The following is a 113,365-nucleotide window of genomic DNA, read 5'->3' on the forward strand; positions in this document are numbered from 1 at the left end:
TTTCGGTACATGTGCGGCTGTGATCAGTAGCAGCAATCCACGATTGCCGCATTCCTGGCCAGTCTACCGGCTATCAACCGCTGAGACCAGTTGCGGCACAATCGATCTGGCTTTTTCAGGAGTCCCTATGTAGACCAAGGAAGGTGCTGGTGAGATTCAGCTGATGGCTGCTGTCGCTGATACGGCTGGATCACGCTCAGTGTGCACGGCGACGATTAGGTAGGCGGCGCGTTGACTCGCCAGATTCGTTACTGCCGAATTACTGTTGACTCAGCAGGAATGTTCCCTTGGCTCCGTTGCCCCGGCCGGCCGATCGCAGGCTGTAGCGGCAGCGACGCCGGCAGCTGCTTGAGGCGGCCCGCAGCCGTTACCAGGCACTTGGCTCCGGGAGAAGGGCGCCCTGGTGGATGAGCTGGTGGAGCTGAGCGGCTATCACCGCAAATCAGTCCTGCGGTTGTTGCGCCAGCAGCCGGTGGACCCCCTTGGTCCGCCGGCTGCTGGCGCTGATCACGATTCAGCTGTAGCTGTTGGCCATAGCCGGCTCTATGGCCCCGAGGTGGTGCAGTTGCTGGAGACGCTCTGGGAGGCGAGTGATCATCTCTGCGGCAAGCGTCTGGCGGCGGTGTTGCCCACGCTGGTGCCGGCGCTGGAGCGCCATTGTCGGAGTAGTGAGGTTTACCCTCCGCGACCGAGAATCTAACTGCACCTGCCACACCAGGTGCATTCAGGACAGCATCGATGTCGCGGCTGTGAGTGCCATCACCTGCTTCAAGTGCCGCTCAAAGAGCTCCGCAACCTCCGAGGCGGGCAGATAGCGCCAAGCGGCGTGTGCACCGGCACTTCGCTCATAAGCGGTCTCGCAGGAAAACTTCTCAGCCACGCCAAGAGGCGCCGGCCGAGAATCATAACGGGCTAAGTGCCGGGCAAAGAAAATGTCCTCCGGCTCCTCGGGTGGTGATCCGGCTGCCTCAGCCTCGCAGATCCGGCGCATCAATAATCGGTCCCGGATGGAGAGGCCGCCGTTTCCATTACTGAGGCCTTCGGGCACGGTGTCGCAGAAGCGGCGTGTTTCCCAACGGGGTGACAGTCGCTCGAACTGGGGTCCGTAGCAAGGAAACACTTCCGAACGGAAGCGCCCCTTGGCCCAGGGAGCTCCCACATAGCCGTAGGCAAATGCGGCCTGATCAGGAGGCTCGATTAGAAGGGTATCCGTCTGCACGATCAGCAGACGGGGAACGTCGAGCAGATCCCAGAAGGATGGGCTCTTGAGCAAGGTGTTGTAAGTGTGCCAGTCGAAACGCTCGCACCCCTGCACCCGCAGCCCCACCACTTGCACCCAGTCTTCTAGGCCGGCAAACAGCGCCCGGCTGGACTCGAGCACCGCCGGGGCCGTCACCAGGGTCAGGCGCCAGTGCAACCGGCCCATAAGCAAGGTGTTGAGCACGGTCATGCGCAGCAGAGGCGTTGGACGGTCATCCACGATCAGGGCTTGCATTCCCCGATCCAGCCGGACCCGCAGCTCCGGTCGGGCGGCCAGCTCGGGCAGTGCTTGCGACCACGGCTCCAGGTAAGTCCCCAACACCAACGCCGCATGGGCCTGGAACATGGCGATGCGGTAGGCCTCCAGCTGGAGGGTGGCGGTGTATGAATGCTGCCCCGTTCTGCTCATCGGGCCGGACGGTAGGCCATCATCACCTGGTCACGCGGATGATTCCAGCCGCCGATGTACTCGGGCCGATAAGCATGCTGATGGCCAAAGGCCTCCATCTGGGCGCGTGTGTAAGCAAAAAAGCCGTGGTCGTGGGGGCTGCTGGGATTGGCCCGCTCCTGTTGCGCCTCAAAGAAGGTGGCGTAGAGAACCCCATCAGGTCGCAGACAGGGGCGCAGCCGTTCCAGGCAGCGCTCGATCAGAGCCGGTGGCAGATGGGTGAACAAAGACTGGGCGATGGCCACGTCCACGGACTGTCTCAAGCGGCCGAAGCGGAACTGACTATCACAAAGTATCCGGGGTGCCTTGCTCCGCCGCAGTTGTTCGCCCAACTCCTGCTCCAGGCCAGCGCGAATCAGGCTGCGCTCCTTCTCAATCCCCAGGTAGTGGCCCGGTTCCAGGTAAGGAATGGCTTTCACCCCCAGCCGCAACGCACCGCAGGCGATATCCAGCAGATAGTGGTCTGGCCGAAGCCCGCGTGCCCGCAGGAAATCGAACTGCAGCTGTCCGATCGGCTCCCACAGACCACCCACGTACTCCCTGTGACCGCGAACCTCCAGGCCCCGCTCACCCTCCGGGTCAAGGGAGTCGCTCATGGGGACAGAGCGACTCAGCGAGCCCCGCAACATGGTCAGGATCCTGCGCATCCGTACTTCCCCTTCAGGGCGAGTTTAGGCAGTGAGCCAGCCGAAGCAGTCAAGGCCAGCGCAGGCCATAACGCTGTTCCATGGCGTCATAGGTTGAAGCGAGGCTGTGCCGCAAACACTCCCGAAGGGCTGGATCTATGTTCCTTGCTTCTCCATGGCCACTATTCTCCCGGGGTAAGTGTAATGGTGGCGGCACCTGAGGAAGCTCAAGGAAGGTCAGCAACCGGGGCCAGAGACGTTCCGGGGCCGTAAAGAGATCCTCGCTGCGGGCCACCAGGAGCTGGTGGGGTGGGAACAGGCCTTCGTAGCGCTCCAGCTGATGCTCGTAGCGACTTCGGCTTAGATAGCTGTGAACCTGGTGGGAGTGGTGCTCCGCCTTCCCGGCAAGCAACAGCGCCTCTGCCACCGCAAGACGCTGCTCCTCAGCGGCCAGAGCCTGCTCCAACGGCAGCGGTTCAAGACCCAGTCGAAGGGAGTGAAACAGACCGGAGAGGGTCCGCTCCACCGGGTCTCGCAGGAGCACGATCAGACGGATCTCGGGGAGGAGATCCTTGATCCGGCCAGGGGCAGCTGGATGAAACAAGTAGTAGGGAGTGATGTCTCCACAACGCTGGCCTGGCCCTGCCGCTGAGAACTGCTTGGCATACCAGTCCGGCCCACGGCTGTAGAACAGCGTGAAGTAATGCAGCTCCTTGCCAACCGGTAGATGGACCCGAGGATGGGACGACAACCAAACATGAAGCGTGGTAGTGCCGGCCTTCTGAGCCCCAAGGCCAAGAAAGTGTGGAAGCAACGCCCATGGGCTCAACAGAGTGAATCACCGTACCGACCCTGCCTGCCTGGTCTGCGCCAGTTCCGGCACGCGCACATCACAAGAATCCATGATCATTGCTGACTCCTTTCTGTGGCTGCATCTTCCCAAGAGCGGCGGCACATCCATGACTCGGCTGTTCCGTGACTGGAATCTGCCCGGGATTCAGATCGACCCCGACGACACCCCGACCAAGCACGATTCGGTGCCCTTGCGAGAAAGCCGCGGAAAGTGGCGGGCCGGTTCGCGGCAGCGCTTCATCACCGCTCGCAGGCTCACCGCCTGGCTGGTGAGCGACTGGGAGCACAAACGGCGACACATGCACCTGCCCGATCTTCCATTCGAACCGGTACGCAGCGGCCTGACCTATTCACTTCGACTGGGCGGGACCTGGGTGGCAGCCGACTGGTGGCTGCAGTATTTCGCCGCCGACACCGACACAACCGCCCTGCGGCTCGAGCACCTGGCCGACGACCTGAACCGTGAGCTGCTGCCCCTGCTGCCAGCCGGCACCCAAGCCGTCAGGGCCCCCAAGCTGCCCCGCGAGAACGCCAAACCCGCCAACAACCTCTCGCAGCCGATGTTCAGCTCCGCGGATCTCGCACGGATCAGGGCGGTAAACCCCCGCTGGAGCGCCTGGGAGGAGCAGGTCTACGTCCCCCAAGCCCGCCCGTAGGCTGAATCTCGCTCTGGCCCATCGTCGTGACCCTGATCCTGCTGATGGGCATGCACCGCAGCGGGACCTCCCTGCTCGGCTCGCTGCTGGCCGGGCTGGGGGTTCCACTGCCCGGCAGGTTGATCGCTGGAGATCAACACAATCCCGGTGGCTATTACGAGCGGGAAGACACCACGGCGATCCAGGAGCAGCTGCTGCGCGAACTCGGACGCTGGTGGCCCACCGAAGCCGGGCTGCTGCCACTCCCGGACGGCTGGCTGGAACTGCCCAGCACCGTGCGGGCTCGAAACAAGCTGAAGCTCTTGCTGCAGGGGGAACAGGACCGGCAAAAAGGCCCCTGGGCGATCAAGGATCCACGCATCTCCCTGCTGCTGCCCCTCTGGAGGCAGTTGTCTGGGCAACTCTCTCTGCCGCTTCGCCTGGTGATCAGCGTGCGGGATCCAGCTGAGGTGATTGTCTCACTCATGGAGCGCGACAGCCAGACGGCAGGCATGACCCCATGGCGAGCCCAGCGGCTCTGGTGGCACCACAACCGCCAGGCGCTCCTGGAGGCAGGCGGCCTGCCCCTGCTGGCCCTGGACTACGGAGCCTGGTTCGAGCCCCTCTCAGCCGAACGTCAGTTGCGTGCACTGGCGGCGTTCTGCGGAAGCAAGGATCCGATCCCCACGACCCTGGAACAGTTGCGGCTCCGGATCCGGCCCGGCTATCGCCGCAGCCACCGCGATGCGGCGGCCCTGCCGCTACCTGTTCATCCCCGCCTGCGTCAGTTTCAACGGAACCTGGGCGAGCTGGCCGGCCATGACGGCGATGCCCTGGAGCTGCAGGCGCTGCGACGCTGGCTGGAGCAGCAGGACTGCCAGCCCCTCCCCGAGCTTCCGCCCCACGGAGGCAGCCTGCGCTCCCGCCTGATCGCCGCACGGGCCCGTCGGGCACCCCAGTGCCCGACGGGTGGCTGGTTTGACGAGCCCCACTACCGCGCCCAGGTGCCTGCCCTACCAGCCGACCATCCCCCCCTGCTGCACTACTGGTGGCGCGGCTGGCGGGAGCATCGCTCGCCCCACCCTCTGTTTGATCCCGGCTTCTACGAGGCCGTCTGCCGCGACGAGGGCCTCACCCCCATGGGAGCTCCACTCCATCACTTTGTGACGTTGGGCCTGGCTCGAGGTCTCTCCCCCTGCCCCCTGGCCGATCCGGCGTGGGCACGGGCAGCACCCCAGCGTTGGGCGCTGTGGCGGGCGGCCCAGCTGGAGGGGATGCACCCCTGGGGCGCCGCCGCACTGGCCCTAAGCGGCGGCCAGCTGGGCCCTGCGATCAAGCGGCTTCAGGGCTGGCTACAACATGGCTTGGACCCGGACACCCTGACAGCCATCCGCCTGGCAGAGCCCGCCGATTTCGCGCTGGTAGAAGAACTCCTGCCGGATTTTTCCCCGCTCCCCTCCCGCTGCCGCCTGGTGGGGATCGGCACCTCCCCCAGCGATTGGCGCCTGCATGCCTGGCTGCAACGCTGCCCCCTGCCAGAGGGGTTCAGCCTGCTCGAGGAGAGCGAAGAGAACCCTGGCGCTGGCCGACTGGCACTCGTCCTGGAGCCCGTGCCGGCCGGCACGGCCAGCCTGGAGCTCCTTGGCCTGGCTCACCTGGCGCAGGTATGGGCCCCGGACGCGGACACGGTGGAGCTTCTGCGGCGGCTTGGGGTGAACGCCCGGCAACTCGATGCCGACGTTCCAGCCAATGGCTGGCTGCAACAAGCCGGTGATGGAGCCGCCGCCAGCCTTCGGCTGGGGCTGCCGGACCCTGCCGCCCTGGGCTTATCCAGCACCTGTCCAGCGGGCAACCCTTCGGGCGTGCTTTGTCTGGGTAGTGCGGGCGAATCCTGGGAACGTCAATTACGGCCGCCCATATGGGCCTGGCCAGCGTTTGATCAGGTCGTGATTTCGGCACCCGAAGACGCGCGACTGCTGGCCAGCTGGCTCAATACCTGCAGCGCCAAGGGACTTCAGCTGGTGCGTCTGCAACCCAGCGAAGCGGAGCGCCACAGCCGCGCCTGGCGCGCTCTCGCCAGTCCTCGCGATCCCTCCCCCGGCTGGCTGCCCGCCCAGGCCTTCATGGCGCCACTCAGCCCTGCCGAGCTAATGGCGGAGCTGAACTGGCGAGCCTGCGGGCGCCAGCCTCCGGTTCTTGCCCCCACGCCACGGCCCGTGGTGCGGCAGCTGTGGAGCAGGAACTCCACTCAGCCGGTCACAGCGGCCGTCTGCATCAGCCTGTTCAACTACGGCGATCGGATCACGACGGCACTGGAGAGCGTGTATAGCCAGACCCATCCAGACCTGGAGCTGGTCGTGGTCGATGACGCCTCTGGCGACGGGGGAGCGCAGACGGTGATCCGCTGGCTGGAAGAGCGGGGATCCCGCTTCCCGCGAGCTCTTGTGCTGCAGCACGAGCGGAATGGAGGGTTGGCCGCCAGCCGCAACACCGCCTTCGCCGCTGCAGCCGCTCCCTGGTGCTTCGTTCTCGATGCAGACAACCAACTCGAACCGGAGGCGGTGGCCCTCACCCTGAGCATCGCCACAGTGGCTCCTGCCGCTATCGCGGTGGTGCATCCCCTGCTGGAAGTGGTGGCCAGCTCCGAACGGCCCGATGAGCAGCGCACTCTGATGACGGGCCGGAGCTGGCAGCGGACCCACTTCGAGCAGGGCAACTACGTAGACGCCATGACCCTGGTGCGGCGCTCTGCCTGGGAGCAGGTCGGTGGCTACCGCCATATCCCCGGCGGTTGGGAGGACTACGACTTCTGGTGCAGCCTGATCGAGGCGGGATTCGAGGGCGTGCTTTGTCCCCAGCGGCTCGCCACCTACTTCAGCCATGGCTCCTCGATGTTGGCCACCGAAACCAACCTGCAAAGGCGAGCCGTGGCCCGTCAGCTACAACAACTGCATCCCTGGCTCACCCTGCCCCTCGCGCAGGCGTCGGAGGAAGCCACCCTCTGAGGCCGGCCTCAGACCAATCTTTCCCGCTCCCCATCACCGTGGACGCAGTCACCCCAAGCATCCCCACAATCTCCTGCCTGGTGATTTCGCGCCAGCCGCAGCTCCTGAACCGGATGCTGGCGAGCCTGGAGCAGGCGCGGAGGTTCTGGCAGCCAGGCGACGAAGTCCTCTGTTCCTGGAATGGCTCCGGCACCGATGAAGAAAGGATCGAAGCCCCAGGACCACCACCCTTCCGGATCGCCAGCCGAACCGCGTATCACTTCGCCGCCAACATGAATCGGTTGGCCGACCAGGCGAACGGAGAACTGCTGGTTCTTGTCAACGACGACGTGATCCTCGATCCCGGCTGCCTCGATCGGGCCGTCCAGATCCTTGAGACGCTCCCCGAGATCGGGTTGGTGGGTGGAAGGCTACGTAGCTCCGCAGGCCTGCTCTCCCACGCCGGCCTGCTGTTTGCCAACGATGGCTGCCCATACAACCGCTTCCGGCCCGATCAGCTCGGTCCCCTGATTGACCCAGATGGCCTTGAGGTGCAGGAGTCGGGGCCCATGCCGGCCGTCACCGGAGCGCTGATGGTGATCCGCCGCAGCGACTTTCTCAGTCTCCGCTTCCGGGAGACCTTCCGGGTCTGCGGCGAGGACGTGGCCCTCTGCCTCGACTGCTGGAGCCGCTTGGGCAAGTCACCTTACTACGCCAGCGATGTGACGGCCATCCATGACGAAAAGAGCACTCGCGGTGACAGCCTCGATCACTACGACATCCAGGCGGTGGGTCGACTCGTGCGGGACCTCGCCGATGAGCATCCTGAGCTGCGTGCCCGGTTCAGCCACTGGGCCGTTCAGGAGGCGGCGTTGATGTGGCGTCTCTGCCAACAACTTCGAGGCGAACGGGACGGGGCCCGGCAGCAACGTGACGACCACGTGAAGCAGTTACAGGAGTTGCTGCAAGCGGAGCAGAAGCAGTGGAGTGATGATCGAACCCAACTGATCCAGGAACGCGATCAGGCACGCGCCGACGCGATCAGGGCCCAGCAGAAGATCAAGGACCTTCTGCAGAGCACGTCCTGGAAGCTCACCGCGCCGCTGCGCTCGATCAGCGAGCGGCTCGGCGCCCGGCCCACCGCTTAGCTTGCGCCAGATCACGCCCCATGAACACCCGCTTGAACCCATCCCCTACCCAGAACCCCCGTGCCGATGCCGTGATTGATCTGCTCTTCGACGCGTTGATCCTCGGCCAGGCTTATCGGGCAGACGTGTCCCGGGGGGGGATCTACCGCTATGCCAGCCAGCTGTTGATCAGCCTCGAAAGCCTTCAGAGGAATCGCCTGCTCCCTTACTGCCCCGATCCTCTGCTGGCGGAATCCGTGGCTGCTGAACTGACCCAACTACGGCACAGGGGAACGACCCCAGCAGCCCAGACCCAGCGACGACGAAGTTGGCTCCTGCGGCCGCCAGCCCCGGTCAAGTCTCTCCTGAAGCCTTTCTACAGGAAGTTCCTTGCTTCCAAGCCCCTTCGCCAGAGTGCCGAGAGGAACCTCAGCAAAGCGCTTGAGCGCTGCAATCGAGCTTCCACAGTGTTCCACACACCGTTTCAGTGCGTACCCGCTGAAGTGCGCAGCGCCGGGCTGCCTTCGGTGATCACCGTGCACGACATGTTGCCGCGCATCCACCCCGAGTTCTTCACAGAAGAAACCATCCGCCATTTCACCGAACTCTTCGACACGCTCGAGCCCAGAGACCATGTCATTTGCGTTTCGGAATCGACCCGCAGGGACTTCCTCCGCTTCAACCAGCGCATCCCAGAATCTCAGATCCACGTGACACCTCTGGCCGCTTCCCCTGAACTCGGTCCGATACAAGATGCCGCCGTGCTGGCGGAAGCCCGGCAACAGTACGGGTTGGGAGAAACGGACTCAGTCATTCTCAGCCTATGCACCCTTGAGCCTCGCAAGAACCTGCGCCTCCTGATTGAGGTATTCGAATCTCTCCACACCAAAGGTAATCATGATTCCCTCAAGCTGGTGTTGGCAGGCTCACTCGGCTGGAAGACGACGGCCCTGATGCAGCAGATCCAGGACAGTCCGGCATCCGAATCTATCGTCATCACCGGGCATGTCCCCGACCAGCAACTGGCGGCGCTTTTCTCCACAGCAATTGTATTTGTTTACCCCTCGTTGTACGAAGGCTTTGGCCTGCCTCCATTGGAGGCGATGCAGTGTGGAGCACCCGTGATCGTGGGTGCCACCTCCTCCCTGCCGGAAGTCACGGGTGAGGCCGCCCTGCAGGTGGATCCCCGCAGTGCCGCAGAACTCCGTGACGCCATCGAGCAAGTGCTCACCTCACCATCACTGCGTCGCACCCTTTCGGCCCGATCGCTCGTGCAGGCCAGCCACTTCAGCTGGCAACGGACCGCAGAACGCACAGCAGACATCTATGAAATAGCCCTCGGACGCTGAGGTGCCAACTCTCCCGTCCCCTAGTGTTGCGCTCGTTTACCGACCAGAAGGCTTCCGGCAGATCGGCGGAATTCGGCGGCTCGCCCTCGAGGTGGTCGGAGTCCTGAACAGTCGCGCTGAAGCCGGGGGGCAAGCACGCCTGGCGACGCTAGTGGTGGTGGCAGCGCACGGTGATGGGTACAGCCATGGGTCTCTGCAGGGTGGCGTTCTGCCGGGAACGGTGTCGATCCAAAAGATCCAGCCGCGCGATCACCTGCTGATCTTCGGCTGTGACAGTGTCTGGGCTTATCTTCTGGTCCTTTGGCTGAGGTTGGCACGTCGATCAATCAGCGTGTGGTGGCTGCCGAGTTTCCACGATCCCGCCCATGTCCGCCATCGCTGGCGAGCATGCTTAGCCCAGCGGATGCTGCAAGTTGTGCAGTGGCTCGGGGTCGTGGTCTACGTCCAGACCAGCCACGAGCAGCGCCTGCTGGCGGGTCCCCGTTGCCGGCTGTCCAGTCATGCACTGGCACCGCAGATCCGGACGAGACTGCAGCTGCAGCCCCCGACTTCGCCCCGAAGCATCGATCTCCTGTTCCTCGGAAGGCCGACAGACCAGAAAGGTTGGTCCCGGTTCCTGGAACTGGTAAAAGCCACAGGCCTTTGCGCTGTGGCGATCGTGCCGGTCCGTCCCTGTCCCGAGCCCTCCATACCTGGACTGCGGCTGGAGGTGGCCCCCAGCGACGCGGAGATTTCCCGGCTGCTGGAAGATGCGAAACTTGTGACAATCCCGGCAGACTACGAATCTTTCGGGCTTGCGCAGCTGGAAGCAGTCGCATCCGGTTGCGTCGTACCGATTCTGGGCTGTTGGCCACTTTGGGAAGGATTCCCATGGCTGAATTGGCAGCGCTGCAGCGTCACCCAGCTGAAGCGACATTGTTATCGGCTGTCCAGCTCGGAGTCACTGAGGAGGCGGCTGGCTCAACGCCAACGTCACTATCTCCAGGGCCATTCGCTTATGCAGACTCCCTGGCTCCCCGGCCTCTGATCTGATGCCTCTGAGAGTCTCGATCGTTGTCCCATTCCGAAACCAGGGAGTGCTTCTCTGCCAGGCTTGCCGGTCGCTACAAGCGCAGACAATGGCGGAGTGGGAGTGTCTGCTGATCGACGATGGCTCAGAGGAGGAGAGCGTGCGCATCGCAACCACTCTGGTGGCAAGCGACCCGCGCTTCTGCCTTTTGCATGTCGCTGATCCCGACCACTTCCCGGGCCCTTGGCTGGCACGCAACCTTGGCATCTCAGCCGCCAGAGCAGAGTTAGTGGCATTTCTGGATGCTGACGATCTCTGGCACCCGAAGAAACTAGAAACGCAGCTGGACGTTCACACCCGGCTGAACGTGCATCTCTCTGTCACGGGGTACTACAGGTTCGAGGAGCGAGACCTCAAAGTTCGGGAATACAGAATCCCTCCAAGAAGCATTCGTTATGGACAACTCTTTTTAGGGAATGTCATTCCACTTTCCTCCGTACTGGCGCATAAATCATTGCTGCGCCATGGGTTTCAGCCCGAGCGACACGAAGACTATGGTCTTTGGCTGAGACTTTTTGCCAACAATTCACCACTGGCCTACGGGTGCGTCTCAGATGCCTTGATGGCCTATCGGCTGCACGGCGCCTCTCTTTCATCTAAACGTGAATGGAGTATTTTAGCAGTTGAGAAGCTGTTTCGCAAGCAAATCAGCAATCGCTTGCTCAGCCGCTTCGCAGCAACGACTTGGCTACTGATACGCTGCTGCAGCCTTCTGATTTCACTGACTACTGCACGGCTAAGAGCGCCTCAGAAACTACCTAGAGCCTTTGCCCAGTTCATTGTAGGCAGCTATCAGCATAACGGCAGCCTGAAAGACGTCACAACAAGCTCCGATGATGCTTCACGTATCATTCAGGAAATGTCACCAGCCGGCTGGATTCAACTACTCAGAGAGTGGCCTCCTGGCTATGGGGGCATCGAAAGAGTGGCCCATGAGATGTCGGACTCCTGGCAGAAAAGAGGAATGTCATCTATCACCCTAAGCCTCAAGTCGGCGACACAGATGGAAGCAGATCCCCTACCGGCCTCCTATGCACGCTCCTCGCTGCCTCACCTGAGCTTTGGCCAGCTGCTCGTTCCCCTCCCACATCGACGAATCCTGGCTGTCCTGTTGAGCCCCGCACCTCTGTATGTCCACCTCCCCTGTCCGTCCCTCCTGGTAATCAGCATTCTTGCCAGGCTGCTGCAACCACAACGCCGCATCAGCCTGCACTGGCATGTATTTCTTGAGCGGGTACCTGGACCACGTGGATGGCTGATCACCGTCTATCAGTGGCTGGCTCTGCGATGGGCCGCTTGGGGGGTTCAACAGGTGATAACGACTTCACCGGTATTGGCGGCAGCCTTGCGTGCCGAAGGGGTACCGTGCAAGCGGCTCGCTGTACTGCCCTGCTGCCTGAGCGAATCAACTGAAATGGCGGCAGCGGCCATCTGGAAGCGGCGGCTGTCTGTGGAAAAACACCATTCCACCGAAGGCTTCAGGGTCCTCTTCATCGGCCGGCTGAACAGGTACAAACGGGTGGATTGGCTGATCAAAGCCTTTACGATCAGCCAGGCCACTTCGCTTGAGATCGTGGGAGATGGGGTCATGCGGGCGGATCTCGAAATTCTTGCCCGTTGCAGTCCCAAGGCAGATTCAATCCGCTTTCATGGCCGGGTTACGGAACAGTTCAAAGCCAGCCTGTTGGAGTTCAGCGATCTTTTGGTTCTACCAGCCGACCAGAGCAACGAAGCATTCGGGATCGTACAACTTGAATCGATGGCATGTGGTGTGCCGGCTCTGGCCCTTGAGCGAGCGCGCTCCGGCATGACATGGGTGAGCGCCCTCGGAGAGTCACTGGGCAATCCACAACCATGGCCATTACAGGGTCCAGAGGATCTGGCCACAGCAATGACTCTCCTGGCCATGCGGCCAGACTGGTATCGAAAAGCAATGATGGCAGCACGACTGCGATATGAAAAATTGTTCGCAAGACGAATCTGGCAACAACAGCTGGAAACAATTATAGAATGACACTAGTCAGCAACCTTCTATTATACCAGCCAGGCCATTCGGGTTTTTCCAGCTATGTCCACAGGGTAATGCCAGGGCTGCCTGGATTCAGGCTTCAATTACAGAGTAACGTCGGTGCAGATTGTATAGCAGGGGACAGTTTACCTACCAAGCTGCCTAGCACAAAGCTGCTTCGATGGCTGCATCGACTCTCACTGACTCAGCACGGTGTCAATGTGCAAAGTGCGCTCTCTTCGGCCGGGATCGCGATCGACGACATCGAAGCGGTTTATAGTCCTTTCTGCGATTATCTGTTTTCCCTGCCGCGAACTAATCAGGTCATCACCTGCCACGATCTCACCCCTCTTTCCTTCCCGAATAGCCGTAAGGCCTGGACAAGGTACAAGCTCTGGACTCCGGTGCATCTGCAGCGTGCCAAGAAGATTGTGGCAATAAGCGGTTTCGTCGCCGATCAACTTGTTGCCCTTGGCGTGCCCGCCAGCAAGGTAGAGGTGGTTTTCAATGGCATTGCCCTGGAGCGACCACGCCTCATCAGTTCTTTAAGCCACGACCTGATCATGCTGGCTCGTCACGATGCGAACAAGAACGTTCCTTTTGTTGTGCGCGCCTTCGGGCAGTTCCTGGAACAACAGCCTGACTGGCCTGGACGTCTGGTGGTCGTAGGACGTTCAGGGCGGCAGACACCAATCCTGCGGGCGCTTCAGCGTTCCCTGTCGCAACCGGAGAGGGTCGAATTCGTGGAAGCCCTGAGTAGGAGCACTCTGGTGGAGCGGCTGCGAAAGGCTTTCGCCCTGGTATCAGCGAGCGTCATGGAAGGCTTCGACTACCCTGTTCTGGAGGCCAAAGCTGAAGGCCTTCCCACCCTGATCAGTCGTATCCCTGTCCATCGCGAGCTTCACAGCGATTCCTCGCTGTTCTTTGGCCTTGATGACGAGGGCGCCCAGTTCAGGGATGCACTGATTCTTCTCGCCCAGAACAACGACTTATGGTCAGAGCTGTCAAACCGGGGGTACCGACTGGCAAGCCGATTGGACCTCAGCCTTCAACAGCAGGGCATTCAGGCGGTACTGGGAGCAGTGAGCCAGTAATCTCTGCCCGTGACGTATGGCTACGCATACCAATTTACTCCAGTGAGACTCGTAGTCTTAAATCCGTACTTCTCCGCTCAGTGACCGGTGGCAACCTGCGCAGGGTTGGCTCGGGTGCAGAGATAGAAGCTGTACGTGGAGTCACCTGCACAATAAATCATGGCGAGCGCGTGGCCTTGATCGGTCACAATGGCGCAGGGAAATCCACTTTTCTGAAACTGCTGAGTGGCATCTATCAGCCGACTCAAGGCCACCTGAGCACCAGTGTAGCAGTCCATCCGATGATTCAGAAGAGCTTTATCACTAGTAATGAGCTCAGTGGATTGCAGGCAGCCAAAGCTCACTATCTTCTCGTCAATGGTACCCTTCATGGTTTTCAGCAATTTCTTGATGATGTCATCAACTTCTCCGGACTTGGAGACTTCATTCACCTTCCTGTTAGAAGCTATAGCGAAGGAATGGGAGCTAGATTGCTTTTTTCACTGCTCACAGGCAGCAAGCACGAATGCTTGGCCTTAGATGAAGGATTTGGAGCTGGCGATAGCAGCTTCTATGAGAAAGCAGAACAGCGCATGAGGGTTTTCGTTGAGTCAGCAGGAACGCTCATTCTTGCCTCTCACTCCGATGATTTGCTGCGAAAGTTCTGCAAACGCGGCCTTGTCTTTGACCAGGGACGCCTTGTTTGTGATTCGAAGCTGGACGAAGCACTTTCTTATTATCATGGCACCCATTACTGACACCCTCTGCTATGCCTGGCAGTCACGCAGAGCTTGGTGGTTCACTGCAACTGCAAGAACACGTGCGCGTTTTGCTAGAACACTCTTTGGCAGCTTCTGGCTTGGGCTGTCCAACCTTTTGTCAATTGCAGCCCTTGCTGTTGTTTACGGCATAGTTTTCAAAGTTGAAAGCTTTTCGACATATGTAGTCTTTCTAGGCCTGGGCCTGACTGTTTGGAATGGGATATCACTATCTCTCAGCTCTTCTCCGACTCTCTTTGAACATAACTCTAATCACCTCCACAATACTAATATAAATCCAATCTTCTATGCCCTTGAAGAATGGTCCTTTCTTGTCCAGACATTCCTTCAGTCGTTTATACTTATTATATTGGCACTCAGTCTTATCCAGCATTCTTTAATTCGCAATTTTCTCTTGCTGTCATGGCTCCCGCTGATCAATCTTTTTGCTTTCTTTTTTTGGGCCCCGTTGATCGTATGCTTGTTAGGAGCACGGTATCGCGATCTCTATCAGCTAGTTCCAATTGTACTACAATTGGTCTTCCTGCTTTCTCCAATACTCTATGAGAAAGAACGACTTGGTCCCTTGATGTGGACAGCAACCTTTAATCCACTCTACCAAATTCTTAGCTCTCTACGTGATGGCCTGATCTCCGGGCAAATCCAATGGGTTCCAGTGCTTGTCGGGCTTCTAATTAATATAGTTGGATTTATACTATCACTTTGGCTACTTGAAAAAGAACGCAGGCATCTTCCCTTTCTAGTATAGCGTGTTCTTTGAGCCATCCCTGCCAAGCCTTGGCCAATCCCTCTACTCGGCCATGATCGATGAATCCTGAACTGGCACCTCAAATGCGCATAGCGATTAACTCTGCTGAAGCATTTCTGCACAATGGAAGCGGAATTAAATATTTCAGCCGATCATTGATCGACTCCCTAAGACAGAAGGACTTGGCTGTTGATATTCTACTAGAAGGCAATTTATCGAATAACAACGGGAGCGAACTCTCCAGCTCAAGTCTGTTCAAGCTTTACGACAAGATCAGCCCAGTCGAAAAGCTTAAACTACGACTAAAAACCGACCTATATAGTCTGCCTCTCTTTCGATTATGTCGTAGTCGTCTGCACAGAGTTTCGCCGAACGACCCACTACTATCCTTAGCTCAGGCGCGAATTCCTGGAAAAGAAATTCTAAACCCAGTTCAATTTCTTATTGCTAAACAAGTTTTCCGCTTGGCCAAGGACCGCTTCAGCAGGAAAGCCAGCTGCACCAGAATTGCAATTCCTTCTGCAGGAGATAAATCTATTGCGATCACCACCTCGGGCAGTTCCATCTTCCATAATCCCTTTCCCTTCCCACTGATTGCAAGTAATTGCTCAAATGTTACAACAATCCATGACCTAATACCACTCACCCATCCAGAACTATGCCTCGACCACCCAGATGTATTTTACCGCTTACTTAATCAACTGATCTCAGCTTCATCTGCAGTCCACGCGATCAGCAGATATACTGCAGATCAGCTCCTTAATATCTATGGCAGTGCTGTCTCGGAGAAACTTAGAGTTATCCCCCAGCCTGTCCCAATCGCGGCCTCTACATCCACGAACGATGATGAATACATCCTTGAACGCGAGCATCTCTACAATCGCCTTCGGGGAGGAGAAGATGTTTTCGTCATTCAAGTGGGCAGCATTGAGCCCAAAAAGAATCATTCTGTATCAATCGCAGCATTCAATGAAGTTCGTTCTAAGTATCCCAATCTAAAGCTTGTTGTTATCGGCAAAAATGGCTGGCTGTCCAACAGTCTTTGCGACTACATGCTTGCCTCTAAGCCTGATGGCATCGAATGGATTGGTTCTGCCTCAAGAGGAGTCCTTGAGTCGTATATGAAACGATCATTGGCGCTCCTTTTTCCCTCCTTAGTGGAGGGTTGGGGCCTCCCGCCCCTTGAAGCGATGGCCATGGGGTGTCCAGTGATCACCAGTTCGATTCCACCTTGTCGAGAATCCTGCGGAAACGCTGCGCTCTTTATCGAAGACCCCACCAGTGTGAACGAGTTAAGAGATCATCTCTTGGATCTCCTTGGTAGTGTCGAACTCGGCTTGGACCTATGCCGCCGAGGTCGATCCAGAGCAAGAGAGTTCAGCGTGAGCCGCTTCAGTGAAAGCATGCTCAACCTTTACCAGAGCATCGATCGGTCTTGACTTGCGAGGCTTCAGCCACGACTGTCAACCGGGCAGCTTCGACATCAAACTCCCCATCTCAAGCGCCTGCAGCGCATAGCTCCAGCCCAGGTTGCTCTTGATGCCCGCCCGCTCTAGGGCCTGCTGCATGGTGTCGGTGGTAAGCACACCGAAGATCACCGGCACGCCTGTGCTGCGCGACACCGCCGCCACCCCCTTGCTGACCTCGGCGCAGACGTAGTCGAAATGGGGGGTGTCCCCCTTGATCACGGCGCCCAGGGTGATGAGTACCTGGTAGCGGCCCGTGGCGGCCAGGCGTTGGGCGACCAGCGGAATCTCGAAACTGCCTGGCACCCAGGCCAGATCCAACTGTTCGCTGCTGGGGCTGGTATCGATGCCGTGGCGGGAGAGGGCATCCAGACAGGCGCTGAGCAGCTTGCCTGTGACCAGATCGTTGAAACGACCGACAACGATGGCGATGCGCAAGCCGCTGAGGTCGGTGAAGCGTCCTTCGAAAACGGCCAAGGGCCTGGTGCGGCGGGCCTGCTCAGACTACGAAATAGCTCATGCCCCAGTTGAGCAGCACCAGGGCCACCCAGGCGGCACCGCCCAGCAGGATCAGCCGGTTGGAGCGACCGCTGTCGTCGGTGCTGGCGTAGAGCACGGGAACCGCGACCACGAGGGCAAACGACATCACCACCAGGGCCAGAACGGTGAGGGTGTTGAGGATCTGCATGGGTCCGGCGGGGGCCTGTGCGTGCTGGAAAACGATTGTTTCACGCCGTTACGGCCGATCAGGAAGGCGGCTCGCGATCCTTCACAACTTGTCGGGCGGAGCCGTCACCGCAAGGCCCTGCGCGACTTGCTCAAGGGTCCATGCCGAGCCACCTACGATCGCGCTCTGGTGCGGGCGAAGCGTGGCGGAGGAGGCCCAGACACAGTTGTCCCTGATCGCCTCTGCGGCGGTGCAGGGGAGCCTGTTCGGCCCCAGCGAGCCTTCAGCGGCTCCCGGCTCTGAAGCATCCACGCTCAACTCAGTGAGCGCTGGCTCGGCCGGAACCGAGCTGGACGACGAGGCCCTGATCGCCGAGGCCACCGCCCGCCCGCGGCGGCGCCAGGCCAGGGAAGCCGATCCCAAAGCCGAAAGCACAGAGCCGGTCGCCGAGTCCGAGGAGTCGGCTGAGGCCGGGGAGTCGGCTGAGGCCGGGGAGTCGGCTGAGGCCGGGGATTCTGGGGACCCCGCCGACGCGCTGCCCCCCTGGCACCACCACAGCCTGGTGGATCCCGAGGCGCTGCCGCCGGTGCTGCGCCACTACGTGGAGCTGAAGGCCGCCCATCCCGAGCGAGTGCTGCTATATCGCCTCGGCGACTTCTTCGAGTGCTTCTTCGAGGACGCCATCCGGGTGTCGCGGCTGCTGGAGCTCACTCTCACCGGCAAGGAGGGGGGCAAACGGATCGGACGGGTACCGATGGCCGGCATCCCTCATCACGCCGCCGAGCGCTACTGCGGCGAACTGGTGCGCCGCGGCCTCTCCGTGGCCCTCTGCGACCAGCTGGAGAGCACGCCGGCACCGGGCGCCCTGCTCAGGCGGGGGATCACCCGCGTTCTCACCCCCGGCACCGTGCTGGAGGAGGGGATGCTGGCGGCACGCCGCAACAACTGGCTGGCGGCCGTGGTGCTGGAGCAGGGCCAGTGGGGGCTGGCTGTGGCCGATGTGAGCACCGGTGAATTCCAGCTGATGCAGCGCCAGGGCAGTGATCAGCTGCACCAACACCTGCTGCAACTGCAGCCGGCCGAGCTGCTCTGGCCCACCGCCGAGCCCAGCGACGAGCCCATCGCGCCGGCCTGGGCCCCGGAGTCGATCCACCGCACACCGCTGCCGCTCACCCCCTTCACCCTGCCGGAGGCACGCCGCACCCTCCTGGAGCGCTTCGAGCTGGCCAGCCTCGAGGGCCTCGACCTGGGCGAAGCCCCCCTGGCCCTGAGGGCCGCCGGCGGCCTGGTGCGCTACCTCGATGACACCCAGCCAGCCACCGACGAGCCAGCTGCAGCCACCGCCATTGCCAGCCGCAACACCCTGGGGCAAATCCCCCTGGATCGGCCCACCCTTCTGCAGCGCAGCGATCAGCTGGTGCTCGACGCCCAGACCCGCCGCAACCTGGAGATCACCCAGACCCAGCGGGACGGACAGTTTCAGGGGTCCCTGCTCTGGGCCCTGGATCGCACCATGACCGCCATGGGCGCCCGGGCCCTGCGCCGCTGGCTGGAGGCCCCCCTGATGGACCTCAAGGCAATCGAGGCTCGTCAGGAGGGCATCGGTGTGCTGGTACAGCAAAGGCCCCTGCGGCTGGCCCTGCGCCGGTTGCTGCGGCCCATGGGCGATCTGGAGCGTCTGGCGGGCCGGGCCGGGGCCGGCAGCGCCTCGGCCCGGGATCTGGTGGCCCTTGCCGATGGACTGGAGCGCCTGCCCCGTCTCGCCGCTCTGCTGGAGTCGGTGGACGCGACCGTGTTCGGCCTCCTGCAACAGAGCGATCCGCAGTTGGCGCAGCTGGCGGCCCTGGTGCGCCACACGTTGGTGGTGGCACCACCGCTCAGCCTCAGCGAGGGGGGGCTGATCCACGACGGAGTCGACAGCCGCCTTGATGGGCTGCGCAACCGGCTCGACGATCAGGACCAGTGGCTGGCGGCCCAGGAGCAGGGGGAGCGCCAGCGCAGCGGCATCCCTGCCCTGCGGCTGCAGTTTCACCGCAGCTTCGGCTACTTCCTTTCAGTGAGCCGGGCCCGGGCCGAGCGGGTGCCGGAGCACTGGATCCGGCGCCAGACCCTGGCCAACGAGGAGCGTTTCGTCACCCCTGAGCTCAAGGCCCGTGAAGGGCGCATCCTGCAGCTGCGGGCCCGGGCCGCCCAGCGGGAATATGAGCTGTTCAGCCAGCTGCGCCAGCAGGTGGGGGAGCTGGCCGGACCGATCCGCCAGGCCGCCAGGCGAGTGGCCGGCCTCGATGCCCTGGCCTCGCTGGCGGAGGTGGCAGCCACCCACGCTTACTGCCGACCGCAGCTCGAGCACAGCCGCTGCCTGCAGGTGGAGGCGGGACGGCACCCGGTGGTGGAGCAACTGCTGGTGGAAGAGGCGTTCAGCGCCAACGATCTGCATCTGGGGGAGGAGGGGCACCCCGACCTGGTGGTGCTCACCGGACCCAATGCCAGCGGCAAGAGCTGTTATCTGCGCCAGAACGGGCTGCTGCAGCTGATGGCTCAGATCGGCAGCTGGATCCCGGCCCGATCGGCCCGCATGGGCCTGGCCGATCGCATCTTCACCCGGGTGGGGGCCGTCGATGACCTGGCCACGGGCCAATCCACCTTCATGGTGGAGATGGCCGAGACCGCCAACATCCTTCACCACGCCACCGACCGCTCCCTGGTGCTGCTCGATGAGATCGGCCGCGGCACCGCCACCTTCGATGGTCTCTCGATCGCCTGGGCGGTGGCGGAGCACCTGGCGGCGGGGCTGCGGGCCCGGGCGGTGTTCGCCACCCACTACCACGAGCTCAACGAACTGGCCTCACTGCTGCCGGGCGTCGCCAACTACCAGGTGCTGGTGGAGGAAACGGGCGATCACCTCCTGTTTCTGCATCAGGTGCGTCCGGGCGGCGCCAGCCGCAGCTACGGCATCGAGGCGGCCCGGCTGGCGGGTGTGCCGCCCCAGGTGGTGCAGCGGGCCCGCCAGGTGCTCGGGCGGATCGAGGCCAACAGCCATGTGGCGGTGGGACTTCAGGCCGCGGCCTAGGGAGTAGATCATCAGAAGCGATCCAGCCAGGCCCGGCGTAACGTCCGTCACCAGACCCCTCAGTCCCCCCCGTAAGACTTCTCCTCCACCAGGGCAGAACCGCTGCTTTGGTTGATGCGGCGCTTTAGGGCGGCCCGCACATCGTTGAGGCGATAGACCGATCGCGCCAGGGCGACAAATTCGGCGTCGAAGCGGCCGAACCGCTCCTGGGCACGGAGCGCCTCCTCAACATCCCAGAGCTCCCGGTTCACCCCCTCGAGCTGTCGGCCCAGCTCCGCCACGACGCCCTCGATGTCCCCCAGCCCCAGCTGCTGGGCCACGGCCTGGAGCTGATCAAACTCGGCGAGCACATGACGGGCGCGCTCGGGCTCGACGATTCGTTCGCGCTTGATCGCCAGGATGGTGAGCTTATCGATCAGCTCCCCCACTGCCACAGGCACCAGAGGCCGCGGGGCCCCACGGGGCCGATCCAGCCAGGCCCGGCGGAGCAGGGCGTTGCAGGTGGCTCCCACCAGGCCGGCGCCGCCCTTGCTGCCCTCGAGCCGGATCTGGGGCAGATCACTGGCGGCCAGGCGCCGCTTGCTCTCCGCCACCCCCACGAAGCCCACCGGCATGCCGATCACCAGGGCCGGCTGACTGGCGCCGCCGGGCTGATCGAGCAGGCGCTCCAGGGCGGTGGGGGCACTGCCAATCAGCACCACCGCCCCGGGACAGGCCGCCAGGGCCGCCGCCATGCCCTCGGCCGTGCGCGTGCCGCCCGGCGGCGCAACGGCCGGCGCCCACTCGAGGATGCTGCGCACCGGGTTGGCAAAGGTTCGCCGGCTCATCGATGTGACGGCCGCAGCGGCCATGGCCGTGTCGGTGAGGATCACCGATCCGGCGGCCAGGGACTGCAGTCCCCGGGCACAGGCCTCGGCGCTGAAGCGCAGGTCGGACGCGATGGCCAGATCACCGCTGCTGTGCACTAGGCGCTCAAGCACCTCCTGCTGCACCGGATCCAGATCGGTGGGGCCCAGCCACTGGCGGATACGCCTCACACTTTCACTGAAGATCGGATGATCCAGATCCAAGCCAGGCCGCCCCATGCCCATCCATCTCTACTGGGGTGACGACGAGGCCGCCAGGACCCGGGCGATCGAAGACCTGATCAACAGGGAAGTGGATCCGGCCTGGCACAGCATCAACCTCACTCGCCTCGACGGCTCCGACGCCGCCCAGGCGTCGCAGGCCCTGAGTGAAGCCCGCACGCCGCCCTTCGGCGGCGGTGCCCGGCTGGTGCTGCTGCAGCGCAGTCCCTTCACCAGCGCTTGCTCGGCCGAGCTGGCCAGCAAGCTCGACGCCTGCCTGGACCTGATTCCCGAAACCTGCCACCTGGTGCTGATGAGCAGCGGCAAACCCGATGCCCGCCTGCGCACCACCAAGGCCCTGAGACAGCGGGCCCTGGAAAAGAGTTTTCAGCTGCCATCGGCCTGGGATGGGGCCGGCCTTGTGGAGCTGGTGGCACGCACGGCGCAGGAGCTGGGGGTGACCCTGGCGGCGGGTGCCGCCGAAGCCCTGGCGGAGGCGATCGGCAGCGACAGTGCCCGGCTGAGCAGCGAGCTGGAGAAGCTGGCGCTCTACAGCGGCGAGGCACCGGTTCAGGTGGCGGCGGTGACTGCCCTGGTAGGCGGCCACAGCACCACCGCCCTGGCGGTGGGGGATTCCCTGCTGGAGGGGAATGCCGGTGAGGCCATCGCCCTGGTCGACGACCTGCTGCAGGCGGGGGAGCCGGCTCTGCGGCTGGTGGCCTCGCTCACCAGCCAGGTCAGGGGCTGGCTGTGGGTCTGCCTGCTGGAGAGTCGGGGCGAGCAGGACGTGGCCGTGATCGCCAAGGCGGCCGGCATCGGTAACCCCAAGCGGATTTACGTGATGCGCCGGCAGATCCGCGGGCGGACCCCGGCCCGACTGCTCACCCTGCTGGCCCAGGTGCTGGAGGTGGAGGCCGCTCTCAAACGGGGCGCCGAGGCCGGTGAAGCCTTCCGCGATGGGCTGCTGCTGGCCACCGCCCGATAATCGCCGCATCACATCACGTCTGCCGAGCGGAATGGCCCTGCTGGTTCAGAAATTCGGGGGAACCTCCGTCGGCAGCGTGGAGCGGATCCAGGCGGTGGCGCGGAGGATCGCCGCCAGCCGGGAGCAGGGCCACGACCTGGTGATCGTGGTCTCGGCGATGGGCCACACCACCGATGAGCTCACCTCGCTGGCGAGGGCGCTCTGCCCTGAGCCTCCCCAGCGGGAGATGGACATGCTGCTGGCCACGGGCGAGCAGGTCTCGATCGCCCTGCTGGCCATGGCCCTGCACAGCCTCGGCGTGCCGGCCGTTTCGATGACGGGGGCCCAGGTGGGCATCGTGACCGAGTCAGCCCACGGCCGCGCCCGCATCCTCGAAGTGCGCACCGAGCGGCTGCGCAAACGGCTCGAGGATGGCCAGGTGGTGGTGGTGGCCGGCTTCCAGGGCACCAGCAGCGGCAGTGCCGGCACGCCCGAGATCACCACCCTGGGCCGAGGCGGCTCCGACACCTCCGCCGTGGCCCTCGCCGCCGCCCTGGGTGCCGACGCCTGCGAGATCTTCACCGATGTGCCCGGGGTGCTCACCACCGACCCGCGCCAGGTGAGCGATGCCCAGCTGATGGAGGAGGTGAGCTGCAACGAGATGCTGGAGCTGGCCAGCCTCGGTGCGGCGGTACTGCATCCCCGGGCCGTCGAGATCGCCCGAAACTACGGCGTGCCCCTGGTGGTGCGCTCCAGTTGGAGCGATGCGCCCGGCACCCGGCTCACCAGCGGCATGCCCCGGCCGATCGGCAACGAGGGACTGGAACTGGGCCGCCCGGTGGACGGGGCGGATCTGGAGAGCCAGCAGGCGGTGCTTGCCCTCACCCGGGTGCCCGATCACCCCGGGGTGGCCGCTCTGCTGTTCGAGGCCCTCTCCGCAGCCCAGCTGAATGTGGATCTGATTGTGCAGGCCACCCACGTCGGCGCCAGCAACGACATCGCCTTCACCCTCTCGGAGAGCCAGCTGGACGCCGCCCAGGAGGTCTGCCGGGGCCTGCTGCAGGCGCTGGGGGTGGAGGACAGCGCCCTGAGCACCCAGGCGGGGCTGGCCAAACTCAGCATTTCCGGGGCCGGGATCATGGGGCGGCCCGGAATCGCCGCGCGCCTGTTCGACACCCTGGCCCGCTACGGCATCAACCTGCGCATGATCGCCACCAGCGAAGTCAAGGTGAGCTGCCTGGTGGAGGGAAGCCAGGGAGCTCGGGCCCTGCGCGCCGCCGCCGAGGTGTTCGAATTGCAGGAGCACCAACTGCACCAGAACCCGCTCCCCTGCAACGTGAATGATCCGGCGGTGCGCGGGGTGGCCCTCGACCGCGACCAGGCCCAGGTTGTGGTCCGCCAGGTGCCCGATCGTCCCGGCACCGCCGCCGCCGTCTGCCGTGCCCTGGCCGATGCCGGCATCAGCCTCGACACCATCGTCCAGTCAGAGCGCACCCATGGCTCAGCCCCCCAGCTCAGACGTGACATGAGCTTCACCCTGCGCCGCGACGACCTCAACCGAGCCCGCCAGGCCCTGCAACCGGTGCTTGCCCCCTGGCCGGAGTCACGCTTCGAGGAAGGCCTGGCCATCGCCCGGGTCAGCGCCGTGGGCGCCGGCATGCCCTGCACTCCCGGCACCGCCGCCCGCATGTTCCGGGCCTTGTCGGAGGCCGGGGTGAACATCGAGATGATCGCCACCAGCGAAATCCGCACCAGCTGTGTGGTGGCGGAAGCCGATGGGGTAAGGGCCCTGCAGGCGGTTCATGCCTGCTTCCAGCTGGGCGGCAGCACCGCCGCTGCAGTGGAGGCCATCGCCTAGTGCACTGGCTGCGTCACCGCCGCTGGTTGGCCCTGGCCGCGGGACTCGATGCCCTCGGCGTCGCCCTGCTGGCGGCCTGGATCGACCGGGAACGGGATGGCTTCCTCGAGAATCAATTGCCCCTGCTGGTGATGCTGGTGGCGATCTATCTCAGCCTCGGCTGGCTGCTCGGATCGTTCACCCTGGTCAAGCTGCGGCGTCTGCGCTGGAGCCAGCTGGTGGTGCGCCTGACGATCACCAGTGCGGCCTCCACGGCCAGCGGTGCCGTGCTGGGCTGGCTGTTGCGAACGGCCCCCGAGGTGACCCTGCTGCACCGCGGCAGCCTGCTGCCCCTGTTCGGCCTGGCGGCGCTCTGGAGTGGTGGGGTGCGGTTGCTGTTGCGCCAGCTGGCCCACGCCACCCGCCAGGACCAGTGGGAGATCGTCAGCCTCCCCGAGGAGGAGGCGGCGATCCGCAACGAATGGGAGCGGATCGGTGCGATCAAGGCTCCCCCTATCCATGCGTTCAGCCAGGACATGACCCAGGTGGTGGCTGGGCCTCCTGGCAACGAGAGCAGTGGCCTGGCTCTCAGCCAGGGGGTGCTCAACCAGCCTGACGGGCTCGACACCTGCGTCTGGGCCCTGGGGGAGGACCGACCCGTCACCTCCCTGGCCCTGGCGGCCGAGCAGGAGCTGCAGCGGATCCCGCCCCGCTGGGTGGTGGATCGATGGCTGCTGTTCTCCGATCGCGGCGATCAGGGCAGTGGCGGCTTCGAGCGCCAGCTCAAGCGCTATGCCGATGTAGTGGTGAGCCTGCTGCTGCTGCTGTTCTGCGCCCCGTTGCTGGCCTGTGCGGCGGTACTGATTCGCCTGAACGACGGGGGACCGGTGCTCTACCGCCAGCGGCGCACGGGCCTGCAGGGAAAGCGCTTTGAGGTGATCAAACTGCGCACGATGGTCCCCAATGCGGAGGACAAGGGCGAGGCGATCTGGTCGGAGCCGAACGACGGGCGCATCACCCCGGTGGGCCAGTGGCTGCGGCGCACCCGCCTCGATGAACTGCCCCAATTGATCAATGTGCTGCGGGGAGAGATGAGCCTGATCGGCCCGCGGCCCGAGCGCCCCGAGCTGGAGAGGAACCTGGAGCGGCGCATTCCCAACTACCGGCTGCGGCACTGGATCCGGCCGGGCCTGAGCGGTTGGGCCCAGGTGAATATGCCTTACAGCTCCAGCGTGGAGGACGCTGAACTGAAGCTGAGTTACGACCTCTACTACCTGCGCAACAGCAGTGTCTGGCTGGATCTGCTGATCCTGTTCAAGACGATCAAAACAGTGCTCAAGGCAGCCGGGCGCTGAGCTTTAAGAATGCCCAAAGAGCTGGCAGCCGGACACCCTCATTTCATGCCCTCCCCACCAGCTTCTGACGCAGCTTCTTGATGCGATCGCGCAGGTTGGCGGCCTCTTCGAACTCCAGGTTCTTGGCGGCTGCTTTCATCTTGTCCTCCAGCTCCAGGATCAGCTCCGGCAGGGCATCAAGGGGCACCATCGCGAACGAGGCCTGCTCAGCCTCAGGTTGCGGCCCATCATCCTGAGCTCGTCTGGACACTTCCAGGAAGCTGAGGATGGCATTGCCGGCCCGCTTGCCGGCTGGACTGGGGGTGATGCCGTGGGTCTCGTTGTAGGTCTGCTGGATCGCCCGTCGCCGTTCGGTTTCGGAGATGGCACGGGCCATCGAGTCGGTGAGGTTGTCGGCATAGAGCAGGGCCATCCCGTCCACATGACGGGCCGCCCGGCCGATGGTCTGGATCAAGGAGCGCTCCGCCCGCAGGAATCCCTCCTTGTCGGCATCAAGAATCGCCACCAGGGACACCTCCGGCAGATCCAGACCTTCCCTCAGCAGATTCACCCCCACCAGCGCATCAAAATCGCCGTTGCGCAGATCCTGGATGATTTCGATCCGCTCGATCGAATGGATCTCCGAGTGCAGATAGCGCACCCGGACGCCATTTTCAGCCAGGTAATCGGTTAGGTCTTCGGCCATCCGTTTGGTGAGGGTGGTGATCAGCGTGCGCTCATCCCGCTCCGCCCGCAGCCGGATTTCACCGAGCAGGTCATCCACCTGGCCCTCGGTGGGGCGCACCTCCACCACCGGGTCGAGCACACCTGTGGGGCGGATCACCTGCTGGGCCACATGGCCGTGGCTTTGCTCCATTTCCCACGTCCCGGGCGTGGCTGAGACGAAGATGGTCTGGCGTGCCTTCGACCAGAACTCCTCGGCCTTGAGCGGACGATTGTCTGCGGCGCTGGGCAGCCTGAAGCCATGTTCCACCAGCACCTGCTTGCGGGCCTGGTCGCCGTTGTACATGGCATGGAGCTGGGAGCAGGTGACGTGGCTCTCATCCACCACCAGCAACCAGTCGTCAGGGAAATAGTCGATCAGGCACTCGGGCGGCGTACCGGCCTGGCGGCCCGCCAGGTGGCGGGCGTAGTTCTCGACGCCATTGCAGTAGCCCACCTGCTGCAACATTTCGAGGTCGTAGGTGGTGCGCTGCTCCAGCCGCTGGGCCTCCAGCAGACGGCCCTGGCCCTGGAGGTGCTCCAGGCGCTGGTTCAGTTCCTCGCGGATGGCCGCAATCGCTGAATCGAGCCTGTCCTTGGGGGTGACGAAGTGTTTGGCAGGATAGATATTTATATTTTCTAAACTCTGCAGGATTTCACCGGTGGTGGGATCGACATAGCGAATCGCCTCCACTTCATCACCGAAGAGTTCAATACGCACCAGCCGGTCTTCGTAGGCGGGGCCGATCTCGAGCACATCTCCCTTCACCCGGAAGCGACCCCGCCCGACTTCGATATCGTTGCGCGAATACTGGTTATTCACCAGCTCGCGCAGGGAACCGCGCAGGTTGAGAGGCTCACCCACCTGAAAGCGCACCGCAGCCTTGAGGTATTCCGAGGGAATACCGAGGCCATAGATGCAACTGATCGAAGCCACCACGATCACATCCTGGCGCTCGAACAACGAACGGGTGGCGGAGTGCCGCAGCATGTCGATCTCTTCGTTGATCGAAGCCGTCTTGGCGATGTATGTATCGGAGACCGGAACATAGGCCTCCGGCTGGTAGTAGTCGTAGTAGGAGATGAAATATTCGACAGCATTGTTAGGGAAGAACTCCCGCAACTCATTGCAGAGCTGGGCCGCGAGAGTCTTGTTATGGGCAAGCACCAGAGCCGGACGACCGGTGCGGGCAATCACGTTGGCAATGGTGAAAGTCTTGCCGGTGCCCGTGGCCCCCAGCAGGGTCTGGTATCGCTCACCCCCATCAACACCGTCCACCAGGGCTTCGATGGCCGTTGGTTGGTCGCCCTTGGGCTCGTAGGGAGCCTGGAGCTCGAAGCGCGCCATGGCCGCTGGTTCCAGGTGGCCCCTGGATAAAGACAGAATTGATTCTAGGAATCAGCCCCTACTTGTGCCCGCCTGCAACACGGTCGGCAAACCGCATCACCTGCGGCAAATAGCCAGCTTCGGCAGGCCCTCAGATCATTCAGCCCACGCCGACTGCCGCGGAGAGAGCGGCCGACGCCCGGGTGAAGCTCACATCAAGGCCAAGCCAGCCCAGGATCAAGGTGCTGAGCACGCTGTAAACGATTGCACCGAGGGCCGCGCTGATCAGACCGTTCTTGAGCCGGAAGCCCTGGATCAACCAGGCCGCCAGGGCAAACAGCACGATCGTGATAACCCAGTTGTAGACAGCGGTGATCGGTGTCACCATGCCGCCCAGGCTGGTGAGGGCCCAAGGCAATGCCAGCACCAGCCTCAACGGCCAGATCAGCAGCGTTCCCAGCAGGCCGATCACCGCTGCTGAGAGCAGGGCGGTGCCGAAACTGTTGAATTCGACTCCGAGGGGCAAGACCCCCACGAACAACAGCACAAGAGCCCGGATAGGCCATTGCAGAATCCAGAGGAACGGGCCCATATCAAAATTCCGGAGTCGGGATCAGGCTAATCAAAGCCCCCTGACTTGGCCAAGTCAGGGGTGCTGAACCGTCACAAGCAGGAGGGTCCTCGGGGCCTCAGCCGACCGACACCCGCGCCGGGGTCAGGGACTCACGCAGGCCGCGCACCACCGCCACCATGGCGAGTTCATCATCAAGCCTGTTCACGGCCGAGCCCACACCCACCCCATGGGCACCGGCAGCGATGGCCAGGGGCAGGGTGACGGCGGACAGTCCGGAAGCGCAGAGCACCGGCAACTCAACCGCCCGGCTGATGGCGTGGGCCGCCGCCAGGGTGGGCGCTGCTTTCTCAATCAGGCCAAGGGCACCGGGACTGAAGGGACGGGCGCTGGTGCCGCCTTCGGTCTGGATCAGGTCGGCGCCGGCAGCAGCCAGATCAATGGCCAGCTGCTGCTGTTGATCAAGGGGGAGCCCATGGGGCACCGTGACCGAGAGCACCACCTCCGGCAGCAGCTCCCTGGTGCGCCGGGTCAGAGCGAGCACCTCCTCGGCGCCGAAGATCCGACCTTCGGGGTAGAACGAATCGAAATTGCCGATCTCCACCATCGCGGCGCCAGCGGCCACGGCGGCGGGGAACAGCTGCGGATCGACGGCCGAGACGCAGACCGGCAGGCCGGAGGCCACGGCAGCCAGGCGCACGAGATCGGGATCGCAAGCCACATCGAGCAGGTCGGCGCCACCGGCTCCGGCTGCCCGGCTGATCCGCTCCACGCTGGCCGCCTCGAAGTTGCGCAAGCCAGCGATCACCTTCAACAGCCGCCGGGAGTGCAGCGCCGCTTGCAGGGGAGCGGGCAGGCTGGTGAGGCGCGACATCGGCGAGCGAGGCAGATGGCAGCGATTCTCCCATGGGGTCCCCTGCAGCACCGGCTGCACCGGCGACTACTGGCGGACCCCCAGCTTCTGCCCCGGGGGAGCCGCCTGCTGCTGGCCATCTCCGGTGGCCAGGACTCGATGGCCCTGACGGCCCTGCTGCTGGAGCTGCGACGCCTGCACGACTGGGAGATGCACCTCTGGCACGGCAACCACGGCTGGCGAGAGGAAGCCGCCGAGCTGGCCGCCGAGCTGGCGGCCTGGGCCGGCGGCCTGGGCCTGCCGATGCTGGTGGAGAACGCCCCCGCTGGGCCAGCCGCCCCCGCCGCCGGCCAGGAGGAGGCTGGGCGCCGCTGGCGCTACGAGCGGTTGAACCAGCAGGCCCTGAGCCTGAACTGCCCACGCGTCGTGACTGGCCATACCGGCAGTGACCGGGCGGAGACCCTGTTGTTCAACCTGGCAAGGGGTTGTGGGCTGCGGGGGCTGAGCAGCCTGCGCGCACGCCGTCCCCTCAGCGGCAGCATCGATTTGGTACGTCCCCTGCTCGGCTTCTCCCGAGCCGAGACCGCAGCCTTCTGTCAGCAGCAGCACCTGCCCCTGTGGCTGGATCCCAGCAACACCGATCTCCGCTTCAGCCGCAACCGGCTGCGCCTGGAGGTGCTGCCGGTGCTCGAGCAGCTCCATCCCGGGGCCTGGCGTCGTCTGAGCGCCACGGCCGAACGCCTGGAAGCCAGCGAGGGCCTCACTGAGGAGCTGGCCCTGCTGGCCCTCACGGCCCTGCAGGCGCCGGCTGCCCCCCCGGCTGCAGGGCAGCCAGAGCTGGGACCAGGACTGCACCGCCAACGGCTGAGCGAGCTCTCCGCCAGCTGTCAGGAGCGACTGCTCGATTTCTGGCTGGAGCGCAGCGCCGGGGTGCGGCTGGGGGCCCGGAACCTTGAATCCCTGCGGCGCCGGTTGCAGCTGAGCCAGGGGCCTGGCAGCCTGGAATTGCCCGGAGGCAGGAGCCTCCTCTGGGACCGGCAGAGCCTGCGGCTAAAACCGGTTCAGAGCGAGCACGCGGATCCATCCGGCCCTGCCGAACCCGGTGCGGCCTCAGCCCCCTCCAACCGATGACCTCCAGCGGCTTCGATCAGGCTTACAAGAGTGTGGAGCTGGCCTACAGCCAGGGGCGCTTCGCAGAGGCCCTGCAGGAGGGGCAGGACCTGCTGGAGAACACACCACTTGAGGCCAGTGATCCCCACAGCCTGCGGCTGAAGCTGCTGCTGGGACACATTCACTTCTACGGGCTGCGCCAGATGGAAGGCGCCGGCGAGCTGTACCTGGCGGTACAGCTCGCCGGCGCCAAGGGGAGCACATACAACGATCTGGCCGCCGAGGGACTGGCGCTCTGCGAGCAGAGCCGACCCGTGCCCAGCGAGGCGGCAGCCATGCCCTGGGCCACGGATCTGGCATCGATGGGGTCAGCCCCCCTGAGCCTGGCCCCGGCTCCTCCGGACAGCGGCCTCGAAGACGAGAGCAGCGTCGACGGGACTCCCCAGGCCGTGGAAGCTGTGCGGGTGGAAGTGCTGGCCGAACCGGCCAGCTCCAGCCGCGATGTCCCAGGCCAAAGACACTTCAGCCCAGAGGAGGAGGCTGAGCTGGCCAAGGGTCTGCTGCGGGTGGTGCTGGGCTGAGCGGCAGCGGGGCCGCCCAGCCCGCTGCCGCTCAGCTGGCGGCGGTGGAGCGACGACGACGCACCCGGTTGGCGGGCATCTCCGGTTCCTCTCGCGTGGCCTCTGCGGCCTGCACGGCGGGTGCGCTTACGGGGGTCATGACGGCGACAGGCGTGGTGGCCGTGGCCGCGACAGCACCGGAAGCCTGTACCCGCTGGGGAGCAGGCGCCTGGTTGCGGATCACAGGTTCGCGTCCTGAGCTGTCGCGGCGACCGCCGCGGGGGGCTGGACGGCTGTCGGGCTCGGCATCAGCACGGCCTTTGTAGGCCGGGGTGCCTGCCGGAGCTGGCTGCACCAGACAGATGATCAAAGGCTCCACCTGCAGTTCGCGCCGCAAGCGGCGCTGAAGGCCCACCTCGATCTCCCTCTGAACGCCCACCCAATCGACCTCGGGAGCCGTACCGCCGGTGTTGCGGGCCAGCTGATTCCAGCGGTTTTCCAGAACCCAGCCGATCTCCCGCTCGGCCCAGACCGAGAGCCGGCGGGCATCAGCGGTGGTGACAACGCCGCGCAGGTTGACCCGTGGCGGGGCACCCATCACACCATCGGTGCTGATCACGGTCAGCAGGGTGATCACGCCGTCTTCGGCCAACTGCTGACGTTCCTTGAGAACGCGGTTGTCGACGATGCCGTTGCGGGAGGCATCCAGCAGTTCGATGCCGGCCTTGACCGGATCCCCCTTATGAATGCTCGTGGGGGTGAGCTCCACCACATCGCCGTTGTCGATGATCAGCATGTTGTCGGCGGGAATCCCCATCGACTGGGCCGTGCGCGAGTGGCACACCAGCATGCGGTGCTCCCCGTGGACAGGCACGAAGAACTTGGGCCGGGTGAGCGCCAGCATCAACTTGTGGTCTTCCTGGCAGCCATGGCCAGACACGTGAATGCCTTCACCTTTGCCATAGACCACCTTGGCCCCCATCATCATCAACCGGTCGATGGTGTTCACCACCGAAATGGTGTTGCCTGGGATCGGGCTGGCGGAGAAGATGATCGTGTCGGTGGATTTCACCTGCACCTGAGGGTGCTCTCCGCGGGAAATGCGGCTGAGGGCGGCGAGAGGTTCACCCTGGCTGCCGGTCATCAGCAGAAGCGTTTCGCGATCGGGAAGATCGCGAATCTGCTTGATAGGCACAAACAGTTCGTCAGGGCAGCGGATGTAACCAAGCTCACGCGCCTTGGCGATCACGTTGAGCATGGAGCGGCCCAGCAGACCCACCTTGCGGCCATGCTTCATCGCCAGCTCCAGGATCATCGAAACCCGGTGGACGGAACTGGCAAACGTGGTGACGATCACCCGGCCTTCGGAATTGGCGAAGTGACGATCGAGATTTGGGAACACCGACCGCTCGGGCGGGGTGAATCCGGGCACCTCTGCATTGGTGGAATCACTGAACAGGCAGAGCACGCCCTGCTCGCCGTAATGAGCCATCCGCTGGATGTCGAAGTATTCACCATCGACAGGGGTGTGATCAAACTTGAAATCGCCGGTGAAGATCACCACGCCCACGGGTGTGGTGATCGCCAGGCTGAAGCTGTCGGCGATCGAGTGGGTGTTACGTATGAACTCCACCTGGAAGTGCTGGCCCACCTTGACCACATCCCGGGGGCTCACCGTCTGGATCACGGTGCGATCGGTGACGGCAGCCTCTTCCATCTTCCCCTGAAGCATCGACATGGCCAGCCGCGGGCCGTAGATCACGGGGATGCTGAAGTTCTTGAGGTGGTGGGGAATGCCGCCGATGTGATCTTCGTGACCATGAGTCACGATCATGCCGCGGATGCGCTTCTGGTTTTCACGCAGATAGCTGGTATCGGGCAGCACCACATTGACGCCGTGCATGCCATCGCTGGGGAAGGCCAGGCCGGCATCCACCAGCATCAGCTCATCGCCGTATTCAAAAACACAGGTGTTCTTGCCGATCTCATGAAGCCCGCCGAGGGGAATCACCCTCAGGGCCGGCTGTTTGTTGGCGGGGGAGGTCTTGTTGTTGCTTGAGCTCATGGGGTGGGAAACGAAGGGGTGCAGAACAGATGAACGCGATCAGGGTGTTGCTGTTGCGAGAACTCCAGGCCGCACTGCGCTGGAGCTAAGCCATGGCGTCAGGTAGGACGCAGGGCAGCCAGGGCGGAAGTCAATCGGGCACGGACGTCGCTGTCGGCGGAGACCAGCGGAAGACGGGGGGACCCCACGGGCCAGCCCTCCAGTTCAAGGGCGGCTTTGACGGGAATGGGATTGGTGGTGGCGAACAGGGCCCGGCAGAGGGGCAGCAGGCGTTCGTGCAGGGCCAGAGCCGCAGCCAGCTCGCCAGCGAAGAAGAACTCAATCATGCGCTGGATCTCACGCCCCACCAGATGGCTGGCCACGCTCACCACGCCGACAGCACCAACCGCCAGCATCGGCAGGGTCAGGGCATCGTCGCCGCTGTAGATCGCCAGTCGGTCGCCGCAGAGCAGCCGCAGCTGGCTGACTTCATCAGTGCTGCCACTGGCGGCCTTATAGCTCACCACGTTGGGCAGGTCGAGCAGCCGGGCCGTGGTGCGGGGCTCAAGGCTGCAGCCAGTGCGGCCAGGGATGTTGTAGAGCATCACCGGCAGTCCTGGGGCCGCCTGGGCAATCGCACGAAAATGGGCTTCCAGCCCATCCTGGGGCGGCTTGTTGTAGTAGGGGACCACCACCAGGGCTCCGTCGGCGCCTTCCTCGGCCGCCCGTCCGATCGCTTCGATCGCCTCAGCCGTGCAGTTGCTGCCGGTGCCGGCGAGCACCAGTGCCCGTCCCTCCACGGCCCGCTTCACCGCCTCGAACAGCTCGTGCTGTTCCTTCCAGCTCAGGGTGGGAGATTCACCGGTGGTGCCGCAGAGCACAAGTCCTTCGGAGCCGTGGTCCACCAGATGTGCAGCCAGGCGAGCGGCCAGATCGAGGTCAACCGACCCATCAGGGCTGAACGGAGTGACCATCGCGGTGAGCAACCTGCCGAAGGGCGGTTGCGGTGGACTCGCGACACTCAGTTGAGCCGTGGTACTCAAACGGCACCTCCGACACTGGATGCGGATGGGGCACCCGCCGGCTGGGTGGCGGCCTCGCGCCAGGCCGGATCCAGCAGCAACTCGGCGATCTGCACGGCGTTGAGGGCTGCCCCCTTGCGGATCTGATCACCACAGAGCCAGAGCTCGAGGGCGTTGGGGTCGCTGAGGTCCTGGCGAATGCGTCCCACCGCCACCGGATCACGGCCGGTGACATCGGTGGGCATCGGAAAGCGATTGGCGGCGAAATCCTCCAGCAGCTCCACCCCTGGTGCCTCCGCCAGCAGGGCCCTGGCCTCCTCGACGGGGAAGGGTTGCTCAAACTCGATGTTCACCGCCTCGGAGTGGGCCCGCAGCACCGGCACCCGCACACAGGTGGCCGAGAGGCGCAGCTCCGGCAGAGCCATGATCTTGCGGGTTTCGTACAGCATCTTGAGCTCCTCCTCGCAGTAGCCGCTGGGCTGAAGAGGAGAGTTGTGCAGGAAGAGATTGAAGGCCAGGGAGTGGGGCAGCACCTCGCTCACCGGCTCGCCCCCATCCAGCACGGTGCGGCTGAGCTTCCGTAATTCCTCCATCGCCCGGGCCCCGGCACCGCTGGCCGACTGATAAGTGCTCACCACCACGCGGCGGATCGGACGGCGAGCCTGGAGGGGAGCCAGGGCCAGGGTGAGCAGGATCGTGGTGCAGTTGGGGTTGGCGATGATCCCCCGGTGGCACAGGACCGCCTCCGGGTTCACCTCCGGCACCACCAATGGCACCTCGGGATCGAGGCGGAAGGCGCTGGAATTGTCGATTACAACTGCGCCAGCTGCCACCGCCACCGGCGCCCAGAGCCGTGAGATCGCGCCGCCGGCAGAGGCCAGAACCACATCCACGCCCTCGAAGGCGGCGGCGTCGACAGTCTCGATGGGGAGCTCACGCCCTTGCCATGCCAGCCGGCGTCCAGCTGAGCGGGGTGAGGCCAGCAGCCGCAGTTCACCGACCGGAAAGCGGCGCTCCGCCAGCAGTGCGAGCAGCTCCTGTCCAACGGCGCCAGTGGCACCGAGCACAGCCACCGTCAGGGGACGGCTGGGGAGTGGGTGAAAGGAGGAGGTGCTTGACAACGGCAGTAAGGGGTGAATGCACTGGTCGTGAAGGCTGGACCCGGAGCTCGCAAAGGGGTACTACCCGGGCTCGGCTTGCGGCGGACGCTACGGCCTGAAAAAAGGTGAACCTGATGGGCAGAGCTGAGCCTTCAGGCAAGAACTGGAGGGGAGTCGAAAGGGTTGCAGAGGAACAGAAAAACTTCGAGAGCCTTAGCCAGCGTCTCGCTCCGTGGGGCGGAGGGAGCTGAGCACGGAGGACCTGAGGCTCGGAATGGAACCAGTTGGTCCTGGTGGATATCAACGACCACATGTCGTTGAGCACACAATACGCGGCCCGGGCCTCAGGCGGGTCCGCTGGAGGGGCTGGAGCACGAGTTCATAGGATCAGGGGCTGCATCGCCGCGGCCCGGCCGTTTCGCCATGAGCTCCGCCCTGAAGGTCAAGACCAGCCCCCGCCCCGGCAGCCGGCTGGCGCTGGAGGTGGACGTCCCAGGCGGCCGCTCCCAGGCCAGCTACGAGGCCGCCGTGGTGAAGCTGAGCCGCAGTGTGCGCCTGCCTGGATTCCGCCAGGGCAAGGTGCCCCGGCCGGTGCTGCTCCAGCAGATCGGCCCGCTGCGAATTCGCGCCACCGCCCTCGAAGACCTGGTGGACAGCGTCTGGCGTGATGCCCTGGAGCAGGAGAAGATCGAGGCTCTCAGCAGCCCCGAGCTGAGCGGTGGCTTCGAGGCCCTGCTGGAGCGCTTCAGCCCCGGTGAAGACCTCACCCTCACCCTTGAGCTGGATGTGCAACCCACCCCCAGTCTCAAGGCCACCAAAGGACTCACGGCCGAAGCTGAGCTGATCAGCTATGACCCCTCACGGGTCGATGAGATGCTCGAGCAATCGCGCCGCCAGCTGGCCACCCTGGTGCCGGTGGAGGATCGACCCGCCGCCACTGGCGACGTGGCGGTGGTGGCCTTCAGCGGCAGCTTTGTCGACACCGGAGCGGCGATCGAGGGCGGCAGCTCCGATGCCATGGAGGTGGAGCTCGAAGAGAAGCGAATGATTCCCGGCTTCGTGGCGGGCATCCTCGGCATGGTCGTGGGCGAGGAGCGCGAGGTGAACTGCCGCTTCCCCGACGACTACCCCCAGGAGGAGGCTCAGGGCCGCGAGGCCAGCTTCAGCATCACCCTCAAGGAACTCAAGGCGCGCGAACTCCCCGCCCTCGATGACGCCTTCGCCAAGGAGGCCAGTGACAAGGACACCCTCGAGGAGCTCAGAACCGATCTTGAAACCCGCCTGCGTGAGGACGCTGAACGGCGGGCCCGCAGCAGCCGCCACGACGCCCTGCTCTCGGCACTGGTGGAGCAGCTGGAGGTCGATCTGCCCGAGACCCTGATCCAGCAGGAGATCCGCTCACTGATTGAGCAAACCGCCTCCCAGATCGCCCAGCAGGGGATGGATGTGAAGAAGCTGTTCAGCCCCGATCTGGTGCGCAGCCTGATGGACAGCTCCCGCCCGGAGGCCGAGCAACGTCTGCGGCGCAGCTTCGCCCTCAAGGCCCTGGCGGAAGCCGAAGGCATCCGCCCGGAGGCCGCGGCGATCGAAGCCAAGGTCAAGGAGGTCAGTCAGGGTCTGAGCGACACCAGTTCGATCGATCCGCAGCGCCTGCGCGAAGCCGTGGCCGAGGATCTGCTGCGCGAGAGCTTGCTGGAGTGGCTCGAGGCCAACAGCACCCTCACCGAAAAAGCCCCTGAGGTCGAGACGGCTGACGGCGCCGACGACCAGGCCTGAGGCCGCCATAGATTGATGTTCTGTCCCGTTTCCCCTGCCCCAGCCGCGTGATCGAAGCCATTCGCTCCCATCCGATCCACAACAGCTGGCAGGCCTCGCCAGGCGTGCTGCCCACGGTGGTGGAGCAGTCGGGGCGCGGCGAGCGGGCGTTCGATATCTATTCGCGCCTGTTGCGGGATCGGATCATCTTCCTGGGCACCGGTATCGACGATCAGGTGGCCGACTCCCTGGTGGCCCAGCTCCTGTTCCTGGAAGCGGAAGATCCCGAGAAGGACATCCAGATCTACGTCAACTCGCCGGGCGGCTCGGTCACGGCTGGGCTGGCCATCTACGACACCATGCAGCAGGTGGCTCCTGACGTGGTGACCATCTGTTATGGCCTGGCGGCCAGCATGGGGGCGTTCCTGCTCTCGGGTGGCGCCAAGGGAAAGCGCATGGCACTGCCCAGCGCGCGGATCATGATCCACCAGCCCCTCGGAGGCGCCCAGGGGCAGGCTGTCGACATAGAGATTCAGGCGAAGGAGATCCTCTTCCTCAAGGACACCCTCAACGGTCTGATGGCGGAGCACACCGGTCAGCCCCTCGAGAAGATTGCGGAAGACACCGACCGGGACTACTTTTTGTCTCCGCCCGAAGCCGTGAGTTACGGATTGATCGATCGTGTCGTGGATGACACGACTCCGGTTTGATCCTTAAGGTCTGCTGACGAACCCCGGGTTCCGGCCGATCCTGGAAGGCCGGCCCATGCCCTACCCCCTGACCAGGACGCCCCAGCCCGATGGCCAAGTTCGACGCCCACCTCAAGTGCTCGTTCTGCGGCAAGTCTCAGGAGCAGGTGCGCAAACTGATCGCCGGACCCGGGGTCTACATCTGCGACGAATGCATCGATCTCTGCAATGAGATCCTTGATGAGGAGTTGGTGGAAAGCCATGGCAGCGCCAGGCCCCACGGCGACCACGGCCGCAAGCCAGCCGTCAAAAAGAGCAGCAAGCCCGCCCCCACCCTGGCGACCATCCCCAGACCTAAGGAGATCAAGGCCTTCCTCGATGAACAGGTGGTGGGCCAGGACGAGGCCAAGAAGGTGCTCTCGGTTGCGGTCTACAACCACTACAAGCGCCTGGCCTGGCAAGGAGACGGCAAGGGTGAGACCGACCGCAGCGCCACCCGCCTGCACAAATCGAACATCCTGCTGATCGGCCCCACCGGCAGTGGCAAGACCTTGCTTGCCCAGACACTGGCCGAACTTCTTGATGTGCCGTTCGCGGTGGCCGACGCCACCACCCTCACCGAGGCGGGCTATGTGGGTGAGGACGTGGAGAACATCCTGCTGCGCCTGCTGCAGAAGGCTGACCTCGATGTGGAGCAGGCCCAGCGCGGCATCATCTACATCGACGAGATCGACAAGATCGCCCGCAAGAGCGAGAACCCCTCGATCACACGCGATGTGTCCGGCGAAGGGGTGCAGCAGGCGCTGCTCAAGATGCTGGAAGGCACCGTCGCCAACGTGCCGCCCCAGGGGGGACGCAAGCATCCCTACCAGGACTGCATCCAGATCGACACCAGCCAGATCCTGTTCATCTGCGGCGGCGCCTTCGTGGGACTCGAAGACGTGGTGCAGCGACGCCTGGGTCGCAATTCGATCGGTTTCCTGCCCGCTGATGGCCGCGGCCGCGGCCACCGCGAACTCAAGGCCAGCCACGTGCTGCGTCACCTCGAACCCGACGATCTGGTGCGCTACGGGCTGATCCCCGAATTCACCGGCCGGCTGCCCGTGAGCGCCGTGCTGGAGCCCCTCGATGTGCGTTCCCTGGAGTCGATCCTCACCGAACCCCGCGACGCCCTGATCAAGCAGTTCCAGACGCTGATGAGCATGGACAGCGTGCGCCTGGAGTTCGAGCCCGGCGCCATCGAGGCGATCGCCCATGAGGCCCACCGCCGACGCACCGGTGCCCGTGCCCTTCGCGGCATCGTCGAAGAGTTGATGCTGGATCTGATGTACGACCTCCCCTCCAACACCGAGGTCAGCACCTACACGATCACCCGCGAGCTGGTGGAGCAACGCAGCAAGGCCAAGGTGCTCCCCTATCCCAGCGTGGTCAGCCAGCAGGAATCGGCCTGAACGGCAATCCACCCCTGACCGTCCTTGATCCACCCGCCAACCCGGCGGCAGGGTGAAGCGATTCTGCCCCGCGATCAAGGCCCATGGCAGCCGCCGACCATCTCCAGGTACCCCGGCAGCACGGGCTGTTCAACCACCACGGCATCGACCTGGGGGATGGCAGCGTGGCCCATTACCTGGAGGGCAGGGCGATCCTGCGCTCACCCCTCGAGGACTTCAGCCGTGGTGAAGCAGTGGCGGTGGTCGGCTACGACCCCACCGAGATCTCTCCGGCGGGCACGACCCTGCGCCGGGCCATGGGCCGGCTGGGGGAGCAGCGCTACAACCTGATCTTCAACAACTGCGAGCACTTCGCGATCTGGTGCAAGACCGGTCGTCACCGCAGTGCCCAGGTGGACAGCTGGCTGCACACCAGCAGCCTCGGAGCCCTGATGCTGGGCCAGCTGGTGCCGGCGGCCCTGATCACCGGCGTGCGCCTGCTGCTCCGGCAGGGGCTCAATCTGGATGGGGAGCAGCTGGAGAAGGGCCGGACACTGGCACTTCAGAGCCTGGAGCAGCTCGATGGACTGCGCCTGAAGCTGCAGCAGAAGCTGGAGGCGGAGCTGGCCCGGGCAGAGGCCCGCTGGGGGGAAGGCCGAGACGGCGCAACGGATTCCTTCGCCAAACTGCGCCTGGCGGCCCAGAATCTGGCCGATCAGCTTGAGGAGGTGGAGGAGATGGAGGACAGTCTGGAGCGCCTGCTGGCCCCGAAACCCGCTGAGTAGCCTCATGGCCCAGGCCGTCCGGGGAGCAGCCTCCATGACCCAGGCCCGTGCCTATCTGCCCCTGCCTCAGAAGTACAGGCCCCAACGCTTCGACCAGTTGGTGGGACAGGAGGCGATCGCCTCCACCCTCACCAGTGCCCTGCTCCAGAACCGGATCGCTCCGGCCTATCTGTTCAGCGGGCCCCGGGGCACAGGCAAGACCTCCAGCGCCCGGATCCTGGCGCGATCGCTCAACTGCCTGACAGCAGCCGGACCCACCCCCGAACCATGCGGCACCTGTGAGCTCTGCCGCTCGATCACCGCCGGCAATGCCCTCGATGTGATCGAAATCGATGCCGCCTCCAACACGGGCGTCGACAACATCCGGGAACTGATCGAGCGCTCCCGCTTCGCTCCGGTGCAGGCCCGCTGGAAGGTCTACGTGATCGATGAGTGCCACATGCTCTCGACCGCCGCCTTCAACGCGCTGCTCAAGACCCTGGAGGAACCACCGCCGCGGGTGGTGTTCGTGCTCGCCACCACTGATCCCCAGCGGGTGCTGCCGACGATCCTCTCCCGCTGCCAGCGCTTCGACTTCCGCCGCATTCCATTGCAGGCCCTGGAGGATCACCTGCGCTTCATCGCCAGCGAGGAGGAGATCGGCATCACCCCCGAGGCCCTGCACGTGGTGGCACTTCGCGCCCAGGGGGGCCTGCGCGATGCCGAAAGCTTGCTTGACCAGCTCAGCCTGCTGAGGGCGCCGATCGAGGCGACGGCGGTGTGGGACCTGCTCGGTGCAGTGCCTGAGCAGGAGCTGCTGGAGCTGGTGACCGCCATGGGAGAGGCCGATCCCCTGGGCATTCTCGAGACCTGCCGGCGCCTGCTCGAGCGGGGGCGGGAGCCCGGAGCCCTGCTGCAGGGTCTGGCCAGCCTGCTGCGGGATCTGGTGCTGGCCGGGGTGGCCCCGGACCGGCTGGAGCTCACAGCGGTCAGCGCCCAGCTGCAGCCGCTGTTGCCCGAGCAGGCCCACCGCATCGGCAAGGCGCGGCTGCTCAGCTGGCAGGCCCAGCTCAAGGGCAGCGAACAGCAGCTGCGCCAGAGCGCCCAACCCAGGCTCTGGCTGGAGGTGCTGCTGCTGGGGCTGCTGGCGGAGCCGGCGTCGACAGGGGGCGGTGGCCAGGGGCAGCCTGTTTCCGCGTCAGCGGCAACCAGCGCGGCAACATCGACGGCGTTGCCTCAGGCGCCGAAGGCAACACCAACACCAACGTCAACGCCAAAGCCAACAACTGCCGAACCACCGCCAGCAGAGCCCCGGTCGGCCCGAGCGCCAGGCCCGGAACACCAGGATCTAGCGGAGCTCTGGCAGCAGATCCTCTCCAGCCTGGAGCTGCCCTCCACCCGCATGCTGCTCTCCCAGCAGGCCTCCCTGCTGCGCCTCGATCAGCAGCGGGCCGTGGTGCGGGTCAGCGGCAAGTGGATCGCCATGGTGCAGAGTCGCCTGCCCCTGCTGGAGTCGGCGCTGCACCAGGCCCTGGGCGCCCCACGCCAGGTGCTGCTGGAAGCCTCCGACCAGCCCGCCAGCCCGACTGCCGTCCCACCAGTGGTGGCCAGGCCCGCTGTGGAAGCTCCGGTAGCACCAGCTTTACTGCCAGGTCCTTCAGTGTCCGCGCCAGCGGCGACTTCCCAGGCGATTGCCACAGCCCAGACACCATCGCCTGGGCCCATCAAGGCAGGGCCAGGCCTATCGGCTGATCGACCTGAACCCCAACCGCTCGATGACCAGGCGCGCCGCCTGGCCGATTTCTTCAACGGCGAGGTGGTGAATCTGGAGGACTGAGGCGGGACTCCTCAGGAGACCTGAGTGGAGGGATCAGGCAGCTGATCAGCCAGGGGGTCAATGGCGAGCGAGAGATCGTCGGCGCTGCTTTCGGTGCCAGCTTCGCTGCCGAGGTGCTGGGTCTTGGCCCAGACCAGGCGCTTGGGCAGCAGGGCCATGCGCAGGGTGACCCAGGGGATGACCACGAACCAGTGCATGAGATAGGCAATCCCGAGCGCGGCCGCCAGGGGATTCATCGCCGGCAGGGCAGGGCCTTCGCTGGGGCGGCGGCAGCCAGCCACGATGGCCGCTCCAGACAGGCCCAGGGCCACGATCGACAAGGGCCAGACCGTGGGGGCGGTGCGGGTGACCAAGGCGGTGAGCAGGTCGACGACCGAGACCATCGGCAGTACGTACTGCAGCAGGAAGAAGTTGGTGAGGTCGAACTTCTGGGCAGGGTTGAGGCGCTCCGAGAGCAGCCCTGGCCAGTAGTCAAAGAAGCGCTGCAGCCCGCCTTCCGCCCAGCGCTGACGTTGGCGCCAGAGGGCTTGAACGGTGAGTACCGCCTCTTCCTCCACAGGGGGATCCCAGAGCACGCCCACGGGCTCACCGGCCAGCAACAGCCGAAAACTGAGGTCGAGGTCATCAGTGACGGTGTCCTCGTTGAACCCGCCGGCCCGGGTGATCGCCTCCCGGCGCAGCAACTGGCCGTTGCCCCGCAATTCCGCCACCCCGCCGCCGGCCAGCCGGCCCTCCTGCACCACCGCATCGAGGGCCATTTCCATCGCCTGGGCGCGGGTGAGCAGGTTGCAGCCAGCATTCACCACAGCTTTGCGGAGCTGCATCGCCGACCAACCGCCCTGCTCCGCCAAGGGGATCAGCCGCTCGAGCAGGTCCTCCTGCAGGCCGGCGTCGGCGTCGAGCACCAACATCCAGCTTCCTTCGAGCTGCTCAAGCACCGCATTGAGGGCCCCCGACTTGCCGCCACCGGCATGGCGTGGCCGCCGCAGCACCCGCAGCATCGGCGTGCTGGCCTCAAGCGCCTTCAGCAGCTCGGGAGTGCGGTCCTCACTGCCGTCGTCGACCACCCAGAGGCGCAGAACCCCATGGCGGTATCTAAGACGGCTGACCCGCTCCACCAGACGGCCGACCACAGCCTGCTCATCGCGGGCCGCCACCACCACATCCACCGCTGGCCAGGGCCCCGGCCAGGAACCGTCGCCGCTGGCGGCCTCGAGGCCGGGCCCGTCGGCTGAGCTCTGCGCCCGGTTGCGGTGCCAGAGCTGTCCGAGCACGTTGCGCACCAAATACGCGCCCAGCAGAAGGGTGAGACTGGCGGCAGGCAGAAGGTTGCGGGGCGGCTCCAGCCAGTGGGGCGCCACCCCGGCCCAACCGCAGAGCACGACAAACAGGGCGGCTTTGCCGCGACGGCCCCTGGGGCTGGAACCGGTGGGTGTCATGGCAACTCCGTCATGGCAACCGCGCCGGCGTGGCTGGTCCGCGTCGAATCGAACTCTAAAGGCCACCACTTAGGGCTTCGAGGGTCACCAGCTCGGTGCCCGGATAGTAGTGCGCCAGGATCCTGTTCTGGCTCCAGCCTCGACCGCCCAGATCGATGGCCCCCTGCTGGGATAGGCCGGCGCCATGGCCGAAGCCACCACCCGTGAAGCTCCAGCGGCCGGGCCCGTCGGACTTGACCACAAACAGGGTGCTCGGCAGTTGACGGAAAGTTCGGCGGATCGCGTCACGGCGCAGCACCCGCTGGCCGCTGCTGCCCACCAGCGAGAGGGCCAGCACCCGGCCGCTGGGACCTCGCTCGAGCACCTTGATCTCCCGGGGCTCTCCGACGCCGCCGGGGCCCTTCTCCAACGACTGGCGGATGCGGGTGTTGTCCAGCTGCCGGGTCCAGCGAAACAGCGGATGGTCGGCTCCATAAGCGGCGCCCCCCTGACGCAGCAGCTGCGGCAAGGAGGCGTCGGGCAGCGGCACCCCGAAGCGCTGGGCAAAGGCGGGCGGCCCATCGGGGCGGGCCTGGAGGTAAGGCAGGGGCGGGCCGCTCCAGACCTCCTCGAATCCGGCCGAGATACCGCCGTTGCTGGCGTGGTACACGGCGTGGATGGGCTGCCCCTGCCAGCTCAGCACCTGCCCGCGGGTGGCCTCCACGGCACGGCGCACGGCGGCACCGGCCTGGCGTGGATCGGCATACACCTGGCACTGGGTGTCGGAGCAGAGGTGATACCCGTCAACGTCGTAGCGATGGCTGTTGCGCAGGGCCCAGGTGCGGGCGAGGACGGCCTGGACCGCAAGGGCCGCCGCTGGGGAGCCGGCACCGATCTCGTGGGGAACCACCCCCAGCAGGTAGCGCTCCAGGGGCACCTGCTCGATCAGGCTCCAGCCGCCATAGGCGTTGGCCTGCAATCGGAACGGTCCCTGGAACACACCCTTGCCCCAGCTCAGGCCCTGGGGAGCCTTCAGGCGCAGGGGGCCCTCCAGCGCCATCACACTGCCGTCGGCCGTCGTGGCCTCCAGCTCCAGACGGGTTGTCTCCTCCCGCGTCCAGGCCCTGGCCTGGAATCCCTCGGGGGCAGCCGTGCGGGCAGGCGCCCAAACCTCCCACTCCGCCGGATGGGCGATCACTGGCTCCACTCCAAGCTGGCGCCAGGCCACGGCCGCCTGATCCGCCGTTTCGAAACTGGGGAAGGGGCCCAGCACGGTGCGCTCCAGCAGCAGGGGCTCCTGCAGGGGCCGCTGCCGCCAACGCAGACTCAGGCTGGAGCCCTGGAGTTTGCGACCACTGGCGTCCTCCAGCTCGAGGCTGCCGGCGGCGGCCTTCAGCAGCAGCGGAGGCGCCTTGGCGGCAGCCACCCCGGGAGCCGGCCCCAGCCGGGCACCCACGGCAACCCAGAGCACCGGCGCGGTGCGCTCAATGGCAGGGCGAGGGGAGGTGGGCCAGTGCAGGGCAGCCGCAGGCATGGCACGGCAGCCCGGGGCCAGCAGCAGGGAGCCTCCGATGCCCATGGCGAAGGGCACCAGACGAGGCAGGGTGCAAGCTGAGAGCGGGGCGGGGAATCGCATCGAAAAACCGTACGACCGAGTGGATGATCCTGGAGGAGTTGGCGGAAGGGACACCTACGTCGTACTTTGGTTGTTTGTGAATGGGCGCCAGACATGCCGAAGCTCAAGACCCGCCGAGCAGCTGCCAAGCGGTTCAAGGTGACCGGCAGTGGCAAGTTCATGCGTCGGCGCGCCTTCCACAACCACCTGCTCGATCACAAGAGCCCCAAGCGCAAGCGCTATCTCGGCACCATGGCGGTCGTCGATGAGCGCGATGCCGACAACGTGAGCCGCATGCTCCCCTACGCAGGCTGAGGCCGGCCGAAAGCCGGCACCATCTGAATTCAACTGTTCAACTGAGAGATTTTCATGGCCCGCGTCAAGAGGGGCAATGTCGCCCGTAAACGCCGCAACAAGGTTCTCCGTTTAGCCCGCGGTTTCCAGGGCAGCAACGGCAGCCTCTTCCGCACCGCGAATCAACGGGTGATGAAGGCCCTGTGCAATGCCTACCGCGACCGTCGTCGCCGCAAGCGCGATTTCCGTCGTCTCTGGATTGCCCGGATCAACGCCGCCGCCCGCCTCAACGGCCTGAGCTACAGCCGCCTGATCGGAGGTCTCAAGCGCTCCGATGTGCAGCTGAACCGCAAGATGCTTGCCCAGCTCGCCCTGGCTGATCCAGCCAGCTTCAGTGACGTGGTGGGCGCCGCCCGCGCCTGATCCCAGCCCCCGCACCAACTCCGCCCATAGCCCACACCCGCAGGCCCGATGGACCTTCTCCTTCCACAGGCCTATCTGATCGGCCTGATCGTTCTGCTTGGTGGGGCCGCCGTGGTGATCGGTCTGCAGGTCTGGCGTGTGCGGGCTGATGAAGTTCGTCTGGCCAAGCTGGAGATCCAGGTCAAGGAAGACTCAAAGGATTCCGCCACGCTTTACGAGCTGGCCTCGGTGCAGCTGCGCAAACGGCTCTACGACCAGGCGGTAGACACGCTCAAACTGGCTTTGAAGCGCTCGGATGGCGAACCGGGCGAAGCGAAAGCTCTCATCCAGAACGCTCTTGGCTTTGCCCTTGCCGCCCAGGGCAACCATGCCGCGGCCATTCGTCACTACAAATCGGCCCTGCAGGCCAAAGCCGATTACCCCGTGGCCCTGAACAACCTGGGCTATGCCCTTGAGCGTCAGTCATTACCCGTCGAGGCCCGCCAGGCCTACAGCCAGGCCCTCGCCCTCGATCCCAGTAACAAGACCACCAGCAAGCGCCTGAAGCTGCTCGACCGTCGTTTCCCTGCCGATCCGGCTGAACATGTTGGCCCTGCCAAGGGGATGGGTCCAAAGGCCGGGTCCACGAACTCTGGAAACAAACCCGGCTGAGGCTCTTAAGGCTCTCCTTAGAACGCTTCTGAGGCGATCAGCCTCTGGTCACCACAATCCTCGAACAGGAGCTCCCCCGGAAGGATTGGGTGCAGATGGGGCTGCCGTCTGAGCCACCGGGCGCAGATCAAAGCGACCGCCTGGATTGGTCAGCCGCGGCGCGACCCAGCCCGCCAGCTCAAGCCCCTGCACACCGCTGATCTCCCCACCCGATTCCATGCCGCCGACCTCGCAGTCGCAGAGCATGAGCAGATCGAGCTGATCCGATTTGGCGTTGAGGTTGCCCTGCACCGCCACGGTGGTCTCTCCCAACTGCATTTCACCGCGCAGGTCGACCATCTGGCCCATGGGAGTGGCCTCCGCCAGGCGCAGCTGCACCGGCAGGGGCTCGCCGCCAGCGAAGGAGCGGTAGACGCCCGACCACACCCTGGGCAGGTCGCGGGCCAGATCGATGGCCCTTCCCTTGGGATCGAAGGTTTCCACGGGCCCGAGCTCGGCCTCGAACACCTGCACCGCTGCAGAGGGCGGGGCGCCGAACGGCACGACACTTCCCACAGGCAGGGGATTCATGGCCAGCTGGGGGTCGGCGGCAGCCAGCAACAGCGGCAGAAGCAGCGACATCGAAATGGTTCAGGGCACGTGAGCGCAGGCTAAGGGCGGAGACGCCATCAGGCGGTGCAAAACAGCCGCCGGGGCCACCGTTCGCGGTAGTTTCGCGGCATGGCCTGGGCTTCGAGGACATCCCGATGGACAGCGACAGCCTGGTGATAGCGGGACGGCCTTTCCGCAGCCGCCTGATGACCGGTACCGGCAAGTATCCGAGCCTGGCGGCGATGAAAGCCAGCCTTGCGGCCAGCTCCTGTGAGATCGTCACCGTGGCGGTGCGCCGGGTGCAGTCGCTGGCCGCTGGGCATGAGGGCCTGATCGAGGCGATCGACTGGAGCCGCCACTGGATGCTCCCCAACACCGCCGGATGCGCCACCGCCGAGGAAGCGGTGCGGGTGGCGCGGCTCGGACGGGAGCTGGCGCGCCTGGCCGGCCAGGAGGACAACAACTTTGTGAAGCTGGAGGTGATTCCAGACAGCCGGCACCTGCTGCCGGATCCGATCGGCACCCTCCAGGCCGCTGAAGCCTTGGTGCGGGAGGGCTTCGTGGTGCTCCCCTATATCAACGCCGATCCGATGCTGGCGCGGCGGTTGGAGGAGGCCGGTTGCGCCACGGTGATGCCGCTGGGCTCCCCGATCGGCTCTGGCCAGGGGATCCGCAACGCCGCCAACATCGCCCTGATCATCGAGAGCGCCAGGGTTCCTGTGGTGGTGGACGCCGGCATCGGTGTTCCCAGCGAGGCGGCCCAGGCGATGGAGATGGGGGCGGACGCCCTGCTGATCAACAGCGCCATCGCGATGGCAGGCGATCCGGCGGCCATGGCCCGAGCCATGGCAATGGCCACTGAGGCGGGACGCAGCGCTTTCCTGGCCGGACGGCTGCCGATGCGCTCCGAGGCCAGCGCCAGCTCACCGCAGCAGGGAATGGTCGGCTCCCTGGTCGGCACATCCGCTCAGGCCCAGGTCCCGTAACAGTCCTTCTCAGGGCTGGGCCAAGCCGAACTGCGCTGGGTAACTTGCGGCTTCCCCTGCACCCCAGCCATGTCGGTCACCGAGGAAGACGGCGGCAAACTCAATGCCTTCGCCAGGGAGCCCCGCATGGAGGTGATCGAGGCAGGGACAGGGCGCAGCCGCTCGACCATCCTGCTGCTGCTGGGGGGCGTGATGCTGGTGCTGCTGATGCTGGCGGTGGCGGCGGCGATCAGCTGAGCGCCTGGATCCTGGCTGTCTGCCGGGGGGGTCGGAACGCCTGTAGTAGCTTGCCCCCAGGAGCATCGGCTCGTTCAGCAGGAGTTCAGACGTGAAGGTTCTCGTTCTCGGCGGCGACGGCTTCTGCGGCTGGCCTTGCTGCGTGAACATGGCCCAGGCCGGCCACGACGTAGTCATGGTCGACAACCTCAGCCGGCGCAAGATCGACGTGGATCTGGGGGTGGAATCGCTTACCCCGATCGCCACGGTGCACGACCGCCTGCGGGCATGGGAAGACATGGGCGGCCGTGCCATCCGCTTCGTGCACCTCGACATCGCCCAGGATTACCACCTGCTGCTGGAGCTGCTGCGCAGCGAGCGCCCGGAGGCCGTGGTGCATTTCGCCGAGCAGAGGGCAGCGCCCTACTCGATGAAGTCGAGCACCACCAAGCGCTACACGGTCGACAACAACGTCAACGGCACCCATAACCTGCTCTGCGCCATCGTTGAAAGTGGCCTCGACATCCACATCGTGCACCTGGGCACCATGGGTGTGTATGGCTATGGCTCCCATCGGGGCGCCACGATTCCCGAGGGCTACCTCACGGTGGAAGTGCCACAGGCCGACGGCAGCCGCTTCCGAGAGAAGATCCTGCACCCTACGGATCCTGGCAGCGTCTACCACATGACCAAGACGCTGGATCAGCTGCTCTTTTACTACTACAACAAGAACGACGGCATCCGTGTCACCGACCTGCACCAGGGCATTGTCTGGGGCACCAACACCGATCTCACCGACCGGGACCCCCGCCTGGTGAACCGCTTCGACTACGACGGCGATTACGGCACGGTGCTCAACCGCTTCCTGATGCAGGCCGCGATCGGCTATCCCCTCACCGTGCACGGCACGGGCGGCCAGACCCGCGCCTTCATCCACATCCGTGATTCGGTCAAGTGCGTGGAGCTGGCGATCGACCACCCCCCCATCTCCGGGGAAAAGGTGCGCATCTACAACCAGATGACCGAAAGCCACAAGGTCAAGGATCTGGCCGAGAAGGTGGCGGCCGTCACCGGTGCCCAGGTGAGCCACCTGCCCAACCCGCGCAAGGAGGCGATCGAGAATGATCTGATCGTCGACAACCGCTGCCTGATTGAGCTTGGCCTCAAGCCAACCACCCTCGAAGACGGCCTGCTCAGCGAAGTGGTCGACGTGGCCAGGCGCTGGGCCGACCGCTGCGACCGCTCCCGCATCCCCTGCGTGTCCTCCTGGACCACCACCCAGGCGGCGGCCCTCAAGGCCGTCGTCTGAGCTGATGGCCAGGACCATGCCCCTACGGCAGCGCCCGTGAAGATCGCACTGTTCACCGAAACCTTCCTCCCCAAGGTCGACGGCATCGTCACGCGTCTCACCAAGACCGTGGAACACCTGGTGCGCGCCGGGGATGAGGTGCTGCTGTTCTGCCCGGAGGGTGCCCCCTCTCTGTTTATGGGAGCCCGGGTGATCGGCGTACCGGCCCTGCCCCTGCCGCTCTACCCGGAGCTGAAACTCGCCCTGCCCCGTCCGGCCGTGGCCGAGGCCCTGGAGGCCTTCCAGCCGGATGTGGTGCACGTGGTCAACCCGGCGGTGCTGGGCCTGGGAGGCATCTGGATGGCGCGAACCCGCCAGATCCCCCTGGTCGCCAGCTATCACACCCACCTGCCCAAGTACCTCGAGCACTACGGCATGGGCGTGTTCGAGCCCTTGCTCTGGGAGCTGCTCAAGGCCGCCCACAACCAGGCGGTGCTCAATCTCTGTACCTCCTCGGTGATGGTGGAGGAGCTGAGCCAGCGGGGCATCCAGCACACCGCCCTCTGGCAGCGGGGCGTCGACACCGAGATGTTCCGGCCTGAGCTGCGCTCGGTCGCCATGCGGCGGCGCCTGATGGGCCGCCACCCCGAGAGCGACAGCCTGCTGCTCTACGTGGGTCGGCTTTCGGCCGAGAAGCAGATCGAGCGGATCCGGCCCGTGCTCGACGCCCTGCCCCAGGCCAGGCTGGCTCTGGTGGGAGACGGCCCGCACCGCGCCCAGCTGGAGAAGGTGTTCGAGGGGACCGCCACCACTTTCGTGGGCTATCTGGGCGGCGAGGAGCTGGCCGGCGCCTATGCCAGTGCCGATGCGTTCCTGTTCCCCTCCAGCACCGAAACCCTGGGGCTGGTGCTGCTGGAGGCGATGGCGGCGGGCTGCCCCGTGGTGGGCGCCAATCGGGGCGGCATCCCCGACATTGTCACCGATGGGGTCAACGGCTGCCTGTACGACCCCGACGACGACGCCTCGCTCACTGCCGCCACCATGCGGCTGCTGGCCAGTCCCGAGCGGCGTGAGCAGCTGCGGCAGGCGGCCCGCCATGAAGCCGAGCGTTGGGGCTGGGCCGGAGCCACCGCCCAGCTGCGCAGCTTCTATCGCGATGTGGCCGGTGCCAACCTTCAGCTGGCGGCCTGAGCAGGCTTGAACCAGGTGGCCAGCAGGGCCTTCACCATCGGCACGGCGATGGTGCCGCCGTAGCCGCCACTGTTCTCGCCGAAGGCAATGATCACCAGATCGGGCTTGCCAGCCGGGGCATAGCCGCCGAACCAGGCGTGATCCGGCCGCGGCGGGTCTTCGGCGGTGCCGGTCTTGCCGGCCACCGCTGGCAGCCTGGGATCGTTGAGCATGGTGGCCGTGCCGTTGGTGACCACCTCGCGCAGACCCTGGCGCAGCACCTGGAGGGTGGTGGGCTTGAGGCCGATCCAGGTCCGGGGGGTGTCCCGCTCCACCAGGTGGGGAGTGACCAGCCAGCCGCCATTGGCCACGGCCGCGTAAAGGCGGGCCATCTGCAGCGGCGTCACCGAAACCGCCCCCTGACCGATCGACGAGGTGATCGTGTCGACCGAGGTCCAGGGCTCCCCCAGCACCTCCTTCTTCCAGGCCTTGTCCCCCAGCAGCCCAGGACTCTCCTCAGCCCGCAGCTCAATACCGGTGTAGCTGCCGTAGCCAAGGCGGCGCGCCGCCTTGAACAGCTCCTCCGATCCCACCTTCAGGCCCAACCTGTAGAAGAAGCTGTTGCTGCTCACCGCCAGGGCGAAGGGAAAACCGATGCTGCCGAAGCTGCCGTGGTCGGCATAGCACTGGCCGTCGTAGCAGAAGGACCCGGAGGTGGGAATGGTGGAGGTGGGGCCATAACGGCCTGATTCGAGACCCGCGATCGCGCTGATCAGCTTGAAGGTGCTGGCGGGGGGAAAGGCCCGCATCGCCCGGTTGAGCATGGGCGCCTGCGGGCGGTTCAGTTCATTCCACTGGGCAGTGGTGGGGCCTGTGGAGAAGATGTTGGGATCGAAGTTGGGGCGGCTCGCCATGGCGCGGATGGCGCCGGTGCGGGGATCCATGGCCACGATCGCCCCTTTGGCCACACCATCGAGGGCCTTCTCGGCGGTGCGCTGCAACTCCAGATCCAGGGTCAGACGCAGGTCCTTGCCAGCGCGGGCCTGCTTGTCGCCCAGCACCCGCTGAACCTGCCCTGCGGCATTCACCTCCAGTTGCTGGCCGCCCCACTCGCCCCGCAGGTGGGATTCATAGACCTGCTCAAGCCCGGTGCGCCCGATGCGGTCCTGAACCCGATACCCCTTGTCGGCCAGGCGGGCGAATTCCTCCTCGGTGATGCCACTGGTGTAGCCGAGCACGTGGGCGGCCAGGGGGCCACCGGGGTACGAGCGCAGGTAGTCGACATCCACCTCGGCGCCATCGAGATTGGCCGCCTGCTCCCGAAAGCGCAACACCTGAACGCTGCTCAGGGAACTGGCCAGCTCGATCCGATAGCCATCACCCTGGAGCCCCTCCTTGTAGTTCTGCTCAAGCTGATTCACCGGCAGCGCCAGCAGCGTCGCCAGCTTCTCGCGCAGGGCCGGCCAGCGTTCCTTCGGCACCAGCCGAGGCTGCAGATAGAGGTTGTAGGTGAGGCGGCTGGTGGCCAGCACCTCCCCATGGCGATCGAGCAGGCGGCCGCGTACGGGGTGACGGGGCACGAGGCGGATGCGGTTCTGGTCAGCCCGCAGGCGGTTTTCAGCACCCTGGGCCAACTGCAGCCAGGCCAGGCGGGCCCCCATCGCCGAGGCCGCCAGCAGCACAACCGCCAGCAACCAGGCCGGCTGATGGCTCATCCCCGACTGCCGATGTGAACCGGGCTGGAATCCAGTGGCCATCGCCTCAGGCCCCGAGGCGACGCTCGAGTTCCTCCAGGCAACCGGAGATGCGCGCCAGGGTCTCCTGCAAAGCCCGCCGCTCCTCAGGCCCGCCTGGTGATGGGGGTGGCGGGACGCTCAGATCAGTGGGGGAGTCGGCCGGCACGTCGCGCACCTCCACCTTCACCACGGGGTTGCCCAGCCCTGGTTGCACCTGGTCGAGACTCGCGCGCACGGCCTTGGCGGCCGCATCCCCCTCCTGACGCAGCTGTGCCAGAGGATCATCCGTGGCGGTGAAAGCCTCAACCACCTGGCGAGGTCCACCCCGGCGAGCCCGGTCGACCACAGCGATGCCCACCGGAAGCAGGTCTTCCATCAGGGTGAGCCGCAGGGCATCAAAGGGATCGGCAGCCATGACCAGGACTCCTGAAGCAAACGCCGCTGGCAAGCACCATCGGACCGTTGTCACAGTCTGACTCCCAGGAGAGCGTCAGCGGGTTCAGGGGGTGCGCTGGATCCCGGGCTCGAGAATCACCGCCCGGCAGAACTCGCGCGATCCCAACCACCATCCAACGACAACGGCCAGAGCGACGGCGGCGGTGAACGGCAGCAGGGCCTGGCGCGTCATATCAAGACTGAACCACTCGCCCCAGCCGCGCAGGGCACGCTCACGATCAAACCGACGCCGTTCCCTCTGCTCCAGCTTCTTGCGACGCTGCAGCGATTTCTCAACCCAGCGCTCAAAGGCCCGCTTCTTGGTGACCGCCATCTTGCGCTCCACCTCCAGCAGATGTCCGGCGCTGAGATCGGGGTGGAAGGTGCTGATCAGCTCCAGGCTCTTGATGAACATCTCCACGGCGCCATCCTTGATCTGGCATTCACCGTCACTGAGTTCCTCCCAGTGCAATTCCGGATAGAAACGGCCACGGTTGGCCAGAATCTGCTCCTCCGGCAGCTGACCGGGTTCCCGCAGCCAACGGTCGGTGTTGGCATCGAAGCGACGCCAGTAGAGAAAGGGATTGAGGTAGATGGTTTTTCCACCCAGCAGGATGCTGTCCTGCTGCAGGCGGCGCTGCACCTGGGGATCCTGCTGGGTGACGGCGATCAAGGGAAACAGGCTGGGAGCCGATGGTATCGAACGCCGACCGCAGAGGCCAGCGCCCGGCCAACACTCAAACTGCTGCCCAAGGTCAGGCCTATTCCCACTCGATCGTGCCGGGGGGCTTACTGGTGATGTCGAGCACGACGCGGTTCACCCCCTTCACTTCATTGACGATCCGGTTGGAGATCCGCTCCAGCAGGTCGTAGGGCAGGCGGGACCAGTCGGCGGTCATGCCGTCTTCGCTGGAGACGCACCGCAGCACGATCGGATAGGCATAGGTGCGCTTGTCGCCCATCACGCCGACGCTGCGCACCGGCAGCAGCACCGCAAAGGCCTGCCAGATCTCGTGATAGAGCCCAGCCGCCTGCACTTCCTCCCGCACCACCAGATCGGCATCGCGCAGGATGTTGAGCTTCTCGGCACTGACCTCCCCGAGAATGCGGATCGCCAGGCCTGGCCCGGGGAAAGGATGGCGGCGCACAATCTCTTCGGGCAGGCCGAGGCTGCGGCCCACCTTGCGCACCTCGTCCTTGAACAGGCGCCGCAGGGGCTCCACCAGCTTGAACTGCAGATCCTTGGGCAGCCCGCCCACGTTGTGGTGGCTCTTGATCTTCACGGCCACCCGCTCGCCGGTCCTGGGGTCGACATTGGTGCCGGCTGATTCGATCACATCGGGGTAGAGAGTGCCCTGGGCGAGATAATCGAAGGGTCCAAGTCGCTTGCTTTCCTCCTCGAACACACGAATGAATTCAGCGCCGATAATCTTGCGCTTCTGCTCCGGATCGGTGATGCCGTCGAGTTTGGCAAGGAAGCGATCACGGGCGTTTATGTATTCAACGCGAATGTGAAACTGGGTGTCGAAGAACTCTGTGAGGAACTCCGGCTCCCCCTTGCGCATGAATCCCTGGTCGATGAACATGCAGGTGAGCTGATCTCCAATGGCCCGGTGCAAAAGGAAGGCCAGCGTGGAGGAATCGACCCCGCCGGAAAGCGCCAGCAGCACCCGCCTGTCCCCCACCCGCTCCCGCACATCTGCAAGTGCTTCATCGATAAAGGCTGCCGTGGTCCAATCAGGCTCACAGCCGCAGATGTGATAAACGAAATTGCGAATCATGGCCATTCCGCCGCGGGAATGCACCACTTCAGGGTGGAACTGCACCCCGTACAGACGCCGCTGGTGATCAGCCACCGCAGCTTCCGGCGTGTTGTCGGTATGAGCCAGGCGACTGAAGCCAGGCGGCAGGGCCTGCACCGAATCCCCGTGGCTCATCCACATCGTCGAGCCCTGCTCCACGTTGGTGAGCAGATCGATCGGGTCATCCACGTAGAGGGGCGCCTTGCCGTACTCGCCCCGGCCGGCAGCCTCCACCTGGCCGCCGAGCTGCTGCACCATCAGCTGCATGCCATAGCAAACCCCCAGCACAGGGATCCCCAGGCTCCAGATGGCGGGATCGCACAGGGGCGCCCCCTCGTCGTACACCGAGCTGGGTCCGCCGCTGAGGATGATTCCCTTCGGGTCAAGGCGCCTGATCTCTTCCACGCTGGTTGCATAACCCAGCACCAGGGAATACACCTCGGTTTCCCGCACCCGACGGGCAATCAACTCGGAATACTGGGAGCCGAAATCGAGTATGACGATCGCCGGCAGGCGTGAGCTCTCAGGCTGCTCGGTCGAGGGGGACGGGTGGGACATAACGACCGAATAACGGCCTGCCAGGCCTTTTGGGCTCACCCTAGGTCGTGCCGGAAAGCCTCCAGCAGCTCCGCTCCGCAGGGGCCCGCCACCCGCAGCTGCCGTTGCCGATCGAAGAGCGCCGCTCCGATCCTGGTGGGGAAACGGCCGTAGCGGGCAAGGTAGGCCTGGCTGCGGGTCTCGATCGCCAGGGCCAGCCGCGCCTCGATCCGGGCCGCCAGCGGCCCATCGAGCTCCTGCAATCGCGCCAGAGCGGCCTCCACCGTGGGCGCCGCGAACAGCCGCTCCAGCTCAGGGCCGCCCATCCCCTCAAGGGCCGCCAGGGCCGTGAGCACTTCGGCACGACCATCGGCCAGGTGGTGGTGGGTGTGGAAGATCCCGCCCGCCAGCTTGATCAGCTTGCCGTGATAGCCGAAGAGCAGCAGCCGCTCGACACCGGCTTCAGCCGCCGCCACGATCAATGGCCCCAGCCAGTTGCCGGCCTTGAGCAACAGGCCAGCAGGCAGGCCGAGTCGCGGCGCCAGATCAAGCCCATTTTCGCCGATCACCAGCACGAGATCGCCGGGGTGGGGCGAGTGCGGCCACTGGCGCAAGGTCTCCAGGCACTCATCGAGCCGATCAGGGGCGGCGCTTCGCTGAACCACGGCCTGGGTGCCGATCAGGGCAAGACCGTCCACCACCCCGAAGGCTTCGTTGCTGGTGCGACCTGCCAGCTCCCGGCCCCGGGGGAAGACCAGCTGGAGCCGCAGGCCGCGGCAGGCTGGCACCAGGGGCAGAAGGTTGACCTCCAGCAGCCGACGGGCATAGGCGGAGAGGCACAGGTCCCGGCTGCCGGCCCGCACCCCCAGCCCCTCCCCCGCATCCAGGAGCAATCGCTGGGATGGCTCTGCATCCTGCGCCGGATCCCACCAGCTCGCCTGCACCCACACCAACAAGCCCCGGGTGAGATCCAGGCCATCGCCCGGATCGCAACGGGCCATGCCCAGGGCCTGGCCATGGCCGAGGGCAGCGGCAGCCTCCACCTGCACCAGCTCGACGCCGGGCGGCTCCAGCAACTCCAGCGGCTGGGCCTCTACGGAGCCCTTGAGCGCAGCATCAGGGAGGGCAAGGCCCTCAGCCTCGAGCAGCGTCTCCAGAGCCGCGCGGGCGGCGGCCGCCACCCAGACCGGCAGGGTGAAGGGCGTCACGTTGGTAATCGGCAGGGGCATGGCTGCGGTGTTGGTCGGGGAGCTGAGCCGGGGTGGGGGGACCTTGGTTTTTTAAGGTGATGGATTGGGCCGCCGCGCCCGTCCCCCCAGCGCCCCCCATGCAGGACAAGCTCACCCTGATGATCCCCGGTCCCACGCCGGTGCCGGAGACCGTCCTGCTGGCCATGAGCCGCCACCCGATCGGCCATCGCAGCGGCGAATTCCAGGCGATCGTTAAGCACACCACGGCGCAGCTCAAGTGGCTGCACCAGACGAGCGGTGATGTGCTGGCCCTCACCGGCAGTGGCACCGCCGCGATGGAGGCCGGCATCATCAACGTGTTGAGCCGGGGCGACAAGGTTCTCTGCGGGGACAACGGCAAGTTCGGCGAGCGCTGGGTGAAGGTGGCCAGGGCCTACGGCCTGGAGGTGGAGGTGATCAGCGCCGACTGGGGCCAGCCCCTTGATCCGGAGGCCTTCCGCCTGGCCCTCGAAGCCGACAGCGATAAGAAGATTCGCGCGGTGATCCTCACCCATTCGGAAACTTCCACCGGGGTGATCAACGACCTTGAGACGATCGCCCGTCATGTCCATGCCCATGGCCAGGCTCTGGTGGTGGCTGACTGCGTCACCAGCCTGGGGGCCTGCCCGGTGCCCGTGGAAGCCTGGGGCCTGGATGTGGTGGGCTCCGGCTCCCAGAAGGGATACATGATGCCGCCGGGCCTGGCCTTCGTGGCGATGAGCGAGCGCGCCTGGGAAGCGCACAAGCGTTCCGATCTGCCCAAGTTCTACCTGGATCTGGGCAAGTACCGGAAATCAGCCGCTGCCGACAGCAATCCATTCACGCCTCCGGTGACGCTGTATTACGCACTGGAAGCAGCCCTGGGAATGATGGAGCAGGAAGGACTTGATGCCATTTTCGCTCGCCATGCCCGGCTGCAGCGGGCCACCCAGGCGGCCATGCGCGCCATCGGCCTGCCTCTCTACGCCGCCGAAGGCCACGGCAGCCCGTCGATCACGGCTGTGGCCCCTGAGGGTCTGGACGCCGAGGTTTTGCGAAAGAAGATCAAGGAGCGCTACGACATTCTGCTGGCCGGCGGCCAGGATCACCTGAAGGGCAAGGTGTTCCGCATCGGCCACCTGGGTTTCGTCTGCGATCGCGACGTCCTCACCGTGGTGGCCGCCATCGAGGCGACCCTGCAGGAGCTGGGCGCCACCCGGCAGCCGGTGGGGGCGGGTCTGGCCGCGGCGGCCCGGGAACTGACGATCTGAGGGACAGACGGACTGCTGGGCAAAACCCCATCAGTCCGTTTGCTAAGATCAAAAAATGCGGGTGTAATTCAGTGGTAGAATGTCAGCTTCCCAAGCTGAACGTCGCCGGTTCGAGCCCGGTCACCCGCTTTAGCAAAGAAAAACGTCGTCAGCTCCACTCTCTCAGGATCTGGGCTTGATCACCTGGAGAATCTGAGGTCCGATGCTGCCGGCACGTCGCTCGCAATCAAGAGACTTAAGTACAGCCTGGGCCGCTTCGACAAGATCACCACGCAGGGCAGCAGCTTCAGCATGGGATTCATGCTTTGCAGCTTCCTGGAGGAACTGGCTTCGTTGCTCTGATCCCTGTGACATGGCGATCGAAGATCGCGTTTGAACCGCAAGCACAACAACAAATCAATCTTCAGCGACTTTAACGGTTGATCGAGAAGTTGACTTGAAAGAGAGAGGAATGCAGACAGGTTGAGACGATCTCAGGTGTCAGGTGCCTGGCTCTTCACCCAGATCACCGAGGACATCGATCTGGGACCGCAGCTGGTCGGCCCGACTGGTGTCACCACGGCTGATGGCGATGGCCAGGGCAAATTCCAGCTTCTCGAGCTGGTGGCCACCTTCGATGTAGCCAGGGCGGTGGATGAAAGGCTGGGGTGGCATCGACCCCCCGTTACGGGGCAGGGGGCAGGCCGGATAGGTGCTGACCACGGTTGTTTTTCTTTTCATTCTGCCACTCAGGAGCAGGCCACTGCCAGCTTGAGTGATAGGGACACGCCAGGAATTTGGCTCAGGCGGCCATATCCAGCTCCTGCGGTGGGGCAGGCTCGAGCGCCGCTGGAGCGGACATAGGGGCTGACGTCTCGAGCAGTTGGCGGCAGTCCCGCAGCAGCACCTCCACATTGGAGAGCGCCTGAAGTTGGTCGGACTGCGGCTGCTGGTCGTCCTCCAGCGCCATCTCCAGCAGGCCAAGCCGTTGCTCCAGATGCACCAGCCGGTGCGACAAGGCCGCCACCGTCTGAGCGAGATCTTCGGCCGTGCGGGTGATGCGGAACGACACCGATTCAGGGGCCATGGCCATCGAGCCAAGAAGGCCGATCACAACACAGAACCGCCCAACGCTCAAGCCATCTCCCAGACTGAGGCGTCCTTGCGTCTCGTGCGGGCATGTCCAGTCTGGCCACTCTGGCGATCTACATCCTGGCCGGTCTGGGTGGTGGCTTGCTCGCCCTGCGGACGGGAATTCCGGCGGCGCCCCTGGCGGGCGCCCTGCTCGGCGCGAGCCTGGTGAGCATGAGCGGGCGCTGGGATGCGGCCCACTGGCCCCCTGGGACCAGCACGGGCCTGGAGATCGCGATCGGCACCGTGATCGGCACCGGCCTCACCAGCGCAGCGCTGACGGAACTGCGGCACCTGTGGCGGCCGGCGATCCTGATCACCGTCACCCTGGTGGCCACAGGCCTGGTGGTCGGCCTCTGGAGCAGCCGGCTGCTGGGTGTCGATCCGATCATCACCTTGCTGGGGGCCGCCCCTGGCGGCATCAGCGGCATGAGCCTGGTAGGCGCTGAATTCGGTGTCGGTGCCGCCGTAGCGGCCCTGCACGCGGTCCGGCTGATCACGGTGCTGCTGGTGCTGCCGATGGTGATCAGGTTGGTGCTGTCATTCACAGCTGGTCATTCCTCCAGTTGACGAGCCCAAGGGCCGCCCCCTCGACAGTTCGGAGTCGACCGATACGTTGGTGCCCGATGCCTGGCTCCGCGCACCGATTCAATGCTCTCCCGTCTCCTCTGCCCCTGCCCGACTGCAACGGAGCCCAAGAGGGGCCGCAGGCTGAAGTGGGCCCTGCGGCGGATCCTGGCGCCCTCCCTGGTGCTTCTGGCCAGCCCGCTGCCTTTGCTGAGCCAGCCTGCGCTGCTGGCCCAGGTCAGCCAGCCGGACCCCAGCAATCCAGCCAACAAGGGCGCCGAGGTGTATTGCTTCATGCGCAAGGCCGGCAATGACCACGAGGTGAGCTGGAGCGCCGCCTACGCCCTGATCAAACGCCAGAGCGCCAGTCTGTTCAAGACCTCTCCTGAACATGCCGCCGTCATGATCACCGAGGCAGTGGTCAAGTCCCCCGATGCCTTCCCCGACTGCGGCCGCTTCCTCGGAGCCCTCTTCGGCAGTGAAAAGCCCGCGCCGCTCAGAACCGACATCCCCGCGAGCGGCAGCACCGGCCCTGTTGCCATCCCCAGCGGCGGCGGAACCACACGCCCTGACCGCTATTCCTACTGATTTCCTTCGCGAGGAACCCCATCGGGCCCTCTGGTGCACCGCCCTGGCGCTGACCCTGGCCCTGGGCGGTTGTGCGGCGGCGGCACCCCCGACCTCGGACTCTCCACGGCTGCGCCAGGACGAGTGCCTCGATGAGGTCAAGGTGGATCAGCTCGATGAGGCCCTGGAGCGCTGCGACAAGGTGGTGAACACCTTCCCGCTCGAGGCCCGTCCCCTCAGCGACCGCTTCGTGATCCACACCCTCAGGGGCGAGCAGACCAGGGCCTGCCAGGACATCGAGAGGGCGGCAGAGCTGCTGAAGGCCGCCAGCAACGGTAAACCGGCGAAGGATGCCGAAGATCCCCAACTGGTCATAGACATTGGTGTGCGCCAGGAAAGCTGCCGTGACATACCGGCCGCCGCGGCCCCCTGACTCACCAGGCCTCCAGCAACTGGCGCACCATCGCCGGCAGGGCCTGGCGGCGCAGGATCGCCTGACGTCCCCCAAGGGCCAGGGCAATCCGCTCGGCCTTGCTGGCAATCAGCCCATCCACCAGCTGATCGGCCACGCCCAGCTGCAGCCAGTGAGTGGTGAGGGGCCCGGTCATGCCGATGCGATGGGCACGGTCCTCCGCCTGCTCGGTGTCGCCCGGGGTCCAGGGCCTCTCCAGCAGGACCACGTGGCTGGCACGGTGCAGGGTGAAGCCGAGGCCCGCCACAGCAAAGGTGGCCACCAGCAGCGGCACCCGGCCCGCCTGGAAGGACTCCACCTGGCGCTGCCGCTGCGGCGGCCTGAGCCGGCCTGTGAGCACGGCACCTCCCAGGTTCGCGGCCAGCCGCTCGGCAGGGGCCACGAAAGCCGTGAACACCACCACCGCCGCGCCGCCTGCGAGCAGCTCCGTCACCAGAGCCTGGGCTGCCGGCAGCTTGTATGCAGCTCCGATCTGCCTGAGGGCCGTGAGCATCGCCAGGGATTCCGCATCGCGGCGCACCTCGCCGCGGGCGGCCCGCAGGCGGTAGTGCTCCACACGCTGCTGCAGTTCATGCTCGAACCCCTGGGCCTGGCTGGGATCGAGCGTCACGGGGCAGATCAGGCGGCGCTTTGGGGGGAGATCGAGGCAATCCTGCTTGCGCCGGTGCAGCACCAGAGGCTGAATCAGCCGGTGCAGGTCCTCCAGGCGTTCAGCGCCGTTGGCCTGCCAGTGGCGGCGCCCGCCGCTTTCGCGCCAATGGCCCTGGCAGTAAGTCTGCTCAAAGCTGAGCTGATCCCGGCCGAGGGGGTGATCGATCGCCGCCAGCAGGGGGAACAGCTGCGATGGGCGGCCGTTCTTCATCGGGGTCCCGCTTAGAAGCCAGATCGCCCGCAGGCGCGGGTGACGGGCAAGGCGCAGCAGCGCCCGGGTGCGCAGCGCCCCCAGGTTCTGCGCGAAGTGGGCCTCATCCACGATCAGGACGGTGCCGGCAGGGGGCAGCTCCACTGGCAGCCGCGCCCAGCTGAACAGCTCCACGGCCAGTTCCAGGGCCAGGGACTCCTGCCGCCAGAGATCGTGAAGGCCCACCGGGGCCACCACGGCAATGCGGCAGTCGGCGCAGCGTGAGAGGGCCCGTGCCGCCACCAGAGCGGAGAGGGTCTTGCCCAGACCCATCGCATGGGCCAGCACCGCCCCACGGCGAGCAAGCAGCCAGCGGGCCGCCGTGCGTTGGTGGGCGAACAGCTGCCGCCCATCCGGCAAGGGATCCTCCAGCTGGGCCGCGGCCACCAGCTGACGGTGCGGCGGCAAGGGGGGCAGGGGCTGGCGCAGCCAGGCCATCCACTGGGCCAGGTCGGGCTCGATCGCGAAGCGACCCGCCAGCAGAGCCTCCAGCTGACCTGCAGCCTCCAGCGGAAACTCCCAGCCAGGGCGCTGGGGCCGCCAGCGGCCCGCCGGCCTGATCCTGCGCAGCTGAGCCTGGGTGACCGGATCGAACGGCGAAATCACCTCAATCAGGCCGCAGGATCCAAGCCGCAGCTGGCAGCGTGACGACGTCCCTCGCGTGGCTCCCAGGGACACCGCCGCGCTTCATGGATATGAAGTCTAGTCAGCCTGGCGCTTTGAACCAGCCCTGGCGATCAGCTTGGGGAATTGAAGTCGTCGACACATTGACAGAACAGAAGCCATGGGCAAACTGTCCGCAACCGAGGCATGGGAATGCAGGTCAGGGATGCCGTCTTCCTTGAGGATCTCTGCCCCAAGTTGCGCGTAAGGCGCTGGAGACAATCCCTGCACAAACAGACCCAACATCGCTGTATTTACTGCGGCAGTCGTTCCGAATCGATTGATCATCTGCTGCCACGCTGCCGCGGCGGTCTGAGCGTGACCGAAAACTGCGTTCCGGCCTGCCTGGCCTGCAACGGCCACAAAAGCGACGCCGATGCCTTCGACTGGTACCGGCGTCAACGCTTCTACGACCCACGCCGGGCAATGGCGATCCGGGCCTGGATGGAGGGTGACCTGCGCCTGGCCGTGCGCCTGCTGCAGTGGGCCACTCCCGAACCAGCGGCAGCAACCCAGGGCTCGGTCCTGCCCCAGAGCCCGACCATGACCCTGCAGGCGGCCTGAAGCCAAAACGCCTTCCATAAACCCATCACCAGACTCTGCAGGCCGCTGGTCCGTTGTGGCGCTCGCAGATGGCCCCGAGTTGATCGGGCTGCTCAGGCGCCACCAAGGCGGCCGTGAGCACCAGGCCCACCAACAACAGCGGAAGAGCAGCCACGGCATGGGGGGAGCTCCAGGGGCGTCCCCGGCCGGGACGAACCAGGCTCGTGGGGAGGAGACGGGGTGTAGAGAAGCAGGAGGCGGCCATCCAGGGAATCAAGCAGTGATACAGGTGTACTCATGGTGAGTGCTGTTGTCAACCGCAGCCCATGGAGCGGGGCCTCCGGCCGGATGCTGGTGCTGGGGGGCGGCTACAGCGGCAAGAACTTCGCCGTGGCCGTGGCCGCCACCGGCATGCCGGTGCTGATCAGCCACCGTCCCGGTGGCGCTCCCGTGGTCGGGGAAGGAATCAACCCGGTGGCCTTCACCAGCGAGCTCAGGCCGGGACTCGAGCCCACCGCCCTGGAGGACGTGACCCATGTGCTGGTCACCATTCCCCCCGGCCGTGACGGCAGGGATCCTGTGCTGGAGAGCCTGGGCGCCATCCTGGCCGACCTGCCGCTGCGATGGCTGGGCTACCTCTCCACCTCCGGGGTCTATGGCGATCGCGCCGGCGCCTGGGTCCAGGAAAGCGACACCCCCGCACCGGGATTGCTCCGCAGCCGGGCACGGCTGGCCTGCGAACAGGCGTGGCAAGCCACTGGCCTGCCCCTGCAGGTGTTCCGCCTGCCGGCGATCTATGGACCCGGCCGCTGCCCGTTCAACGGCCTGCGCAGCGGCAGCAGCCGCCTGATCCACAAACCCGCCCAGGTGTTCAGCCGCATCCACGTCGATGACATCACTGGAGCCCTGCTGCACAACCTCGCCCTGCCGTGTGCCCAGCGACCGGCAGTGCTCAATCTGGCGGACGACAGACCCTGCCCGTCCAGTGAAACCCTGGGCTACGCCGCCCACCTGCTGAACTGCAAATTGCCCGAGGTGGAGCCCTATGGGCGGATCCAGGAGAGCCTCAGTCCGATGGCCCGCAGCTTCTGGAGCGAGAACCGGCGCACCAGCAACCGGCGCCTCTGCGTCGAGCTCGGCTACCAGTTGCGCTACCCCAGCTACCGGGAAGGGTTCCGCGCCTGCCTGCTGGAGGAAGAACGCTGGGCTGGTGGCTGACACAAAGGGCCAGGGCAGCTGCCGCCAGCAGGCTCAGCGGGGGGCTGGCTCCCCCTGCTCCGGGCACACCGGAGTCGCCAGCGGTTGAAGATTGGTGAGGCTGGGAATGTTCAGATCAGCGTTCAAGCGGCACCAGTCGATCACCACCCATTTCTTCTGCAACCCGTGAGCCAGGCCCAGCACCAGTCCCCCCAGAAGCAACCAGCGGATCATGACTCTCCAAGCCACTGGCAAGAACGCTAAGCAAGGCGTGATCGCCGTGGCCCTGGGGGATCCCGCCGGCATCGGCGCTGAGGTGACCCTCAAGTCTCTGGCGGCCCTGCAGGCGAAGGGCGCAGCTGTGGATGTGGTGCTGGTGGGCTGCCGCCGCTGGCTGGAGCAGACCTACATGGACCTGCGCGACCGCAGCGGGACGCCGCTGGCTGATCCAGCTGGCTTTCCCATCCTTGATCGGCCCCTGCAGGAGACGATCGACCCGGGCCAGGGGACCGCGGCCAGTGGTGCCGCCAGCTTCGCCTGGTTGAGTGCGGCTGCGGATCTTGTGCTCAGCGGCCAGGCCCTGGCTCTGACCACGGCGCCTATCGCCAAACATGCCTGGCACGCCGCCGGTCATCTCTACCCGGGTCAGACCGAGCGGCTGGCGGAACTCTGCGGGCGGGAGCAGGCCTCGATGCTGTTCACCGCCCGCTCACCAGGCGGCAGCTGGCGGCTGAACACGTTGCTGGCCACAACCCACATCCCCCTGGCCCGGGTTCCCCTGGCCCTCAACCCCGCCCTTGTGGAGCATCAACTGGATGTGCTGCTGGCGTTCTGCAAGCGCTTTATCGCCCATCCCAGCCTGACGGTGGCCGGTCTGAATCCCCATGCCGGCGAAGGCGGCCAGCTGGGGGAGGAGGAGCAGGACTGGCTGATTCCCCTGCTGGAGAGCTGGCGGCAGCGACACCCCACAGTGACTTTGAGGGGGCCGCTGCCGCCTGACAGCTGCTGGCTGGGTGCAGCGGCTGCCTGGCGAGGCGAAGGGCAGGGAGCCGACGGTTACCTGGCGCTGTATCACGATCAGGGCCTGATCCCGGTCAAGCTGCTGGCCTTCGATGCCGCCGTGAACACCACCCTGGGGCTGCCCTTCCTGCGCACTTCTCCTGATCACGGCACCGGCTTCGACATTGCCGGTTCAGGCCTGGCCCGAGCCGACAGCATGGTGGCGGCCTTGGAAACGGCCTTGGAGCTGGGCTGAGCCGAGACACTGTTGAGAACAACTCGGGGTCGTTGGACTTCAGGCGGGCTTGACCCGCAGCAGCACCTGGCCGAACTCCACCGGTGTGCCGTTCTCCACCAGAATCTCCACTAGCTCACCGCTGACTTCTGCCTCCAGCTCGTTCATCAGCTTCATGGCCTCGAGGATGCAGACAGGCTGTCCAACACTGATGCGGCTGCCGATTTCCACGAAGGGGGGATCGGCAGGTGAGGGGGAGCGGTAGAAGGTGCCCACCATCGGGGCGGTGATGTCGAGCAGATCGGCACGGAGCGCCGATGGGGCCGGCGGCGGGCTGGATGGGGCCATGACACCGGCTGAACCCGGCGCCGGAGCAGCTGGCACCACCATGGAGGGTGGCGGCGGCAGCTGAGCTGGGGCCAACGCCACTGGGGCAGGCAGGTTTCGGCGCACTTCCAGGCGGAAGTCGTCACCCTCGAGCTTCAGCTCCTGGATGTCGCTCTGCTCCAGGAAGATGAGGAGTTGATGCAGTTGGTCGTTGTCGAGCTGCATGGCAATCAGGACTCTCGCCCGAGATAAGTGTCGTTACGCGTGTCGATCTTGATCTTCTCGCCGATGGTGATGAACAGGGGCACCATCACCTGGGCACCGGTCTCGACGATGGCGGGCTTGGTCCCCCCGGTGGCGGTGTCACCCTTGACGCCAGGATCGGTCTGGGTGACCTCGAGCACCACCGAGTTGGGCAGCTCCACTTCAAGGGGGGAGCCGTTCCAGGACACCACATTCACCTCCATGCCCTCCTTCAGGTATTTGCGCCCATCACCGATCTGCTTAGCGGTGAGGCGGGTCTCCTCGTAAGAGGCCATATCCATGAAGACGTACTCCTCCGCCTCCATGTAGGTGTGTTGCAAGGTTGATTTCTCGAGCTGGGCCTGGGCAAGTGTTTCGCCAGCGCGGAAGGTCTTCTCGACCACGCTGCCGCTCTGCACGGCCTTGAGTTTGGTGCGCACGAAAGCAGAACCCTTGCCGGGCTTGACGTGCAGGAACTCGACGACCCTCCAGACCTGTCCATCGAGCTCGATGGTGGTGCCAGTTCGGAAGTCGTTGCTCGAGATCATTCCGGCGAAACGGGTGAGCGGGATTGTACGGCTGGCCGTTGAACCCCCCTTTGGGACTGGATCTGGGGCCCATCGAGCTGTGCCAAAGTCCGAGGTACGGCAGAGCGTCCGGAGACCGGCAGGGACAGCCATGAACAGGAGTTCGCAACAATCGCAGCCCCCCCGGCCGGAGCAGCAACCGGCCGAGCAGCGTCGGAGCCCTTGGCGGGTCATCACGCTTCTGCTGATGGCGCTGGTGCTCGCCTGCGGCACCAGCTTTGGCCGAATCAGCCCGGCGGCGGCGGCCCTGCCTCCGGGGAACGCTGTCACCGATCCAGCCGCCCTGCTGCGCAACGCATTGCCGATCGAGCAGCCGGATCTGCAGAAGCTGCAACATCGCCTTGAAGACAGCAGCGACGACCTGCGTGCCAAGCGGTGGAACGCCCTCACCGGCAATGCCCGCAAAACCCAGGCGCAGCTCAGCAGCCGTCGCTCCGCCCTGCTGGCAGCCTTCCAGCCAGAGCAGCGCGAGCAGGCCACGGCCCTGCTGGCCAGCCTTGAGTCTGAATTGCAAGCCGTGGCCGAGGCCGCCGAGCGACAGGACCGCGAGGCCTTCCTGACCGCTCGCCGCAGGGCCCTGAGCACCATCGGTACAGCGGAAGCCCTGCTGGTGGGGCCGTTCCCCTTCGAGATTCCGGAACAGTTCGCCGACCTGCCAAGGCTGCTGGGTCGCGCCACTGTGAAACTCACCACCACCAAAGGTGACCTGACCGCCGTGGTGGATGGCTACAACGCCCCACTGACGGCCGGAGCCTTCGTCGACCTTGTGCAGCGGGGCTTCTACGACGACCTGCCCTTCATCCGCGCCGAAGACTTCTATGTCCTGCAGACCGGCGATCCGAAAGGATCAGCCAGCGGCTATGTGGACGCCTCCGGCCAGGAGAGGAAGGTGCCCCTGGAGATCATGGTGCCGGGTCAGAGCCAGCCCTTCTACAACCAGACCTTTGAGGACCTGGGCCTGTTCAAGGCCACACCTGTGCTGCCGTTCGCCACCAAGGGAACATTGGGCTGGGCCCACTCAGATACAGCCCTCGACGATGGCTCTTCCCAGTTCTTCCTCTTCCTGTTCGAAGCGGAACTCACCCCGGCGGGCCTCAATCTGATCGACGGCCGCTACGCCGCCTTTGGCTACGTGGTCGAGGGCTTCGATGTACTCCAGGAGCTCACGGCCGACGACGGCATCGTCAAGGCGACCGTGGTGGATGGGGCTGGCAACCTGCGGCCCCATGGCTGAGGGCGTCAGCAACGCGCCCACACTCGCTGATCTGGGGGAATGGGAGCTGATCAGGCGGTTGGGAGCCTTCGCTCCTCCCGGTCAGTTCGCCGATGACGCCGCCCTGCTGGATGGCAGCTCGGAGCGGGCACTGGTGGTGAACACCGACGTCCTGGTCGAGGGAATCCATTTCAGTGACACCACCATGGCCGCCGAGGATGTGGGCTGGCGGGCAGCGGCGGCCAACCTCTCGGACCTCGCTGCCATGGGCTGCCGGGAAGTGCTGGGGCTGACGGTGGCCCTGGTGGCGCCGGCTGCCACCCCCTGGGCGTGGGTGGAGGGGGCTTACCAGGGGCTGAGCACTGCCTTGAGGTGTTATGGCGGCACGCTGCTGGGGGGGGATTGCAGTGGCGGCGGCCAGCGCCTGCTCGCCGTCACGGCCCTGGGAAGGCTCGGAGCGGACGGACCGATCCGCCGCCTCGATGGACGCCCCGGTGATGCCCTGGTGAGTACGGGACCCCATGGGCTCAGCCGCCTGGGCCTCGCGGTGCTGCTGCAGGAAGTCCCGTCTCCGGCCGCTCCCGACTGGCACCAAGCCGCTCCGGCCCTGCTGGAGCGGAGCGTTCAGGCCCACCGCAGGCCGCGGCCCCGGCTGGATGCGGTGGCGGCACTGGCCTCATGCCGGCCAGGTGGCTGCCCCTGGCGAGTGGCAGGCACCGACAGCAGCGATGGACTGGTGGCAGCGCTGAAGGTTCTGACCCAGGGGAGCGACTGCGACGCTCTGCTGGAGCGGCGGGACCTTCCGTTCGACCCCGAGATGGTGGCCCTGGCCAGGGCCGAATCCTGGTGCCTGAACGGGGGTGAAGACTTCGAACTGGTGTTGGCACTCAATCCCGCCTGGGCCCGTCAGCTGATCAAGGCCCTGCCCGGGACCCGCCGGATCGGATCACTGGCCCCGGGCTCTGGGATTCTGCGCTGGGCCGACGACGGTTCGCCCCTGGCTGATGCCAGTGGAGGCTTCACACATTTTCACTGAGTTCGTTGCCTGAGCCATGAAAAAGCCGCCCCAAAAGAGGGGCGGCCGGATATGAGGAGCTCAGGGAGCGGATCTCACTTCCAGTTCTGGGCCACCACTTCGGCCAGATCAACCACCCGCTGGCTATAGCCCCACTCGTTGTCGTACCAGGAGATCACCTTGACCATGTTGTCTCCCATCACCAGAGTCAGGTCGGAATCAACGATTGTGGATTCGTCAGTGCCAGCGTGGTCAGAGGAAACCAGAGGCAGATCAGAGTACTTGATGATCCCCTTCATGGCACCTTCGGAAGCTGCCTTCAGCACAGCATTCACTTCGTCCCGGTTGGTGGAGCGGCCCACTTCCAGCACCATGTCCACCACCGAAACGTTAGGGGTTGGCACCCGCATGGCGATGCCGTTGAGCTTGCCCTTCATCGGCGGATACACCAAGGCTACGGCCTGGGCGGCACCCGTGCTGGTAGGCACGATGTTCACCGCCGCGGCACGGGCCCGGCGCAGGTCGCGGTGCGAAGCATCCAGAATACGCTGGTCACCGGTATAGCTGTGAGTGGTGGTCATCGTGCCTTTGACGATGCCGAAGGTCTGGTCGAGAACCTTCACCAGAGGCGCCATGCAGTTCGTGGTGCAGCTGGCATTGCTGAGGATGTCGAAGTCCTCGTGCCGGTATTGATCAGCGTTCACACCCACCACGAAGGTGCCCACACCGGCACCCTTACCGGGGGCGGTGAGGATGACCTTGCTGGCACCTGCCTGAAGGTGCTTGCTGGCGCCCACGTCGTCGTTGAAGACACCGGTGGACTCGATCACAAGATCGACACCCCAATCCTTCCAGGGAAGGTTGAGGGGATTGCGGTCAGAGAAGCACTTGACGTGCCTGCCATTGACTACAATAGTGTTATCGGTGTGGCTCACCTCGGCATTGCGGATGCGGCCGAGCATCGAGTCGTACTCAAGTAGATGAGCATTAGTACGCGGATCGGAAGTGTCATTCAGACCAACCACCTCAATCCCAGTATTTTCGCCACGGCTGAGCCAACAACGCATAAAGTTGCGACCGATCCGGCCGAATCCATTGATCGCAACGCGCAGTGTCATGGCTGGAACGGGAAACCCGTTGACAAGGGGAGTTTGGGAGCAGATCATACAGAAATGGTCTCCCCCTCCTGGAGCCGCTCCGGCAGCGGATCCATTCGCGGAGCCAAACAAGCGTTAAAAAGGGAGAGACAAGCGCAGCGTCAACACCTACCTTCGGGTGCGCATGGAGACGCATTTGGCACCGCTGCTCGACCACCGGGCTCCCCTTCACTTCATCGGGGTCGGCGGCATTGGGATGTCGGCATTGGCCGGAATCCTGGCCGACCGAGGTTTTCAGGTGAGCGGATCCGATCCGCGGGACAGTCCCGTGCTCGAGTCCCTGCGCCGCCGTGGGGTGCGGGTGTTCGCCCACCAGGGTGCAGACACCATTGCGACTTTGAACAGTGATGTCGGCACTTCACCGCTGGTTGTGATCAGCACAGCGGTGCCGGCTGGGAATCCCGAGCTGATGGCAGCCCGCGAGGCCGGCCTGACCATCTGCCACCGCTCCGACGTGCTCGCGGCGCTGATCAACGCGCAGCCCTCGATCGCCGTGGCCGGCAGCCACGGCAAGACCACCACCAGCACCCTGATCGCCACCCTGCTGGCGGCCACCGACCAGGACCCCACCGCCGTTATCGGTGGCATCGTGCCTGCGTTTCAGAGCAATGCACGCAGCGGCCGCGGTCGGGTGCTGGTGGCCGAAGCCGATGAATCCGATGGTTCCCTGGTGAAATTCAGATCCAGCCTCGGGCTGATCACCAACCTGGAGCTCGACCACACAGATCACTACCCCGACCTTGAGGCTCTGATCGAGACGCTCCAGCGCTTCGCGGCCGGCTGCGGCTCCCTGCTCGCCAATGCCGACTGCCCGGTACTGCGCCAGCATTTCCAGCCCGGCGCCTGGTGGTCGATCGAGAGCAGCGAAGGGGTGGAGTTCGCCGCCCTGGCAGTGGAGGAGCACGGAGAAGGCACCGTTGCCGACTTTTACGAAAACGGAGAACTGGTGGGGCGCTTCAGCCTGCCCCTGCCGGGCCGCCACAATCTCAGCAACGCCACGGCCGCCCTGGCGGCCTGCCGGCTGGAGGGAGTGCCTTTCGGCGCCCTGGCCACGGAAATCGGAACCCTGCGTTCCCCAGGGCGCCGCTTCGACTTCCGGGGCCGCTGGGCCGGCCGCCAGGTGGTCGACGACTATGCCCACCACCCCAGCGAGGTGGAAGCAACGCTGCACATGGCTCGCCTGATGGTGACCAGCGGCCGCAGCCCCCTGCCGGAGGTGCCCCAGCGGCTGGTGGCCGTCTTCCAGCCCCACCGGTACAGCCGTACCGCCGAATTTCTGGATGCTTTCGCGTCTGCCCTCTCTCTCGCCGACATGGTGCTGCTTGCCCCGCTCTACTCAGCTGGAGAAGTGCCCATCCCCGGTGTCGACAGCCAGGCCCTGGCTGAGCGTATGCAGCAACTGCGACCTGACCTGCCACTGATGGTGAGCGCCACGCTCGATGAGCTGGCCGAACAGGTGGTGAGGCGCAGTCAGCCCGGCGATCTGGTGTTGGTGATGGGAGCGGGCGATGTGAACGGCGTCTGGGCTCGACTCCAGACCCTCGCAGAGCTGAAGTCGTCCGATGCGCCGGATACCCCCACCGCTCGCCTGGCCGCCTGAGCCGTGCCCCTCACCCCGGCTCGCGATCCAGTCCAGAACCAGGTGTCACTGGCCGACTACACCACCTGGAAGGTGGGCGGACCAGCTGAATGGTTCGCCGAACCGGCCAGTCGCGATGAACTGATGGCGCTGGCCCGCTGGGCTCGGGCGGAGAACCTGCCCCTTCGCCTGATCGGAGCAGGCTCGAACTTGCTGGTAAGCGACGGCGGCCTTGATGGGCTCACCCTCTGCAACCGCAGGCTGCAGGGCAGCGTGATCGAGCCGAGCACGGGACTGGTGGAGGCCCAGGCCGGCGAACCGATCCCCACCCTGGCGCGCAAGGCAGCCAGGGCTGGCCTGAGCGGGCTGGAGTGGGCGGTGGGCATCCCCGGCACCGTGGGTGGTGCCGCAGTGATGAACGCCGGCGCCCAGGGTGGCTGTACGGCGGAATGCCTCCAGGATGTGACGGTGCTCAATCCAGCAGGTGGGGATGAGCCTTTCGTGCTTCAGAGCAGCGAGCTGGAGTTCGCCTACCGCCACAGCAGACTGCAGCAGGAGCCCCTGCTGGTGCTGTCGGCCCGTTTCCGTCTCAGCTTCGGCCATGATCCAGCCGAGATCAGCCGGCGCACCAGCGCCAACCTCTCCAGCCGCACCAGCAGCCAGCCCTACCAGCAGCCCAGCTGTGGCAGCGTCTTCCGCAATCCCGAACCCCGCAAAGCCGGCCAGTTGATCGAGCAGCTCGGGCTCAAGGGCCTGGCCATGGGCGGGGCGATGGTCTCACCGATCCATGCCAACTTCATCGTCAACACCGGCGGCGCCAGCGCCCACGACATCGACCAGCTGATCCGGCTGGTCCAGCAGCGGGTCTTCAGCGCCCACGGCATCGAGCTCCACACCGAGGTGAAGCGTCTCGGGTACTTCCCTGCCCCTGGCGGCATGGCAAGGAACCTGAGCGTCGAAGGGGAGGCCGTAGCCTGAACTGGCGCTCTTGGTTCCCGCATGGCCGGCTTCGGACTTCCCAACTTCGGACAGCTGACCGAAGCCTTTCGCAAGGCCCAGCAGATCCAGCAGGATGCCCAGAAGCTCCAGGACGAGCTCGACGCCATGGAACTGGAGGGCAGCAGCGCCGATGGCAGGGCCAGCGTCTGGCTGACCGGCAACCAGCAACCGCTGAAGGTGCGGCTCTCCCCCGAACTGCTGGCCGATGGCGCTGAGGCTACGGAGACCGCCACGCTCGAGGCCCTGAAGGCCGCCTATGACGTTTCCACCGGAACGATGAAGGAGCGGATGGAAGAACTCACCGGCGGCCTGAATCTTCCCGGCCTGGGGGGCTGATGCGGCCCTGGGTTCAGCCCAGATCAGGGGCCTGCTGGCGCTGACGGCGACGGGAGGGGCCGCTGGGTTGCCGCTGGAAGCGGGTCTCCACGGGCGCAGGGCTTGCCTGCAGCAACTCCTCCAGGCCCTCGGCGTAATAGGCATAGCGGTCCCAGGCCGTTCCCACCTGGCAACCGGGATCCCCACGGTGCTGGCAATTGCTGAAGCGGCAGGGACCACCCTGCCGCAGGGCATCCACGATTTCTGGGAAGAGCGCCGACAGAACAGCGGGATCGCGCGGCAGCTCGGGCCTGTTGAACCCAGGGGTGTCAGCAATCAGGGCACCGGAGGCGAGGGGGAATAGCTCCACGTGCCGGGTGGTGTGGCGTCCGCGCCTGAGCCGACCGGACACGGTGCCGACACGCAGGGCCAGAGCCGGCACCAGGGCATTGAGCAGGCTGCTCTTGCCCACCCCGGAAGGACCGCAGAGTACGGAGATTCCGGGCTGGGCGAGCCGCTGTTTCAGTGAGGCCATGCCTTCACCGCTGGCTGCGCTGACCGCGATGGGGTCATAGCCCCAGCTCCTCAGTCGTTGACACCAGCTCTCGAGCTGAACGAATGGAACCAGATCCACCTTGGAGAACACCACCTGCACCGGCTGACCGCTGTGCTCGGCGGTGATCAGAAAACGGCTGAGCTGCTCAGGATCCGGAACAGGATCGGCCATCGCAATGACCACCACGATCCGATCACAATTGGCCACCGGTGGCCGCCCCAGCAGGCTGGTGCGCGGCAGCAGATCGCCAACGGCGGCACGACCCGCCGGCCAGTCGATACCCTCCAACCCCACCCGATCACCCACGTGGATGCGCGCACCCGCCTGACCCAGCCGGCTGCGCCGGGTGCAGAGCAACTGGTCGAGTCCGCCGGGGCCAGGGATCTCCAGGCTCACCTGGCAGAAGTTGGCCTGAATCGCGGTGACTAGACCCTTGACCATGGCCTTGCCCCCGTCAGCCCTGGCCTCGGCCTCAGCCCCCATGGCGGCAAATCCAGAACCGGACCCCCTCCTGGACGTCAGCGTCCTGAGCGCCTGAGGCCTCTCTCGACAGGCGCTCAACCCGGTGGCCCTCCTGGCGCAGGCCCTCAGCCACCATCAACTCTGGTTCGCCGGTATCGAGGTCGAGCTGCAGCCACTCACCCGCAGCAATCGACTCGAGCGCCAGTCGGCTGCGGATGAAGTTGAGGGGGCAGGGGGTGCCACGCAGATCGAGCCGCAGGGTTGGTTCCGCGGGCGGGGACCCCGACGCAGGTCTGAAGGTCACAGGCAGACCATCGCGCTAACCGAACAGCCCGCCGAACAGGCCGCTCTTGTGAGGATGGTCCTTGGCGGAATGGTGACCGGCCAGCTGCTCGAGCAGCTCCCGTTCGTGGCTGCTGAGCTTGGTGGGCACCTGCACCTTCACGGTGAAGAGATGGTTGCCCCGGGCCACCGGGTTGCCCAGCTTGGGAACTCCCTTGCCAGTGAGGGTGAGGGTGGTGCCGGGTTGGGTGCCTGCCGGAATCTCAAGGGTGGCCGCACCATCCACCGTGTCCACCTCGATCTTGTCGCCGAGGATCGCCTGGAGGTAGTTCACCGCCACCTCGGAGTGAATATGGATCCCGTCGCGGCGCAGCTTGTCGTGGGCCTGAACGAACAGGTACACGTACAGGTCCCCGGCGGGACCGCCGCGCTGGCCGGCATTGCCCTCGCCAGCCACGCGTAGGCGCGTGCCAGAGTCGACACCGGCGGGAATGGTGATCCGAAGCTTCTTGCGCACCTGCTGGACCCCCTGGCCGCCACAGGCGCTGCAGGGATCGGCGATCACCTGACCGGTTCCCTCACAGGTGGGGCAGGGGGCCACCTGGGTGAAGCTGCCGAAGGGGGTTCGGGTGGCCCGGCGCACCTGACCCTGACCGCCGCAGGTGCCGCAGGTGGTGGGTCCGCTGCCGCTCTTGGCGCCGCTGCCCTGACAGGTTGCGCAGGTTTCCAGGTGACGGATCTGCACCTCCTTCTCCTGGCCGAAGACCGCCTCGTTGAAGCTGATGCTCAGATCGAGGCGGAGGTCATCCCCCTGGCGGGGGCCACGGCGGCGGGGACCGGCTCCAGCTCCGCCGCCAGCAGCGGCACCGCCGAAACCACTGAAGAACGTCTCGAAAAGGTCGGCGAACCCTCCCATGTCGCCCATGTCGGGCGCGCCGGCACCGGAAACACCCGCTTCACCGAACTGGTCGTAGCGGGCCCGGGTCTGCGGATCACTGAGCACCTCGTAGGCCCGGCCGATCTCCTTGAAGCGGTCCTCCGCGCCGGACTCCTTGTTGATGTCGGGGTGGTATTGGCGGGCGAGGCGTCGATAGGCCCGCTTCAGGGTGTCGGCATCCGCGTCGCGGGACACCCCCAGCAGGTCGTAGTACTCGGCCATCAGCTGGATTCCTCACCACCCACTGTCCCGTCCTGGGCCGGGGACGCGGCCCCCTCCGAGGCCCCGGGACCCGGTCCCATCGAGACTTTCACCAGAGCATGGCGCAGCACGCGCCCATTCAGCTGATAGCCGCGCTGGAGTTCCTCAATCACCAGGTCCTCGTTCACCAGGTCACTGGGCTCGCGCAGCACCGCTTCGTGCAGGTTGGGATCAAACGGTTCACCCTCCACCCGCATCGGGGCCACTCCCAGCTGCTTGAAGGCATCCACCAGCTGCTTGTAGAGACCCTGATAGCTGCGATGGAGGCCCAGGGCCTCCTCACTCTGGGGATCGAGCTGCTGGCGGGCACGGTCGAAGTTGTCGACGACGGGCAGAATCTCGCTGAGGGTGGAGCAGGCGATCTGCAGGCGCAGATCCTCCTGATCGCGGCTCTGGCGTTTGCGGAAGTTGTCGAAGTCGGCGGCGATGCGCATGTACTGACCGCGCAGGGTCTCATGCTCACGCCGCAGGGTCTCGAGTTCCGCGGCCAGTCGCTGGGCCACGGACTTCGCGTCCGTCTCGGCACCGGCAGCTGCCGCAGCCTGCGGATCGCTGGTCACAGGCGCCGGGGCGCCGGTGTCGGCCGGAGATTCCACCCCCGACTGGTCAAGGTTTTGAATCTGGGAGTCCGCCTCGGCGGAGAGATCCTGTGGGAAGGGAGTGGCTTCGCCGCTCATGCTGACTGCAACGCCAATCGGTCCTAAACATGTTGATGGTCGACGGGCTCTTCCCACAAGCGGCGGAAGCCCGCACCTGATCCCTTCGGCCCCGTCCTGGCCATGACCCTCTCGGCGACACGCCCGGTCCCTGCGGCCGAAACGCTACAGCACAGGCGGCTGGAGGCCGAGCTGCTCAGCGGTGAAAAGCTTCTGCTGCCAGTCGAGCTGCAGCTGGCCGACCCACGGGCCGCCGAAGCCTGCCCCACGATCGAAGCCCAGCAATGGCGCGAATGGGTTGCCCTGCCCCTGGTGCGCCAGGGGGAGCGGCTCCAGGTCGCGATCCCCAGCCATTGGCGGGCGCAGCAACGCCAGCAGCTGGAGGAGGCCGTGCTGGCCAACGGCATCACCCCCGACTTGCGCCTGGGGCTGGAAGAGGAGATCAGCGAGGCGCTGAAGCAGACAATGGCCGACCGTCGTCATCGCCCCAGCGAAGACACCACCCTGGCCTCCCAGCCAAACGGCCTGTCCCTGCTGGAGGGCCTCAGCCTGGAGAGCCGCCTGGACGAGGCTCCCGCCGATCAGGAGCAGGAGCTGGATCTGGAGGAGAGCCTCAGGGCCTCCAACGCCTCACCGGTGGTGAGCCTGGTGAACCGCATCCTGATCCAGGCGATGGAGTCAGAGTCGAGCGACATCCACGTGGAACCGGAGGAGGACGGGCTGCGGATCCGCTTTCGCCAGGACGGGGTGCTGCATCCCGTCGAACACCTGCCCAGGAGCCTGGCACCAGCGGTCACCTCCCGCTTCAAGATCATGGCCGAGCTGGACATCGCCGAGCGACGGATGCCCCAGGACGGCCGCATCCGCCGGATGTTCCGCGGCCGCACAATCGAATTGCGGGTGAGCACCCTGCCGGGCCGCTGGGGAGAGAAGGTGGTGCTGCGGCTGCTCGACAGCGGCAGCACCCGCATGGGCCTCGACCGGCTGATCACCGAGCCGGCCACCCTGTCGACCGTTCGATCCATGGGCTCAAGGCCCTTCGGGATGGTGCTGGTGACCGGACCCACCGGGTCGGGCAAGTCGACCACGCTCTATTCCCTGCTGGCGGAACGGAACGAACCCAGCATCAACATCTCCACCGTCGAAGATCCGATCGAGTACATGCTCAAGGGCATCACCCAGACCCAGGTGAACCGCGACAAGGGCTACGACTTCAGCACCGCCCTGCGGGCCTTCATGCGCCAGGACCCGGACGTGCTGCTGGTGGGGGAAACCCGCGATGGGGAAACGGCCAAGACCGCCATTGAGGCGGCCCTGACCGGCCACCTGGTGCTCACGACCCTGCACTGCAACGACGCCCCCAGTGCCATCGCCCGGCTCAGCGAGATGGGCGTGGAGCCCTTCATGGTGAGTGCCTCCCTGATCGGAATCGTCTCCCAGCGCCTGCTGCGCAAAGTCTGCGGGACCTGCCGTGTGCCCTACCACCCAGGAGAGGAAGAGCTGGGCCATTTCGGCCTCTTCGCCAGCCAGGAGCAGTCGATCACCTTCTACAAAGCCCGAAGGGGACCCAGGGCCGACGGCAGCAGCTGTCCCACCTGCCAGGGACGGGGCTACAAGGGCCGCATCGGCGTCTATGAAGTACTGAGGATCAACGACAACCTCGCCAGTGCCATCGCCAAGGGCGCCAGCACCGACGTGATCCGCAATCTTTCGATCGAGACCGGCATGAAAACCCTGCTGGTCTATGGCCTGGAACTGGTCCGCCACGGCCAGACCACCCTCGAGGAAGTGGAGCGGATGCTGCTCACCGACACGGAGCTGGAGTTACAGCGACGCACCCAGGCACTCACCACATTGACCTGCCAGGGTTGCGGGGCGGGACTCAGGGATGAATGGCTGGAGTGCCCCTACTGCCTGACCCCCCGTCGCTGAGTGTTGCGGGCCACCGGGGCGAAACTCAGAATCCAGATCAACCCGGCATGGTCCCGATGGAGCTCCAGATCGAGGAGTTGATGGAAGAGCTGGTCGAGCAGAAGGGCAGCGACCTTCACCTCTCAGCGGGCCAGCAACCCTATGGGCGCTTCAACGGGGAGCTCCGGCCGATGCGGGAGCAGGCCCTGAGCGAGGAATCCTGCAACCGCATGATTTTCTCGATCCTCACCAACTCCCAGCGCAAGCAACTGGAACAGACCTGGGAACTCGACTGCTCCTATGGCCTGCGCGGCCTGGCCCGCTTCCGCATCAACGTCTTCAGCCAGCGCGGCACCTACGCCGCCTCCATGCGAGCCCTGAACAGCAAGGTGCCCACCCCCCAGGAGCTCGGCCTGCCTCCGGTGGTGGTGGACATCACCAAGCGGCCTTCGGGGCTGGTGCTGGTGACGGGGCCGACTGGATCGGGCAAGAGCACCACCCTGGCCTCGCTACTCGATTACATCAACCACAGCCGGGCTGAGCACATCATCACGATCGAAGATCCGATCGAATTCGCTTACATCAATGACAAGAGCCTGATCCATCAGCGCCAGCTCAACGAAGACACCAAAAGTTTCAGCAATGCCCTCAGAGCAGCCCTGAGGGAGGACCCTGACGTGATTCTGGTGGGGGAAATGCGTGATCTGGAAACGATTCAGCTCGCCATCACCGCGGCCGAAACCGGTCACCTGGTATTTGCCACCCTGCACACCAGTTCCGCCGCCCAGACCGTGGACCGCATGGTGGATGTGTTTCCGGCGGGCCAGCAGGCCCAGATCCGCACCCAGCTCAGCAGCAGCCTGGCCGCGATCTTCGCCCAGACACTCTGCCGCCGGAGTTCGCCCTCCAGCCACAGCTATGGCCGGGTCATGGCCCAGGAAATAATGTTAAGTACGCCGGCCCTGGCCAACCTGATCAGGGAGGCAAAAACCGCCCAGATCTATTCCCAGATTCAGACCGGAGGCCAACTGGGCATGCAGACTCTGGAAAAAGCCCTGGCCGACATGGTCAAGCAGGGGGACATTGCCCTGGAGGAAGCCCGCACCCACTCAACCAAGCCGGATGAGTTGAATCGGCTGCTCAGCAACTCCCTCTGATCCAGATCCTCCATGCCTGCCTATCTGGCCACTTACACCAGCACCCAAGGCGACCAGCGGGAGCTGCGGCTGGAAGCCTCCGATCTGCCCGCGGCCCGCCGCAACCTGCGCCGGCGAGGCATCCTCGCCAGCTCCCTGGTGCCGGCGAAGGAAGGCTCCAGCCCGATCTTCACCGCCACCTATGCCAGTCAACGGGGCCAGCAGAAGGTGATCCAGCTGAAAGCCCCTGATCTGGCCAGCGCCAAGCGGGATCTGCGCCGAAGGGGCATTGCCGCAACCTCCGTTGTGCCGATGGCCTCGACCCGCTCAGTGCAGGCCAGTGGCGGCAAAGGGGGCACCAGTCTGTTCAGCCGGGATCTGGGGACGATGTTCCAGGCCAGACCCAGCGTGCGGGAGAAGGCGCTGTTCGCCAGCAAGCTCTCAGCGCTGGTGGATTCTGGCGTGCCGATTGTGCGGGGCCTCACCCTGGTGGCCAAGCAGCAGAAGAAGCCGATCTTCCGGCAGGCCCTCGAAGCAGTCGCCAGCGAAGTGAGCCAGGGGGTGAGCCTGGGCGTGGCGATGCGTCGCTGGCCCAAGGTCTTCGATCGAATCACCATCGCCATGGTCGAAGCCGGCGAACTCGGAGGGGTTCTGGATGAAACTCTGAAGCGGCTGGCCCTGTTGCTGGAGCAGAACGCCAAGCTGCAGAATCAGATCAAGGGAGCCCTGGCCTATCCGGTGATCGTGCTGCTGATCGCCATTGCCGTCTTCCTCGGCATGACGATTTTCCTGATCCCCACCTTTGCCGAAATCTTCGAACAGCTGGGCGCAGACCTGCCTGTCTTCACCCAGATGATGGTGAATCTGAGCGCCCTGCTTCGCTCCGCATTCTCTTTATTCCTGATCGCCTTTCTGATCCTGGCAGGATGGCTGCTGGTCGGTGTTTACAACACTCCCCTGGGCAAACGGCGGATCGACGGCTTCATCCTGAAGCTTCCCCTGTTCGGCGACCTGATTCAGAAAACCGAAACAGCCCAATTCTGCCGAACCTTCAGCTCCCTGAGCAAAGCGGGTGTGCCGATTCTTATGAGCCTGGAGATCGTTCGAGACACTTCTCGCAATTCAATCTTTGCCGATACGATCGAGGACTGCCGGGTGGAGATTCAGGATGGCATTCCCGTTAGCGTCGCTCTCTCCCGTAAGAACGTGTTTCCAGAGATGGCTCTGAGCATGCTGGCAATTGGCGAAGAAACGGGAGAAATGGATGCCATGCTCTCCAAGGTCGCTGATTTCTACGAAGACGAGGTGGAGGTGGCAGTCAAAGCGCTCACCTCTCTCCTGGAGCCCATCATGATCGTGATCGTCGGCATCATCGTGGGTGCGATTCTCGTGGCCATGTATCTCCCGATGTTCTCGGTCTTCGACAAGATTCGCTGAACGTCGACGCACCGCTCAGTCCGCCCGGTCCGCCCGGGCGATGGCGCCTCCGGCCAGCCAGCCGCTGGTCCAGCAGTGCTGAAAGTTGAAGCCGCCGGTGACTCCGTCCACATCCAGCAGTTCTCCGGCGAAGTACAGGCCGGGCTGCTTTCGGCTCTCCATCGTGGCCAGGTTCACTTCCCCCAACGTGACACCGCCAGCCGTGACGAATTCCTCGCCGAAGGGGCCGCGGCCGCCCACCGCGTAGGAGCTGGAGCGCAGGGCGCCCAGCAGATTGTCCTCGTCGCGCCGGCGCAGATCAGCCCAACGCTGGTCGGAAGCCACACCATGACGGTCCAGGAGGTGAATCCAGAGCCGGCGGCTGAGCTCGGGCCAGGGGCGGGCATTGAGCAACTGGCGACGGGCCTGCTGCGCGCGGGCGTTCTGGAAACGTTGCCTGAGCTCATCGGCGGAGCAGCCGCCGCTCCAGTCGATCGAGAGCTCGGCCCTGTAGCCGCTGTCTTTAAGCGCCCGGGCCGCAAAGGCGGTGAGCCGCAGGGTGGCCGGACCGCTCACCCCCCAGCCGGTGATCAACAGCACCCCGCGCTCACGAAAGCGCCTTGAGGGCAGCCGCAGCTCCAGTTCCACCGGATCCATCACCACTCCGCGCAGGGCCGCCAGGGGATTGGCCTCCAGGGCCAGGGTGAACAGGGAGGGCACCGGTGCCACCACTGCATGGCCCAACTGACTGGCCAGCTGACGGCCACTGGGATGGCCCCCGGTGGCGAGCAGCAGGCGATCGGCGCTGAGGCTGCTGGAAGCCCCATGGGCCAGCCCCGGTGCCAGGCGCAGCCGCAGGTTGAAGCCACCACCCTCGAGCGGATCCACCTGGCGCAGGGAGGCCCCCCTCCACACCGTCACCCCGGCGGCGGCGGCCGCCGCCTCAAGCACGGCCACCACGCTGCTGGAGCGGTTGCTGCGGGGGAAGAGGCGGCCGTCGGGTTCCTCCACCAGCTCCAGCCCCCGCTCGGCGAACCAGGCCAGGCAGTCGCCGGGGGCGAAGCGGCTGAACGGCCCGCGCAGGGCCCGCGACCCACGCGGATAGTGCCCCACCAGGGCCAGCGGATCCCAGCAGGCATGGGTGACGTTGCAGCGCCCGCCGCCGCTGATCAGCACCTTGCCCAGCGGCTGGGGTGTGGCCTCCAGCAGCAACACCCCCGCCAGCCCCTGCTCCGCAGCGGTTATGGCCGCCATGTAGCCGGCGGGCCCGCCCCCGGCGACCACCAGGGACCAGTCGACAGGCAGCATGGGGGAATGGGGAAGGGAGACGACGCGACGACGCCCGTTGCCGGGGCCTACCGCTTCAGTGTGGCGCCGATGATGGACTGCACCGATCGGCACTTCAGGGTGCTGATTCGGCAGATCAGCCGCCGCGCCCTCCTGTACACCGAGATGGTGGTGGCCCAGGCCCTGCACTATGGCCGCCGCGACACACTGCTGGACTTCGATCCCGAGGAACATCCCCTGGCTCTGCAGCTGGGGGGCGACGATCCTGCGCTGCTGGCGGAATCGGCGCTGCTGGCGGCCACCTGGGGCTACGACGAAATCAACCTCAACGTGGGCTGCCCCAGCCCCAAGGTGCAGCAGGGCCGGTTCGGTGCCTGCCTGATGGCGGACCCGGATCGGGTCGCCCGCTGCGTGGAGGCGATGGCGACCGCCTCTCCCCTGCCCGTGACGGTCAAGCACCGCATCGGCATCGACGAGCAGGACAGCTACGAGTTGCTGCTGGCCTTCGTGGACAGGGTGGCCGGCGCCGGCGCCAGCCGCTTCAGCGTGCATGCCCGCAAGGCCTGGCTCCACGGGCTGGATCCAAAGCAGAACCGCACGATTCCGCCCCTGCGTCACGACCTGGTGCATCAGCTCAAACGGGACCGCCCCCAGCTCACGATCGAACTGAACGGCGGCCTGCTGAGTCTGGAGAACTGCCAGGAGCACCTGGGCCGGGTGGATGGGGTAATGGTGGGTCGTGCCGCCTACGACCATCCCCTGCGCTGGGCCACGGTCGACCGGGAGCTGTTCGGCTGCGAGGAGAACCGTCCGGCCCTGGCCTCAGCGGTGGTGCGTGGCCTGATTCCCCATGCCAGCCGCTGGTGCGGGGCCGGCCGACGGCTCTGGCCCATCGCCCGCCACCTGGTGCACCTGGTGGAGGGGGTGCCGGGAGCCCGGCACTGGCGCCGCCGGCTGGGGGAACGGGCGGGGGAGCGCAGTGCGGGCCCTGAGGTGCTGGAGGCCGCCGCCCAGGAGCTGGAGCAGCAGGGTCTTTAGGAGGATGGGGCCTCAGGACCCAGGCGCTCGCGGCAGAGCTTGAGCTGCTCGGCCACCCGCTCGAAGCCCGTACCCCCCTCACTGCGGCGGGCGGCCACCACCTGCCGCGGCTCGATCGCGGCGTGGATGTCCGCCTCAAAGGCAGGATGCAGCTGGCGCCAGCGCTCCAGGGGCAGATCCCGCAGCAGCAGCCCCTCGCCCAGGCAGGTTTTCACCAGACCACCCACCAGTTGGTAAGCCTCACGGAAAGGAACACCGCGGGCCACCAGGTAATCGGCCACATCGGTGGCATTGGAGAAATCAGCCGCCACTGCCTGCTCCAACCGCTCGGGCCGGAAACGAATGCCCTCCTCCAGTAGGATCGCCATCGCCTCGAGGCAATCCGCTGTGGTGCGCACCACATCGAAGAGGGCTTCCTTGTCTTCCTGGAAGTCCTTGTTGTAGGCCAGGGGAAGCCCCTTGATCATGGTCAGCAACCCCATCAGGTGCCCGAACACCCGGCCGGCCTTGCCGCGCACCAGCTCGGGCACGTCGGGGTTCTTCTTCTGGGGCATCAGGCTGCTGCCGGTGGCGCAGCGGTCTGTGAGGCGCACAAAACCGAACTCCTCACTGGCCCAGAGGATCACCTCCTCGGAGAGACGGCTGAGATGGACCAGGATCAGGCTGGCGGCGGCACTGAATTCCACGGCGAAATCGCGGTCGCTGACCGCATCGAGGCTGTTTGCATAGATCGCCTCGAAGCCCAGTTCCTCGGCCGTGAGCCGTCGGTCGATCGGCACCGGCGTGCCAGCCAGAGCCGCTGCCCCCAGGGGTGAGATGTTCACCCGGCGGCGCACGTCCGAAAGGCGCTGACGGTCGCGTTCGGCCATCTCCACATAGGCCAGCAGATGGTGGGCCAAGGAGAGGGGCTGGGCGCGCTGCAGGTGGGTGTAGCCGGGAATGAGGGTGTGCAGGTGGCTGTCTGCCTGGTCCAGCAGGGCCTGCTGGAAGCGCCACAGGCCGGCATCGAGTCCATCGATCGCCTGGCGCAGCCAGAGACGCAGATCGGTGCCGACCTGATCGTTGCGGCTGCGACCGGTGTGCAGTTTCTTTCCCAGGGGACCGATCAGGGCGATCAGGCGGTGCTCCACCGCGAAGTGCACGTCCTCGGCCTCCAGCCCAGGGCGGAAGTGGCCCTCGGCCGCCTCCGAGCGCACCTTCTCGAGGGCAGCGATGAGTTGCTCCGCCTCAGCAGTGCTGATCACCCCACAGCGGCCGAGCATGCGGGCGTGGGCGATGGAGGCATCCAGGTCCTGCTGCAGCAGGGTGATGTCGAAACCGATCGAGGCATTGAAGCGCTCGATCGCCGGATGGAGCCCTTCCTCGAAACGGTCACTCCATCGCGCCGGTTGGGAAGCCTGTGCCGCCATCGAAGCCAAACCGTGCCGCGAAGCGTCAGCTTGGCATCCGACCCTGGCGGCCGCACTCAACCAGGCAGGGAGGGGAGCACCACCTCCTCACGCACCTTCAGCACCACCATCGAGGCATCGTCGTTCAGCTGATGGTCAGCACCCACGAAGCGGTCGAGCCGGTCGAACAGTGCATCGAGAACACCCTGGGCGCTCTTGCCCGCCCGACAGGCTTCTGCCAGGTGCCGCTGCAGGCGCTCCTCCTCGAAGCGTTCACCCGTGAGGCCGAGGGCTTCACTGACTCCATCGGTGTAATAGAGCACCACATCACCGGGCTCCAGCAGCACCCGCTCGCAGCCGTACTGGGCCTCCGGTTGCAGGCCGATCAGCAGCCCGGGAGCGTCGAGGCGCTCCACCTCATGGCGCTGGTGCCGCCAGAGCAGCGGCGGATTGTGGGCGGCGTTGGCATAGCGCAGCAGGCGGCTGCGGGGATCGAAGTCGGAATAGAAGAGGGTGACGAAGCGGTGCGAATGAGCCAGATCCTCCTGCGCCAATTCGTTGAGGTCATGCAGAATCCGGTCGGGGGCATGGCCGCTGAGCACCTCGGCCCGCAGCATCCCCCGCAGCAGGGTCATCAGCAGACCGGCCGGCACCCCCTTGCCCATCACATCGCCCATCACCAGGGCCCAGCGGGAAGTTTCGCGGCGGCGTCCGCTGAGCTGGGGCCGGGTCGGGATGAAGTCGTAGTAATCGCCCCCCACCTCGAAGGCCGGTCGGCAGCGGGCGGCCAGCTCCACCCCCTCAATCACCGGACAGTGATCGGGGAGCAGCTGTGCCTGGATCTCGGCGCCCGTGTTGAGCTGGCGATCCAGGCGCTCATGACGGCGGCGGTCCTCCTGCAGCAGCTCGGTTTCGATCGCCACGCCCGTTAGGTCGGCCACCAGCTGCACGTGGCGGCGGTGGACATCGCTCCAGGTCAGGCCTTCGGCGCTGCCAAAGACGTAAAGGCGACCGCGGGCCCGGCTGCGGGCCACCACGGAGGTGCCGAACAGCTGCACCTCCCCCAGCAGACGGCGCACCTGCAGATCGAGCTGGGAGACCTCCTCCTCCTCAGCCAGGCCAGCGGGCAGATCCAGCTCCCCCAGCAAGCGCACCAACTCGCCGCTGCGGGCCGCGGGACTGGCCTGGGTGTGCTCCCGCCAGAGGCGCCCATCGGGGTGGAAGACCACCAACAGACTGCCCTCGGCTCCCACCAGTCGTGAGGAGACCAAAGGAACCAGCTCCAGGAAGCGGTTCAGATTGGTGAAGCTGCGCAGGGCAAAACTCAGGGAGGCAAGCAGCTCCTGGTTGCGCCGTTGTTCCCGGCTGAGGCTGTCTAGCAGTTGCCGCAGAGAAGCCGATGCCGTGAGGGCCTGGTGGGGCCGGGGCAATGGCAGTGGCACGCGGCTGGCGGAATGCGGCTCGAAACAGGCGGCCGCAGGGGCCGAACGGTAGCAGTAATCCCCCAGTGCCCGCCGCTCAGCTGGAGAGGAGAGCTTCGACGAACTCGAAGCTGTTGAAGGGCCGCAGGTCACGGATGCCTTCGCCGGCACCCACAAAACGGATCGGCAGACCTGCTTCGGAGGCCACCGCCAGAGCCACGCCTCCGCGGGCGCTGCCATCGAGCTTGGTGAGCACCACCCCCGTAAGCCCGGCAGCGCTAGCAAAGGCCATGGCCTGGCGCAGGCCGTTCTGCCCCTGGCTGGCATCGAGCACGAGCAGCGATTCCACCACCGCCTCCGGGGCCAGCTTGCCAACGATGCGCCGCACCTTGCTCAGTTCTTCCATCAGGTTGTTCTTGGTCTGCAGCCGACCGGCGGTGTCCACCAGCACCAGCTCGATGCCTTTGGAGCGGGCCGCGCCGATGGCGTCATAGACCACGGCGGCAGGGTCGGCATTGGCGCTGGGGTTGGCGATCACCGGCACACCACTGCGCTCACCCCAGATGGTGACCTGCTGCACAGCGGCAGCGCGGAAGGTGTCGGCAGCGGCGATCAGGCAGCTGTAGCCACTGCGCACCGCCAGATTGGCGAGCTTGCCGAGGGTGGTGGTCTTGCCCACTCCGTTCACACCCACCAGCAACCAGACGTTGAGCCGGTCCCGCTGTGGGGCCAGCAGGGGCTCGCCACTGGCCGCGATCGGCTTCTCAAGCAACCCGCACAACTGCTCCTTGAGAAAGCGCAGACCCTCAGCCGGCTCCACCACCTCTTCGTTCAGGCGTCTGCGCAGGGCCTCGATCACCTGATCGGTTGCCTGCACGCCCACGTCGGCACGCAGCAGACTGGTTTCCAGATCGTCGAGCACCTCCGGGGTGAGGGGATCGTCGCCCAGGGTGTCGAGCAGCTGGGTGACCAGGCCGCGACGGGTCTTCTCCAGGCCGCGTCGCAGGCGGCTGAGCCAGTCGATCTCCTCGAGCGACACCTGATCGACGCGCCGGCCCTGGGCCGCGAGCACCTCGGCCGACCAGGTGAAGTCGGCATCGAAGGACCCCAGTTGCGGGCTGGCTTCCTCGCTCGAGGGGGCAGGAGCGGCGGGGGCCTGCGTGGGGACGGCAACGGCACTCGGCTCGGCCCTGGGCGGCGGGTCGGTGCTGGGGGCGAGCACGGTCTGCTGGCGCTCGGCCCGGCTGGCCGCGGCCAGCTCCAGCAGGGAGGGGCCGGCGGGGGTGGGCACCTCCAGCACAGGAGCCGATGCTGACTCCAGCGTTGGCAGCGATGCAGGTACAGGCTCAGCCGCGTCAACTGGATCTTGGTAAGGCGCCGCAGTTTCAGCCGGTTCAGGGGTTGGTTCAGGCGTTGGTTCAGACGGCTGGGGGGGGGCAGCCGGCTGGCTGCGCTCGTGTTCCGCCTTGAGGCGGGCATAGGCCTGGCGAGCCCAGTCGAGGGCGTCCTGGTCCAAAGCGGCTGCTGAGGCGGCGGGAGCTGAGGAGGTGGCAGCTGAGGCGGCTGAAGGCTGAGGCGGCTCCTCAGGCACGCTGGCGTGACCAGCGGCAGTTTGAGCTTCGGCTTCGGATTCAGGCTTGTCTTCGGCTGTGTCTTCGCCAACCCCGGAGGCCGCGGCAGGCTCAGACGCCGCCTCGGTTGTGGTGGGGCGCCGCCGGAACCAGTCGAAGACCATGCTTGCTCAAGAGACGGAGGTGGTGAGCCGGCGCAGGATCCCGTTGATCATCCGGCGGCCCTGATCATCGCTGTAGCGGTTGGCCAGCTCCACAGCCTCATTGCAGGCCACCGGAGCCGGGGTTCCGAAGGTGTGAAGATCCACAGCCGCCAGCCGCAGAATGTCGCGGTCGATGCGGGGAAGCCGGCCGAGGCGCCAGCCTTCCATCACGGCATCGAGCCGAGAATCCAGGGCTTCGCGGTCCTGAAGGACGGCACGGGTGCGGGCGAGGGCCCCTTCGCGGATCTCGCTCTGGTCGGCAAGCATCAGCAGACGGGGCAGCTCCAGGCTGGCGGAGAGCCGATTGAGCGCCTGCTCGGCATGGGTCAGACCCTGCTGAAGGTAATCCCGCACCCGCGGCAATTGATCGGCCGCATCGATCAGTTCACTCTCGAGCAGTTGCTGCTGTGCCTGCTGCAGATCAATCTCAGCATTGTCGAGGGCCTCACGCACGTGCTGGGCCAAGCTGGCCAAGGCCTGCTCCAGCAGACTTTCCAGCGGCAGATCAGCCGGTGGAACGCGGTCATTGACCTGGCCCAGCATCAGAAGGGCCAGTTCTCTGGAGATGGATCTACTCGGCATCGGGTGGGTCGAGGGTGGCAAGCCGCAGATCAGGGCTTGGTGGGGGGAGAGGACGAGAACACAGGAGCACGCAGCTGGGCAAGCAGGCTGGAGAAGCTGCGGCTTGCTGGGATTTCTCGATCATCATCAGGGCTGACAATCCCTGCGGAGATGATCGTGCGGAACGCATCCTCCACCGAGAGGTCAAGATCGCGGACCGCGGTTTCCGGCACCACGGCGTACCAACCGGTGGTGGGGTTTGGAGCTGTGGGAATGAACACGCTCAGCATCGGTTGGTCGAAGCCTCCCTGCATGGCACTGCCGAGGACACCGGTGACGAAGCCGAGGGCAAAGAGACCTTTGCGTGGATATTCCACCAGAACGACCCGCCGAAAGCGGGTGGAATTGTCACGGAAAACTGTTTCGAGCAGTTGCTTGAGCGTCTTGTAGACAGAGCCGGCAAGGGGAATGCGCTGGAGGGTTCCCTCGCCGAAATCCAACAGCCAGCGGCCGACGATGTTGCGTGCCATCAGGCCGATCAACAGAATTCCCAGCAAGGGAACCAACAACCCGACACCCAGATTGATCAACTCCTGAAGGAGTGGGTTAAGGGTATTGAAAGGATTGAACTGCTTGGGAATCGAGGTGAGAAAGGCGAGCACAAAACGGCTCACCGTGGTCGCCAACCAGATGGTGGTGGCCAGGGGAATGACCACCAGCAGACCGGCGATCAGATCGTTTTTAAGGTCCTGCTGCAACCGGGTCCCCAACGGTTGATCAGGTCTGGGGCTCGACTGCACCAAGGATCTTCCCGGTTGTCCGGTTTTCGAATTGCTCAGATCAACCTAGCCAGCCGCCTGGTGCAGCAGCAGCTTCAGGATGGCTTCAAGGGATTCTCAGAGCAAAGCGGCCAGCGCCAGCAGGGTGAACGCCACAGCCAGCACCGCGGCAGAGCCGGTGCCGGCGTAGCGGCGCTGATTCACCGACAGACCCTGAGCCCGCTCTGCTTCCTGGAACTGCTGCTCCATCTGCTGCAGCTGGCGGTCGATGAAACCGCGGGCAGCCTGCTGCTTCTGCTCATCGGTGGCCTGGGGCGGGACCTGACCGGACTGCTCGGCCTGGCGCACCAGTTGCTCCAGCACCTGGGGATTCTGGCTTTGCTGCTTGGCCATCTCCAGCTGACTGCGCTGGGCGGTCAATGCCTGCTCGGTCTTGGCGGTAAGCACACCATCGCCGCTGATCGCCACCGGCACCGACACCGCCAGGCCAATGGCGAGCAGAGCCGCCAGGGCCGCCACCAGCCAACGCAGGGGGGTGCGGGAGTCGGTCTGATCCAGGCGTGAGCCGAACAGGGCCAGCAGCAGGCCCACCAGAGCCATCGGTGACTGGGTGATCAGGCGCTCGATCACCATCTGGCGGAAGGCTTCCTCCTGCCAGCTCCAGGCGGAAACCACAGCCGCCAGCTGCAGCACCAGCAGCGCGACAAGGGTGAGACCGAGCCAGCGCAGGAGATAGCCGAGTCGGCCAGTTGAGGCAGGAGTCACAGCAGGATGACAATCAGCGGCAACTGTACGGGTGAGATCAGACCATCCCCAGCAACCGGCCGCCACGCCCGAATCTGAGCTCCGACTTCAGGAGCTGGCGATTGCGCTCAAGGAACAGGCCAGGTCCCTGGGGTTCGAGCCGGTGGGGCTGGCAGCCTTACCAGGCGATGGGCGGATGCCCCTGCGCAATGCGGCGCTGGAACGCTGGCTGGAGGCCGGTCACCAGGCCGGCATGGCCTGGATGGCCGATCCCCGACGCCGCGAAGTCACCAGCCTGCTGCCCGGCGTGCGCAGCCTGCTGGCCGTGGGTCTCAACTATCACGTGGCCATCAGGCGTAAGCCGGGCAGCCTGGCCGTCGCCCGCTATGGCTGGGGCAGGGATTATCACCGGGTGATTGATGGACGTCTGCGTCGGCTGGGGCGCTGGCTCGAGGAGCAGTGCCCTGGCGTGGCCTGGCGGGCCTGCGTCGACAGCGCCCCCCTGCTGGACAAGGCCTGGGCCGAACAGGCGGGTCTTGGCTGGATCGGCAAGAACGGCAACCTGATCCACCCCCGTCGGGGATCGTGGATGCTGATCGGCCACCTGCTCACCACGGCCGATCTGCCTGGCGATGCTCCATCTGAACCTCTCTGCGGCCGCTGCAGCCGCTGCCTCGAGGCCTGCCCCACCGGGGCCATCAGCGAGCCCTTTGTGGTGGATGCCAACCGCTGCCTCGCTTATCACACGATTGAAAACCGAGACAAGACCCTTCCGGCGGCCATGGCCGCGGCCATGGGTCCCTGGGTGGCTGGCTGCGACATCTGTCAGGACGTCTGCCCATGGAACCAGCAGACGCTTCCCAGCTCGGAGGATCCAGACCTGCAGCCCAGGCACTGGCTGCTCAACCTGAACGCCGAAGAGGCCCTCGCCTGGAGTGATGCCGAGTGGGACGAGCGGCTGAGGGGGTCGGCCTTGCGACGGATCAAGCCCTGGATGTGGCGGCGCAATCTTCGGTCGGCCCAGGCCGAGACCCCAGAAGCAGACCCCTAGGCTGAACCATGGATCTCAAAGCTGGCATGGCTCCGCGCTGGTTCAACTCTCTGGCGTCGGCTCCCCTGGCGGTGGCCCTGGCCATCGGCCCAGCCGCTTCGGCGCAGGCTCTGGTTCCTTATGTCTACGTGCCCAGGGCGGAGGAACTGGAGGCAGCGGGACTGGGCATCGCCCAGGCGGCCACACGGCTGCTGCGGCTGGGCCAGGCCGACGACGCGGCCCGGTTGGCGGGCCTGACGGTGCAGCTTCTGCCCAACGACCCCCGCGGCTGGGTGCTGCTGGCGGAAGCGCAGCTGCGCAGCAACCAGATCAAACCCGCCGGCCAGTCGCTGGCGCGGGCAAAGGAACTCGATCCGCGCAACCCCGGCATCTGGTTCGCGGAAGGCTCGCTGGCCCTGCGGGATGGTCAGCCCGGCCAGGCGGTCGGTCTGCTGGAAACCGGTCTGAAGTTCGACGGCAAGAATCCCGGCGCCCACTTCGACCTGGGCAACGCCCACCTGCTGCTCAACAATCCCCAGGCGGCGCTGGGGTCGTTCGATCAGGCCTCGGGCCTGCGCAAGGATTTCTGGGAAGCGATCAACAACCAGGGGCTGGTGCTCTATGAGCTCGGCCGCAACGACGACGCCATCCGGCGCTGGCGCAGGGCCCTGGAGATCAATCCCAAGGCCGCAGAACCCATGCTCGCTCTGGCTGCGGCACTCCACGCCCGGCCGGGCGACCAGAAAGAAGCACTGGAGATGGCCAGCCAGGCCCTGGCGATCGAGCCCAACTACGTGTTGGATGCATATCAGAAGGAGCAACTCTGGGGTCCGCGGCTGCGCAGCAGCACCCGCGTCCTGCTTGAGAACCCGGCAATCAAGGCCGCCGCCGACCGGGCCAATGCAAACGCCACCGGCAGCAGCGACGGGGAAGACTCCGGGGAGGAGTGAGGCCGGACGCTGGATGGGGCCTCACCGGAGAGGATCTGTAGGCTGAGCGCCTTCCGCCCTCAGATCCCAGAACCGGATGGCCGAGGAGCGCGTCCAGCCCATCGCCCTGCATCAAGAGATGCAGCGTTCGTACCTCGAGTACGCGATGAGCGTGATCGTGGGCCGCGCCCTGCCCGATGTGCGTGATGGCCTCAAGCCCGTGCAGCGCCGGATCCTGTTCGCCATGCATGAACTGGGGCTGACCCCGGACCGGCCCTACCGCAAATGCGCCCGGGTGGTGGGCGACGTGCTGGGCAAATACCACCCCCATGGCGACCAGGCGGTCTATGACGCCCTGGTGCGCCTGGTGCAGACCTTCGCCAGCCGCCATCCGCTGCTGGATGGCCACGGCAACTTCGGCTCGGTTGACGACGACCCGCCGGCCGCCATGCGCTACACCGAAACCAGGCTGGCACCGATCGCCCACCAGGCGATGCTCGATGAGATCGGCAACGACACCGTTGATTTCGCTTCCAACTTCGACGGCTCCCAACAGGAGCCCACCGTGCTGCCGGCCCAGCTTCCGTTCCTGCTGCTCAACGGCTGCTCGGGCATCGCGGTGGGCATGGCCACCAGCATTCCTCCCCACAATCTGGGCGAGGTGGTGGAGGCACTGATCGCTCTGATCCGCAAGCCGGAGCTGGGAGACGAGAAGCTGCTGGAGCTGGTGCCCGGGCCCGACTTCCCCACCGGCGGGGAGGTGCTGGTAAGCAGCGGTGTGCGCGACACCTATCTGCTTGGGCGCGGCAGCATCCCAATGCGGGGCATTGCCCACATCGAGGAGGTGCAGCCGGGCAAGGGTCGCCACCGCCGCAGCGCTGTGGTGGTAACCGAGTTGCCCTATCAGCTGAGCAAAGCGGGCTGGATCGAGAAGCTCGCCGAGCAGGTGAACGACGGCAAGATCGGCGGCATCGCCGACATCCGTGACGAGAGCGACCGAGAGGGGATGCGGGTGGTGATCGAGCTGCGCCGGGATGCCGAGGCCAGCAAGGTGCTCGCAGACCTGCAAAGGCGCACCTCCCTGCAGAGCAATTTCGGCGCCATCCTGCTCGCCCTGGTTAATGGCCAGCCCCAGCAGCTCAGCCTGCGCCAGATGCTCAACCACTTCCTGGAGTACCGGGAACACACCCTGATCCGCCGCACCAGCCATGCTCTGCGGCGTGCGGAAGACCGGCTCGAGGTGGTGGAGGGCCTGATCCGCGCCCTCAAAGCCCTGCCCGAGGTGATCGAGAGAATCCAGGCGGCAACTGACGCGGCCAGCGCCAGAGCCAGCTTGCAGGTGCACTTCGACCTGAGCGAACGCCAGGCCGATGCCGTGCTGGCCATGCCGCTGCGACGGCTCACTAGCCTGGAGCAGGACGGGCTGCGCCAGGAGTCGGGGGAGCTGCTGGAGGAGCGGGAACGGTTGCGCCACCTGCTCGACGATCGACCAGCCCTGCTCGATGCCATGGTGGCCGAACTCAAGGCCCTCAAGAAGCGCTACTTCACCCCCCGCCGCACCCGGCTGGTGGCCGGCGGCGACGACCTGATGGCCCAACGGGCGGCAGCGGTGCGGCCCAACACCGAGCTGCAGCGCCAGCAGGCTCTCGATGCCCTGCCCGGAGATGGACGACTGCTGATTCAAGCCGATGGGGTGGTGAGGATCGTGGCACCCCAGGCACTGGGACGACTGCACCTCGATGAAGCAGCGCCCCTCGGAGAGCATCCGGCCCCGGCACGCCTGATCCTGCCCGTGGCCGAGAGGCCTTCCCTGCTGGCCTTCAGCGCCAGTGGCCGGGTGGCCATGCTGCGCTGGGAATTCGCCGCCCAGCAGCCCGGTTCCCTGGAGAAATTCCTACCCGAGAGCCTGCTGGGTGATCAGATCGTGGAAGTACTGCCCCTGCCGCAGACGCCAACGGGAACACTGGGTCTGCTCAGCAGCGATGGCCGCTTCAAACGGCTGCCACTGGAGACGTTCCGCGAACTTTCCGGCCGGGCCGCCACCGTACTGAAGCTCAAAGACGGCGTGCGACTGCGCCGGGTCGTGCCGTGCACAGACGGCCAGGATCTGGTGGTGGCCAGCACCACAGGTCGTCTGCTCAGGTTGGCCGTGAATGACAACACCCTGCCGTTGATGGGCAAGGCTGCCCAGGGTCCGACGCTGTTGCGACTGCTGCCTGGCGAAAGCGTGGTGGGGGCAGCCTGCGTCGATCCAGGGACCGATGTGCTGCTGGTCAGCCGCCACAGCCAGCTGAGGCGGCTGGAGGTGGAGAGCCTGCGCCGCTGTGAGCGTGGAGATCTTGGTCAGATCGGCCTGCGCTTCCTCCAGCGGGAGGACGAATTGGTCGATCTGCAGGCGGGAAGCACCGCGATCGTGGGCCTGAGGTTCTCCACGGGCCGAAGCCTGCGGCTGGCAATGGCCGAACTCCAGCGCAGCACCGGGGAGGAGGGTCCGAAAGAACCGCTCTGGCCCTGCTCAGCCGATGAAACCGTGATTGACCTGGTGCCCTTGCTCAGCTGAGGAGCTTGGATCAGACCCTGGCCGCCATCCCCGTGGGCTCAAGCATCAACTTGCTGGAGCGCACGGAGTCGTCCATGTCGATCGGGTAGTTGCCGTCGAAGCAGGCGGTGCAGAAGTGAGAGGCGTTGTCGTGGGCAGCCTCAAGCATCCCCTCCTGGCTGAGATAGGCCAGCGAATCAACCTGAAGGTGATCGGTGATCTCCTGGAGATTGAGGCGCGCAGCAATCAGTTGTTCCTGGTTGTCGGTGTCGATGCCGTAGAAGCAGGGATGGGTGACCGGCGGCGAGCTGATGCGCATGTGCACCTCGGTGGCACCGGCATCGCGCAGGGCGATCACCAGCTTGCGGCTGGTGGTGCCCCGCACGATCGAATCGTCGATCACCACCACCCGCTTGCCGGAGAGCACATCCGGAAGGGGATTTAGCTTGACGCGGATGCCGGCCTCCCGCATCGCCTGGGTGGGTTGGATGAAGGTGCGGCCCACATAGCGGTTCTTGATCAGACCATCGGCGAAGGGGATGCCACTGGCCTTGGAGAAGCCGATGGCGGCGGGAATGCCGGAATCGGGCACGCCGATCACGATGTCGGCCTCCACCGCCGTTTCCCGCGCCAGCACCTCACCGATGCGGTGGCGGTAGCTGTAGAGAGATTCGCCGAAAAAGCGGCTGTCCGGCCGGGCGAAGTAGATCATCTCGAACACGCAGAGCTTGGTTGGCTCTTCGCACCAGCGCTGGCGGGCCGGCACCGGATCGCCGGCGCTGAAGCGGATCAGCTCACCGGGGCCCACGTCACCGTCGTAAGCGGCGCCGATGATGTCGAGCCCGCAGGTCTCGCTGCTCACCACCCACTGACCCTGGTGCTTATCGCCGATGTGGCCGAACACAAGAGGCCGCACCCCATGGCCATCGCGCAGAGCGAACAGCCCAGCGGGGGTACCGATCGCAAGGCTGAAGGCCCCGCGGCAGCGGCCTGCCGCATCGCGGATCGCCTCCTCCCAGCCCAGCCCCCCATCAACCGCGTGCTGCAGGGCGAAGGCGATCAGCTCGGAATCGGTGGTGGAGGTGAACTGAATCGCACTGGCCTGGACCGACTGGCGCAGACCCTCGACGTTGACGAGATTGCCGTTGTGGGCGAGCGCGAACGGACCGAGGCGGGTCATCAGCACCACCGGCTGGGCGTTGCAGACACGGCTGCTGCCAGTGGTGGAGTAGCGGTTGTGGCCCACGGCCAGATCACCAGGCATGCGCTCGAGCACGTCCTGATCGAAGACCTGGCTCACCAGGCCCATGTCCTTGTGCAGCCGCACTTTGTCGCCGTTGAACACAGCGATCCCCGCCGACTCCTGACCCCGGTGCTGCAAGGCGTAGAGGCCGAAGTAGGTGAGGTTGGCCACCTGCTGGCCAGGGGCGTAAACGGCGAAGACCCCACAGGCCTCCTCCATCCGGTCGGGCCGTTCCGGCGTGGGGTGCGCGCTTGCCACAGGCCCGTTCACCTTTCTTTTACCTTTGCATTGTGCCTCAGCCGGCCGCGGCCAGTCGGCGCGGCAGAGCTTTCTCGTAGCTCATGCGCAGGTCTTCCACTGCCAGCGACAGCCGGCAGCTGCCGGCCTGCTCGAAGCTCAGTGCCTCCCCGGCCGCACCCACCCGACCGATCGGCCTGGCCAGCGCTTCCAGCTCCCCTGGCAGCTGCGCTTCCAGCAGCTCCTGCCAGGCACACTCCTGATCTGAGTTGATCGACACCAGCACCCTGGCGCCCCCTTCAGCGAACAACAAGCGATCAAGTCGGCCCGCGTCAGCGGGAATCTCAAGGACGGCGCCAAGACCAGAAGCGATGCAGGACTCGGCGGCCGCCACCGCCAGACCCCCGTCACTGAGATCGTGGGCAGAGGCCACCAGGCCCATCGTGATCGCCTGGCGCAAGAGGGCTTGCACGGCCCGCTCCAGCTTCAGGTCGGTCAGAGGAGGTCGGCCCGTGGCCAGACCATGGACGCTCTCCAGATAACTGGAAGCGGCCAGGCCCAGCCGCCCGTCACCGTCGCTTATGGCCAGGGGCACCCCCAGCAACCAGATTTGATCGCTCGGCGCCTGCCAGCCCAGACCAGTGACGTGATCGAGATTGTGCACAAGGCCAACCATGCCCACCACGGGAGTGGGATGGATCGGCTGGAGGCTGCCATCGGGCCTCCGGGTTTCGTTGTAGAGGGAGACGTTGCCGCCGGTGACGGGTGTGTCAAGTGCCAGGCAGGCTTCCGACAGGCCGCGGCAGGCCATGGCCAGCTGCCAGTAGCCGGTGGGGGTATCCGGTGAGGGGAAATTGAGGTTATCGGTGACCGCCAGCGGTTCGGCACCGACGCAGCTGAGATTGCGGGCGGCTTCGGCCACCGCCGCTGCAGCCCCTCGCTCCGGGTCCAGGGCCACCCAGCGATTGGGGCAGTCGACGGTGGCGGCCACCCCACGGCTGGCAGCATCCATGGCGCCGTCACCCCGCTGGGGCCGCAGGCGCACCACGGCCGCATCGGCGCCACCGGGAGGCATCACCGTGTTGGCCTGCACCTGGTGGTCGTACTGGCGGTAGACCCAGCGCTTGCTGGCGATGGTGGGGTCATCGAGCAGGCGCAGCAGCACCGCGCCCCAATCCAAGGGCTGGCCTGCCAGGGGACCACCCGCCGGTGTGATCCCTTCGGCGGTGGCGGCAGGCAGGTCGGCTTCGCTCCAGCGCCAGTGGGCCTGGATGGCAGCCGGCGGCTCACTGATCAGCTCGTGGTGGTTGATCGGAGTGTCATCGGCGAGGGCGCTGGCAGGCACCTCCGCGGCCACTGCCCCTCCCTGCAACACCCGCACCACGTTGTCAGCCAGCACGCGGCCAACCACAGCTGCCTGCAGACCCCAACGGCGGAAGCGTGCCATCAGGGCCTCCTCGCATCCGGGTTTGACAACGAACAGCATCCGTTCCTGCGACTCGCTGAGCAGGAACTCATAGGCGCTCATGCCGGTCTCCCGGGCCGGTACCCGGTCAAGATCGAGCTCAATGCCCAGCCCCCCCTTCGCGGCCATCTCCGAGCAGCTGCAGGTGAGGCCAGCGGCGCCCATGTCCTGGGCAGCGAGCACATCACCACTCTGGAAGGCCTCCAGGCAGGCCTCGATCAGTCCCTTCTCCAGGAAGGGGTCACCCACCTGCACTGCCGGGCGGTCATCCAGTGATGCGGCACTCAGCTCCGCCGAAGCGAAGCTGGCGCCGCCCATGCCGTCGCGGCCGGTGGTGCTGCCCACGTACACCACCGGATTGCCCACCCCAACGGCACCGGAGCAAACAATCTCCTCGGTTTCCATCAGACCCATGGCCATCGCGTTAACCAGAGGGTTGCCGGAATAGCTGGGGTCAAAGGCCACCTCACCACCCACGGTGGGTACCCCCACGCAATTGCCGTAGTGGGCGATGCCTGCCACCACCCCCTCCATCAGGCCCACGTTGCGCTCGTCCTCGAGGGGACCGAAGCGCAGGGCATTGAGCAGGGCAATCGGCCTGGCGCCCATCGTGAAGATGTCGCGGAGGATGCCACCCACACCCGTGGCCGCCCCCTGGAACGGCTCCACCGCCGAAGGGTGGTTGTGGCTTTCGATCTTGAAGGCCAGCCTCTGGCCCTCACCCAGATCCACCACACCGGCATTTTCGCCGGGGCCCACCAGGATGCGTGGCCCGCTGGTAGGGAAGCCCTGAAGCAAGGGCCTGGAGTTGCGGTAGCAGCAATGCTCCGACCACATCACCCCGAACATGCCCAACTCGGCGCGGTTGGGCTCACGACCGAGCCGGCGACGGATCTCCTCGTAGTCGGCCTGGCTGAGGCCCTCCTGGCGCAGGGCCTCAGCGACCAGAAAAGGGGGTGTGGCAACCACAGCATGGAATCCATCAGGGCTCCAGTGTGGCCGAGCCCCTGGCCCCGGCTGGCCACCGGTCAGGGTTCAGATCCAGGGATCTTCCGGCTCGAGTGGATCGGCATCGAAGGGCCGTCGCCGCTCGCTCCCGGTCCTGCGCCGTGGCGGGGCCGAAACTTCCCGTACGGGCTCCCCCCAGGCCTCCTGGTCATCCCAGTCCTCCTCCTCGTCAAGGCGATTCAGGGGGAGATCATCCCGACGGGCATTGGGTTCGAGGGGGTCAGGATCCTGCCAGGGCGGCTCCTCCAGCCAGCCCTCCAACCGTTCCTCGAAGCGCCCGCCCACCTCCTCGAACTGCTCCCGCCAGCGGCGGGAGCGCCGCAAGAACTCCTGACGCACGCTGGCGCGCGCAAGGGGCAGATCATCGAGGCCCTGCAGAGCAGTCATCACCTGGCCGGGCTGCTGATCGACGATGCGCTCGGGCGAGAGCAGCCAACGGCTGCTGCCAGGCAGACGCGGATCGCTGCGGGCAACCAGATAGTCGAGGATCAGGCCGCTGCGCAACTCCACGTTGGCGTCGGCGACCACACCCAGCAGTTGGTTGTCGGTCCCGAGCAGGGCCGCATCCAGGAGGGTGGGCAAACGCTCCAATGTCGCTGGGTCGGTCTCTACGGGCTCTCCCAGCACCAGAGCCTCCTGATCGGTGAGCCCGCGCAGCTGGTTAAGCCGCCAGACCAGCCGGCGGGTCCCGAAAGCCGAAGGCTTGCTCACCCAGCCCAGCAGCCGGTGCACGGGCGGGTGCATCCAGCCCAGCAGACCAGCGCCATGATCGATCCCCTGGTTGCAGCGCACCCGGCGCCGCAGCAGGTCGCTGAGCAGCAGTTGCTCGGGCAGGGTCACGGCCTCAGCTGCGGATCTGAACGGGCATCACCAGGTAGGTGAAGGTTGGATCCTGCACAGAGGTCAGCACCGCCGGGGTGGTGGGGGCGTTGCAGCGCAGCTCCACCCGCTCGGATGTCATCGCCTTGAGCCCATCGAGGATGTAGCGGACATTGAAGGCGATCTCGATCGGATCGCCGCTGATCACCGCCGGCAGGTCTTCGGAGCCGCTGCCCACATCCTGGGCATCGGCACTGATGTGAAGCTGACCGCTGCCGGGATCACTGCTGAGCTTGACAACATTGTTGTGTTGGTCGGCGAGGACAGCCACCCGCTCAAGGGCCTGCACGAACCCACGGCGATCAAGCTCCAGAGTTCGGCTGAAGCGATCGGGGATCAGCTGGCGGTAGTTGGGATAGGTGCCATCGAGACTGCGGCTGGTGAGCACCTGGTCGGCCCAGAGGAACACAACCTGTCCGCGATCGCAGTAGAGGCTTACTGGATCGTCACTGCTGCAGGCGGAGAGCAGTCGCTCCAGTTCCCTCAAGGAGCGGGCTGGAACCGTGACCGCGAAGGGTTCACTGCCATCCTCAGCGCCGGAGAAGGCCTTCTCGAGGCGCAGAACCGAAAGGCGATGCCCATCGGTGGCGGCGCATTCGAGATCCTGATCCGCCAGGCCGAGGTGGACGCCGGTGAGCAACTGCTTGGCCTCATCACCGCTGCTGGCAAAAAGGGTGGCCCGCAAACCCTTCACCAGCGCCTCCGGTTGGAGGCGCAGCGGAGTTCCGCTCTGAACCAGGGGCAGATCGGGAAAGTCCTCGGCAGAGAGACCGCGCATCTGGTAGCTGCCGGAGCGACTGGTGAGCTCCACCTGCTCCTGACCTTCTTCGCAACTCAAGCTGATCGGACTGTCGCTGGAGAGGCGAGCAACGATCTCACCGAACAGGCGTGAAGGCAGGGTGATGGTGCCGCTGCTCTCCACGGAAGCGGGAAGGCTGGTCTGGATGCCAAGGCTGAGATCGAAGCCGGTGAGGCTGAGCCGGCCAGTGCCGGCATCGGCGATGAGCAGCACATTCGCCAGCACCGGGTGGGTTGGGCGTGAAGCCACGGCACGGCTGACCAGCTGAAGGCTGGCGCTCAGTTCCGCCTGAGAGCAGACCAGCTTCATCTCGATACGACTCCAGAGAGGACCAGCCCGCCAGGGGCCACACCACGCTTCCACACCGCTGTCGGAAGCGCAACGAGGTCCAGCTTGCTCGAACAGGTCTCCAACTGCCCTCTCCCCAATCCTGTCACTGGTTTTGTCTTAATCCAGGAGAAAACAAATCAAACCAGTAGTCGTAGGGGTTGTGGAAAAAGTGGAAAAGATCCATGGCCCAGTCACAGTCTCAGATTCTTCGAATCAGCGCTGAGGAAAGAGCGCCGGAGCGTCGGCTGAAATCAAGGTTTTCCACTCTTTCCCGGATCTGGGGAAAACTCTTTCATTTCAGGGGTGTTTGCTTTGCTCCTCTTTTCCCCGTGTTGAAGCTGTTTTTCCCGTGGACGCTTTGACCAGTGCACCCGAGATCCGTTGTGATCCGCAAGGTCAGCCAGGCGCTCCACACAGTCCAAAGCCCCGCACTGGAGTCTCCAGTGCGGGGCTTACTGAGCTGTTGTGTTCAGATTTTCCCGTTCAGAAGCCCATCACCTTGGCCACCACATCCACCTCAGGGGCCAGGCCGGCATGGAAGGCCCCATCGCAGTTGTCGATGGCAGTGTTTGGATCCTTCAGGCCGTTGCCCGTGAGCACGCAAACCACCGTGGCTCCGGCTGGCACCTTGTCGGCCTGCTGGAGCAGACCGGCAACGGAGGCAGCGCTGGCCGGTTCGCAGAAAACTCCTTCCTCTCGGCCGAGCAACTGGTAGGCCTCAAGAATGTCCTGGTCGGTGACAGCGTGGAAGGAGCCGCCGCTCTGTTCGCGCACGCTGAGGGCTTTCTCTCGGTTGGCAGGATTGCCGATCCGGATCGCTGTGGCGATCGTGTCGGGTTGATCGACTGTGTGACCCAGCACCAGCGGCGCGGAACCACTGGCCTGGAAGCCCATCATCCGGGGGAGGCGTCGGCTGTGGCCTGCCTGCCGGTACTCCTGGAAGCCCATCCAGTAAGCACTGATGTTGCCCGCATTGCCCATGGGGATACAGAGCCAGTCGGGAGCGTCACCGAGGGCATCCACCACCTCGAAGGCGGCGGTCTTCTGCCCCTGCAGGCGGTAGGGGTTGAGGGAATTCACCAGCGTGACCGGGTAGGCGTCGGCGACTTCGCGCACGATCGCCAGGGCACGATCGAAGTTCCCCTTCACCGCCAGCACTTCGGCGCCGTAAACTAGGGCCTGGGCGAGCTTGCCCTGGGCCACATAGCCGTCGGGGATCAGCACGAAGGCGCGCATGCCGCCGCGGCGGGCGTAGGCGGCGGCCGCCGCACTGGTGTTGCCGGTGCTGGCGCAGATCACAGCTTCGGCGCCGGCTTCCCGGGCCTTGCTCACCGCCATCGTCATCCCCCGGTCCTTGAAGCTGCCGGTTGGGTTCAGGCCATCGTATTTGAGGAACACCTTGATGCCACGGCCCAGCCGTGCCGCCACCGACGGCGCCGGGATCAAGGGAGTCGCCCCTTCCCGCAGGGTGATCACAGGCGTGGCATCACTCACCGGCAACCAACGGCGGTAGGCCTCGATCAGCCCCGGCCAGTCCTGCATCGTTGGTTGCTGGCCCAGTCGCCGAAGAGCTGAGAGCAGGGGCACGTCGACCGGAGGACAGGCTGATACGAATCTACGCGCCCAGTTCCCAGCAGCTACCTGCAACGAGCTCGGTGTCTCAGGGGGCCGGCGACGGGGCCGTTGACTGGGCTGGTGGGGAGCTGGCTTTAGGCGGTTCGCCGCCGGACTGGGCAGCCCCATCTCCGCGTAAGCCGTCAAGGGGTGATTCGGAGAAGAAGCGCACAAGATCGGAGATCGAGCTTGCTTTGCTCATCACCCCCAGCAGGGCCGGAATGTTCACCGCCAGCTCCTGGGACGGATAGGCCTGCAGGAAACCAGTGGCGGTGAGGCTGCCGTTGCCGCTGGCCAGGCCCGTGATCAGGGCGCCCCGGATGGCCTGGACTCCCTTATGGGGTGTCCGCAAGGGAGAGAAGATCCCCGCGAGTCGCTGAAGGAGTGCTTCGCCGATCCTCGTGGAGAGCAGCCGGCTGGTCAGTACGATCGGCAGGGTGAGTTGTTGGTTCAGCAACTTGGCCACCGAGGCTGGCTCCTGCTTGCTGAAACGCAGTACATCCGCCAGAAGGCCCCGGGCCTGACCCGTCTGAGCCAGGTGTTCCAGGTCGGCCACCGGAATCGAGCGCCGGAAGGCTCCACTCACGAACACCACCTGTTCGGCAGCCTGCACCTGCAGCCCTGGCGTGACTGCACTCAGTGAAAGGCCCAGCAGGACGGCCAGGAGTTTGGGCGGACGGGCCAAGATTTAAAACCTTGTTGTCGATTGACTCTAAGAGCTGCCGGTGGCGCTGAGTACGGCGCTCTGGCGCAGCTCTGGAGCGACCAGGACATCGCGCAGCAGGCGCACCACGCTGCGTTCGGCCAGGCCCTGGGCCAGCTGCACGCCCATGCGGCGCAAGTCTGGTTCGCCCAGAAGCCTTGGCAGACGTCGCAGCAGCAGCTGGGGCTCGAAGCCGGGCAGCTGACGCAGGATCATCAGCAGTTGCTGTACCGGCTCCAGGCTGAGCAGGGCCTCCTCGCTGCTCTCGAGGCGGGGACTGCGCAGTCCAGGAGGTTGCAGGCGGCGGGGCAGGCGGCTGCCCAGCCGACGAAAGGCCCGCCAGCTGATCGCATCCACCCGGTCCACCAGGGCGTCCACCAGCTGCTGGCGCAGCAGGCCGCCCTTGGGGGAGAAGAGAAAGTCGATCACCTGATCCAGCAGTCCCTCCAGGTCCAGCTGGTCCTGAAGGGAGGCGCTGCTGATCAGGTTCTCCAGCCGCTGCCAGCGGAACTCTTCGCCGTCGAAGAGCATCTCGCGCAGGCTGCTGCGCAGGGCCGGATCCGGGTCCTCCATCAGCCTGCGGGCGAAATAGGGGTAAGCAGCACCGAGGATCTTGAAGTCGGGGTCCACACTCAGGGCGATGCCTTCCAGTGTCACCAGAGAGCGGATGATCAGGGCGTAGTAAGGCGGCACCTGGAAGGGGAACTTGTACATCACCCCGGAGAGATCGTCAGTGACGGCCTTGAAGTCCATACGGCTGACTCCCATCTCCAGAGCCTGGCCGAACACATTCTCGAAGGCCGGAATGATGGGCTCGAGATTCACCTCCTCTCCGAGAAATCCCAGATTCACGAAATCTCGTGAGAGGGAGCTGAAATTCCGGTTCACCAGATGCACCACCGCCTGGATCAGCCCCGTTCTCGACTCGCGGCTCACCTCGCTCATCATGCCGAAGTCGAGATAGGCAAGACGGCCATCGGGCAGTGCCAGCAGGTTGCCGGGATGGGGATCGGCATGGAAGAATCCGTGTTCCAGCAATTGCTGAAGGCTGCAGTTAACCCCCACCTGCACCATGTCGTCTGGGTTGATGCCCAGGGAGCGCACCGCCTCGAGGTTGGTGAGCTTCACCCCCTCGATCCACTCCATCGTCAGCACCCGGCGGCTGGTGAGTTTGTGGTAAATGCGCGGAACGGCGATACGGGGATTATGTAGATGCAGGCGTGCGAAGTGTTCGGCGTTGCTGGCTTCGTTGACGTAGTCCATCTCTTCGAAGACCCGCTTGCCGAGCTCATCGATCAGGGCCACCAGATCACTGCGGATCAAGCGCACGTTCCGGTTCAGCCAGGCTGCGATCTGGCGAACGATGTAAAGGTCGAGGGTGATCTGCTCACGCAGCCCCGGCCGCTGCACTTTCACAGCCACGGCCTCGCCGCTGAGCAGGACCCCCCTATGCACCTGGCCCAGGGAGGCCGCTGAGATCGGCTCCCGGTCCAGCTGCTGGAACAAGCTGCTGACCGGTGCGCCGAGGTCTTCCTCGATGCAGGCCATCGCCAGGGAGCTTTCGAAGCCGGGCAGCTGATCCTGCAGCTGGGCCAGTTCTTCCAGCAGCAGCGGCGGGATTACGTCCGGCCGGGTGGAGAGGGCCTGGCCGGCTTTGATGAAGGCTGGCCCCAGGGCCGCCAGGAGTTCGGTGAATTCCCGCGCACGCTCACGAGCGCGATCCTCATTGCTGAGCACCCCGAAAAACTTGTCAAAGCCCACCCCGATCAGAAACAGGCTGATGGGCACCAGGGTCTGCCAGAGACGCCTGAGCAGCCGCTTGGGGTGGCCGGCATAGATCCGCGTGATGGCCTGTGGGTCGTAGCTCAGCAGACCGGCGGCTTCGATGAAGTCGCTGAGTTCCTCGGGGCGGCTGGTTTGTTCGGCGATCGTGTCCCCGGTGATCGTGGCCTGATCCGAGCGGACCATCAGCGAGGAGTTCAACTGTTTCTCTTCTAAACGAAAGCGACCGCCGCTACGGTCATGGCAATCACCGGAGACCGGCGTGCTCACGGGTCTGCGTCTGGAGAACATCGCCCTGATCGATGCTCTGGATCTCAGCTTCAAGCCCGGGTTCACCGTTCTCACCGGGGAGACCGGGGCGGGTAAATCTCTCCTTCTCGATGCCCTCGATGCCCTTCTCGGCGGTGCCCAGGGGGTTGAGGGCCTGCGGCTGCTGCGACCTGGATGCGAGCGGGCGTGCATCGAAGCCGGTTTTTCCTGCTCGGAGCCGGTGCGGGCCTGGCTGATCCAGCAGAACCTCGAGCCGGAAGACTCCGATCTGATCATCAGCCGGGAGTGGCGCCAGCAGGAGGAACGCAGCAGCAGCCGTAGCCGCATCAATGGGGTGATCGTCAACCGCGCCCAGTTGCTGGAGCTGCGCCCCCTGCTGCTGGATCTCACCGTTCAGGGGCAGACCCAGCAGCTGGTGCGTCCGGGGCAGCAGCGGCGCTGGCTGGATCGCTTCGGTGGAGAGCCGATCAGCGAGGCCCTGCTGGCGGCCCGCTCGGCCGTTCGTGCCTGGAAAGCAGCGGCGGTGGCCTTGCACACCGCCAGAGCTGAGCAGCAGCGCCAGCAGCTCGACCGTCAACGGCGTCTTCAGTTGCTGGAGGATCTGGAGGCGGCTCAGCTCGAGGATCCCCACGAGCGTCAGCGGTTGCAGCGGGAGCAGGACCGGCTGGCCCATGCCGTTCGCCTGCAGGAGGGGGTGATGATCGTGACGGGACGGCTGGTGGAGGGCCTGGACGGGGGACCGTCGGTGCTTGATCACCTTGCCGCCATCGAGCAGGAGCTGCAGCATCTTCAGGGCTTCGATGCGAGCCTGCAGCCCTGGCTGGAACGCTGCTGTGAGGCTGCTCAGCTGCTGCAGGAGCTGGCTTCAAGCCTCGATCGCTACGGCGGTGGCCTGGAGAGCGATCCTGAAACCCTTTCGGGCCTGCAGGAGCGGATGGCCCAGCTCAAGGCTCTGGAGCGTCGTCACGGACAGGAGCTGGGGGCCCTGATCGCCCTGCGCGACGACCTCCGCTGCCAGTTCGATACCCATGGGCTGGAGGCCTCGCTGCGGCAACTGGAGCAGCAGGAGGAGAGCAGCCGCCTGCTGCGCGACCGGGACTGCGTCCGGCTCACCCAGCGGCGTCAGGCTGCCGCCACTGCCCTGGAGCGGCAATTGATGGACACCCTGCGGCCCCTGGGGCTGGCCCAGGTGCGCTTCTCGGTCTCGATCGATCCGGCCCCTCCCTCTGATGAAGGGGCTGATGCGATTGGATTCCTGTTTTCGGCCAACCCTGGCCAGCCGCTGGCCCCCCTGCAGGAGGTGGCCTCCGGCGGAGAGATGAGCCGCTTCCTGCTCGCCATGAAAACCTGTCTGGCGGCGGCCGATTCCCAGGTCACCCTGCTGTTTGATGAAATTGACAGCGGCGTCAGCGGCCGTGTCAGCGGGGCCATCGCCGCCCTGCTGCGCCGCCTTGCCGAGCAGCACCAGGTGTTCTGCGTCACCCACCAGCCCCTGGTGGCCGCCATGGCCCAGCATCACTTCCGCGTGAGCAAGCAGGTGGAGGCGGGGCGTACCCGCACCGGGGTGACGGCCCTGCAGGAGAGCGATGAGCGAGAGCGGGAACTGGCCGAACTCGCCGGGGGCGATTCCGGAGAAACCCGCAGCTATGTCGCCAGCCTTCTGCAGCAGGGAGCTTCGTAAGCAGCAGGTGCAGCCCGTAGACTCCAGGTTGTCAGGGTGACTGAATGCCCCGCGCCAGATCCGGCTCCGGATCCAAGAGCCTCGCCACGAATGGAGGAGGTCCCGAGGCCCTGTCCAGCCTGGCCACGGCCTCCGGGCTTGATCCCAGCGCCATGCTCAGTGGTGGCACTCTCGAGGATGTGATCCGGGTGCGTGGCGCCCGACAGCACAACCTGCGCAACGTTGATCTCACCTTGCCGCGTAACCGGCTGGTGGTGTTCACCGGCGTGAGCGGCAGTGGCAAGAGCTCGCTCGCTTTCGACACGATCTTCGCCGAGGGTCAGCGTCGCTATGTGGAAAGCCTTTCCGCCTATGCGCGCCAGTTTCTCGGTCAGGTGGACAAGCCCGACGTCGACGCGATCGAGGGGCTTTCCCCGGCGATCTCGATTGATCAGAAATCCACCAGCCACAATCCCCGCTCCACGGTGGGCACCGTCACCGAGATCCAGGACTACCTGAGGCTGCTGTTCGGACGTGCCGGAGAGCCCCACTGCCCCCAGTGCAATCGCTCGATCCGGCCCGAGAGCATCGACGAGATGGTCGATCGGATCGCCACCCTGCCGGAGGGCACCCGCTACCAGTTGCTGGCTCCCGTGGTGCGGGGCAAGAAGGGCACCCACACCAAGCTGCTCTCCGGTCTGGTGGCCGAGGGCTTCGCCCGGGTGCGCATCAACGGTGAGGTCAGAGAGCTGTCCGACAACATCGAGCTCGATAAGAACCACGCCCACAACATCGAAGTGGTGGTCGATCGGCTGGTGGCGCGAGAAGGCATCAACGAGCGGCTGACCGACTCCCTGCGCACCTGTCTCAAGCGCGGCGATGGTCTGGCCCTGGTGGAGGTGGTGCCCAAGGCCGGTGAGGAGCTGCCCGAAGGCATCGATCGAGAACGGCTCTATTCCGAGAACTTCGCCTGCCCGGTGCATGGCGCCGTGATGGAGGAGCTCTCGCCCCGGCTGTTTTCCTTCAACAGCCCCTATGGCGCCTGCCCCGACTGCCATGGCATCGGCCATCTGCGCCGGTTCACCCTGGAGAGAGTGGTGCCCGACCCCTCCCTGCCGGTGTACGCGGCGATCGCCCCCTGGAGTGAGAAGGACAACAGCTATTACTTCTCCTTGCTCTTCAGCGTGGGCGAGGCCTTCGGCTTCGAGATCAAGACCCCCTGGAACCAGCTCAGCGATGAGCAGCGCCAGGTGGTGCTCCATGGCAGCGAGCAGCCCATCGAGATTCAGGCCGACAGTCGCTACCGCAAGAGTCAGACCTACCAGCGGCCGTTCGAGGGAATCCTGCCGATCCTGGAGCGCCAGTTGCGCGACGCCAGTGGCGAGTCGGTGCGCCAGAAGCTGGAGCAATACCTGGAGATGGTGCCCTGTGGCACCTGTCAGGGGCTGCGCCTGCGGCCCGAGGCCCTGGCGGTCCGGGTGGGGCCTTACGCCATCCATGAGCTCACCGCGGTGAGCGTGGCCGAAACCCTCGAGCGGATCGAGGCCCTGATGGGGCTGGCCGAGGGGGCCAATCCCCTGCTCACGCCGCGCCAGATCCAGATCGGTGACCTGGTGCTGCGCGAGATCCGCATGCGGCTCAAGTTCCTGCTGGATGTGGGGCTCGATTACCTCAGCCTCGATCGGCCGGCCATGACGCTCTCGGGCGGTGAGGCCCAGCGCATCCGCCTGGCCACCCAGATCGGCGCCGGCCTCACCGGCGTGCTCTACGTGCTGGATGAACCCAGCATCGGCCTGCACCAGCGTGACAACGATCGCCTGCTGAACACGCTCTTCAAACTGCGCGATCTGGGCAACACCCTGATCGTGGTGGAGCACGACGAGGACACGATCCGTGCCGCCGACCACCTCGTCGACATCGGCCCCGGAGCTGGTGTTCACGGGGGCCACATCGTGGCGGAAGGGTCCCTGCAGAACCTGCTGGAGGCCGAGGAGTCGCTCACCGGCGCCTATCTCAGCGGCCGCCTCGCAATTCCCACCCCGGCCGAACGGCGTGCTTCCGGCAGCCGCAAACTCACCCTGGTCAACTGTCGCCGCAACAACCTCCAAGGCCTTGAGATCGACATTCCCCTCGGTCGTCTCGTGGCTGTCACCGGTGTGAGCGGCAGCGGCAAGAGCACCCTGGTGAATGAGCTCCTGCATCCAGCGCTGGAGCACAAGCTCGGGATGCGGGTGCCCTTCCCCTCCGGCATGGATGAGCTGCGCGGTATCCAGTCGGTCGACAAGGTGATCGTGATCGACCAGAGCCCGATCGGTCGCACCCCCCGCTCCAATCCGGCCACCTACACCGGCGCGTTCGATCCGATCCGTCAGGTTTTCGCGGCCACGGTGGAGGCCAAAGCCCGCGGCTACCAGGTGGGTCAGTTCAGCTTCAATGTCAAGGGCGGGCGCTGCGAGGCCTGCAGTGGCCAGGGGGTGAACGTGATCGAGATGAACTTCCTCCCGGATGTGTATGTGCAGTGCGATGTCTGCAAGGGTGCTCGCTATAATCGCGAAACCCTCCAGGTGGCTTACAAGGGTTTCAACATCGCCGAAGTGCTGCAGATGACGGTGGAGCAGGCAGCAGATGTATTCAGCGCCATTCCCCAGGCCGCAGATCGTCTGCGCACCCTGGTGGACGTGGGCCTGGGTTACATCAAACTGGGCCAGCCCGCTCCTACGCTCTCAGGCGGTGAGGCTCAGCGGGTGAAGCTGGCCACCGAACTCTCCAAGCGCGCCACTGGCAAGACGCTTTACCTGATTGATGAGCCCACCACCGGATTGAGTTTCTACGACGTCCACAAGCTGATGGACGTGATGCAACGGCTTGTGGACAAAGGCAATTCGATCGTGGTGATCGAGCACAACCTTGATGTGATCCGTTGCGCTGACTGGTTGATTGATCTTGGGCCCGAGGGCGGCAACAAAGGTGGTGAGATTGTGGTGGCCGGCACCCCTGAGCAGGTGGCTGAGCACCCCACCAGCTACACCGGTCGCTACCTTCGCCAGGTGCTGGCGCAGCATCCGCCTGTGACCATGGTGGCCTGACGTACCGGACCACAGGCGGTCAGGGGAGATCATGGAGATTCTCGGGTGCCATCACGTGCGCACGCTTCGTTCCGCTCCGGCTGCTCCGCTATTGCTCACCGTCGCCGGGCTGCTTGGCGCCGCGCCATTTCTGTCTGCTCCAGCCCGTGCTCTGGAGCAGGTGGAGATGCGCTTGCCGTTTCTCGAAACGAGCTTCAAGGTGAACCTGGAGGAGTTGAGCAATACGGCGCGGCTGATCAGCGGCACCAGTGATCTGGCCGAACTCGATCAGGCCACCGACGGTGCCATTGGCCGCCAGCTGGTGGCCCTCTTCAATGCACCACTGCCGCTGCAGGTGCCGGCGGTGGTCAATGAGGCTCAGGGATCGCCGATGCTCAACCAGGCGTTGCTGCTGATCTCCGCCCTTGGCGGTATCGATGGACTGCCTGCCCAGTTGGACAGCAACGACCTCTCCAGGGTGCTGGACAAGGCGGCGGCCAATGGACCTCCCACCATGCTCAGCGTGATGCAGGCGCTGCCTGGCACCACTGCCTCGGTGGATCTGGGCCGGGCGCTGTATTCGGTGCAGCGTCTGGCTTCCCAGCAGCAGCCGGCCGATCGCCTCCTGACGGGCCAGAGGCCTGCCGGTGTCGATCCGGCCCTCAGCCAGCCCGGTCCCCTCACGGTGGAGCGGAAGCTGATCGCGATCCCAGCGTCCCACCGGCCCAAGCCCCTACAGGTGATACAGATCAGCCCCTCCAAAGGTGCGAGCGGTCGGCTGGTGGTGATATCCCATGGGCTCTGGGATGGACCGGAGAGCTTCGAGGGGTGGGCCAGCCATTTGGCCAGCCATGGCTACACGGTGCTGTTGCCCTTCCACCCCGGCAGTGATCAGGGTCAGCAGCAGGCCATGCTCTCCGGCAAAGTGCCGCCCCCTGGGGCGGAGGAACTGCGGTTGAGGCCTCTGGATATTTCGGCGGTGATCGACGGGGCCGCGGCTGGTCTGCTTGGACCGAACACCCGTTTGAACTCCGAATTCGTGGCGGTGCTCGGTCACTCCTGGGGGGCTACCACCGTTCTGCAGCTGACTGGGGCCAAGCCGAGCGATGTCGGGCTCAAGGAGCGCTGTGACGAGGTCTTCGATCCGGAGCGGAACATCAGCTGGGTACTGCAGTGCAGTTTTGTTGGCACGGCAGATCAGGCGGCCCTGAGCGACTCCCGCGTCAAGGTGGGCGTGGCTGTGAGTCCGCCGATGTCGCTGCTGTTCAACACCGGGGCCGGACAAGCGATGCATGCCCGGGTGTTGCTGGTGAGCGGTACCCGAGACTGGGTGGTGACGCCTGAACCGGAGGCCATTCGCCCGATGCGCCTGGAGGCCAGTCGTGGCGGCGCGGGCCATCGCCTGGTACTGGCGCAGGGAGGCGATCACTTCAATCTGCGCTCCACCCTTTCTGAGGGAGGGGGCCCCCTGCGTGGGTTGCTGCTGGCCTGGACCAACGCTGCCTTCGCTGCTGGTGCCGCCGTTCAACCTGGTCCCGGCGCTCCAGAACTTCTGCCGGCCAATGGTTGGGGTGATGCGGCCATGCCCCTGGTGGGGATCTCCCGTGATCAGCTGGGGGCGCCTTGATGCCGCGGCAGGAGAGCCGGAGCCTCAGCGCAGGTCGTTCGGCTGGCTGACGCCAGCATCGCCGTTTTCCGGCTCCAGAGACTCGGCGTGCTGGGTGTTCAGGTCCGGCATCCAGTAGCTCAGGTCGTCGTGCCAGTAGAGCCGGCCCGCCAGCCGAGTCGTGCTGAGCCTGGTGCTGCCCAGTTTGCTGATCAGGTTCCCCAGCTCCAGCGGCGAGAGATCGGTGCTGATGTCGTTGCCGGCGATCCTGAGCAGCTCAGGCAGGCGGGTCACGGAGCTGGGCTGGGCCAGTTTGCGGAACACCTCGCGGATCACAAGCTGCTGGCGTTCCATCCGGCCGATGTCGCCCAGCTCGTCGTTGCGGAAGCGCAGGAATCCCTCCAGGTCCTTGCCCTTGAGCAACTGCACGCCTGGGTAGAGATCAATGTAGAGATCCTGGCGGGTGTCGGTGTAGTACATCCGATTGGGCACATCCACCTCGACACCCCCCAAGGCTTCGGCGAGATTCTGCACAGCATCCAGGTTCACCAGCAGGTAACGGTCCACCGGGCTGCCTAGCAGGGCGGTGAGCTCCTCCTTGACGGCCTCCACCCCACCGGAGGCGTAGAGGGCGTTGGCCTTGAGCACCCCGAAGCGACTGGACTCAATGAACGTGTCCCGCGGCACCTGGGTGAGCTTGGTGATGCCGTCGTGGATGTTGGCGACCACCATCACATCTGTGCTGCCGCTGATCTGGTCGGAGCCCAGGATCAGGATGGGGTGATGATCGATGGGGAGCGGCGGCACCAGCTTGCCCAGCGTTGGCGCCATGTGGCTCAGGGCCGCCAGGGCGGGACCGATCAGCTGTGGCAGTGGGCCCGCCAGGCCGTAGCCCAGGCCGATGCCGCTGGCGAAGGCCACCAGGATGGCCGGCCGCAGGACACGCCTGAGCAGACCAGTAGGCGTGGCCGTGCCGTGCCCCTGGCGGCGTTTCAGGGCGATCACGGTGGCCGCCGCTCGCTCAGCCTGATTGGCAGCGTCGCCCTTGCCGGTGTTTGAACGGTTAGGGCGACGCTGGGCCTGGGCCATGGGGAATCCTTACAGGCGCACCATAAAACCGAAAACAGCTCAAGGCCAGTGGGCAGCGCTGCTCAGCCCGCCGCCACCACGGTGATTTGCCCGGCGGCACGATCAGCCCGTGCCCGCGCCTCGGCCACGTCCGCCCCGGTCGCCAGGGCCACCCCCATGCGGCGATTGGGGCGTGCGTTGGGTTTGCCGAAGAGCAGCACCTGGGTGCTTGGTTCCGCCAGGGCCTCGGCCACACCGGTGTAGGCCACGGTGTCGAGGGTCTGATCCGCCAGGATCACCCGGCTGGCGGCGGCGGAGCTGGAGCGGATGGCCGGGATCGGCAGGCCCAGTACGGCCCGCAGGTGCAGCTCGAATTCGCTCAGGTTCTGCCCCACCAGTGTGACGAGGCCTGTGTCATGGGGGCGGGGGGAGAGCTCGGAGAAGACCACCTCCTCCCGGCCGGGCTCGCCGCAGAGGAAGAACTCGACCCCGAACAGCCCGGCGCCCCCCAGCTCGTCGGTGACGGCCAGAGCCATGGCCTGGGCGGCTGCCAGCTGTGCTTCGCCCAGAGCGGCCGGCTGCCAGCTGCACTGGTAATCGCCGCGCTCCTGCAGATGGCCGATCGGCGGGCAGAAGAGGGTGGGCCCCGACCAGGGCCTGACCGTGAGCAGGGTGATCTCCAGCTTGAAGGACAGGAACTCCTCCACGATCACGCGGGAGCCGGCGCCCCGGGCCCCGTCGAGGGCCGCCTGCCAGGCGGCGGCGAGGCCCTCCTCTGAGCGCACCACGCTCTGGCCCTTGCCGGAGGAGCTCATCACTGGCTTGACCACCACGGGCCAGCCCAGGGGAGCCGCCACGGCCAGCAGTTCCTCTGCACTTTCGGCGTAGGCGAACCGGGCTGTGCGCAGGCCGAGCTTGCCGGCGGCCAGATCCCGGATACGGTCGCGGTTCATGGTCATGGCCGTGGCCCGGGCGGTGGGAATCACCGTGATCCCCTCCGCTTCGACCTCAGCAAGAGCGTCCACCGCCAGGGCCTCGATTTCCGGGATGACCAGATCGGGACGGTGGCGTCTCACCACGGCCTTGAGAGCCTCCGGGTCGGTCATGGCGATCACCTCTGCATGATCGGCCACCTGCATCGCCGGCGCACCGGGGTAACGGTCGACAGCGATCACCCGGCAACCCAGTCGCTGGGCGGCGATGGCCACCTCCTTGCCCAGTTCACCGCTGCCCAGCAGCATCAGGGTTCGCGGCAGGGAGGGGGCGGCCATGGGGCTCGTGGAGATCTCACATCGATCTTCGCCCCCGGCAAAGCCTGCTAGAGAAGGCATCCGCGCCTGACCGTCTTGCAGAGCCTGCTGTTCGCCTTCTCCACCGCCGGTGATGCCGATGCCGGACTGGTGTTCGGTCAGGACATCGCCACCTTCCAGAAGTGGGCCCTGATCTACCTGGTGCTCTCCTCGCTGGGGTTTGTGGCCGTGTGGGTGGTGGGTTACCTGCGTCGCTGAGCGCCCGGGAGCCGCTCAGCCTCCGGGGATCAGATCCAGCTGGCGCACCGGCGGCTCCTCGCTGATGAACCCGTAGGCCTCGAAGACGCCCGCATCGGGGTGGGTGATGTGCTGCCCGTCGCTGTGCCGCTCCAGGCTGAACCCCTCAGTGGCCATGCGCCGCATCAGCGCCGCCGCCTCCTCGAAGCGGGCCGCCATGGCCTCGAGGCTGGCGCAGTCGGCAGTCAGACCCTGTTCCTTCCAGGTGAAGTAGGCCACCTCAGTCTCCCGTTGCTTCAGTCACCCCTCAAGTCTGCTGCGGATTCGCTCAGGGCAACAACAGCAATCCCAGCAGCACCAGCAGTGCGCTCGCCCCCCAGAAGCGCATCACCACCGTCAGCTCGGGCAGGCCCCCCAGCTCGAAATGGTGGTGCAGCGGTGCCATGCGGAACAGGCGACGGCCCTGGCCATCGGGGCCCTTGGTGGCCTTGAACACCCACACCTGCAGGATCACCGAGAGCGATTCCGCCAGGAACACGCCTCCCATCAGCAGCAGCGGCCAGAGACTGTCGCTGAGCAGGGCCACCGCGCTCAGGGCCGCTCCCATCGCCAGGGAGCCGGTGTCGCCCATGAACACCCGGGCCGGGTGGCGGTTGTGGGCCAGGAACCCCAGCCAGGCACCGGCCATGGCGGCGCAGAAACCGGCCATGGCCGGATCCCCCAGAGACCCCCTCACCATCAGTTGGGCGCCGAAGCCGGTGAAGACGATGGCGCCGCAGCCGGCCGCCAGGCCATCAAGGCCGTCGGTGAGGTTGGTGGCGTTGCTCTCCGCCAGGAACACGAACAATCCCAGCGGCAGGATCAGCAGACCGAGGGGCAGCACCCAGCCCAGGGCCAGGGAGACATCCGGGCGGATCCAGAGGTTCCACTGGGCCCAGGCCAGGAACAGGGCCGCAGCCAGGGCCTGCAGCAGCAGCTTGCCCCGTGGGGTCAGTCCGGTGTTGGTCTGGCGGGTGAGACTGCGCCAGTCGTCGATGCCGCCGATGGCCAGGTAGGCCAGGGTGATCGCCGCCACCGCCAGCAGCCGGTCATCGCCAGGGGAGACCAGACCACCCACGATCACCCCCACCGGCACCACCAGCAAGCCACCCATGGTGGGCGTTCCGGCCTTGCCGTGGTGTCCCTGGGGTCCCTCCTCCCGGATCACCTGGCCGAGCTTCAGGACCCGCAGCCGGGGAACCCCCCATTGGCAGAGCGCCCAGCTCACCAGGGCTGCCACGAGCAGGGGCGGTGTGAGCTGGGGAGCGCCGCTGAGGCGGTCAAAGAGTATGCAGACGAGCAGGACAGCCGCGGCCAGCAACAGGGCACTGGGCCGACCATCGGCTGGGGTTGCTGGAGCCCCTGCTGGGGCCGGCATTTGGGTTGTTCGGGCCAAGACTCCTGGCGCCGCCGCGGCGCTGTGGCGATGCGGCCGGACCTTAGGTCAGGATTCAGTCTTCCCAGTTCTCATCGGCCTGTTCATCGGCCTGGTTGTACTCCTCCTTCTCGCCCATCAGAGCCGAAA

At 65.5% G+C, this 113,365-nt stretch carries 102 protein-coding genes, 1 tRNA gene and 1 pseudogene (1 of these 104 cut by a window edge); 52 read left to right on the forward strand and 52 right to left on the reverse strand.

The genetic code is table 11. The features are described 5' to 3' along the window. Positions 1-403 precede the first annotated feature (403 nt). Positions 404-700, forward strand: a complete 297-nt coding sequence (locus tag KBY93_RS04535; protein ID WP_255093063.1) for a hypothetical protein — start codon at positions 404-406, stop codon at positions 698-700. A 24-nt stretch (positions 701-724) separates the two neighbouring features. Here KBY93_RS04535 and KBY93_RS04540 read toward each other — a convergent pair whose 3' ends face one another. The 3 genes from KBY93_RS04540 to KBY93_RS04550 all read right to left on the reverse strand — a co-directional run bounded on the left by KBY93_RS04540 (position 725) and on the right by KBY93_RS04550 (position 3,163). After that, complete coding sequence (locus tag KBY93_RS04540) at positions 725-1,669, reverse strand: DUF5672 family protein (RefSeq protein WP_255093064.1); 945 nt, start codon at positions 1,667-1,669, stop codon at positions 725-727. Further along, the gene (locus tag KBY93_RS04545) at positions 1,666-2,304 is read right to left on the reverse strand and encodes a class I SAM-dependent methyltransferase (protein ID WP_255093065.1); all 639 of its coding nucleotides are present in this window, start codon (positions 2,302-2,304) and stop codon (positions 1,666-1,668) included. Before KBY93_RS04545 ends, KBY93_RS04540 begins: the two co-directional genes overlap by 4 nt. A 100-nt stretch (positions 2,305-2,404) precedes the next feature. Continuing rightward, the gene (locus KBY93_RS04550; protein ID WP_315856386.1) at positions 2,405-3,163 is read right to left on the reverse strand and encodes a sulfotransferase; all 759 of its coding nucleotides are present in this window, start codon (positions 3,161-3,163) and stop codon (positions 2,405-2,407) included. Positions 3,164-3,236: 73 nt separating this feature from the next. Here KBY93_RS04550 and KBY93_RS04555 point away from each other — a divergent pair, with 73 nt between their 5' ends. From KBY93_RS04555 to KBY93_RS04595, 9 genes are all read left to right on the forward strand, one after another. Further along, positions 3,237-3,842 (forward strand): hypothetical protein, encoded by a 606-nt coding sequence (locus KBY93_RS04555; protein WP_255093067.1) that lies wholly within the window; start codon positions 3,237-3,239, stop codon positions 3,840-3,842. 26 nt (positions 3,843-3,868) lie between these two features. Continuing rightward, positions 3,869-6,826 carry a glycosyltransferase gene (locus tag KBY93_RS04560; protein ID WP_255093068.1) on the forward strand — a complete coding sequence of 986 codons (2,958 nt, stop codon included), beginning with the start codon at positions 3,869-3,871 and terminating at the stop codon, positions 6,824-6,826. Positions 6,827-6,906: 80 nt separating this feature from the next. After that, complete coding sequence (locus tag KBY93_RS04565; protein WP_399222591.1) at positions 6,907-7,953, forward strand: glycosyltransferase; 1,047 nt, start codon at positions 6,907-6,909, stop codon at positions 7,951-7,953. Positions 7,954-7,973: 20 nt separating this feature from the next. Beyond that, a complete protein-coding gene (locus KBY93_RS04570) occupies positions 7,974-9,281 on the forward strand; it encodes a glycosyltransferase family 1 protein (RefSeq protein WP_255093070.1) in 1,308 nt (435 codons plus the stop codon). Positions 9,282-10,312: 1,031 nt separating this feature from the next. Next, positions 10,313-12,364, forward strand: a complete 2,052-nt coding sequence (locus KBY93_RS04575; RefSeq protein WP_255093071.1) for a glycosyltransferase — start codon at positions 10,313-10,315, stop codon at positions 12,362-12,364. A gap of 215 nt (positions 12,365-12,579) precedes the next feature. Next, the gene (locus KBY93_RS04580; RefSeq protein WP_255093072.1) at positions 12,580-13,452 is read left to right on the forward strand and encodes a glycosyltransferase; all 873 of its coding nucleotides are present in this window, start codon (positions 12,580-12,582) and stop codon (positions 13,450-13,452) included. A gap of 80 nt (positions 13,453-13,532) precedes the next feature. Beyond that, positions 13,533-14,189 carry an ABC transporter ATP-binding protein gene (locus KBY93_RS04585; RefSeq protein ID WP_255093073.1) on the forward strand — a complete coding sequence of 219 codons (657 nt, stop codon included), beginning with the start codon at positions 13,533-13,535 and terminating at the stop codon, positions 14,187-14,189. Further along, entirely contained in the window at positions 14,173-14,958 is a 786-nt protein-coding gene (locus tag KBY93_RS04590) for an ABC transporter permease (protein ID WP_255093074.1), read from the forward strand. Before KBY93_RS04585 ends, KBY93_RS04590 begins: the two co-directional genes overlap by 17 nt. Before the next feature lie 59 nt (positions 14,959-15,017). Further along, entirely contained in the window at positions 15,018-16,397 is a 1,380-nt protein-coding gene (locus KBY93_RS04595) for a glycosyltransferase family 1 protein (protein ID WP_255093075.1), read from the forward strand. A 24-nt stretch (positions 16,398-16,421) separates the two neighbouring features. Here KBY93_RS04595 and ribH read toward each other — a convergent pair whose 3' ends face one another. Together ribH and psbZ are read right to left on the reverse strand one after the other, a co-directional pair. After that, a complete protein-coding gene (gene ribH / locus KBY93_RS04600) occupies positions 16,422-16,901 on the reverse strand; it encodes a 6,7-dimethyl-8-ribityllumazine synthase (protein ID WP_255093076.1) in 480 nt (159 codons plus the stop codon). A gap of 22 nt (positions 16,902-16,923) precedes the next feature. After that, a complete protein-coding gene (gene psbZ / locus KBY93_RS04605) occupies positions 16,924-17,112 on the reverse strand; it encodes a photosystem II reaction center protein PsbZ (RefSeq protein ID WP_094554848.1) in 189 nt (62 codons plus the stop codon). A 205-nt stretch (positions 17,113-17,317) separates the two neighbouring features. Between psbZ and mutS the strand changes: the two genes are divergently transcribed. After that, positions 17,318-20,161: a DNA mismatch repair protein MutS gene (mutS, locus tag KBY93_RS04610; protein ID WP_255093077.1), complete on the forward strand. Its 2,844-nt coding sequence runs from the start codon at positions 17,318-17,320 to the stop codon at positions 20,159-20,161. 59 nt (positions 20,162-20,220) lie between these two features. On the opposite strand, the gene KBY93_RS04615 is transcribed toward mutS, so the two are convergent. Continuing rightward, positions 20,221-20,601 (reverse strand): DUF6165 family protein, encoded by a 381-nt coding sequence (locus KBY93_RS04615; RefSeq protein WP_255093159.1) that lies wholly within the window; start codon positions 20,599-20,601, stop codon positions 20,221-20,223. A gap of 24 nt (positions 20,602-20,625) precedes the next feature. Further along, positions 20,626-21,252 (reverse strand): annotated as a pseudogene (locus KBY93_RS04620) (precorrin-8X methylmutase); the annotation flags it as partial. Between KBY93_RS04620 and holA the strand changes: the two are divergent. Genes holA through KBY93_RS04635 form a run of 3 tightly spaced genes read left to right on the forward strand, consistent with a single transcriptional unit; the run spans position 21,245 to position 25,384 of the window. Then, positions 21,245-22,213, forward strand: a complete 969-nt coding sequence (gene holA, locus KBY93_RS04625; RefSeq protein WP_255093078.1) for a DNA polymerase III subunit delta — start codon at positions 21,245-21,247, stop codon at positions 22,211-22,213. The pseudogene KBY93_RS04620 and the gene holA overlap by 8 nt on opposite strands. A 31-nt stretch (positions 22,214-22,244) precedes the next feature. Further along, positions 22,245-24,050: an aspartate kinase gene (locus KBY93_RS04630; protein WP_255093079.1), complete on the forward strand. Its 1,806-nt coding sequence runs from the start codon at positions 22,245-22,247 to the stop codon at positions 24,048-24,050. Then, positions 24,050-25,384 (forward strand): exopolysaccharide biosynthesis polyprenyl glycosylphosphotransferase, encoded by a 1,335-nt coding sequence (locus KBY93_RS04635; RefSeq protein WP_255093080.1) that lies wholly within the window; start codon positions 24,050-24,052, stop codon positions 25,382-25,384. Before KBY93_RS04630 ends, KBY93_RS04635 begins: the two co-directional genes overlap by 1 nt. 43 nt (positions 25,385-25,427) lie before the next feature. Here KBY93_RS04635 and uvrB read toward each other — a convergent pair whose 3' ends face one another. From uvrB to KBY93_RS04650, 3 genes are all read right to left on the reverse strand, one after another. Then, positions 25,428-27,434, reverse strand: coding sequence for an excinuclease ABC subunit UvrB (gene uvrB, locus KBY93_RS04640; protein ID WP_255093081.1), 2,007 nt, complete (start codon positions 27,432-27,434; stop codon positions 25,428-25,430). Positions 27,435-27,573: 139 nt separating this feature from the next. Next, positions 27,574-28,005, reverse strand: a complete 432-nt coding sequence (locus KBY93_RS04645; RefSeq protein ID WP_094554853.1) for a phage holin family protein — start codon at positions 28,003-28,005, stop codon at positions 27,574-27,576. A gap of 97 nt (positions 28,006-28,102) precedes the next feature. Continuing rightward, positions 28,103-28,858, reverse strand: coding sequence for a DUF561 domain-containing protein (locus tag KBY93_RS04650; protein WP_255093082.1), 756 nt, complete (start codon positions 28,856-28,858; stop codon positions 28,103-28,105). Between the two features lie 15 nt (positions 28,859-28,873). Here KBY93_RS04650 and tilS point away from each other — a divergent pair, with 15 nt between their 5' ends. Together tilS and KBY93_RS04660 are read left to right on the forward strand one after the other, a co-directional pair. Beyond that, positions 28,874-29,968, forward strand: a complete 1,095-nt coding sequence (gene tilS / locus KBY93_RS04655; protein ID WP_255093083.1) for a tRNA lysidine(34) synthetase TilS — start codon at positions 28,874-28,876, stop codon at positions 29,966-29,968. Further along, positions 29,965-30,528 (forward strand): hypothetical protein, encoded by a 564-nt coding sequence (locus KBY93_RS04660; protein ID WP_255093084.1) that lies wholly within the window; start codon positions 29,965-29,967, stop codon positions 30,526-30,528. Before tilS ends, KBY93_RS04660 begins: the two co-directional genes overlap by 4 nt. Before the next feature lie 31 nt (positions 30,529-30,559). On the opposite strand, the gene KBY93_RS04665 is transcribed toward KBY93_RS04660, so the two are convergent. The 3 genes from KBY93_RS04665 to KBY93_RS04675 all read right to left on the reverse strand — a co-directional run bounded on the left by KBY93_RS04665 (position 30,560) and on the right by KBY93_RS04675 (position 34,694). Then, positions 30,560-32,572, reverse strand: a complete 2,013-nt coding sequence (locus KBY93_RS04665; protein ID WP_255093085.1) for a ribonuclease J — start codon at positions 32,570-32,572, stop codon at positions 30,560-30,562. 98 nt (positions 32,573-32,670) lie between these two features. Continuing rightward, on the reverse strand, positions 32,671-33,576 hold the full coding sequence (dapA, locus tag KBY93_RS04670; RefSeq protein ID WP_255093160.1) for a 4-hydroxy-tetrahydrodipicolinate synthase: 906 nt from the start codon (positions 33,574-33,576) through the stop codon (positions 32,671-32,673). Positions 33,577-33,590: 14 nt separating this feature from the next. Continuing rightward, positions 33,591-34,694 carry an aspartate-semialdehyde dehydrogenase gene (locus KBY93_RS04675; RefSeq protein WP_255093086.1) on the reverse strand — a complete coding sequence of 368 codons (1,104 nt, stop codon included), beginning with the start codon at positions 34,692-34,694 and terminating at the stop codon, positions 33,591-33,593. 402 nt (positions 34,695-35,096) lie between these two features. Between KBY93_RS04675 and tig the strand changes: the two genes are divergently transcribed. The 5 genes from tig (at position 35,097) to KBY93_RS04700 (ending at position 41,148) form a co-directional block, all read left to right on the forward strand. Then, positions 35,097-36,449, forward strand: a complete 1,353-nt coding sequence (tig, locus tag KBY93_RS04680) for a trigger factor (RefSeq protein ID WP_255093087.1) — start codon at positions 35,097-35,099, stop codon at positions 36,447-36,449. A gap of 47 nt (positions 36,450-36,496) precedes the next feature. Then, positions 36,497-37,138 (forward strand): ATP-dependent Clp endopeptidase proteolytic subunit ClpP, encoded by a 642-nt coding sequence (gene clpP, locus KBY93_RS04685; protein ID WP_094554860.1) that lies wholly within the window; start codon positions 36,497-36,499, stop codon positions 37,136-37,138. A gap of 89 nt (positions 37,139-37,227) precedes the next feature. Next, positions 37,228-38,568 (forward strand): ATP-dependent protease ATP-binding subunit ClpX, encoded by a 1,341-nt coding sequence (gene clpX, locus KBY93_RS04690; RefSeq protein WP_094554861.1) that lies wholly within the window; start codon positions 37,228-37,230, stop codon positions 38,566-38,568. Between the two features lie 83 nt (positions 38,569-38,651). After that, a complete protein-coding gene (locus KBY93_RS04695; protein WP_255093088.1) occupies positions 38,652-39,332 on the forward strand; it encodes a lecithin retinol acyltransferase family protein in 681 nt (226 codons plus the stop codon). A 34-nt stretch (positions 39,333-39,366) separates the two neighbouring features. Further along, positions 39,367-41,148, forward strand: a complete 1,782-nt coding sequence (locus KBY93_RS04700; RefSeq protein ID WP_255093089.1) for a DNA polymerase III subunit gamma/tau — start codon at positions 39,367-39,369, stop codon at positions 41,146-41,148. A gap of 11 nt (positions 41,149-41,159) precedes the next feature. Here KBY93_RS04700 and KBY93_RS04705 read toward each other — a convergent pair whose 3' ends face one another. After that, positions 41,160-42,587 carry a glycosyltransferase family 2 protein gene (locus KBY93_RS04705; RefSeq protein WP_255093090.1) on the reverse strand — a complete coding sequence of 476 codons (1,428 nt, stop codon included), beginning with the start codon at positions 42,585-42,587 and terminating at the stop codon, positions 41,160-41,162. 55 nt (positions 42,588-42,642) lie between these two features. Beyond that, positions 42,643-44,202, reverse strand: a complete 1,560-nt coding sequence (locus KBY93_RS04710) for a SpoIID/LytB domain-containing protein (RefSeq protein WP_255093091.1) — start codon at positions 44,200-44,202, stop codon at positions 42,643-42,645. 93 nt (positions 44,203-44,295) lie between these two features. Between KBY93_RS04710 and rpmI the strand changes: the two genes are divergently transcribed. Genes rpmI through KBY93_RS04725 form a run of 3 tightly spaced genes read left to right on the forward strand, consistent with a single transcriptional unit; the run spans position 44,296 to position 45,549 of the window. Continuing rightward, a complete protein-coding gene (gene rpmI / locus KBY93_RS04715) occupies positions 44,296-44,496 on the forward strand; it encodes a 50S ribosomal protein L35 (protein WP_094554864.1) in 201 nt (66 codons plus the stop codon). 54 nt (positions 44,497-44,550) lie between these two features. Then, on the forward strand, positions 44,551-44,898 hold the full coding sequence (gene rplT / locus KBY93_RS04720) for a 50S ribosomal protein L20 (protein WP_255093092.1): 348 nt from the start codon (positions 44,551-44,553) through the stop codon (positions 44,896-44,898). Positions 44,899-44,946: 48 nt separating this feature from the next. Beyond that, the gene (locus KBY93_RS04725) at positions 44,947-45,549 is read left to right on the forward strand and encodes a tetratricopeptide repeat protein (protein WP_255093093.1); all 603 of its coding nucleotides are present in this window, start codon (positions 44,947-44,949) and stop codon (positions 45,547-45,549) included. 48 nt (positions 45,550-45,597) lie between these two features. Here KBY93_RS04725 and KBY93_RS04730 read toward each other — a convergent pair whose 3' ends face one another. Continuing rightward, a complete protein-coding gene (locus tag KBY93_RS04730; RefSeq protein WP_255093094.1) occupies positions 45,598-46,170 on the reverse strand; it encodes a hypothetical protein in 573 nt (190 codons plus the stop codon). 125 nt (positions 46,171-46,295) lie between these two features. Here KBY93_RS04730 and KBY93_RS04735 point away from each other — a divergent pair, with 125 nt between their 5' ends. The 4 genes from KBY93_RS04735 (at position 46,296) to KBY93_RS04750 (ending at position 49,821) form a co-directional block, all read left to right on the forward strand. Continuing rightward, complete coding sequence (locus KBY93_RS04735) at positions 46,296-47,126, forward strand: thiazole synthase (protein ID WP_255093095.1); 831 nt, start codon at positions 46,296-46,298, stop codon at positions 47,124-47,126. Positions 47,127-47,195: 69 nt separating this feature from the next. After that, positions 47,196-47,363: a photosystem II assembly protein Psb34 gene (psb34, locus tag KBY93_RS04740; protein WP_255093096.1), complete on the forward strand. Its 168-nt coding sequence runs from the start codon at positions 47,196-47,198 to the stop codon at positions 47,361-47,363. 91 nt (positions 47,364-47,454) lie between these two features. Continuing rightward, entirely contained in the window at positions 47,455-48,651 is a 1,197-nt protein-coding gene (locus tag KBY93_RS04745; RefSeq protein WP_255093097.1) for an NAD-dependent epimerase/dehydratase family protein, read from the forward strand. A 36-nt stretch (positions 48,652-48,687) separates the two neighbouring features. After that, a complete protein-coding gene (locus KBY93_RS04750; RefSeq protein WP_255093098.1) occupies positions 48,688-49,821 on the forward strand; it encodes a glycosyltransferase family 1 protein in 1,134 nt (377 codons plus the stop codon). Here the strand turns inward: KBY93_RS04750 and mrdA are convergent. The 5 genes from mrdA to cbiD all read right to left on the reverse strand — a co-directional run bounded on the left by mrdA (position 49,806) and on the right by cbiD (position 55,539). Next, positions 49,806-51,557 carry a penicillin-binding protein 2 gene (gene mrdA, locus KBY93_RS04755; protein ID WP_255093099.1) on the reverse strand — a complete coding sequence of 584 codons (1,752 nt, stop codon included), beginning with the start codon at positions 51,555-51,557 and terminating at the stop codon, positions 49,806-49,808. The two genes, KBY93_RS04750 and mrdA, sit on opposite strands and share 16 nt — an antisense overlap. A gap of 4 nt (positions 51,558-51,561) precedes the next feature. Next, entirely contained in the window at positions 51,562-51,951 is a 390-nt protein-coding gene (locus tag KBY93_RS04760; protein WP_255093100.1) for a hypothetical protein, read from the reverse strand. A gap of 84 nt (positions 51,952-52,035) precedes the next feature. Then, positions 52,036-52,644: a hypothetical protein gene (locus KBY93_RS04765; RefSeq protein WP_255093101.1), complete on the reverse strand. Its 609-nt coding sequence runs from the start codon at positions 52,642-52,644 to the stop codon at positions 52,036-52,038. A gap of 88 nt (positions 52,645-52,732) precedes the next feature. After that, entirely contained in the window at positions 52,733-54,331 is a 1,599-nt protein-coding gene (gene guaA, locus KBY93_RS04770) for a glutamine-hydrolyzing GMP synthase (protein ID WP_255093102.1), read from the reverse strand. Between the two features lie 35 nt (positions 54,332-54,366). Continuing rightward, positions 54,367-55,539, reverse strand: coding sequence for a cobalt-precorrin-5B (C(1))-methyltransferase CbiD (gene cbiD / locus KBY93_RS04775; RefSeq protein WP_255093103.1), 1,173 nt, complete (start codon positions 55,537-55,539; stop codon positions 54,367-54,369). A gap of 98 nt (positions 55,540-55,637) precedes the next feature. Between cbiD and KBY93_RS04780 the strand changes: the two genes are divergently transcribed. Both KBY93_RS04780 and KBY93_RS04785 read left to right on the forward strand, forming a co-directional pair. After that, positions 55,638-56,789, forward strand: coding sequence for an alanine--glyoxylate aminotransferase family protein (locus KBY93_RS04780; protein ID WP_255093104.1), 1,152 nt, complete (start codon positions 55,638-55,640; stop codon positions 56,787-56,789). A gap of 57 nt (positions 56,790-56,846) precedes the next feature. Then, a tRNA-Gly gene (locus KBY93_RS04785) sits at positions 56,847-56,918 on the forward strand. Between the two features lie 351 nt (positions 56,919-57,269). On the opposite strand, the gene KBY93_RS04790 is transcribed toward KBY93_RS04785, so the two are convergent. Together KBY93_RS04790 and KBY93_RS04795 are read right to left on the reverse strand one after the other, a co-directional pair. Continuing rightward, positions 57,270-57,443, reverse strand: a complete 174-nt coding sequence (locus tag KBY93_RS04790) for a hypothetical protein (RefSeq protein WP_255093105.1) — start codon at positions 57,441-57,443, stop codon at positions 57,270-57,272. A gap of 127 nt (positions 57,444-57,570) precedes the next feature. After that, positions 57,571-57,855 (reverse strand): hypothetical protein, encoded by a 285-nt coding sequence (locus KBY93_RS04795; RefSeq protein ID WP_255093106.1) that lies wholly within the window; start codon positions 57,853-57,855, stop codon positions 57,571-57,573. A gap of 92 nt (positions 57,856-57,947) precedes the next feature. Here KBY93_RS04795 and KBY93_RS04800 point away from each other — a divergent pair, with 92 nt between their 5' ends. The 3 genes from KBY93_RS04800 to KBY93_RS04810 all read left to right on the forward strand — a co-directional run bounded on the left by KBY93_RS04800 (position 57,948) and on the right by KBY93_RS04810 (position 59,466). Continuing rightward, positions 57,948-58,469: an AbrB family transcriptional regulator gene (locus tag KBY93_RS04800; protein ID WP_255093107.1), complete on the forward strand. Its 522-nt coding sequence runs from the start codon at positions 57,948-57,950 to the stop codon at positions 58,467-58,469. A gap of 81 nt (positions 58,470-58,550) precedes the next feature. Beyond that, positions 58,551-59,054, forward strand: coding sequence for a DUF6554 family protein (locus KBY93_RS04805; RefSeq protein WP_255093108.1), 504 nt, complete (start codon positions 58,551-58,553; stop codon positions 59,052-59,054). After that, positions 59,002-59,466 carry a hypothetical protein gene (locus tag KBY93_RS04810; protein WP_255093109.1) on the forward strand — a complete coding sequence of 155 codons (465 nt, stop codon included), beginning with the start codon at positions 59,002-59,004 and terminating at the stop codon, positions 59,464-59,466. The genes KBY93_RS04805 and KBY93_RS04810 overlap by 53 nt, the downstream gene beginning before the upstream one ends. A gap of 1 nt (position 59,467) precedes the next feature. On the opposite strand, the gene KBY93_RS04815 is transcribed toward KBY93_RS04810, so the two are convergent. Beyond that, on the reverse strand, positions 59,468-61,084 hold the full coding sequence (locus KBY93_RS04815) for a DEAD/DEAH box helicase (protein WP_255093110.1): 1,617 nt from the start codon (positions 61,082-61,084) through the stop codon (positions 59,468-59,470). Positions 61,085-61,222: 138 nt separating this feature from the next. On the opposite strand from KBY93_RS04815, the gene KBY93_RS04820 reads away from it, so the two are divergent. Beyond that, entirely contained in the window at positions 61,223-61,633 is a 411-nt protein-coding gene (locus KBY93_RS04820) for an HNH endonuclease (protein ID WP_255093161.1), read from the forward strand. Between the two features lie 25 nt (positions 61,634-61,658). On the opposite strand, the gene KBY93_RS04825 is transcribed toward KBY93_RS04820, so the two are convergent. After that, complete coding sequence (locus KBY93_RS04825) at positions 61,659-61,787, reverse strand: hypothetical protein (protein WP_255093111.1); 129 nt, start codon at positions 61,785-61,787, stop codon at positions 61,659-61,661. Between the two features lie 122 nt (positions 61,788-61,909). On the opposite strand from KBY93_RS04825, the gene KBY93_RS04830 reads away from it, so the two are divergent. Then, a complete protein-coding gene (locus KBY93_RS04830) occupies positions 61,910-62,830 on the forward strand; it encodes an SDR family NAD(P)-dependent oxidoreductase (RefSeq protein ID WP_255093112.1) in 921 nt (306 codons plus the stop codon). Between the two features lie 33 nt (positions 62,831-62,863). On the opposite strand, the gene KBY93_RS04835 is transcribed toward KBY93_RS04830, so the two are convergent. Next, positions 62,864-63,043: a hypothetical protein gene (locus KBY93_RS04835; RefSeq protein WP_255093113.1), complete on the reverse strand. Its 180-nt coding sequence runs from the start codon at positions 63,041-63,043 to the stop codon at positions 62,864-62,866. Between KBY93_RS04835 and pdxA the strand changes: the two genes are divergently transcribed. Then, entirely contained in the window at positions 63,042-64,064 is a 1,023-nt protein-coding gene (gene pdxA, locus KBY93_RS04840) for a 4-hydroxythreonine-4-phosphate dehydrogenase PdxA (protein WP_255093114.1), read from the forward strand. The two genes, KBY93_RS04835 and pdxA, sit on opposite strands and share 2 nt — an antisense overlap. A gap of 39 nt (positions 64,065-64,103) precedes the next feature. Here the strand turns inward: pdxA and accB are convergent, their stop codons facing one another. Further along, positions 64,104-64,595 (reverse strand): acetyl-CoA carboxylase biotin carboxyl carrier protein, encoded by a 492-nt coding sequence (gene accB / locus KBY93_RS04845; protein ID WP_255093115.1) that lies wholly within the window; start codon positions 64,593-64,595, stop codon positions 64,104-64,106. A 5-nt stretch (positions 64,596-64,600) separates the two neighbouring features. Next, positions 64,601-65,161, reverse strand: coding sequence for an elongation factor P (gene efp, locus KBY93_RS04850; protein ID WP_255093116.1), 561 nt, complete (start codon positions 65,159-65,161; stop codon positions 64,601-64,603). Between the two features lie 226 nt (positions 65,162-65,387). On the opposite strand from efp, the gene KBY93_RS04855 reads away from it, so the two are divergent. Together KBY93_RS04855 and thiL are read left to right on the forward strand one after the other, a co-directional pair. Then, a complete protein-coding gene (locus KBY93_RS04855) occupies positions 65,388-66,434 on the forward strand; it encodes a peptidylprolyl isomerase (protein ID WP_255093162.1) in 1,047 nt (348 codons plus the stop codon). Beyond that, complete coding sequence (gene thiL / locus KBY93_RS04860; RefSeq protein WP_255093117.1) at positions 66,427-67,449, forward strand: thiamine-phosphate kinase; 1,023 nt, start codon at positions 66,427-66,429, stop codon at positions 67,447-67,449. The genes KBY93_RS04855 and thiL overlap by 8 nt, the downstream gene beginning before the upstream one ends. 74 nt (positions 67,450-67,523) lie before the next feature. Here thiL and KBY93_RS04865 read toward each other — a convergent pair whose 3' ends face one another. After that, complete coding sequence (locus KBY93_RS04865) at positions 67,524-68,546, reverse strand: type I glyceraldehyde-3-phosphate dehydrogenase (protein WP_255093118.1); 1,023 nt, start codon at positions 68,544-68,546, stop codon at positions 67,524-67,526. Positions 68,547-68,721: 175 nt separating this feature from the next. Between KBY93_RS04865 and murC the strand changes: the two genes are divergently transcribed. Genes murC through KBY93_RS04880 form a run of 3 tightly spaced genes read left to right on the forward strand, consistent with a single transcriptional unit; the run spans position 68,722 to position 71,499 of the window. Then, positions 68,722-70,185 carry a UDP-N-acetylmuramate--L-alanine ligase gene (gene murC / locus KBY93_RS04870; RefSeq protein ID WP_255093163.1) on the forward strand — a complete coding sequence of 488 codons (1,464 nt, stop codon included), beginning with the start codon at positions 68,722-68,724 and terminating at the stop codon, positions 70,183-70,185. 3 nt (positions 70,186-70,188) lie between these two features. Continuing rightward, the gene (murB, locus tag KBY93_RS04875) at positions 70,189-71,142 is read left to right on the forward strand and encodes a UDP-N-acetylmuramate dehydrogenase (RefSeq protein WP_255093119.1); all 954 of its coding nucleotides are present in this window, start codon (positions 70,189-70,191) and stop codon (positions 71,140-71,142) included. A gap of 21 nt (positions 71,143-71,163) precedes the next feature. After that, positions 71,164-71,499: a YbaB/EbfC family nucleoid-associated protein gene (locus tag KBY93_RS04880; protein WP_255093120.1), complete on the forward strand. Its 336-nt coding sequence runs from the start codon at positions 71,164-71,166 to the stop codon at positions 71,497-71,499. 13 nt (positions 71,500-71,512) lie between these two features. Here the strand turns inward: KBY93_RS04880 and rsgA are convergent, their stop codons facing one another. Genes rsgA through grpE form a run of 4 tightly spaced genes read right to left on the reverse strand, consistent with a single transcriptional unit; the run spans position 71,513 to position 74,653 of the window. Continuing rightward, positions 71,513-72,517, reverse strand: a complete 1,005-nt coding sequence (gene rsgA / locus KBY93_RS04885; RefSeq protein WP_255093121.1) for a ribosome small subunit-dependent GTPase A — start codon at positions 72,515-72,517, stop codon at positions 71,513-71,515. Next, positions 72,507-72,800 carry a sulfurtransferase TusA family protein gene (locus KBY93_RS04890; RefSeq protein ID WP_255093123.1) on the reverse strand — a complete coding sequence of 98 codons (294 nt, stop codon included), beginning with the start codon at positions 72,798-72,800 and terminating at the stop codon, positions 72,507-72,509. The genes rsgA and KBY93_RS04890 overlap by 11 nt, the downstream gene beginning before the upstream one ends. A gap of 15 nt (positions 72,801-72,815) precedes the next feature. Further along, on the reverse strand, positions 72,816-73,937 hold the full coding sequence (gene dnaJ / locus KBY93_RS04895; protein ID WP_255093124.1) for a molecular chaperone DnaJ: 1,122 nt from the start codon (positions 73,935-73,937) through the stop codon (positions 72,816-72,818). Next, complete coding sequence (gene grpE / locus KBY93_RS04900; RefSeq protein WP_255093125.1) at positions 73,937-74,653, reverse strand: nucleotide exchange factor GrpE; 717 nt, start codon at positions 74,651-74,653, stop codon at positions 73,937-73,939. Before grpE ends, dnaJ begins: the two co-directional genes overlap by 1 nt. A gap of 102 nt (positions 74,654-74,755) precedes the next feature. Here grpE and KBY93_RS04905 point away from each other — a divergent pair, with 102 nt between their 5' ends. From KBY93_RS04905 to KBY93_RS04915, 3 genes are read left to right on the forward strand one after another with little or no spacing between them, the layout of a single operon-like run. Then, positions 74,756-76,564, forward strand: coding sequence for a GspE/PulE family protein (locus KBY93_RS04905; RefSeq protein WP_255093126.1), 1,809 nt, complete (start codon positions 74,756-74,758; stop codon positions 76,562-76,564). 56 nt (positions 76,565-76,620) lie between these two features. Then, complete coding sequence (locus tag KBY93_RS04910) at positions 76,621-77,700, forward strand: type IV pilus twitching motility protein PilT (RefSeq protein ID WP_255093127.1); 1,080 nt, start codon at positions 76,621-76,623, stop codon at positions 77,698-77,700. Between the two features lie 12 nt (positions 77,701-77,712). Beyond that, positions 77,713-79,116 carry a type II secretion system F family protein gene (locus tag KBY93_RS04915; protein ID WP_255093129.1) on the forward strand — a complete coding sequence of 468 codons (1,404 nt, stop codon included), beginning with the start codon at positions 77,713-77,715 and terminating at the stop codon, positions 79,114-79,116. Positions 79,117-79,131: 15 nt separating this feature from the next. On the opposite strand, the gene KBY93_RS04920 is transcribed toward KBY93_RS04915, so the two are convergent. Beyond that, positions 79,132-80,403, reverse strand: a complete 1,272-nt coding sequence (locus tag KBY93_RS04920; RefSeq protein WP_255093130.1) for an NAD(P)/FAD-dependent oxidoreductase — start codon at positions 80,401-80,403, stop codon at positions 79,132-79,134. A gap of 6 nt (positions 80,404-80,409) precedes the next feature. On the opposite strand from KBY93_RS04920, the gene dusA reads away from it, so the two are divergent. Beyond that, positions 80,410-81,420: a tRNA dihydrouridine(20/20a) synthase DusA gene (gene dusA / locus KBY93_RS04925; protein ID WP_255093131.1), complete on the forward strand. Its 1,011-nt coding sequence runs from the start codon at positions 80,410-80,412 to the stop codon at positions 81,418-81,420. On the opposite strand, the gene argH is transcribed toward dusA, so the two are convergent. The 6 genes from argH to KBY93_RS04955 all read right to left on the reverse strand — a co-directional run bounded on the left by argH (position 81,417) and on the right by KBY93_RS04955 (position 88,108). Next, positions 81,417-82,829, reverse strand: a complete 1,413-nt coding sequence (gene argH / locus KBY93_RS04930; RefSeq protein WP_255093132.1) for an argininosuccinate lyase — start codon at positions 82,827-82,829, stop codon at positions 81,417-81,419. The two genes, dusA and argH, sit on opposite strands and share 4 nt — an antisense overlap. A gap of 56 nt (positions 82,830-82,885) precedes the next feature. After that, positions 82,886-84,250 (reverse strand): PP2C family protein-serine/threonine phosphatase, encoded by a 1,365-nt coding sequence (locus KBY93_RS04935; RefSeq protein WP_255093133.1) that lies wholly within the window; start codon positions 84,248-84,250, stop codon positions 82,886-82,888. Positions 84,251-84,326: 76 nt separating this feature from the next. Beyond that, positions 84,327-85,964, reverse strand: coding sequence for a signal recognition particle-docking protein FtsY (gene ftsY / locus KBY93_RS04940; RefSeq protein ID WP_255093134.1), 1,638 nt, complete (start codon positions 85,962-85,964; stop codon positions 84,327-84,329). 6 nt (positions 85,965-85,970) lie between these two features. Further along, a complete protein-coding gene (gene nusB, locus KBY93_RS04945) occupies positions 85,971-86,585 on the reverse strand; it encodes a transcription antitermination factor NusB (protein WP_255093135.1) in 615 nt (204 codons plus the stop codon). Between the two features lie 29 nt (positions 86,586-86,614). Next, positions 86,615-87,367, reverse strand: coding sequence for a DUF502 domain-containing protein (locus KBY93_RS04950; protein ID WP_255093136.1), 753 nt, complete (start codon positions 87,365-87,367; stop codon positions 86,615-86,617). 93 nt (positions 87,368-87,460) lie between these two features. Next, a complete protein-coding gene (locus KBY93_RS04955) occupies positions 87,461-88,108 on the reverse strand; it encodes an HpsJ family protein (protein WP_255093137.1) in 648 nt (215 codons plus the stop codon). A gap of 31 nt (positions 88,109-88,139) precedes the next feature. On the opposite strand from KBY93_RS04955, the gene queG reads away from it, so the two are divergent. The 3 genes from queG (at position 88,140) to KBY93_RS04970 (ending at position 92,606) form a co-directional block, all read left to right on the forward strand. Further along, entirely contained in the window at positions 88,140-89,138 is a 999-nt protein-coding gene (gene queG / locus KBY93_RS04960) for a tRNA epoxyqueuosine(34) reductase QueG (protein ID WP_255093138.1), read from the forward strand. Positions 89,139-89,164: 26 nt separating this feature from the next. After that, a complete protein-coding gene (locus KBY93_RS04965; protein ID WP_255093139.1) occupies positions 89,165-90,067 on the forward strand; it encodes a tetratricopeptide repeat protein in 903 nt (300 codons plus the stop codon). Between the two features lie 76 nt (positions 90,068-90,143). Beyond that, the gene (locus tag KBY93_RS04970; RefSeq protein ID WP_255093140.1) at positions 90,144-92,606 is read left to right on the forward strand and encodes a DNA topoisomerase (ATP-hydrolyzing) subunit A; all 2,463 of its coding nucleotides are present in this window, start codon (positions 90,144-90,146) and stop codon (positions 92,604-92,606) included. A 10-nt stretch (positions 92,607-92,616) separates the two neighbouring features. On the opposite strand, the gene purF is transcribed toward KBY93_RS04970, so the two are convergent. From purF to KBY93_RS05005, 7 genes are all read right to left on the reverse strand, one after another. Beyond that, positions 92,617-94,047, reverse strand: a complete 1,431-nt coding sequence (gene purF / locus KBY93_RS04975) for an amidophosphoribosyltransferase (protein WP_255093164.1) — start codon at positions 94,045-94,047, stop codon at positions 92,617-92,619. 76 nt (positions 94,048-94,123) lie between these two features. Further along, positions 94,124-96,499 (reverse strand): phosphoribosylformylglycinamidine synthase subunit PurL, encoded by a 2,376-nt coding sequence (gene purL / locus KBY93_RS04980; RefSeq protein ID WP_255093141.1) that lies wholly within the window; start codon positions 96,497-96,499, stop codon positions 94,124-94,126. A gap of 66 nt (positions 96,500-96,565) precedes the next feature. After that, positions 96,566-97,378 carry an RNA methyltransferase gene (locus KBY93_RS04985; protein WP_255093142.1) on the reverse strand — a complete coding sequence of 271 codons (813 nt, stop codon included), beginning with the start codon at positions 97,376-97,378 and terminating at the stop codon, positions 96,566-96,568. 4 nt (positions 97,379-97,382) lie between these two features. Then, complete coding sequence (gene dnaN, locus KBY93_RS04990) at positions 97,383-98,525, reverse strand: DNA polymerase III subunit beta (protein ID WP_255093143.1); 1,143 nt, start codon at positions 98,523-98,525, stop codon at positions 97,383-97,385. A 504-nt stretch (positions 98,526-99,029) separates the two neighbouring features. Beyond that, positions 99,030-100,088, reverse strand: a complete 1,059-nt coding sequence (thrC, locus tag KBY93_RS04995) for a threonine synthase (RefSeq protein ID WP_255093165.1) — start codon at positions 100,086-100,088, stop codon at positions 99,030-99,032. A gap of 118 nt (positions 100,089-100,206) precedes the next feature. Further along, positions 100,207-100,845 (reverse strand): alpha/beta hydrolase, encoded by a 639-nt coding sequence (locus KBY93_RS05000; RefSeq protein WP_255093144.1) that lies wholly within the window; start codon positions 100,843-100,845, stop codon positions 100,207-100,209. Positions 100,846-100,872: 27 nt separating this feature from the next. Then, positions 100,873-102,831, reverse strand: coding sequence for an AarF/ABC1/UbiB kinase family protein (locus tag KBY93_RS05005; RefSeq protein WP_255093166.1), 1,959 nt, complete (start codon positions 102,829-102,831; stop codon positions 100,873-100,875). A 76-nt stretch (positions 102,832-102,907) separates the two neighbouring features. Between KBY93_RS05005 and recN the strand changes: the two genes are divergently transcribed. The 3 genes from recN (at position 102,908) to KBY93_RS05020 (ending at position 109,267) form a co-directional block, all read left to right on the forward strand. Next, the gene (gene recN / locus KBY93_RS05010) at positions 102,908-104,596 is read left to right on the forward strand and encodes a DNA repair protein RecN (RefSeq protein ID WP_255093145.1); all 1,689 of its coding nucleotides are present in this window, start codon (positions 102,908-102,910) and stop codon (positions 104,594-104,596) included. Positions 104,597-104,748: 152 nt separating this feature from the next. Further along, positions 104,749-107,661: an excinuclease ABC subunit UvrA gene (gene uvrA / locus KBY93_RS05015; RefSeq protein ID WP_255093167.1), complete on the forward strand. Its 2,913-nt coding sequence runs from the start codon at positions 104,749-104,751 to the stop codon at positions 107,659-107,661. A gap of 31 nt (positions 107,662-107,692) precedes the next feature. Beyond that, entirely contained in the window at positions 107,693-109,267 is a 1,575-nt protein-coding gene (locus KBY93_RS05020) for an alpha/beta fold hydrolase (RefSeq protein WP_255093146.1), read from the forward strand. Between the two features lie 24 nt (positions 109,268-109,291). Here the strand turns inward: KBY93_RS05020 and KBY93_RS05025 are convergent, their stop codons facing one another. Together KBY93_RS05025 and purT are read right to left on the reverse strand one after the other, a co-directional pair. Next, positions 109,292-110,335 (reverse strand): LCP family protein, encoded by a 1,044-nt coding sequence (locus KBY93_RS05025; protein WP_255093147.1) that lies wholly within the window; start codon positions 110,333-110,335, stop codon positions 109,292-109,294. A 62-nt stretch (positions 110,336-110,397) separates the two neighbouring features. Then, the gene (gene purT / locus KBY93_RS05030; RefSeq protein ID WP_255093148.1) at positions 110,398-111,585 is read right to left on the reverse strand and encodes a formate-dependent phosphoribosylglycinamide formyltransferase; all 1,188 of its coding nucleotides are present in this window, start codon (positions 111,583-111,585) and stop codon (positions 110,398-110,400) included. A 75-nt stretch (positions 111,586-111,660) separates the two neighbouring features. Here purT and KBY93_RS05035 point away from each other — a divergent pair, with 75 nt between their 5' ends. Beyond that, a complete protein-coding gene (locus tag KBY93_RS05035) occupies positions 111,661-111,822 on the forward strand; it encodes a cytochrome B6 (RefSeq protein ID WP_094554925.1) in 162 nt (53 codons plus the stop codon). Positions 111,823-111,837: 15 nt separating this feature from the next. Here the strand turns inward: KBY93_RS05035 and KBY93_RS05040 are convergent, their stop codons facing one another. The 3 genes from KBY93_RS05040 to KBY93_RS05050 form a co-directional block, all read right to left on the reverse strand. Continuing rightward, positions 111,838-112,080: a hypothetical protein gene (locus KBY93_RS05040; RefSeq protein ID WP_255093149.1), complete on the reverse strand. Its 243-nt coding sequence runs from the start codon at positions 112,078-112,080 to the stop codon at positions 111,838-111,840. A 49-nt stretch (positions 112,081-112,129) separates the two neighbouring features. After that, positions 112,130-113,218 (reverse strand): phospho-N-acetylmuramoyl-pentapeptide-transferase, encoded by a 1,089-nt coding sequence (gene mraY, locus KBY93_RS05045; protein WP_255093150.1) that lies wholly within the window; start codon positions 113,216-113,218, stop codon positions 112,130-112,132. 73 nt (positions 113,219-113,291) lie between these two features. Then, a protein-coding gene (locus tag KBY93_RS05050) for a DUF3134 domain-containing protein (protein ID WP_255093151.1) crosses the window boundary here: on the reverse strand, positions 113,292-113,365 show its 3' end. Its footprint extends 178 nt past the window's final position; 74 of the gene's 252 nt are visible here — the last part of the coding sequence; its start codon lies off the right edge, out of view — the gene reads right to left on this strand; it ends in the stop codon at positions 113,292-113,294.

The organism is Synechococcus sp. J7-Johnson (genome assembly GCF_024345795.1).
Taxonomy (GTDB): domain Bacteria; phylum Cyanobacteriota; class Cyanobacteriia; order PCC-6307; family Cyanobiaceae; genus Regnicoccus_A.

What these genes read in the sequence shown, in the direction of transcription:
- KBY93_RS04710 (WP_255093091.1), bottom strand. Translation starts at nt 44,202, where the DNA reads ATGCGATTCCCCGCCCCGCTCTCAGCTTGCACCCTGCCTCGTCTGGTG.
- KBY93_RS04855 (WP_255093162.1), top strand. Translation starts at nt 65,388, where the DNA reads ATGGCGCTGGTGCTCGCCTGCGGCACCAGCTTTGGCCGAATCAGCCCG.
- KBY93_RS04730 (WP_255093094.1), bottom strand. Translation starts at nt 46,170, where the DNA reads ATGTCGCTGCTTCTGCCGCTGTTGCTGGCTGCCGCCGACCCCCAGCTG.
- KBY93_RS04695 (WP_255093088.1), top strand. Translation starts at nt 38,652, where the DNA reads ATGGCAGCCGCCGACCATCTCCAGGTACCCCGGCAGCACGGGCTGTTC.
- KBY93_RS04820 (WP_255093161.1), top strand. Translation starts at nt 61,223, where the DNA reads ATGCAGGTCAGGGATGCCGTCTTCCTTGAGGATCTCTGCCCCAAGTTG.
- purT (WP_255093148.1), bottom strand. Translation starts at nt 111,585, where the DNA reads ATGGCCGCCCCCTCCCTGCCGCGAACCCTGATGCTGCTGGGCAGCGGT.
- dnaN (WP_255093143.1), bottom strand. Translation starts at nt 98,525, where the DNA reads ATGAAGCTGGTCTGCTCTCAGGCGGAACTGAGCGCCAGCCTTCAGCTG.
- KBY93_RS04645 (WP_094554853.1), bottom strand. Translation starts at nt 28,005, where the DNA reads ATGGGCCCGTTCCTCTGGATTCTGCAATGGCCTATCCGGGCTCTTGTG.
- KBY93_RS04835 (WP_255093113.1), bottom strand. Translation starts at nt 63,043, where the DNA reads ATGATCCGCTGGTTGCTTCTGGGGGGACTGGTGCTGGGCCTGGCTCAC.
- KBY93_RS04830 (WP_255093112.1), top strand. Translation starts at nt 61,910, where the DNA reads ATGGTGAGTGCTGTTGTCAACCGCAGCCCATGGAGCGGGGCCTCCGGC.
- KBY93_RS04915 (WP_255093129.1), top strand. Translation starts at nt 77,713, where the DNA reads ATGCCTGCCTATCTGGCCACTTACACCAGCACCCAAGGCGACCAGCGG.
- argH (WP_255093132.1), bottom strand. Translation starts at nt 82,829, where the DNA reads ATGGCGGCACAGGCTTCCCAACCGGCGCGATGGAGTGACCGTTTCGAG.
- rsgA (WP_255093121.1), bottom strand. Translation starts at nt 72,517, where the DNA reads ATGGGGGCTGAGGCCGAGGCCAGGGCTGACGGGGGCAAGGCCATGGTC.
- psb34 (WP_255093096.1), top strand. Translation starts at nt 47,196, where the DNA reads ATGTCGGTCACCGAGGAAGACGGCGGCAAACTCAATGCCTTCGCCAGG.
- KBY93_RS04700 (WP_255093089.1), top strand. Translation starts at nt 39,367, where the DNA reads ATGACCCAGGCCCGTGCCTATCTGCCCCTGCCTCAGAAGTACAGGCCC.
- mraY (WP_255093150.1), bottom strand. Translation starts at nt 113,218, where the DNA reads ATGCCGGCCCCAGCAGGGGCTCCAGCAACCCCAGCCGATGGTCGGCCC.
- grpE (WP_255093125.1), bottom strand. Translation starts at nt 74,653, where the DNA reads ATGAGCGGCGAAGCCACTCCCTTCCCACAGGATCTCTCCGCCGAGGCG.
- KBY93_RS04705 (WP_255093090.1), bottom strand. Translation starts at nt 42,587, where the DNA reads ATGACACCCACCGGTTCCAGCCCCAGGGGCCGTCGCGGCAAAGCCGCC.
- holA (WP_255093078.1), top strand. Translation starts at nt 21,245, where the DNA reads ATGCCCATCCATCTCTACTGGGGTGACGACGAGGCCGCCAGGACCCGG.
- KBY93_RS04970 (WP_255093140.1), top strand. Translation starts at nt 90,144, where the DNA reads ATGGCCGAGGAGCGCGTCCAGCCCATCGCCCTGCATCAAGAGATGCAG.
- rplT (WP_255093092.1), top strand. Translation starts at nt 44,551, where the DNA reads ATGGCCCGCGTCAAGAGGGGCAATGTCGCCCGTAAACGCCGCAACAAG.
- KBY93_RS04570 (WP_255093070.1), top strand. Translation starts at nt 7,974, where the DNA reads ATGAACACCCGCTTGAACCCATCCCCTACCCAGAACCCCCGTGCCGAT.
- KBY93_RS04575 (WP_255093071.1), top strand. Translation starts at nt 10,313, where the DNA reads ATGCCTCTGAGAGTCTCGATCGTTGTCCCATTCCGAAACCAGGGAGTG.
- KBY93_RS04630 (WP_255093079.1), top strand. Translation starts at nt 22,245, where the DNA reads ATGGCCCTGCTGGTTCAGAAATTCGGGGGAACCTCCGTCGGCAGCGTG.
- dusA (WP_255093131.1), top strand. Translation starts at nt 80,410, where the DNA reads ATGGGGAAGGGAGACGACGCGACGACGCCCGTTGCCGGGGCCTACCGC.
- uvrB (WP_255093081.1), bottom strand. Translation starts at nt 27,434, where the DNA reads ATGGCGCGCTTCGAGCTCCAGGCTCCCTACGAGCCCAAGGGCGACCAA.
- KBY93_RS04780 (WP_255093104.1), top strand. Translation starts at nt 55,638, where the DNA reads ATGCAGGACAAGCTCACCCTGATGATCCCCGGTCCCACGCCGGTGCCG.
- KBY93_RS04865 (WP_255093118.1), bottom strand. Translation starts at nt 68,546, where the DNA reads ATGACACTGCGCGTTGCGATCAATGGATTCGGCCGGATCGGTCGCAAC.
- accB (WP_255093115.1), bottom strand. Translation starts at nt 64,595, where the DNA reads ATGCAGCTCGACAACGACCAACTGCATCAACTCCTCATCTTCCTGGAG.
- tig (WP_255093087.1), top strand. Translation starts at nt 35,097, where the DNA reads ATGAGCTCCGCCCTGAAGGTCAAGACCAGCCCCCGCCCCGGCAGCCGG.
- nusB (WP_255093135.1), bottom strand. Translation starts at nt 86,585, where the DNA reads ATGCCGAGTAGATCCATCTCCAGAGAACTGGCCCTTCTGATGCTGGGC.
- KBY93_RS04650 (WP_255093082.1), bottom strand. Translation starts at nt 28,858, where the DNA reads ATGTCGCGCCTCACCAGCCTGCCCGCTCCCCTGCAAGCGGCGCTGCAC.
- KBY93_RS04795 (WP_255093106.1), bottom strand. Translation starts at nt 57,855, where the DNA reads ATGGCCCCTGAATCGGTGTCGTTCCGCATCACCCGCACGGCCGAAGAT.
- thiL (WP_255093117.1), top strand. Translation starts at nt 66,427, where the DNA reads ATGGCTGAGGGCGTCAGCAACGCGCCCACACTCGCTGATCTGGGGGAA.
- KBY93_RS05005 (WP_255093166.1), bottom strand. Translation starts at nt 102,831, where the DNA reads ATGGTCCGCTCGGATCAGGCCACGATCACCGGGGACACGATCGCCGAA.
- psbZ (WP_094554848.1), bottom strand. Translation starts at nt 17,112, where the DNA reads ATGCAGATCCTCAACACCCTCACCGTTCTGGCCCTGGTGGTGATGTCG.
- KBY93_RS04725 (WP_255093093.1), top strand. Translation starts at nt 44,947, where the DNA reads ATGGACCTTCTCCTTCCACAGGCCTATCTGATCGGCCTGATCGTTCTG.
- pdxA (WP_255093114.1), top strand. Translation starts at nt 63,042, where the DNA reads ATGACTCTCCAAGCCACTGGCAAGAACGCTAAGCAAGGCGTGATCGCC.
- tilS (WP_255093083.1), top strand. Translation starts at nt 28,874, where the DNA reads ATGGCAGCGATTCTCCCATGGGGTCCCCTGCAGCACCGGCTGCACCGG.
- KBY93_RS04920 (WP_255093130.1), bottom strand. Translation starts at nt 80,403, where the DNA reads ATGCTGCCTGTCGACTGGTCCCTGGTGGTCGCCGGGGGCGGGCCCGCC.
- KBY93_RS04760 (WP_255093100.1), bottom strand. Translation starts at nt 51,951, where the DNA reads ATGGCTGCCGATCCCTTTGATGCCCTGCGGCTCACCCTGATGGAAGAC.
- KBY93_RS04735 (WP_255093095.1), top strand. Translation starts at nt 46,296, where the DNA reads ATGGACAGCGACAGCCTGGTGATAGCGGGACGGCCTTTCCGCAGCCGC.
- purF (WP_255093164.1), bottom strand. Translation starts at nt 94,047, where the DNA reads ATGGAGGAGGCCTGTGGGGTCTTCGCCGTTTACGCCCCTGGCCAGCAG.
- dnaJ (WP_255093124.1), bottom strand. Translation starts at nt 73,937, where the DNA reads ATGGCCGAGTACTACGACCTGCTGGGGGTGTCCCGCGACGCGGATGCC.
- clpX (WP_094554861.1), top strand. Translation starts at nt 37,228, where the DNA reads ATGGCCAAGTTCGACGCCCACCTCAAGTGCTCGTTCTGCGGCAAGTCT.
- KBY93_RS04910 (WP_255093127.1), top strand. Translation starts at nt 76,621, where the DNA reads ATGGAGCTCCAGATCGAGGAGTTGATGGAAGAGCTGGTCGAGCAGAAG.
- mrdA (WP_255093099.1), bottom strand. Translation starts at nt 51,557, where the DNA reads ATGGCCACTGGATTCCAGCCCGGTTCACATCGGCAGTCGGGGATGAGC.
- KBY93_RS04800 (WP_255093107.1), top strand. Translation starts at nt 57,948, where the DNA reads ATGTCCAGTCTGGCCACTCTGGCGATCTACATCCTGGCCGGTCTGGGT.
- thrC (WP_255093165.1), bottom strand. Translation starts at nt 100,088, where the DNA reads ATGCAGGACTGGCCGGGGCTGATCGAGGCCTACCGCCGTTGGTTGCCG.
- KBY93_RS04880 (WP_255093120.1), top strand. Translation starts at nt 71,164, where the DNA reads ATGGCCGGCTTCGGACTTCCCAACTTCGGACAGCTGACCGAAGCCTTT.
- cbiD (WP_255093103.1), bottom strand. Translation starts at nt 55,539, where the DNA reads ATGCCCCTGCCGATTACCAACGTGACGCCCTTCACCCTGCCGGTCTGG.
- KBY93_RS04805 (WP_255093108.1), top strand. Translation starts at nt 58,551, where the DNA reads ATGCTCTCCCGTCTCCTCTGCCCCTGCCCGACTGCAACGGAGCCCAAG.
- uvrA (WP_255093167.1), top strand. Translation starts at nt 104,749, where the DNA reads ATGCTCAGTGGTGGCACTCTCGAGGATGTGATCCGGGTGCGTGGCGCC.
- ftsY (WP_255093134.1), bottom strand. Translation starts at nt 85,964, where the DNA reads ATGGTCTTCGACTGGTTCCGGCGGCGCCCCACCACAACCGAGGCGGCG.
- rpmI (WP_094554864.1), top strand. Translation starts at nt 44,296, where the DNA reads ATGCCGAAGCTCAAGACCCGCCGAGCAGCTGCCAAGCGGTTCAAGGTG.
- efp (WP_255093116.1), bottom strand. Translation starts at nt 65,161, where the DNA reads ATGATCTCGAGCAACGACTTCCGAACTGGCACCACCATCGAGCTCGAT.
- KBY93_RS04545 (WP_255093065.1), bottom strand. Translation starts at nt 2,304, where the DNA reads ATGAGCGACTCCCTTGACCCGGAGGGTGAGCGGGGCCTGGAGGTTCGC.
- KBY93_RS04590 (WP_255093074.1), top strand. Translation starts at nt 14,173, where the DNA reads ATGGCACCCATTACTGACACCCTCTGCTATGCCTGGCAGTCACGCAGA.
- KBY93_RS04965 (WP_255093139.1), top strand. Translation starts at nt 89,165, where the DNA reads ATGGCTCCGCGCTGGTTCAACTCTCTGGCGTCGGCTCCCCTGGCGGTG.
- KBY93_RS04665 (WP_255093085.1), bottom strand. Translation starts at nt 32,572, where the DNA reads ATGAGCTCAAGCAACAACAAGACCTCCCCCGCCAACAAACAGCCGGCC.
- KBY93_RS04660 (WP_255093084.1), top strand. Translation starts at nt 29,965, where the DNA reads ATGACCTCCAGCGGCTTCGATCAGGCTTACAAGAGTGTGGAGCTGGCC.
- KBY93_RS04540 (WP_255093064.1), bottom strand. Translation starts at nt 1,669, where the DNA reads ATGAGCAGAACGGGGCAGCATTCATACACCGCCACCCTCCAGCTGGAG.
- KBY93_RS05025 (WP_255093147.1), bottom strand. Translation starts at nt 110,335, where the DNA reads ATGGCCCAGGCCCAGCGTCGCCCTAACCGTTCAAACACCGGCAAGGGC.
- KBY93_RS04905 (WP_255093126.1), top strand. Translation starts at nt 74,756, where the DNA reads ATGACCCTCTCGGCGACACGCCCGGTCCCTGCGGCCGAAACGCTACAG.
- guaA (WP_255093102.1), bottom strand. Translation starts at nt 54,331, where the DNA reads ATGTCCCACCCGTCCCCCTCGACCGAGCAGCCTGAGAGCTCACGCCTG.
- KBY93_RS04595 (WP_255093075.1), top strand. Translation starts at nt 15,018, where the DNA reads ATGAATCCTGAACTGGCACCTCAAATGCGCATAGCGATTAACTCTGCT.
- KBY93_RS04555 (WP_255093067.1), top strand. Translation starts at nt 3,237, where the DNA reads ATGATCATTGCTGACTCCTTTCTGTGGCTGCATCTTCCCAAGAGCGGC.
- KBY93_RS04790 (WP_255093105.1), bottom strand. Translation starts at nt 57,443, where the DNA reads ATGCCACCCCAGCCTTTCATCCACCGCCCTGGCTACATCGAAGGTGGC.
- KBY93_RS05020 (WP_255093146.1), top strand. Translation starts at nt 107,693, where the DNA reads ATGGAGATTCTCGGGTGCCATCACGTGCGCACGCTTCGTTCCGCTCCG.